The sequence below is a fragment of the Roseivirga seohaensis subsp. aquiponti genome (assembly GCF_001267955.1).
GTDB classification, from domain to species: Bacteria; Bacteroidota; Bacteroidia; order Cytophagales; family Cyclobacteriaceae; genus Roseivirga; species Roseivirga seohaensis.
The window spans coordinates 57,672-173,014 of sequence record NZ_JSVA01000003.1; the positions used below are offsets into that span (position 1 = coordinate 57,672).

Below are 115,343 nucleotides of genomic sequence, written 5' to 3' on the forward strand. Positions count from 1 at the left end.
GACGAGTTTGGTTTTGAAGACTGCGTTGTCTACGTTTTTAATGAAGACCATAACTGTTTAGAACAGTTGGCACTTTATGGGCCAAATATGTCGAAAGATAGAACAATAATAGACCCAATTCAGGTGAAACTTGGAGAAGGAATAGTTGGACATGTTGCTGAAACTGGGGTAGCCGAAATTATAAGCGATACTTCTAAAGATAGCAGATATAAAGATATTGATGGACTAAGGCTCTCTGAAATTACGGTGCCTATAATTGCTGACAATAAGGTAATTGGGGTTATAGATTCAGAACACAAGCAGAAAAATTTCTTTAAGGATGAGCACTTAACTACACTTACTACTCTTGCTAATTTAGCATCTAATAGACTGAAGAATGCTAAGGCAAAGCGAAGACAACTGATAGCCGAGCGAGAATTAAAAGAAAATGAAAATAAGCTTCGAACAATTATTAACTCAGCACTTGACGGAATTATCACAATTGACCAAAAAGGCTTAATCACAGAGTGGAACCCTCAAGCGGAAGTGATTTTCGGCTGGAAAGCTGAAGAGGTAATTGGTGAACCACTAACAAATAATATCATTCCTTCTAAACATCATTCAGCACATGATGCGGGAATGAAAAATTACTTTAAAACAAAACAGGGGCCTGTTCTAAACCAGCGCATTGAAATTACAGCTATGCGTAAAAGTGGCGAGGAATTCCCGATTGAGCTGGCTATTCTACCCATTGTTAGAAATGGAATTCATTCATTTACTGCTTTTGTAAGAGATATTACCATTCAAAAAGAGGTGCAAAATGAAATGGAGAAAGCACTCAATAAAGAGCGTGAGTTGAATGAACTTAAGTCTAGATTTGTTTCTATGACTTCTCACGAGTTTAGAACCCCGCTGACTACGATAAAGCAAAATACAGACTTAATAGCATTCAAGCTCGAAAACCAATTCCCAGAGCATTTCGAGGGTTATAATAAATACCTCGATAGAATTGAGTCAGAAATAGGAAGGGTAACTTTCTTGATGAACGATATTTTGATGTTGGGTAAAATAGAGGCAGGGCGTGTGGAAATAAATAAAAAACCAACCGACCTTCATGAGCTAATTAAAAAAGCCGTAACTCAATTAACTGAAAATAGAAAGGACGGTAGATCTATTGACTTTTCTGTTATCGGTGTAGCACAACCCATCAATATCGATGTCAATTTATTTGATCATGTCGTGGCCAATCTTATTTCAAATGCTTTTAAATATTCAGAAGGAAAAGATGACCCCAAGGTTATCTTATCTTATGAAAAAACGAATGAGGTGAAAATCACCTTTAAAGATTATGGTATAGGAATTCCAAAGAAGGATCAAAAAGGATTGTTTGCCTCTTTTTATAGGGCTACAAATGTTAAAAACATTCAAGGTACAGGCCTTGGGCTTTCTATTGTGAAAGAATTTGTAGAGATGCACGGAGGTACCATTTCCGTTAATAGTGAACAAGATATGGGCTCTGAATTTATAGTTATTATTCCAACTCGATAAGTCAAGTCTTTTTTAAGACTATATAATTATTATCTTTAACTCAAATCTTATTTAAGGAATGAGCCAGTTAAAGATATTAATTGTAGAAGATGATATAATGATTTCGGATAGTCTTAAAGATATCCTAGAAATGTTAGATCATAAAGTAGTGGGTGTTGCTGCCAATGCCGATGATGCCATTGAACTTTGTAATCAACATTCGCCAGAATTGGCACTGCTCGATATTCAAATTGGAGGAGATATTGACGGTGTAGATTTGGCCGAAATTATCAACGACCAATTTGACATTCCTTTCATTTTTACCACTGCTTTTGCCGATAATACCACTGTTTCAAGGGCCAGAGAAAGAGGGCCGTTTGGTTACCTGGTAAAACCTTATGGCGTAAAAGATATTAATGCGGCTATTGAAGTGGCGATGGGCTCTTACGAAAGGCTTAAATCTGCTGAAAAAAGCAGTGGAATGTCGAAGATTATAGACAATAGCATTTTCCTGAAAGTAGACGCTAAGCTGATAAAAGTAAAAATAGAGGATATACTTTATATAGAAGCCAAGGGAGATTATGCACTGTTTAAAACCGCTAATAAGGGCTATATAGTACACAGTACCATGAAAAAGGTTCAAGACCGATTGGAAGAATTTAACTTCCAGAAAGTACATCGGTCTTTCGTGGTCAATCTATCTAAAATCGTAGATATTGAAGAATCGAACTTACTGATTGAAGATAAGGTAATTCCTATTTCTAGGGCCAATAAAGAAGCTTTAATGAAGCGATTGAACTTGCTTTAGTCAGTTTAAAAATATTGAAAAAGAGGAGCTATTGGTTCCTCTTTTAGTTTCTCACCACCGAAAGTTGATTTTCTGAACTTTTTAAGATTACTCTTTCAGATTTATCCCAGGTTACCTTTTGATTTCCTTTGAAGTATTTTATCCAACCCTTTACTACGCAAATGTGCATATAAACAAAGTAGTAGGGGATGTGGAGCAGTTTGTATGATGTTTTTTGGTCTCTAATTACATAGCCAAAGAAGGCAAGCAGATAGAAGATGGATTGAGCTCTAAACGCTAAATTGTAAAACCAATGTGTGTCGGCAAGCCACAATGTACTGGCAAAAGCCCCAATCAAAGCCAATGGCATGAGTGTCCAACGCAAGGCACGGTGCGACACATACTGAAAGGTGAGTTTTCCGTACTTAAAAACATTCAACAGCTTTACCAGTTTGATCACCGCCTGAATTCCCCCAGCGCTTATTCTCACTTTTCTTTTGGTTTCTTCTGCAATGTTTGCCGAGGCAGTTTCTGTTGCCATGGCACTAGGTTCGTAGCCAACTTTATAGCCATCTGCTGCAATGCGCATGGTCATCACAAAGTCTTCTATAAGAGTATTTTCTTCTGTAGGAACGAATAATCGAGTTCTGATGGCAAATAACTCACCAGCTGAACCCACTAAAGTGTTCCATTCGGCATCTTGCTTTTTTAGGAATGACTCATACTTCCAGTAAAAACCTTCACCAGAAGCACTGGCATTATCTTCAGTTTCACTCAATACTATTTTTTCGCCCGAAACAGCGCCCATCAAATTAGATTCAAAGGGCTGAACCAAAGCCTTTATTGCACCAGGGTTCATCATTACATTTGCGTCACTAAACACAGTAATTGGCGAAGTAATGTATCGCATTATGCGGTTTACTGCGGCTATTTTACCTTTTCTTTCTGGGCTAAAGCTGAATGAAACACTATTATACTGCTTGATAATATCGTTAGTTTGGTCTGTTGAGCCATCGGTAACGAAAAGCACTTTTAACCTATCTTTAGGGTAATCGATTTTTTCACAATTGGCAATTTTTTGTCTTATAATCTCAGCTTCGTTATAAGCTGCAATCAGTAGAGTAACCTCAGGCCAGTCTTCTTCAGAGAAGGCTGTATTGGTGTTTTTCTTTTTCTTCCACTTATTAAGCAAGGTTATCAGTATACCGTATCCGGCAAATGAGTAAAGAATAGTAAAGGTCGAAATCCAAAAGAGCGTTTCCATATGCTGTTTGTTTAGTAGGATAAAAGTAGCCGAATCCTGAACTGAAATGAGTTAATTTCGATGAGTTGCAGACTTTAGGCGATGAGCAGCTTATCAGGTTAGGTGGCTCAGTTTTAAGTGAGATTGAGAGAAGTAGCCTAGTACTAAAAAAGGTACTAAGATGTGTTTAGTACCAAAAAAGGTACTAAAGTAGGAATGTAAAAAAGGTATATGCAGTAATAACGGGTTATATTGTAGGGGCTACTTTGATGGTCAATGATTATCACTCTATTCTTAAAGGTTTCATTGACGGTATTCGAATTGACTAAGAGCCTGAGTTTAAGTTTAAACCCTCACAAACCCCACTTTCCTTAAAATCAATGCATCCCAAACCCCTTTGGTGAAAGCTCTAAAATGCTTAAACTCCGATTTCAATAAATGGCTAACAATGTTTTTAGGTGAACTGAGTAGGAGGAAGAAAAGTAGGAAGGCTGTGTTTCTCTGTCCTTTCTGGCGCTTCATAAAATAGATTCTATTCCGGGTTTGGTAGTATACTTTTAGCGGACTGTTTTTTCCGGTCGAGATTGATTCTTTGTGAAGAATTTCCGCGTCCATACACACTTTCAGTTCAAAACCTGCTTCTCGAAACATTCTGGACCAATCTAATTCTTCGTAATACAAAAAATAGTCTTCGGGCATTAAGCCACATTGATTTATCACAAACCGAGGAATCATGACTGCAGCCCCGTGGAAATAGGGGGTAGATACAGTTCCTGTGGGTTGAGGGCGCGATTTTATCAGTTCGTTACGGCCTGTCAGTTTGTTGATTTCTGTAAAACCTGCGAACTGAATTGTATCTGGCGCGTCAAAATATTTAATCACCGGACTCACTGCACCCACAGATGGGCTAGTAAAGCAATTTAAGAGTGTCTCAATAGTTCCGTTCTTAATTTCCGTGTCATTATTTAGAAGTAAAATGTAATCGCCCTGAGCGGCCTTAACGCCTTCGTTATTTCCTCCAGCAAAACCCAAGTTTTCTTTTTTGTTGATCACCACAACATTTTCTAAGTGTTGGCGGTAAAGCTGCGTGTCGTCATTCGGCTGAGCATTGTCTACCACAATGACTTCTAAATTAGGGTAGCTGAGTTTCGCTATTGAATCCAATAACTCACAAGTAACTTGCGCTTGCTTGTAGTTTACCGTAATAATACTGACTAGTGGGCTTTCCATGATTTACTTTTTTTTACCAATTACCTGTATTGCGTTGCCCCATTTTCCATGATGAAACCAACGGTCCATATGGATTAAACCTTTGGCCAAAGGCAAGCTTAACAATTGAGTTACTACGCCTGCTTTCTTTCCTAGGTAAGCAAGTTCCCAAGCCAATCTGGATAAATACCCATCAGAATAGGAGGCATGTACCACCTCGAAACCCTCTTGCTCAAACTTCTTCTTCAATCCATCGAGGTCGTACACTTGTCCTATATGTTCTTCTTCTAGCCATTCATCATGATCGGCAAAGTAGCGATCTGGCAAAATTGTTTTTTGTTCTACATTCGGAATTTTCACCATAAAATAACCACCTTTTTTCAGTCGATCATGCACCGTATTGAAAGGCATGTCTTCTGGAGCAATGTGCTCGAAAACATCAATCGAAAAGGCGAAGTCAAGCTCCTTAATTTTGGTGCGATCTAGGTAGTCGGAATAGGTTTTTATGTTCTTAATTTCAGACTTGTAAAGCGCTTCGTTTAGGCTATTGATTCTGCTTTGATCTATGTCTAAAGCGTGCACCTTTGAGTTAGGGAAAGCGGTAGCCAAACTGATGGCGTACTCGCCAAATCCAGTGCCTAAATCAAGGATGTTTTCATCTCCTTTGAAAGGAATATTTTTAATCAGTTTTTTGAATATGGTAAAGCGCGCATAATTGCCCACATTGGTGTACCCGAACACTTTATTAAACAGTTTTGCGAGTAGGGGATTGCCCTTCATTCGCTCACTAGTATAAATTTGTGCGTTGCCAAAAGTAAGTTCCATAATGAGTTTATTTTGTGGCTATTAATGTTTTGATCTTGAATGAATTAAACACTTCCGATAAAGGAGAAATGTCTACATATTTCTTGATTCTTATTTGACCTAATAAGATGGTAATAATGATACTGCTAGTAGTTGCTATAGCCGCACCTGTAACACCATATTGAGGAATTAGCCAGGCATTCATTGCAATATTTACTAATAGGCTGAAAGCCAGCATCTGAAAGTTTACTTTGGGCTTACCTATAGCGTCCAATGTAAGCCCGAATACACGACCCCAAGGCTTGAACAAACAACCAATAGATAGTATAATTATCAATTGAGATGACGATAGGTAATCTTCTGATGATAAAATATTTATAATACTGGTATTGAAAATATCTATAACCATTACTCCTGGAATTATGAGTGCTAATAACGTGAGTATTGACCGGCCATATTCTTTCTTTAGCTGACTGACACCGTTTGCATGATAACTTGCTGCTAATCGCGGATAAATGACTTGGCTAAGTGCCGTTAATGGAAGCTCTATGTACTGAATAATTCTTGATGCGAAATGGAAAAGTGCGAGTGAAATTGGATCAAGAAAATAAGCAATCATAAGCACATCGGCTTTGTTAAAAAGCAAGGATAAAAGGTTGGTTCCTGCAATGTATTTTCCGAAACCAAGTAGCTCTTTAATGATTGCCATTTTTGGCATTGCAATGGCAATCGGATGCTTAACGTGCATGTAAGTAACGGAAGGAATTACGGCCAATAATTGACCATTTAGAATGGCATTGAAACTCAAGTTTCCAGTGTACCAAACCGTCACCATTATGGTTAAAAAAGTAACCATGTAAATCAGGTTTAGTCTAGCATAAAGCTTGAACTTGTTTTTAGCGAAACAGAGAATGTTCATCATCTGAATTGTGCCTAAACTCACCAATGGCTTCCAGCTTTGTTTGAACAATTCAATTAGGGCAGGAGCTTCCCATAGGTTGGCCAGAAGCCCAGCACCAAAGTAGAGTAGGATAGCACTTAGAATGATTACAGAGAAATTGATGGTTAAACCCGAGCCAGCTTGTTGTGCTTCTTCGTCCGCTTTTTGAATTAGCAAACGTGTCAGTCCGTTCTGAATTAAGCCCTGACGCATGCTGTCTACAATGGATATTACAGTAATGAACAGCGCCCAAACCCCCACGGCTTCTTGAGGAAATTCTTTAAGAAGCACAATAAAGAGTAGGAAATTGCTCACTAGGAATGAGGCTTGGCCTGTAATAGAATATAGGCTGTTCGAGAACATGGCGCTATTTTTCAGTGATTTGATCATTATACTGCAAGTTTTTGATAAGACTCAATTGTGCGCTCGGCTACTCTGTCCCAAGTGAAAACTGATGAAATTCTTTCTTTGCCAATTGCACCCATTCTTTCAGCTTCGGCTGGGTTTTCTAAAAGGTATTCCATAGCACATACATAAGATTCTGGCTGTTCAATGTTGCAAAGCAGCCCATTTTCACCATGGCTCACCGACTCACGAATGGCAGCTAAATCGGTGGCTACAACAGGCACTCCATGCGCATTGGCTTCTAGTAAAACGATGCCTTGTGTTTCGTAAGATGACGGGAGTAATAAAGCGCGATATGAAGGAATTGCTTCATGAATTTGAGCGTTGGAAAATTCTCCCAATAATGTGATTTGACTTTCTAGCTTATGCTTCTTGATCAAATCTTTAAGTGTTTTGTACTGCGGGCCGTTTCCAACAATATCCAACTGAATTTTTGATTTGGTCTTTGCTATTGCGGTAATCACTGGTACCAATCCTTTTACTGGGTGAAGTCTTCCTACGAAAAGAAACTTAATTTTATCACCTACCAAAATTTGTTGGTTTGTGATCGCTTCTACTGTAGAAAGTTTTACTCCGTTTGGAATTACTTCTACCCCTTCTAAATGGTTTGATAGGCTAATTTCTTTGCACACATCTTCGCTTACTGCAATCTTAAGATGGGCGGCTTTTAAAAGTTTGTATTCTATCTTTTGAGTAAGCCAAGCGTGTAGTTTTGAATTGAAACTCCAACCTTTTTCGCTACTACTCTCTCTGCTTATAATTCCATGGATTGTATTGGCTAATCTACCTTTAAGCGCAGGAATCATATATAATAAGTATCCGCTGCGTCCTTGGGCGTGTATCACATTGAAACAACTGTGGTTTTTCTTTACCCAGTTTTTTACCTGCCAGTTAAAGCTAAATTCTTCGGCTAAATTAGAGATTGGCTTTAGGTATCTGCCTGGGAAAAATGGAATTTCGATGATATTAACACCGTCAATTTCATAGTACTTTTCGGCTTCGCGGTAAGCGCCACCAGTGAGTACAGACACTGAATGTCCTTTCTCGGTTAAGGCCAAAGCGAGGTTCCAAGTGTGTGTTTGAATTCCGCCCTTAAATCTCCACGGAAGAGATTTACAGATCAATAATATGTTCATGTTAGTGGGCTTCATTTTTTCTTTCTTTTAGCGCTTTTCTTCTTTTCTTTTTTGGCTTCAGCAGCCAATTCTAATTTAGATCTCATGACTCCCCAAACTAGAAATAGTGTTGCTATAGGAAGCAGGAGTGGCCAAGGCATTCCTTCAAACATGACTAAACAGCGTTATGTGGTGTGTGAATAAATTCAGTGCGTGACTTCTTCATCCAAGTGAAGGCAATTAGTGTTGACAGCACTAATTTTGGTAGGGCTACAATTAGCTTTAAGCCATTTTTTAGTAGCACTTTGAAAGGAAGACAAACTACATAGGCTCCAAAGTTGGCTACAGTTCCGATGGTTGCTAGCGTAATCAAAACCACATTCCCTGTAAGCAATGAAAGCAGAACTAGCATTAGCATTACGAAAGGAGCCAAGGCGCGTGGCGGTAAGGCCAATTGCATTGTTTTGTGGAAGTAATCGAAGTTGCCTTTTAAAAGCGCTTTGAAGGCTGGTTTAATCGATTTTTTTAGGAAAGTGTACTGTGACTCCAACCAGCGACCTCTCTGCTTAGAGAAGTGCTGAAATGAACCCACTTTCTCATCTTTGATCACTAAGTCTTCTGCAAAATGTATGAAGACCTTTTTTGCTGTAAAAGCCAATTCCAGTTCCTTGTCAAAACCACCGATGGCCGTTAAGTCAAAAACTACGCTTTTGAACAATTCGAAATCGAAAACCATGGCTGAGCCAGATAATTTTGAAGACAAGCCCAACACATTGGCACCTTTGCAAATCATTTCTTGGTTGGCGAATTCTGAAAGACCATCCAATAAAGCAATGGTATTTTGACCATTTGCCGCAGCCCGATTGCCTTGAATGGCTTTCATTCCAGTATTTACATACTGATTCGCTTTGGCCAGAAAATGCATGTCCATTACGTTATCAGCATCTAAGATTACTGTGGCATCATAAGCCCTATTCTCACCATACACCTTCATGGCTTCTTGAAGTGATTTCACCTTGGTGCTTTTTTCAAACTTCACTTCCAACACATCAGCACCAAGGTTTCTGAGGGTTTTTACTGTTTCCAGTTTCAAACCATCGGCAATCACCACGTAGTCAAAAGCTCTCTTAGGGTATTGGTAACGCAAAGCCATATTGCGCTTTGTACTTTCTATGATTACGGCATCTTCTTTATAAGCAGGTACCATCACCAAAAACTTATTTCTTTTTTCAACTGATTGAAAACTAGAGCGTTGTTTTACCTTCGAGGCCAAGGCCAACACGAAAAGGTAAAGGGCAGACCCACCAAAGTAGGCGATCAATACAGCGAGTAAAATGATGATTAACGTTTCCATATCAGTTTTTTAGTGGTTTCCATTCTTTGATTAAAAAAAGAAAAGGGATGGCCATGTTCATTACCATGCCTGTTGGCATTTGGCCAAATACTTGGTTTCCATAGCTGGAAAAGAGTACTCCGACTATACAGGCGTATAGCCCTAGTCCGTAGATTTTACCTTGTTTGTCTTTTAGATTCATGACCAAGTGGCCTCCTTTCCCCAATACAAAGCCTAAAAAGGAAAGGTGAATCATAAGGCCTACAATCCCTGTTTCGGCCCAAACTTTTACATACCAGCTATCGGTTGCGGTGTTGGCCATTAGTGATTCTGGATTGAACCTAGCGCCCCAAAAACCTGCGGTACCAATTCCGGCCCCAAACGGCTTGTCGGCCAAGTAGGCGCCAAAGGTTTTTTGATTGTCGAGCCTTACAGAAAGTGATTTGTTGTTTGGATCTAAGGCGGTGCGCATTCTACGCACTTGCTCTACACCCTGAAACATGAAGGTGTATTTTAGAATACAGAATACCAGCACGATAGCCGAAAGGCCTGCTAATAATACTTTAAAGTTTTTGTTAACAATGAGGTAAGCTATTCCACCAAATAATGGCACAGCCAGGGCGCCTCTTGTACCAGAAATAGCAAAACCTAAGAAGAACAATACAGCACAGATGGCATACCATACTCTAGTTCTGAATTTAAAAGGGCCTGTTGCTAAAATTCCGGTAAATAGCGCCATCATGGCTTGTGAAGCACCAAACTGACCTGCATCGCTGTAAAATGAGAATACCCTTAAAACACCATGTAAAACGTGTTCTTCGTGGTGATCTTCCTCCCATAACCAACGGTATTCAGCGGCATCAACCCCAATGATTTGCTGCTTAAAACCCCAGGCCACTCCAATAAGGGAAAGCACAATAAGGATGTTCAAAAAAATCATGAAGTCTTTTCGGTCTCTGAAGAGCAAGAAAATTAGAGGAATGCTTAATGCCTGATAGAAACCAAGGCCTCTCATGGCATAGAACCATGCCACGATTCCGTTTCCAGCTGGATTTACGATTTCGAAAATCAAGTAAAGCATCCAAACGGTAGAGAAGATTACAATGTCGTTTTTAAGGAACTTCCAGTTCACTTTTACTTCCTTGTTGAGGATTATGATCAACCAAGCCAAAACCATTAGGATATCGAGGGTTAACCCCCAAGGTGCATTGATGTAGCGGCTAATGCCAGAAATCATAAAACCCATCACTAGACTGCCCCATAGCGCAAGTTTTGGCTTGCTCCAGAGAACAGCTAGTAGGGTTACGATGAAAGGGAGTCCAAGCAAAATAAGTGCGCCCACCATACCTGAAACTAGGATTAATCCAGTGCCCACCACGATAAGCCCGAGTAAACTGATAAGGCCAAAGCCCGATCTCAATTTCTCGACTCCGTATTTGGTAGGTATGTTGGCGTAACTTTTCATGCTTTTTTCTTAACATAAAAGTACTGCCTGCCCCTCGGCTATTTTTTAGATTACGATAACTGGAAGCTTTGCTTCGATAATTGACAGAAAGGGGAGATGAAGGGAATTAATTGATTAGGTGAGCGAATAAGTGATGTGGCTAATGAAAACTGATTGTGGAAATCAAAAACTGACATTCTAAATCTGTTTTTCAAATTCGTTTGCCCGAGCTTCCCAGCTGTTTTGCTGCGCGAAGTGCTTTCTCATTTGCACTTTGAGACGGTTATTGGCTTGGATTTCCTTTTTTAAACCGTGAACGAAGTCTTCGGTGTTTTCTGCAATGTAAATCAATGGATCGAAATCTGATAAATCGCTAAAGTCAGTGGTAATCACAGGCTTACCCATGGCCATGTACTCATTAATTTTTAGCGGATAAATGGCTTTTGTAAGCTCGGTTTTTACAAATGGAATAATACAAGCGTCCCAAAGTTGAATACTTTCTGGTAGTTCTTTTTGAGGTACTGACCCACGGAAAATAATGTTTTCAGGTAAATTTTCTGGTAGCTCAACCTTTACTGGCCCAAGCATTTCAAAGGTAAGGCTGGTTAAAGCCTTAGCAGTTTGGGCTAGTAAGTCTAAATCAACACGCTGGTCAATGGCGCCAACATAGCCTACTTTGTAATTTTTGGTGAGTTCAGAGCTTTCCGACCTAAATATGGAAAGGTTAACACCATTCTTTACACATGATACATTGGCGTGTTTGCCAATAAACTTTTGTTTTAACTGTTCCGAAGTAGTGATAATTCTGTCACAGTGATCGATATATTTTGATTCGTATTCAGCGCCCCACTTGCTGGCCCATTCGGTTCCGGAAATTTCATCGTAGCAGTAGTATGTACGCTCTATCTCACCCCAATATTTTCTTGTAAAGTAGCCATAAATAGGATTGAAGGCATTTACCAATACTGTATTATTTCTGTCTACTGTTTTTAATATTTTCTTGATGCTTAGGCTGATAAACCAAGCGTTAAAGAACATTGCCAAACGGAAGATAGCAGCATTATTAATCCAGTTTACTGGAAGTACAGGCATGGCATTGTACACTTCCACCAAACCATTTTCAGTTTTTATTTTTCTGCTACGGCTTTTTTTACCCAATACCTGACTTTTGGGTGTGAACTTATTCTTCAACACGTCTTTCCAGGTGTAGTGATAATCGAGCATAATCACCCTGTGCTCTTTGGCCAACCTAGTCATAATCTCCATGGTGGATTTTATGTAAGGGCTGTCCCATGCGGGGAAACTATGGCATATAATTGTTTTCATCACTGATTTCTTTTTAGGTGAATGCTATTCAACTTCTCTAATTCTTTCTTCGCACGTGCATTTTAAGCCTTAGCTCAAAACCGCTTTCACTTTTCTTCTTAGCCAGCTACGTTTCTTTGGTACCTCGCCAATTACATCTTCCATAATGTCTGTTCTAACGCCATTAAGGAATACCACTGGCTTTTGACCTACATATTTTTTGTACACTTTCAATGCGTGTTGATCGGCTTCGGTCCATTTTCTGTCTGCTTTAGTAACAAGAATATGAATGTCGCCATTTTTCACTTTGTCATGACCATAAGGATTGTTTAGAATTGAAGGCAATTCAATCCAGTTGAATTCATTTTCATCGAAATGCTTTCCAATAAATTTTTGAGCATTCTCAATCAATGTAGTTTTACCTTCTTGGTTTTGAATACTGAAGACTACTACATTCTTTTTGCCTGTGGCCTTTTTGCCAGCTATTCTCAATTCTTGAACAAATAAGTTCATGGCTTGGTCGGTAATGGTAGAGAAATCTATATTAGATTTTTCTACATCTTTGGGTAGTTTAGGCATGAGGCCTGCTATTCTTAGCCCAGTTTTCTCTGCAGTATTTTTAGGACTCTTCAAGCTGCTATCCATAAATTCCATACCGATAACCGCACTTGATGGAACGACCAACCCTACCATGAAGGCTAGAATAACCATCATTGAAGTTTTTGATTTTTCTGGCTGAGCAGGGTAAAAGGGCTTATCAATTACCTTTAAGTTGCTCGACATTAGCATATTGTATTGGTCTAGTCTAGCTTGGTTGTAGCTGCGTAAATTCTCTAAATATTCTCTTTCAGCTACATCAATTTCTCTTTCTAAACGGGTAAGGGTAGAACCTAAAGGCGCAAAACGATCATAAATAGCTTCGTATTCTTTTTGACGTATTTTCATTACTTCCAATTTGGCCGATGATTCCTCTCTACTAATCACATTGTTCAACCATTGGGTCAAAAGATTAGAAGTAGGCACACCGTCAGAAGTTTGGGTTACGGCAATTACCGATTTAGTTGATTCAATCATTTCGGCCTTGAGGTTTTTGATTTTCGCTTCAAGGTCTCTTTTCTTAACAAGCGTTTGTCTATCTAAAAGACTATCGTTGGTGATGGTAATTTCGGTAAGCTCATTGGTGAATGCTGCTATTTTCTTCTGGTTGTCGGCAATTCTTTCTTGAATTACAGGCAATACACTTTTGTCGTCAATTTCTAACTCAATACGTTTAATGGCCGATTCTGCTCCTGCTTTGATTTTCAACTGATCTTGAAATTGTTTGTCTAACTCTTCCTTATTTCCAGAAATAAAACGGGTTTGTTCGTAGTAGTTGATGATTTGATTTTTCACTCTGAAATTCAATAAATCGTCTTCTGCTTGCTTTAGTTTGGCCAAAGTATTGGCGGTTGCTTCTTCAAAGAATAGAATTACCGATTCGGTTTGGCCTTCTTTTGTATCCAATTGACTTTCCATGAAAATATCAGTGAGGAATGACAAGGTGATTTGGCTCATGTAAGGGTCAATAGAAGCGTATTCCATGCGGATCATGTCGCTATTGCCTTCTCTAACTACTTTAATGTTCTCTAATTGATCTAGACCAAAAAATAAGTTTTTGGAATAAGTGAGTTCATAAATGGCATTCTGCTTATCGGCTTCTCTTAGTTCAATTATCTTTTGTTGAACTGATTTCAAAGAGTCTCTTCCATTTATTTTTACTTCAATATTTTCTAAACTGGTTTCGAGAACTTCCTGATTTTCTTTTAAAATTGGGTTTTCGCCTTTCGATCTCTCTAAAAGCATATGGGCCAATAACCTGGCAGATAGCTCCTTTTGGGTTTCGAATGAAGTGGCCAAATTAATAAGGTTCTCCATTTCGTTATTGGTGTAGGCGTAATCGATTCTCTCGCCATTATTACTTTCAATATTATACCCAGAAATAAGTCCAGTATTGAGTAAGGTATGGCTTTGGTATTCTTGTTTTGCATCTTTGGTAAACCAGAATACAAGAAAGGCCAGGCACAGTGCGGTAAGGCCAATGTAGGCCGAAAAGCGAACTAATAAACGAACGATTTGAACGAAACTCATGGCTTATCGAATTATAGAAGATCCAACCAATTGCTCTAAGGTTTTTAAGGTATACCAAGCATCGCTTTTGGTTTTTTCAAGTTCTATTTTAGAAGTGGTAGCAATATCTAAAGCCATTCGGTAAGCGTCCATTTCTGCTTTTCCGGCTTTAAAATAGCCTTCGGTCAGCATTAATGCCGATTCGTTGGCTTGCATCTTCTCGGTTTGTAATTCTATAATTTTGAATGAAAGGCTAAGCTGATTGTAACGCTTGGTTACTTCTTCGGCAATTATTTTTTTGATGTCAGATTTTTGGTATTCAATTTCTTCAATAGCATACTTATTCAACTTGATTTTATTTTTTCTTGATACCAGTTCCGAAAATGGTAGCCTAATGCTAAGTCCTAAACTATAAGTAGCGTTTTGGCGGGTAACAAAGGTGTTTTGATTATCGCTTGAAGTCAACAGTTGATCGGAGATAACTCCATTGCCGTAGTTATAACCAGCAGTTAATGCTACATGCTGTAACCAGTCTTTTTTCGACATAGCCATTTCTTCCTCTTTCTGCAATTGGCCTGTTGTAAGGCGATGTACCGAAGGCGCATTTCTAAGTGCCATACTGATCAGAGAATCCAATGGTTTGATCTTGTCCATTCCAGTGGGAGTTTCCTGAGCATTTAGTGCCGTAGCACTGATCAATAATATGACGATTAAGAATTTTTTCATGGTTTCTATTTTTGAATTTGAACCGTTTTCTCCGAAACAATACCCTTGATGCTGCTTAGTAGATTTTTAAATCCGGCAGGCTTCATAAAGGGCTTTTCAATTGTTTTGAAGAATATCATGCTGCTAAATAACACGATAGGAATGGCGATAATCAGACTTATCGATAACTGTAACCAATAAGGGGATGAGTAACCAAACGAGCCGATAACTGAATAGAGCAATTCGAGCAATGGCAAGTGAATAAGGTAAATGGTATAGCACATTCCTCCTATGATGGTGATCCATTTTACAGATAAAAACTTGTTGAAATAGTGGCCATTAAAGCCTGCCATAAGCAAAAGAATAAGTGCCGAATTGAAGATTAATGTTTTGTAATATTCTTCCGTCCAGGTAAAGGCCATAACCAACAAAAGCACAGGAGCGAGGGCATCCCAAACCCAAGGTTTAATACGGCCAATCGTTTTACGGTTGACATATAAATCTGCCGCTAACATGCCAATCAGAAAATGCTGCAAGTGGCCTAATAAAGTGGCTTTGAGTGGATGAACATTCCAGCCCAACACGTACTGAAATGTGATATAGCTAATTAAGAAGATGATCAGAAAGGTTCTTCTTACAAAACCATCTTTCTGATTGAAATAGAGCAATGCAATAAAAGGAGCAATGAGGTAAAATTGAATTTCTACTTCCAATGACCAGGCCACTGGATTGATAATGGAGTATTCTCCATAAATAATACTGTGGGTATAAGTGAGTGTAGCAAAATAATGTGCCAATACTTTTCCAATACCAAGGTTGCTTTGAAACAAGAGTATAAGCGCAAAAAAGCTAATCCAAAATATAAACGGAGGTTCAATTCTGGTGAGCCTTCTAGATATATAGGTTTTGTAATTGAGCGTTCTATTGCCATTAGCATAGGGCATGGTAAGCACAAAACCGCTTATGGCGAAGAAGATAAAAACCCCAATTGTACCTCGACTAATCAAGAATGATAACATTTGTTCCCAACCCGATTGATTTGAAGCACTAGCACTATACTTCAGAAGTCTTTCATTGGCATGTTGGAAAATTACTGGAGCTATGGCCAGAAATCTAAAACCGTCAATAAAAGGAATGTAATTTCCTGAATTAGGGCTGCGCAATAATGAGTTCCAGAAGTCTATAAATCGCCTCATGATTTATACGTTTTCATGTTGTAGAGCTGCTAATGGAGTTTTGAAGAGAATCTTCATGTCCATCCAAAAGTTATGTTTCAGGGCATACTCAATATCTAAATCGCATCGGCTTTCGGTACTCATTCCTGATTTTCCTCGTTCGGTAACTTGCCATAAGCCCGTGAGTCCGGCAGGTGCTAAAAATCTTCCTACGGTTTTATCTGTTGTTAATTTTTCAGCTTCGTACAGCGGCAAAGGGCGATTGCCTACCAATGACATATCGCCAATAAGGATATTAAAGAGCTGAGGTAATTCATCGATACTCGTGTTTCTGATAAACTTACCCACTCTCGTAATTCTTGGGTCGTTGTTAATCTTCACAAAAGCTTTTTTGTCTTCTAACGCTTTGAATTGCTCATATTCCGACTCTTCAAATAATTCATCGTCCTTCACTAAAATATGGTCGTGGTTAGCGTAAGCTATAATTGATCGTGTAAGAGGCTTGGCCTTAATGGTTTGTTCTTCATTATTGGCGTATTGATTTAAATGCTTTAGTTGCTCCACCATTTGGTCGGCATCGGTACGCATTGACCTGAACTTATAGAACTTGAAAATTTTATAGCCCATTCCTACACGGTAAGAGTAGTAGAAGATGGGGCCTTTTGATTCCAGCCTGATTAGTATCATGACCAATAGGAATAGGGGAGCCAAGCATAAGATAAGAATGCTGGTTACGGTGATGTCGAAGGCTCTTTTTACAAAGGGTACTTTTAATGAAGGTCTCATAGCTCTATTTTCTTTGATACAAAGCTATTCTGAATGAGGCCTCGGCTTTTATAATTTAGACGACTGCAGGGTTTTGGCAGTTGAATGAAATGAATTAGAGGTTGTTGGTTTTACTTGGTTTTGGGTGGTTTTCTCTGGTTTATTTATTCTGCTCAGTCTATTTCAATAGCCTCTCAGTAATGGAGGGTTGACAAAATGCCGAGAAGAGTTATTAAGTTAAAGGGTAAGGAGTAGACCTTAAACATGCTGATCGATAAGTATTGCATTGCCGTCCGGGTCCGTAACTACTAAACTGGCTGGGCCAGAAGTGTTTTCGTCTGCCGCACTTTGAAGCTCAATACCTTTGCTTTTTAATTCTTTTTGTATGGCGCGCACATCATCAAAAGACTCAAGTTTTTGTGCGTTTTCATCCCAACCAGGGTTAAAAGTTAGAATGTTATTAGGAAACATACCTTGAAAAAGCCCTACCAAGGCATTACCATTTTTCATGATCAAGTAATTTTTTTCCATATCTCCAGCAAAAGCTGTAAAGCCAAGGGCTTCGTAAAAATCTTTAGAGGCCTTTAGGTCTTTTACGCTAAGGCTAACGGAGAATGCGCCAAGTTTCATAGTGGTGGGTTTTGTTTAAAAAAGGAAGATAGGGATTTTATTGCTTAGACTCAACGCAGCCTGCCGACAGCTCTTCACGATATTCAGCATGAAAGCTAATTTTTTCGTTTTGCAAGGTTTTCAAATTGATCGAAGTACGTTTTTCTCCATTCACGATAAAGAATACTTCATAATGAAAAAGGATATCATTTAGCAGTGTCACCTCACAGTCCAAGTATTTTTCCATTGAGTTAGTAGGTGCACTGCCTTCAGTATCGTAGGGATAATAATAGGGGAGAAATAGTCTCGCTACATTTGTTGAATCTTTAGTTAAAGAGCCAATGCCTGAGGCGCCTTGAGCACCAATAATTCCATTTGCTTCTCTCCACGGAAAATCATCACATTCTACCATAAAAGGTACAAAATCAACACCTAAGCCATCGAATGAACTATCAAACGTTACTTCAATGTATTTGATGAACATAGGTTTAAGTACATTGTAATCAAGGTAAACCATCTGAACGGGCTTTTTTCCATCAAAAACAAAATTATCAGGGGTGACTATGCCAATATCATATAAGGTATTTGGGTCATTCTGGCTGCCTGCTTTAAAAACTGGGGGCGAAGCAATATAATATTTAGCAACATAATAAGGCTTATTTGTTTTTGGGTCTATTTGATGCCCAACAGGTATGCCCGAGAGTACTTGATTTGCCTTGTTCCAACTAAAACCTTTTGGCCCGTTCCATAATTTACTGTCGATGGTAATATTTGTATTGCAACCAAAGAGGGACAGACTTTGAGTTTTTTCATGTGGAAGGGTGGTTTCGCCCAAGCTAAAGTTTACATAGCCTGTAGTTTTTTCGAGCTCAGTGTTTTGGGCTTTTGTTATTGAATATGCAAAGAAGAAAGGAATGCTTAACGCTAAAAATTTTAAACATGGTTTCATGATGGTTGGCTTTGGTAAATGAAAAAATGATTGTGTTATCACAATTGATACAAATCAAACTTAACACATTTGGGTATTAATTTATGATAAATTGAGGAATAAAATGGTTGGTCTTTGGTCTCTCAGTTGAAGATAGCTTAGTGAAATTGGTTTTCAGCTCATTAGGTTGTAAAAAAAAGAACCCCGACATTTTCATGCCGGGGCTTGGGTAGTGGACTTAACACTTCACACACACTTAGTCCATACCCTTTGTGTACAGTTTTCCAACTTCTCTGTATCCGTCTACACTTCTGTACCAATCCATGTAGCTGTAGCCACTGCTTTTAGCCCAATCATTAAATCTTAAATGACCTTTTCTAATGTCAACACTTTCCTCGGGGTAAACAAAACTTTCAGGTAAGTTAATTCCCCAAGGCAAGCTTGTTTTCGACTTATAATAGTCGCCTCTTGATGGATCAGAGTTATCATCAGCTGTTCCAAAAAAGCTATTATCTACTAAATCTGTAGGGGCATAGCCTGGTAAGTGCGCCTCTCTACCTCTATTCTGAGAAATAATGATAAAAGGGTTATAAGGCACAGAACCCAAGTTCTCGATTGCTTTTGGACTGTTCAGTTTAATTGTCATACTCACTATTGATGGCTCAGCATAACTTTCTTCATTTCGTGTATTGATAAAACCGCTTGTAGCAAACAGGTCGTGCACATTGTCTGAAACAATAAATACTGCTTTACCTTGATTGGCTTCTGTTCCATTGGTATTCGTATTAATCAGTCCTGTATTCAAAACATTACCCTCTGTGCTTAAAATATCACTAGGAATAAGATCTGTAGAGAAGCCAAAACCGTTTCTGTAACCTGCACCTGCTGCTCTTACCACAAACTTGGGTGCCATTTCTACTACGTTGTTATCAGCATTCATGATGTGCTTAAACTGGTAGTCTACCACCAAATCGTTAAAGTCATAGTCGCCCATATTTGGCCAATTGTCTTCAAAAGCAAAGGTGCCGTAGGTAGTAGAAGAAGGGTAGTAGCTGTCGTAAGCTTTAGTGCCATCGTTAGGATATTCATCAAGCGCATCATTTATGCCATCGCCATCAGTATCTAAAACGCCAGGTTTATCAATAGGACTGACATTGGTAGTGCTAATGGCTTTTACTGGGTTTGAGGTTACAAATAGTATGGCATCGTTAAAATCTTGATCACATTTAAAAGGAATGTCGTCTCTTCTAACATCTTCAAAACCAAGTAGAAAGAGTTCGTTTTCTTCGTCCCAAAGCAATACATTGTGTTGCTTTAAGTTGTCGTCTGTTTCTGGGTTTAGGTTTTTGTCGGCAAACACTACGTGGTTATAATCTTCAGAGTTACTACCATTCCAGCCATCGGCCAATAATACCAATCCAATTGAAATACCTGGCTCGAAACGACCAATATTTACTTTGTCGCCAGTAATTAATCCACCACCACTGCCAGCGAATGATAGATTAGGAAAGGCTACATTAATTTGTTGTACATCGTTTAATGATTGCGGAGGTGTGTTGGTAGGATAGGTGTAGAAACCGATTGCGTTTCTCCATCCTGCTCCTTCATGTACAAAAGTCAACCAAACGTCTGCGGTTTCTACAATGTCTAAAGTTGTTTTCTTTCCATTGGCCAAATAGGTTGGGTGATAATCTGGTACGGGCAGACTTTCTGGTAATGATGCGTTGATGTATTCTAAAATAGATGCGGAAACAATGTCGCGCTCCGATTCTAAATAATTGGGCACCCCAGCAGAATTATAACCTCCCATATATACAATGGTAGGCGTGCTGTTGCTGAATGTGGTTCCTGCGCTTGCATACCCTGATTTACTTGTATTGGATACAGACAAAGTGTTATCGATAACTTGTGATGGGTCAATTGAACCATTATAGGTTAACGTAAGCGTATTTGAAACAATTGGAATAGAAATGCTATTCGGAATACCAATGTATTTGGCTTCCATAACCAACTCAGTTAAATGGTTCGCTAAAGCTATTTTCTGACTTAAAATTCCGTTAGTATTTGTTACTCCAGTAACCAATATTTGATCTGTTAATGGATCTATCAATTGAATTTTAATGCCTTTTAATGGAGTGTCTTGGGCATCTCTAAAAGTCAGGTTGATTTGTGTTGATGTTACACTTTGAAAATCGAAGTCAGCAAACTCTGATACTTCAACCGACTCTTCATTTAACTTTTCAAAATCTGGTTCTTTAACACAACCCATTATGAGAAGCAGGCTAAGTAATGCAGTTAATTTTTTCATGATTCTTTTCTTTAGGCTACTTTTTGGAATCGAGTTCTTGCTTGGCCAGCCTTTAAGGCTACGTTTACTCTTAGGCTTAATTCTATAGGGCTAAATGGCTTGCTGATTGAATCGCTAACGCCAAGTTCTAACGCGTGTATTCTTTGCTCACTCTTGTCATTATCAGTAAGAATAATCATTGGAGTTGAATTCAAATCGGCTTGCTTTTTTAATTGACTTAGCTCCTGATACTCGTTTGAATTTTTGATTTGATAATCCGCTAATATTAATGCTGCCTCGTTAACTTCTAACCACTCTAGAGCTTCTGCTGGAGATTTAACAGCTTTAACACTATGATCATTCTCTAGGTAATTTGCCAAGAATAATCTCATCATTGTGTTGCTCTCTACGATTAATATAGTTTCCATTTTGCGTATTGTTTTCGTTTTCTTGAGTCAAAAGTAGGGGGTGAAAACGCGCTTTTTCGGCAGAAAAGACGAACGGACTCTTTTCTTCGATAATGGGAGATAAACTGACGATAAAGAAATAGGTGAAATACTTAATGATGTGTTTGAAGCTCTAAAAAGTTGGTTGAAGGTAATTTTTTGGTCATTTATATACAGAATCGCTCAAACCCAGCTTAGAGTTTTACTGCTTATTTAAACTATGAACAAAAAAATAACCCCGTCATTTTTATGACGAGGTCAGAAGGTAGAATGCCACACAAACACACAGATTTACACCTACCTGATATTAATGATGAGTTGTTTTACATCGTTTAAAATATCTACTGAAATACACTTTTGCAGCCTACGCGGCTTTTAATCGCTTGAAAACAATATCGAGTGAAGTGCTTGTTAGCGGTTTCGATATAAAATCAACAACCGAAGGATAAAACTTGGCTTTGTTAAAATCGGATTTATCAGTGGATGAGGAGAGTAAATAAATGTCAAACTTTTTCTTGAGCCCAATATCAAAGTGGTCGAATTGATCTAGAAAGTCCCAACCATCATACTGAGGCATATTAATATCGAGAAGCAATATGATTTTATGAAAACTGGATTTTTTATCGTTTATAAAACCCATTGCATCCTGTACATTGCTAAAAGAGATTACTTCAGCATTCTCTACATTTTTTGTGATGATTACTTTTGAAAGGAATTGGTTGATGGGATCGTCATCCACCGTAATAAATATATTGCTGTTCTGCATCTGTTCGTGATTTTCAAATTTAAAGAAGGGAATAACCCCAGATTTGAAGTACACCGCAATTGTTTTGGTAGCTAGTGGTAAGTGTTTGTTTCACAGTGGGTAAGCCTCAAAATTGTGGCCAAATTATGTAAAAGCAGCACTTTCTATCTATCAATAATACGTTTTTAAAGCTTCTAACCCTTCTTTTTTTATGTTTTTCTCGTTCTAAATTAAATATTCACATAGCGAACGGAGTGTTTTTAACTGCTTGGCTCTACTACCTCCTAACACATTCTAGCTGGGCATTTATCATATAAGTTGACTATCTTCCTTTTTCAACTTTAAGTATATGATCAAGAAACTATTTTTTGCTGCGCTCATTTTTTGTTTTGCCGTATCCTGCGGTTCATCAGCCTCTTACGACATCATTATTGAAAATGGAACTGTCTACGATGGCACTATTAACGCAGAGCAAGTCACCGACATTGGTATTAATGGAGATCAGATCGTCAAGATTGGTGATTTAAGCAAAGCCAAAGCCACCAAACGCATTGACGCAATGGGTTTGGCCGTGTCGCCTGGTTTTATCGATATGCACGCGCATGTGGAATCCATTATGCGTTTGCCCGCAGCAGAGAGCGCCATCAAACAAGGAGTAACCACTGTTTTGGGTGGTCCCGATGGTCGTGGTCCTTCACCCATGAAGGATTACCTCGACAGTTTAGATGGATATGAGTTGGGAGTGAATGCTGCTTATTTGGTGGGGCATAACTCCATCCGTAGGGCCGTAATGCAAACTGAAAACCGTGAACCAACCGCAGAAGAATTGGAAGAAATGAAAGGTGAAGTGCAGGAGGCCATGGACAATGGCGCTTTTGGTATTTCCACCGGACTTAAGTATGTGCCTGGTTCTTTCTCTAAGGTAGATGAAGTAATTGCGCTCTCTAAAGTAGCGGGTAAAGCTGGTGGTATTTACACATCTCATTTAAGGGAAGAAGGTTTGGGTTTGCTCGATGCAGTGCAAGAAGCAATTATGATTAGTCGTGAGGCTGATATTCCCGTGATTCTTACTCACCATAAAGCCATTGGCCGACCGATGTGGGGTGCCAGTGTAAAAACCTTGGCAATGATTGATTCGGCCAGAAATATTGGTTTGGATATTATGGCAGACCAATATCCATATACTGCCAGTTCAACAGGTATTTCGGTGCTTATTCCTACTTGGGCAATGGCGGGAGGAACTTCGGCCTTGAAGAAAAGGCTAGAAGACCCTAAAACGAAAGAGAAAATCATTGAAGAAATCATGTTCAATTTAGAGTTTGATAGAGGAGGTGCTCAATTGGATGTGGTGCAGTTTGCTTCTTTTAAATACAAACCAGAATTAAACGGAAAGACTTTAAAGGATTGGGCCATTGAACGAGGGTTAGAACCGACTTTTAGAAATGGTGCCGAATTGGTGATTGAAGCACAATTGAACGGTGGAGCTTCTTGTGTTTTCCATGCCATTAATGAAGAAGATGTGAAACGTATTATGCAGCATCCAATGGTGATGGTAGCTTCAGATGGAGCATTGTTAGAACCCGGAGTTGGACATCCGCATCCAAGGGGTTACGGAACATTTCCGAGAGTTTTAGGCTACTATGTTAGGGAAGAAGGCGTTATCGATTTGCAAACCGCTTTACGTAAAATGACTTCAATGCCTGCCGATAGGCTAGGCCTAACAGACCGTGGTTATATCAAAGAAGGCATGAAAGCCGATATCACTGTTTTCAATCCGAAAACAGTAATCGACAAAGGCACTTTCGAAGATCCACATCACTATCCAGAGGGGATTGACTATGTGATTGTGAACGGAAAACTTACCATTGACCAAGGCGAACTGACCAGCGAAAGAGCAGGCCGAGTACTCAGAAAAAACCAATAACCTATGAAACGACTTCAAATTTCCCTATGGCGTAAATCAGCTTGGATGCTCTTAACGCTCTTTCTCTGGGTAAGTGTTTCCGCCCAAACACTTCAAGAACAAGCCGACCAAAAAATCAAGGCTTTTGTGGAAGCCACTCAAGTTCCCGGCTTGAGCATTTCCATTTCTCAAAAAGGGCAATTGGTCTTTTCGAAAGGCTATGGCTATTCCGACCTAGAGAATAAAACACCTGTCGACCCTTCCAAAACCAAGTTCCGGATTGGGAGTGTTTCCAAAACGCTCACGGCTGCTGGTTTGGCGCTGCTTTATCAGGAGGGAAAAATTGATTTGGATGTGCCCATTCAAAAGTACGTTCCTGTTTGGCCAGAGAAGAAATATGAAATTACTTTAAGGCAATTGGGTGGCCATATGGCTGGCATTCGACATTATAAGGGCAATGAATTTTTGAGTGCAAAAAACTACCCGACTGTTACCGATGGTTTGGCCATTTTTATGAATGATCCGCTGATTAATAAACCCGGTACCACCTATTCTTATTCAAGTTATGGTTGGAACCTGATTTCCGCAGCCATGGAAACCGCCAATGCAGGTGAATTCTCGTTTCAAACTTCTGATTTTCTACAATTTATGCAGCAAGAGGTGTTTGATAAATTGGGAATGGACAATACGGTTGCCGAATATACCGATCGTAAAATAGCCAACCTCACCAAGTTTTATCAATTCAAAGATGGAAAGGTTGTGGCCGCGCCTTATGTAGACAACAGCTACAAATGGGCTGGAGGAGGTTTTGTGGGCACAACGGAAGACCTCTGTATTTTCGGTCAGGCCCATATGACGGCTGGTTTCCTGAAACAAGAAGTGCTTGACGAGTTTATGACTTCGCAGAAGACTGACGATGGAAAGGCAACCAATTACGGAATAGGTTGGTCTACTTATGCGCGTAAAAGCGGCAATACATTTTATGGGCACAGTGGAGGTTCAGTAGGCGGAATTACCTTTTTTATGATTCACAAGGAAACCCAAACTGTATTGGCCATTACCGGCAATATGGATCCGCTCAATTATAATGGTTTACAGTTCGAGCTGATGGAAATGTTTGTGGAGGGGAGGTAGAGGTTTATCAAGTTAACTTCTGATTGTCTAGGTTCTTCTGTTATCAAACCTCTAAAAAATCAGAAAATTTAGTTGCATTATTTGAAATGACTTTATTGTTAAATGAAGATTCAATTTGATTAGGAAGGATTACTTGAATGGATGGTAGTTTTTCCGATGAAAGTAGATTATATAGTTCTGCTACTGATGAAGATTCGCCACGATAAGGCTCAATAATCAAATAGAATTCATTACTTGAGTCATCCAACCCCCTGATATTACTAAATATCTTAAGTCTTTCTATCAAACTCTCATACTCCGCTATTTGCTTCTGAAGTTCAGCACTTCTTTTCGAGTATTGATTTAAGTCTAATGCTTTGGCAGTATATATTCTTCCATTAACACCAATTGCATCAATAGGGAAGTCAAAATAGAGTGAATTAAGTGCCCCTTTTTCAATAATATATTCTACGTCAATTTTATCCTTTAGTGGAAGGTGTAATTGTTTTTTTATGACACTTTTATAGTTGGTTTCTTTAGTTAATTTATTTTCATCGAGAGGTCCAATGATTTGGTTATCAACATGTTTTATGAATAATTCTTCAAAATTAGACTCCTGACTAAATTTTATCGGTTCACTGAACTGAATAAGACCATTGTAATAATGGTGTAATTTTAATAGAAACTCTTTTTCGCCTTGAATTGCTGAATAAGGAATAGAATTTCGGGTATCCAATTCTAGTTTACTTCTAAACTGATTGAGAGTGAAGTCAATAAGCTGGGAAGCATTTTTATTTAGCCTTTTAGCAACATTTATTTTTCTTGGTGAAGTTTTAAAGTAGCAAATATTAGTATCAGATAGACCAATTAATCCAATGGCAATGCTTTCATTGGAATAAGCATCACCCACATACTTTATAATACTAGCTTGTCTTCTGCTCATAGGTAATTTAAAAATCGAGACGCAATTTGTTTATTTCTGTCTTCATCTCCAAGAATAGCCTTTAAGTGATTCTTAGCCTTTTTACTAAAACCCCATTCAGAAGGAATGGTTTCAAAAATATCGTCTAGGCATTTATTCGTTTGTGCCATACACTCTAAAATGTTATCCTCTAAAATTTTTGTATTTCCTTTTAATTCAAGTTTACCTATAGATTTAACGATGTTACTGGATAGTATATTCTTAGCCCCAGAATAATTTAACCGTGCCTTTGTTATTTCCATATAATTGGAGAAGTCTGCAAAGGCTCTCGCATGATCAATGGGGATAAATAGGAATTTACCATCACTGTTTGTCGAAATTATTGTGTTTGGATTCTCTGGCTTCCTATCTTTATTACCCACCCAAAAATCGAAACAGCCAATTTTAAGAAGATCGGTAGGAGATGCAAAAGTGTTTAATTCCTTTTTGGGAATTCTATTAGGGAAATGGGCAAAATCCACTGTGTTTTCAACCCTTTTTGACGCGAAGAATAACTCAGTTCTATAATCTATATTTTCATATATTCTATCGAGTTTACCACCAGATAATTCAAATTCATCAATTAAGCTTTTGTTTATTTTTAATTGAGCAACGTCTGGTTGTACTATTTGCCAAACCTTCAACATACCGTTGCAAATAACTTCGTTGATTATTTCGGCTTTAGGCATTTGATTAGATAGACTTCTTTTTATAAAATATTCACCATCACTGCCTTGAATTAAAAGAGGTTTACTTCCCTCAGTTCCAAGCTGGCGAAGTATTTTGATGCATTCTATTTTTGGGATTTTGCTCAAATTAGGCTTAAGATAGATAAATATACTATGTCTTAATTAAGTATGTATCTGTTTTCTTTATAAAACTTATTTTACAACATCAGTTTTTGAAATATTTTTTTCTTTATTTATTTTAAAATGTTCTTATATAGATGAAGGAGGTTTATGTTTAATTTATGAATTGGATAAGATCCGTTTGTAAACAATACCATCGAATCCGCAATTCTTATCTAAAACATTAAAACCGATAGGTCGATTGGTGTGTAACAATCGTTACCAACTGCCATTCAGCGTCCATCTACCTTTGATCTAAATAAGGACAAAGCGTAATGAACAAAAAGGTTTTAATACTTCTCATAGCGGGTCAACTGATGGCATTTATGGCCAAAAGTCAAGACACGCTACTTATATCAAAAGATGATCTGGTACAACGTGTACTTCAGAATAATCTTCAATCAAAAATTGCCGAGCAACAAACGGCCATGGCGCAGGGAGATCTGAATCAGTCGAAAGCACTGTTTCTGCCATCAATTTCTGCTACACAAACCTCCATGATGACCAACAATCCGCTGATGGCTTTCGGTTCTAAACTGAATCAAGAAAGACTCACTGCTGCGGATTTCGATCCAAATCGTTTGAATGATCCAGATCGGATTGAAAACTATTCGGTAGAAGTGCAGGTATTGCAGCCGCTACTCAACTTGGATGGTGTTTATCAACGCCAAGCCGCACAAATTCAGGTAGAAGCTTATGAATTACAAGCCGCGCGCATTCAAGAACACATGGAAATGGAGGCCATCAATGCTTATATGCAATTGCAGTTGGCTTATGAGGCAGTGTCGGTTTTAGAACGCGCCAAATATACTGCCGACCAAGGGCTTAAGCTGATGAACGACTACTTCGACCAAGGTTTGGCCAAGAGAGCTGATGTTTTAGATGTGGCCGTCAGACAAATTGAGGTAGAAAACCAGTTAAGATACGCCAAAAGCAATATTAGAAATGCTTCCGATGGACTGGCAACTCTGCTAGGAACTGACATTGACGGAACGGTATACAAGCCGCAATCTACTATTTCTAGCCGTCTACAAACCGAAGACTTTTCCAACCTTTTATCGCAAGACAGAAAGGATTTAGTAGCCATGAATAAGGCGCTTTTAGGGCATGAGAAAATGCTCAAATCCAATAAAATGAGCGCTTTACCTAGAATCAATGCTTTTGGCAATTACCAGGTGTACGATAATAACGCTTTTGGTTTTGGTGCCGATGGTTATTTGGTAGGGCTACAGATTTCATGGAACATTTTCGATGGAAACAAGAATGTGGGCAAAGTTCAGAAAGCGCAAGCCATGGTAGAAAAGGCCACAATCGAAAAAGAAAATTACACACAGCAAGCCCAGTTCGAACTGAACAAAACCAATCGTCAATTGGCGGATGCTGAAAACAAAGTGGAGCTATCACAAAAAGCTTTTGAGCAGAAAGCCGAAGCCTATCGAATCAGAAAAGACCGATTTATGGAAGGCTTGGAAAAAACAGCCGATTTGTTGATGGCCGAAACTCAAATGTTTCAGAAAGAACTGGAACACCTACAAGCCCTATTTGAATACAACTTAACAAAAGAATACTTAAGGTTTTTAACTAGATAAACGATGAAAACATACCAATATATACTTCTATCATTTGCAGCAATCCTAACGGTAGGTTGTGGCACAACGGAACAAAAAGAAATCACTGAACTTCCTTCAGTGCCTGTAAAAGTTGCCCAAGTAAATGCTTCTGAATCGGCAGGCTATATAGCTGCCAGCGGAAAAATTGAAGCAGGTCAAAATGCAAATTTAAGTACCCGAATGATGGGCAATGTGACTAAGGTTCATGTAAAAGTGGGTGATAAAGTAAGCAAAGGACAAACACTCATTAACATTAGCAATGCCGATTTAATTGCCCAAAAAGCCCAGGTAGAAGCCTCAATCATTCAGGCTAAAAGCGACTTAAAGAATGCAGAAACAGACTTTCAACGGTTTAAATCATTGTTTGAAAAAGGAAGTGCTTCACAGAAGGAATTGGACGACATGACCACTCGATTTGAAGTGGCCAAAGCCAATGTGGAAGCCGCTGAACAAATGAAAAAAGGAGTGGAGGCACAATTTGCTTACTCCAATATCAAAGCACCCTTCTCTGGTGTGGTGGTCAACTCATTTATCAAAGAAGGCATGATGGCCAATCCAGGGATGCCACTTATTGCTTTGGAAGATGCTAAGAACTATCAGGTGGTGGCTTCTATTTCAGAATCTGACATTTCAAACATTACGGAAGACACAAAAGCGATGGTCTATGTAAAGTCTATTGAGAAAGAATTTGAAGGAAATATCATAGAGTTGAGCCCTTCGGCACAAAATACGGGTGGTCAATACTTGGTGAAAATTGCTATCAAAGCAACTGACCCAGCATTGCGTTCGGGCATGTTCGTGAACGTGAAGTTCGCTACGAATTCAACGGAAACTGAGACTTCTCAAATTATGATACCCACTAGCGCATTGATTCAGAAAGGGCAATTGACTGGAGTTTATGTAGTGACGGATGACAAAATCGCTATTCTAAGGTGGTTAAGATTGGGAAGAACCTATAACGAAAAAGTAGAGGTGATTTCTGGACTTGGAGAAAACGAGCACTTTATTCTAAGCCATGAAGGCAAGCTGTACAACGGAGCAAAAGTTACATTTTAAGACTTGTAAGTCCGATTGAAAACAATTTAACGAGACAGAAATGCAAGAAGGAATTTCAGGAAAAATAGCCAATCTATTCATCAACTCTAAGCTGACTGTACTGCTTATGGTGGCACTGATGATCGTTGGTGTATACAGTTCGTTTCTTATTCCGCGAGAAGAGGAACCGCAAATAATCGTACCCATGGCCGATATTATGATTGGCTACCCAGGGGCAAATCCAACGGAAATTGAAAACCGTGTGGTAAGGCCTTTGGAGAAAATCATTTCCAATATTAAAGGCGTAGAGCATGTTCACAGTATGTCAATGAATGGCCAAGCCGTGCTCATCATTCAATTCTTTGTGGGCGAAGATGTAGAGCGTTCCTATGTGAAACTCTATGATGAGCTCGAAAAAAACAAAGGCATATTCCCCGAAGGCGTTTATCAGCCATTGGTGAAAACAAGGTCCATTGACGATGTGCCAATGTTGGGAATCACACTCTGGAGTGAAAACTATAGTGATTTTCAACTTAGACAAATGGCTGAGGAGTTAACCACTGAGATTGAAAAAGTAAGTGATGTAGCCATTACCAAAGTAATTGGTGGAAGAACCAGACAGCTTAAAGTTGTGCTGGACAAAGATAAGATGGCTGAAAATGGCGTAGATCCGATGGGGATTATGCAGATTATTCAGGCCAGCAACAGCAGTTCCCAGTCGGGCAAGTTTGTTCAAAACGATCAAGAATTTCTGATTACAACGGGTAAGTTCCTTTCTTCAGTTGAAGAGGTGGAGCGGTTGGTAGTAGGGGTGAATAAAAACTTACCCGTTTATTTAAGTCAGGTGGCTAAAATTGTAGATGGGCCATCATCATCTAGTAATTATGTGTCGTTTGGTTATGGCAAGGCAAACGAAGAATATGCTTCATTTCCTTCAGAATACCCTGCGGTAACCATTTCTGTAGCCAAAGTAAAAGGTGCCGATGCCATGAAAGTGGCAGATAAAATCCTTACACAAGTAGAGGGTTTGAAAAGGAACTTGATTCCGAACGATGTTGAGGTAGCGATTACTAGAAATTACGGTGAAACGGCTTCGCACAAAGTAGGCGAACTACTATTGCACTTGGGAGTGGCCATTATTGCTGTAACTGTATTGGTAATGCTTTCCATGGGCTGGAGAGGCGGATTGGTCGTGTTTCTGTCTGTTCCACTCACTTTTGCCCTTACGCTTTTCAGTTACTACATGCTGGGTTATACACTTAACCGAATCACGCTTTTTGCTTTGGTTTTTGTGGTGGGTATTGTGGTAGATGATAGTATTATCATTGCTGAAAACATGCACAGGCATTTTAAGTCGAAGAAACTGCCTTTCAAGCAAGCGGCTATTTATGCCATCAATGAAGTAGGTAACCCAACTATTTTGGCCACATTCACTGTAATTGCTGCCATTTTACCAATGGCTTTTGTGTCGGGCATGATGGGTCCGTATATGAGTCCAATGCCAATTGGAGCATCTATTGCCATGATTCTTTCATTGTTTATTGCCTTAACCATCACTCCATATTTAGGCTACCATTTTCTTCGTGAAAAAGAAAGTGGAGAAGAGAAGGAGGAAAAAGCATACGAAACTACCTTTATTTATAAGGCCTATAAAGCCATAGAATTTCCATTCTTAGAGAGTAAAACAAAAAGATGGGTGCTATTGGGTGCTACGGTGGTATTGCTCTTGGGTTCAATGTTCATGTTTTACAACCAGTCGGTGGTGGTTAAAATGCTGCCTTTCGATAATAAGAATGAGTTTCAAGTGGTAATTGATATGCCTGAAGGAACCACCTTAGAGCGTACTGCGGCTGTGACTCAAGAAATCGCTCAGTATTTATCCAATGTGCCCGAAGTAGTGAGTTATCAGAATTATGTAGGCAGTTCGGCACCCATCACTTTTAATGGTTTGGTAAGGCATTACGATTTACGCGGAGGAAGCAACCAGGCCGATATACAAGTAAATCTGTTGCATAAAGCTGATCGTGACTTGTCAAGCCATGACATTACCAAAATGCTACGTGCCGATATTCAGGCGATAGGTGCTAAGCATAATGCAAATGTAAAACTCGTAGAAGTGCCACCTGGCCCGCCCGTACTTTCAACCTTAGTGACGGAGATTTATGGTCCTGATTATAATGAACAAATCAAGCTGGCTGCCCAAGTAAAAGAGCTTTTGCTGAATACACAAGATGTGGTTGATGTTGACTGGAATGTAGAGGATGGACAGACAGAATACAGGTTCGAGGTAGATAGCGAAAAAGCCATGATGCACGGAATTGTTCCTCAGCAAGTGGTGGGAAGTATTACTTACCTTATGCAAGAATATCCTGTGTCGAGTTTCTACGACCAAGACGCCAATAACCCTGTGGGTATTGTATTGGCTTTAGACGATAAAGACAAGTCCAGTCTGCAAGATATTGAGGGGCTTAAAATCAAAGGACAGCAAGGTAATTTAGTTACTGTGAGCGATTTGGTCAAAGTAACAAAAGACACGCTCCAACCTACAATTTATCACAAAGACCAGAAGCGCGTGGTGTATGTTTTGGCCGATATGGCTGGAGATTTAGAAAGTCCTGCTTATGCCATTTTGGGCATGACCGAGCAAATTCAAAACCTTACTGTGCCGAAAGGCTACTCGGTTAACGAAATGTACATGGGTCAACCCGAAGATGAGTCGGATTATACCGTGAAATGGGACGGAGAATGGCAAATTACCATGGAGGTTTTTAGAGACTTAGGAACTGCTTTTTTGGTGGTGATCGTGATCATTTACATGCTGATTGTCGGCTGGTTTCAGAACTTCAAAACGCCAATTGTAATGATGATTGCTATACCGCTTTCGTTGGTGGGTATAGTGTTAGGCCACTGGATGTTAGGAGCATTTTTCACAGCCACATCCTTTATCGGAATGATTGCTTTGGCTGGAATTATGGTAAGAAATTCGGTGCTGCTGATCGATTTTATAGAGATCAGACTAAACGAAGGAGCTTCTATAAAACAAGCCATCGTGGATGCCGGTGCGGTACGTACTAAGCCCATTCTACTCACCACTGGTGCGGTAGTGATTGGTGCATCCATCATCCTTTTCGATCCTATATTTCAGGGCTTGGCCATTTCATTGGTAGCAGGGGCAATCGTTTCCACTTTGCTCACCCTCATTGTTGTTCCGCTTATTTACTATATGACCGAACGCAAAAAGTGGGAGAATAAATCATCAAACCATTAATCAGACGATCATGGAATTATTAATAATCACAGCGGCAAGGGCTTTTGAAAAGGACATCAAAGGCCTGCTAAAAAAAGCAGGAGTCAAAACCTTCTCCTATATGGATGTAACGGGTTATAAAGATCCAGAAGGTGAACCCATCTCTGCCAATTGGTTTGCCTCGAGCATTGGCGAACGTCAGTCTGTTTTATTCTATGCCTTTGTACCTACGCTTATTGTAGACGAGGTAATGTTGCAGATCAGAAACCTAAATGAAAGCCAAGAATCAGAGTCGAAAATTCACGTGGCAGTAATGAGCATTAAAAGAATGAATAACATTTAAAAAGAATATAATGGTAACAAGAGTAAAACATGCAATAGCCGGTACTTTCATTTTAGCCAGCATACTATTATCAATTTATGTAAATCAAAATTGGTTGTGGTTTACCGCTTTTGTGGGCGCTAATTTGCTTCAATCATCATTTACGAATTGGTGTTTGATGGATATTATTTTAAAGAAATTTGGCTTGAGAGATTCGGCAAAAACTTGTTGTTAAAAGCATAGATTTTTGCCGAAAACGAGTGGATTCATTTGTCTTATTTCTCAAGATTTTGGGGTTTTCAGCTTATCTTTAAATCAGCGATTAGCCGATTATGAAATTGACGATATGAATGAGCTTTTAGATAAAATGTTGGCCAACTCTGGTCTTGAAGAGAGGCTTGCAGACGAAATTAGAACTGCGGGAAGGCTCAAAAAGGTAAAAGCTGGAGAGCTGATTTTTGGATCAGACCAAGGAGGAGGCGAAATGCCCATCGTTTTGCAGGGATTGCTTAAGGTAATGCGTCAAGACGAACAACGAAATGAGGTGTTTCTTTACTATTTAGAAGGCGGTGAGACTTGCGCAATGTCAATTGCCTGTTGCTTGGAAGGGAGAAATACGGGCTTTCATGTAATGGCCGAAGAAGACTCTATCGTTTGGATGATTCCGAATAGCTATTTAGACGCTTGGATGGTGAAATATTTGAGTTTTAGAAAGTTCGTTTTTAGTTCTTATCAAACTCGTTTCGATGAATTACTTACCACTATCGATAGTGTAGTTTTTCATAACATGGATGAAAGGCTTTTAAAATATTTATTAGATACACAGCAGGCTACGGGCACTTTCAAAATTCAGAAAACGCACCAGCAAATTGCCAATGAGTTAAACACCTCTAGGGTAGTGGTGTCTAGATTGTTGAAAGGTTTGGAGGCCGATGGTAAAATTGAGTTGCATAGAAACTGCATAGAAATATTGTAAACCAAGATTTACTGATGAAAAAGGGTAAGCAGAGCGAAACAGATGAAAAAGGAAATGGAAATTTAAAATTGGCCATTGTTTTAGTGCTTACCCTTGGTTTGGCACCTTTTACGCCCGAGCCTCACATTTGGGGCAAAATAAAATGGGTAATGGGAGGCGCCAACGGAATGCAAATCATGGACTACTTTGATTTTGTTTTGCATGGTACCCCTTGGGTGTATTTGATCCTTGAATTAATCAGGTATTTCAAAAAAAGACCGAGGTAAATTTCACAACTGATTTCTTGTTCTGTAACAAATGTAACTAAGTCCAATACATAGAGATTGTACATTTGTTTCATTGAAAATAAGCGTGAGATAAAATAAGAAGCAATGAATATAGAAGAACTAATCAATCAGGGTAAAGCCAGTATAGTGGATGTACGTTCGCCAGAAGAATTTAGGGGAGGGCATGTAGCCAATTCGGTAAACATTCCGTTGCCTGAGGTTCCTCAGCGGATTGAAGAACTTAAAGCCATGAAGGCACCATTGGTATTGTGTTGTGCATCAGGAAATCGCAGCGGCCAAGCAGAACAATTTCTTTCGAGCTACGGCATCGAGTGCTACAATGGAGGCAGCTGGTTAGATGTAAATTATGTTCAGTCAAAAAACGTTTAAGAGCAATGTTAGAAGGATTAAAAAGATTGTTCGGTTTAGGGCCAAAAGTAGATTTTAAGGAACTAGTTCAGCAGGGAGCTGTTGTTCTAGATGTACGCTCGAAGGGCGAATTTGCAGGCGGACATATCAAAGGCTCAATGAATATTTCAGTAGATACTTTGGGTTCGAATTTAAGTAGGTTGAAGAATAAAGATAAGCCTATAATTACCTGCTGTGCTTCGGGTATGAGAAGCGCTTCGGCCAAGAATATTTTAAAAGCCAACGGATATACACAAGTGTATAATGGTGGTGGTTGGTCGAGTCTTCAGCATAAAATTAGATAGACATTAAACCTAGAAATTATGGACAACACAAACGCAATTGGGTTAGAAAACAACAAAGCCGAAAAATTAGCTGAAAAGTTAAATGAGCTTTTGGCCAATTATTCAATTTTTTATCAAAACACACGCGGTGCACACTGGAATATCAAGGGTGAGAAGTTTTTCGAACTTCATTTGAAATTCGAAGAGTTGTACAATGACTTAGTACTTAAAATTGATGAGTTAGCAGAACGAATTTTGACATTAGGACATACTCCAGAGCACAATTACTCAAAGTATGCTGCCAGTTCTTCCATTAAAGAAAGTAGCGAAGTAACCAACGGAGTAAGGGCTGTAGAAAACATCTTGAACTCCTTTAAAATGGTGATAACGCTACAACGAGAAATTCTGGATTTAGCAGCTGATGCCAATGACGAAGGAACAAACGCTTTAATGAGCGATTACATCAGAGAACAAGAAAAGCTAGTTTGGATGTACTCTTCGTTTTTGAAGTAGAAGATAGGGTGAAACGGATAAGTAGAAGGCTCCTTAGCATTGTCGTTAAGGAGCCTTTTTTGATTTAACTCAATTGTGAACAATTGTTTTTGCATAGGCACCCATGGAATAGCTTAAACCTAACGCTTAATAATGTTATGGTTGGGGAGAATAGAATTTCTTCTTCAACCAAAAGGAGACTCGAACCAATAGAATCAGTGCAGGCACTTCTACCAATGGCCCCACAACTCCGGCAAATGCTTGTCCCGAATTAAGTCCGAAGACGGCAATCGCTACTGCAATGGCCAACTCGAAATTGTTGCCAGCTGCCGTAAACGAAATGGCTGCATTTTTATCATATTCTGCCCCCATGGCTTTACTGAAAAAGAAGCCTATGATGAACATCAGCGCAAAGTAAATCAATAGCGGAACGGCAATTACCAAAACATCCATCGGAATCTCAACGATCAATTCACCTTTGAGCGAGAACATTACCACGATGGTAAAGAGCAAGGCAATTAAGGTCATTGGTGAAATGGTGGGGATGAATTTGGTGCTGTACCAATGCTCGCCTTTTAATTTCACTAAGATAAATCGACTCAACATTCCTGCTAGAAAAGGGATCCCCAAATAAATGGCAACACTTTCAGCAATAGTCACAATCGAGATATCTACAATAGCACCTTCAAAACCGAAGTAGGGAGGGAGTATTGTGATAAACAGCCATGCGTAAAAGCTATAACCAAACACTTGAAAGATACTGTTTAATGCCACCAAGCCAGCACCATATTCGCTGCTTCCTTCGGCCAAATCGTTCCAAACCAATACCATAGCAATACACCTGGCCAAGCCAATCAAAATCAAACCAACCATGTATTCAGGGTAATCCTGAAGGAAGGTAATGGCCAAAATGAACATCAAGACAGGTCCGATAATCCAGTTCAAAATCAAGGAAATAGAAAGAATTTTTACATTCTTAAAAACCTTCGGTAGTAATCCGTAATTCACCTTAGCCAATGGCGGATACATCATCAAAATCAGCCCAATAGCAATTGGGATATTAGTTGACCCACTGCTGTAGGAATTAATGACTTCTGGAATTGAAGGGATAAAGTAGCCCAGTGCTACGCCTATGCCCATCGCAATAAAAATCCATAGGGTGAGGTAACTATCTAGAAAGCCTAGTTTTTTTGGTTGACTCATGATTTATTAATTTGTGAGAAAACATAGAACATTTCAGTAGCGATTTGTAGACTGCGTTCTGCGTATTTGGCGGCTTCTTCCGGAGTGCCATCAAATAATTTTGGATCGTCATACTTTACAGGAATACGCCTTTCTGCTCCAGCAATAAAGGGGCAATTCGCATCCGCATCTGAGCAAGTCATAATGGCTGCGAAGTCTTCGGTTGGATTAATAGCATCATCAAATCTTTTAGAGAACATGACTAATGGGGCATGGTTTTCCGAGAAAGTAAGACTCACTTTAGGGTTGGTTTCTCCTTCCAGTTCGGCTTTAAAGCCATTATTAATCAGTGCATTAATAGCACTTTGATTAAAGGCAGTCACTTCTACGCCACCAGAGAAACTATGAATGTCAATTCCGAAATGAATCGACATCGCTTTCGCCCAAGCTTGCGTCAGTTGACTTCTGCGTGAGTTATGAGTGCAAATGAAGTTGAGCTTTATGTCTTCTTTTTGGTCTTGCTTACTTTGTATGTAATCAATCAGGGGTTGAAGTACGGTTTTACGCTCCTTAGAAATTGATTCTACCGAAATTGAAGAAACAAATTCTTCAATATTCGGTAGAAGTTGTGTGATGGGATTCTTTGTCATGATTAGGTTGATTTAAGGTTTAGCAGCATCCTCCACCTGGTGTGCAAGCGCCTGCAGTTTGAACTTCACTTAGTTTGATTTTTGGTTTTTCCGCAGGGATACCACATTTGTCGCTTGCCAGACAAGCAGTCTGCTTTGTGGTTAAAAGGAAGTTAGTACCATTAAAGTCTAAGCCATATTTGCCAATCGTTGAGCCTTGGTACTCTACCTCAATTTCTAAATCCTTCAAGCCCAAAATTTTCTCTGACAGTTCAATAATGTGAACCAATTTTTCAGGGTGAAGTCGGTGATCGTAATCGTTGGCTTCCCATAACTGGAAATTGGCAACTTCTTCATTTCTTACAGTGCCACCACAATCAATAAAGTGTTTGTTGATTTGGCCAACTTCTGTTACGTGAAAGTGACTTGGAACCAGGCTGCCATCAGGCAATTCAAAAGCGATTTGATTTAATCCGCTAAGGTGATTTTTGATTTCTGAGATTTTCATAATTTTATTATTGCAATGTTGCGATGAATGAAAAATATTTTTTTAACAACACCCACCTTGGGTATTGAAATTAGGGTTTAAAAACTGACTGAATAATTCTTGCATGTTTGCCCAAGCTTCTTGATCAATACAATAGCAAACGCTAGTTCCTTCTACATTTCCTTTAATCAAACCCAAGTTTTTGAGCTCTTTCAAATGTTGGGAAATGGTAGGCTGCGCCAAACCAATTTCTTCCACCAAATCGCCACAAACGCAAGTGTTCATTTTAAAAAGGTGTTGAAGAATAGCGACTCTGGCCGGATGACCAAAGGCTTTCGCAATCATGGAAATCTTGTTTTGCTCTTCCGTAAATATTTCAGACTTAGTAACGCCCATGCTTAATTATTTATTCATTGCAATATTACGATAGATTTTTGGTTTAGCAATGATGAATTGTTTTTATTTTCACCAAGGTCTAATGACCAATGACTATTGACCTCCGGTCCATTCCTCTTTCAAATACCTAAAAGCATTTTCCAAAGCTTCTTTTGCTGGCGTAGGCTCAAAACCCAATTCTTCTTTGGCTTTGCTGATATCGTAATCAAGCTTTAAACCATAGAACATATCTAGGTAGTGACGTTGTAATAAAGGTTCTTTTCCAGTGATTTTACTTACCAATTCCATAGCACCCGCTACTGCATAGAGTAAGAATTTCGGTACTTTTTTAGGGATACTAAGCTTCAATTCAGGATATAGATTTGCTGCAATTTGAACCGATTCCTTCACGGTAGTATGCTTTTCATTGGCCAACGTATATCGCTCGCCATCTCTGCCTTTTTGCATGGCATTGTAGCTGCCGAGCGCCACATCTTTCACATCAATCCAATTGAGCGAAATATTGGTTTCTACCGGAACATCACCTTGAAGAATTTGCCATACCAAGCGGTTGCTGTAATTCAGGCGATGCGCCACACTACCAATCATAGCAGAAGGAAGCACCAATACAGTTCTGATTCCAAACTCTTTTCCCAGCGAAAGTGCCAGTTGGTCAGAGTCGTTTTTTGATTTGTAATACCAGCTGTTGCGGTCATCATTGTAGCCATTTTTCTCTTGTGCTGGAAGAATGGAATGGTTCAATGCCGCAATCGAACTGATGTACAGAATGTTCTTTACACCTGCTTCAGCGGCTGCTTCAAACAGGTTTCTGGTACCAGTGACGTTGTTCTCATACACTTCTTTTTGCGGGCTTTTCGACCACATTTGGAAAGTAGCGCCCACAGCATAAAGATGAGTGACGCCTTGAAATGCTTTCACGAGAGAAACTTTGTCCATTAAGTCTGCATATTCCACTTGGCAGCCCAATTGATTTAAAGCTTCAGCATTTTTGAGATTTCTCAACGTAGCGCGAACTGTATGTCCTTTGGAAAGTAGAAGACGAGTTAGGTTGTAACCTAAATGACCATTGGCTCCCGTAACGAGAGAAAGTTCGTTGTTCATGAATTACTGCCTAGAAAAGTTAGAAATGAAATAAGCTGTTCTTCAACCATAGCCACCTAAAGCGAAAAAATAGATCAATTGTTTAGGTCGAAAAACTGTTTTCCAACTGGCTGCAAAACTAGGGATTTAAATTACGGAGTTGTGCTTTCTGTGATATAAAGACCTTCGAGTTTCGTTATTTTTATCGAGTTTTGTGAAGTGCCTTCAGGTTGAAGGCATGTATTAAGTCAATTGCTTGAAAGATCTTCTACTTCTTACGCCTCCTTTTACCCAACTGAATACGCCTTATCCAGCAACGGCTTACCTCAAGGGTTTTCTAAATACCAAGTCGATTTCTTCCTTTCAAATGGATTTGGGCATAGAGGTAATTCTCGAATTATTCTCGAAGGAAAGCCTTCAGTATTTATTTTCTTATGCTGAAGAGAATGACCGAATTAATACTGAAAACGGGGAACGAATTTATGCTTTGCGTGAAGAATACCTGAATACGATAGAAGGCGTAATATCCTTTCTACAAGGGAAGAATCAAACTTTTGCTCGCCAGATTTGCTCTGAATCCTTTTTGCCAGAAGCGGCTAGGTTCGAACAAGTAGACGATCTGGATTGGGCCTTTGGCGCCATGGGAATGCAGGACCGCGCTAAGCATTTAGCAACCTTGTACCTCGAAGATTTATCTGATTTCATTATTGAATGTATTGACGAGAACTTTGGCTTCAGTCGCTATGCAGAAAGGCTGGGGCAAAGCGCGAATGCCTTTGATGAACTTTATGCGCAATTGCAGGCTCCGCTTACTTATATCGATGAAATTACAATTAAAATTCTGGAGGAAAGACTTAAGAAACATCAACCTAAATTGGTTTGTATTTCTGTTCCTTTTCCAGGTAACCTGTACAGCGCTTTCCGCTGTGCGCAGTTCATCAAAGCCAATTACCCAGGTATCAAAGTGTCGATGGGCGGTGGTTTTCCCAATACCGAATTAAGAACGGTGAAGGACGTGCGCGTTTTTGACTTCTTCGATTACATTACGCTAGACGATGGTGAGCTGCCGATTTTTCTTTTGGCATCGAATGTATTAAATCCGAAGCCTGAAAACCCTGATTTAAATATCTTTAAAAGAACTTTTCTGAAGGAAAATGAGGAAGTAGTTTATGTTAACAACTCACTTCAAAACGATTTTCCGCAGAGCCAATTGGGTACACCTGATTATTCAGACCTGTTGCTCGATCAGTACATTTCCGTGATTGAAATTGCCAACCCAATGCACAGCTTGTGGAGCGATGGCCGATGGAATAAACTCACCATGGCGCATGGTTGCTATTGGGGGAAATGCACTTTTTGCGATATTTCCCTCGACTATATCAAGCGTTACGAGCCACTCACTGCCAAACTTTTGGTGGACAGAGTAGAAGAATTGATTGCGCAAACAGGAGAGAGGGGATTTCATTTTGTAGATGAAGCTGCACCGCCAGCCTTGATGCGCGAAATGGCGATTGAGATCATCAGACGCAAGCTTACCATTACTTGGTGGACAAACATTCGCTTTGAAAAGAGCTTTACAGCGGACCTTTGTGCATTATTGAAAGCTTCGGGATGCATTGCGGTTTCTGGTGGTTTAGAAGTCGCTTCCGACCGACTTTTAGCTTTGATTGATAAAGGCGTAACCGTAGAACAAGTAGCGGCCGTTACTCGAAATTTTACAGAAGTGGGTATTATGGTACATTCGTACCTCATGTATGGTTACCCAAGTCAGACGGTACAAGAAACGATTGACAGTCTTGAAATGGTGCGTCAGATGTTCGAGTTGGGAATTATTCAATCTGGTTTTTGGCATCAGTTTGCATTGACAGCCCATAGTCCTGTTGGGCTTAATCCTTCGGAATATGGAATTACGCCCAATTACAATTCGATATCATTTGCCAATAATGATGTGATGTTCAAGGACAAAACGGGCATTGACCATGAGCAATTTAGCTTTGGTTTAAAAAAGTCGTTGTTCAACTTTATGCATGGTATTGGTTTCGATATGCCTTTACAAGAATGGTTTGATTTTAAAATTCCAAAAACGAAAATCAAGCGAGATTTCATCATTAATAGTTTGGAAAACGAACCCATGATAGTGACCCGCCCAACCGCCAAAATTGTGTGGCTAGGTGGAGCCCCTTTGGTGTCTTTTCAGGCTAAAACCAAAAAAGGAGTGACCAGAGAAAGGGCACAACTCACCTTTTATACTAAACGGGGAAGTTTTGATATCACGACAGAGCGTGAAAAAGCAGAATGGTTAATCAACATCCTAGACCAACTCAAAATTGGTGCAGAACCTCTACTTACTTACGCACAAATCAAAGCCGATTACGAAACCCATTTCGAAGATTTTGAACTCTTTTGGGTTTCAAAACCTATCAATACGCTAAGAGAACATGGTTTGTTAGTGTTGTAAAGTTGAATGGCAAAGAACGGTAAGCAGCGCAATGCTTTTAATAATACGTCCCTACAGGACTATTGGGAAGATGGAGTATTCTGTTCCGAAGGGCTGAACCCTTCGTTACGATATCCCGCCCTTTCAGGGCTGAGAGAAGTAGAATGCTTTACAGTTAAGGATCCAAGGGAGTTAATATTCTCTTGCCCATTTTAGAACAGATTGCACAATAAGCCCCAACGGGGCGGAATATCACAGGAATGGGTACTACCCATTCCTAGTTAAATATATAAATAATAAAGCCCTGAAGGGGCGTAATAACTCTAAAATGATGAAAAGGAGAGTGACAATAACTTGCTTCTCAATCATCTTGGTAGGCTTCGAAAAGTGAGGTTTTTTTAAGTAACACAGTGGGCATTGGTTTGTGTAATACATTCTTTAACCGCAAAGTAGTTCTATAGCCTGCGGTTTAAACCGTGGGCTATTTGTATAAATTTATTTGTAAAATGGTTTTAACCATTTTGGCGGACAGAGTTCTTGAATAATTGCTTGTCACAGGTTCGGGAACCTGAGACAGGAGGGCTCTTTTGATTTTAAAATTAGCCTGAATATTTTCATCTTGTTACTCATGAATGTTAACGAATTTATTGGATCAGAGAAATTGAAGATGCCCATTAAATGGCGTGAAGAGGATTCTAGGGGATGCCATTTTGCAATTAATGGTAGGTTGATAGGTTATATTAATCATTTAGATCATTTAGATGATCAAGATGATTTATTTAAAAATAATAGATGGAATTTAGACCTTATAGAGGTTAAGAAGTTGGCAAGCAAATTCGCTCTGGGCTTGATTAATGTATTATCCAAATATCTGAATGAATCAAACAGATATGCAGCCTACGAATTGTTTAAAAACACGCTTGAAGAAGAGCATAAATATGGTTCAGGAAGTTCAATACGATTAGAAGAATTACTGTTGGTTCAAAGAATACCTGATATCTCCTATAGGATCAGATCTTCGGAATCCTTCCTACTTGATCAAAAAGATTTATTTCATATACCATTTGATGAAAGATATAAAGTTGCTGATGAAAGATACAGCGTTTCAGGAAATCCATGTTTGTATTTATCGAACTCTTTGTATTTATGTTTTCGCGAGAAGCAACTAGAATCATATAACAACCAATATGCAAGTTTGGTGAGGTATTTTCCATTTGATGAAATAAAGAATTATGTTCTCGATCTGACTTGGGATAGGGTTTTGGTTGATTCTGAATCAAAACTTCGCTTTATCATTACGTGGCCATTACTTGCGGCTTGTAATATCTTTGTCCATGACTATGATCATAAGTTTAGGTGTGAGTATTTGATACCTCAGATGATTCTTAATTGGGTAATGCATGGTAGGCAAAGAATTCTGGGAGTGAAGTACAATTCGACTAAAATTAATCCAAACGTCAAGGATATTGGGGTGTTTTACAATTATGCGTTCCCTGCCAAAAGTAATTTGGGTTTAGAGTATGGGGTAGAACTTACCGAATACTTCCATCTTACTAAGCCTATTCATATGGGGGAAAGCCTTCAGGCCAACAGTAGAATTTTTAAACTCCAACATCAAGTTGAACAAGTAGATTTATTTGATACTGTAGTAAACTATGAAAAGACTCAGTTTGCGGTAGCCGAAAATTACCTATTAGGACAGCTGACTTATAAGGTGTTAAACAGTAGATATAATTTTAGTGATTATACGAATCTTTTGATGCGTAAGAGGAAAAAGTGAAATAGTGCTTCAATGGATGCTACTCAAACAATGATGTTTCTGAAACCACCTCAACCCCTAAACCCTAAACTCCCCAACATCCTCTTAAACTCACTTTGGTAATCAGCTTTAAGTTTAATTTTTTCTCCAGAAACGGGATGTTCAAATTCTATTTCAATGGCATGGAGAAGCATTTCGGTTAAATTCCATTTTTCTAGAAAGAGCTTGTTCTGCTTGTTGCAGCCATGAGGACGGTCGCCAATAATGGGATGGAGGATATGTGCAAAATGCTTTCTGATTTGGTGCATTCGGCCTGTTTCTGGATATACCTCTACTAAAGAGTAGCGCGAAGTAGCATGTTTTCCAAACGGTACTGAAATTTCAGTTCGTTTTAGGGTTTTGTAGCGCGTAATGGCTTCTTGCGTTTTACCTTTGTCGTTGGTCAGTGGGTAGTCAATAAGTCCTTCATTTTCGGTATAACCGCGAACAATGGCATGGTACGTTTTGTCAACCGTTCTGTTTTCAAACAGAGATTGTAAATGAGTGAGACTTTCCGTGTTCAGCGCAAATAAGAGAATGCCCGAAGTTTTTCTATCGAGTCTATGAGCAGGTGAAACCTTCAGCCCAATTTGGTTTCGAAGTTCCTGCACTGCAAATGTGTTGGTATTGGTAGCAATTGGCGACCGGTGTACCAATAAGCCATTGGGTTTATTAATGGCCACCATCACATCATCTTGATAAAGAATTTCTAAGGGAATTGAATCGTGGGGAACTTGAATAATATCTTCCATATAAAGAGCCCGAACCAGAAAGTAATTTGGTTTCAAACTGAATTATGGAAAGGTATTCTAAAGCCTATTTAATTTCAAATTTTGAGCCTTTCAATTTTGTCTGCCGAGCCAACTTCATCTTTTTTAGTAAAGGTGTAGAGCCAAAGTATTCTGGAAAATTTAAAGTTTGGAAAAAGGAAAATCAGCATTACGGCAGTAATAGTGGCCATCATGGCATCTATTGAAAGATCTATGTTTAGAACTTTAATAGCTACATAAGTAGCAATTGCTTCAGCCATGGTGATTCCGTAACTCATAAACATAGCGCCATAAAAATAGCCTGGTTCACGCTCAAATTTATAGTTGCAATGTGGGCAGTTGTCGTGCATAATGGGGCCTTTTAGTTTTAAAATATTTCCGTTTGACTCAAATATTTTCCCCGTTTCGCATTTTGGGCATTTCCCTTTTAATAGTGAGTTGAATCTGCTCATAGGTTCATCAATTATTGTACAAAGGTAAAATGTACGGTTTAAATGTACTGTTACAAAGCACGCTAATGATAGGACAATCAAGACATTTTTATCAAATTGCAGTATGGAGAATATTCCTGTGCTGCATCTCGATCAGTTTTTATTAAGCCAAGGGAATGGCGTGTATGTAAATGATTTGAAGAAACACCTTCTTGATCATCATAATATGATTTCTCTTCCTCACAAACACGATTTTTATTTAAATGTATTTTTTACTAAAGGGACTGGGATTCACGAAATAGACTTTGACAGCTATAAAGTTGGTCCGGGAAGTTTTTTCGTTTTGGCGCCAGGTCAAATGCATCATTGGAAACTTTCTGATGATGTACAAGGCTATGTTTTTTCACATTCAAAGGAATTCTACTTGCTCCGCGACAACCAATTTGAGTTGGACAGATTTCCCTTTTTTTACTCAAACCAAAACACGCCCGAGGTACTTTTAGATACGAAAGAGCTTAGTTCATTTGCAGAAATTTGTGAAAACATGCTTGATGAATACAATCATCAAAGAGAGTACAAAGCGCTCAGAATTCATGCGTTGATTACTTTGGTTTATGTGGCTTTAGCTCGGGCTTATCATCCCTCGAGTAATAAAGTGAAAGGCATTTCGCGATATGGCAGCACAATAAAGACCTTCGAGCAGTTGGTTGAAGCGCAGTTTTTGAATCGAAAATCGCCTGCTGAATATGCAGAATTGCTGAATATTTCGCTCAAGCATTTGAACCGCATATGCAATCAAGTGCTTGGCATGTCGGTTAGTCAAATAATTACTGGACGAGTATTACTTGAGGCCAAGCGATTACTGATGTTCAAAGATTTGAGTATTGCAGAAATTGCAAATAAACTGGGGTATACAGACTATTCTTATTTTTCAAGGCTTTTCAAAAAGAATACCGGACAGACCCCTCAAGAGTTTAGGAAGAGCTATATGATATAGAGCGTTAAGTAAGGCAAGCGTTTTAATGCTATCGATACTTTATTTTTAAATTGAGATTTAAAATATATTTAATCATTTATAAGTGATATATTGAACGTTATTAATTTAAAATGACTAATCTGAATGATTTTGTCTTAACTCGAAATACTCATGACCAAAAAATTAAGTATCACATTAATAGTAATCAGTTTAATATGTTCTTCACCAATAAAATTAATGGCTCAAAATACCATTAGCGATACGAGTTTAAATTGGCCGAGCTCCATTAAAGGTTCTACCCACGAATTGGCCATGAACGGTGATTATATATACATTACGGGGCAAAATATGGATCATGTTGCGAAGATGGACTATGACGGCACGATTGAATACTTTAAGATGCCTGATGGAAGCGGGCCACATGGAATTCTATTTGATAAACATGATCAACTTTGGGTGTCGTTAGAGTTCAAAGGAGTTGTGGTAAGGTTAGATGAGAAGGGGGAGATTGTTGAAGAAATTGATTGTCATATTTCTGGAGACGGAATTTCCACCCCTATAAACACAAGTCCGCATGGGATTGGCTTAGATGCAGACGGAGAAACGATTTGGTTTACAGGAAAACGTACAAGCACTGTAGGGAAAATTAACCCTGATCGTTCGGTTGAACATTTCGAATTACCAGCCCTCGGTGCTGTGCCAATTTATCTTCATGCCGGCCCTGATGGAAATGTATGGGGAACTGAACTTCTTACGAGCAAAATTTTGCAAGTAACCCCTAAAGGTGAGGTAACAGAGTATTCGATTCCAACAGGTAATAGTAGACCAATCGCCATTAAACCAGACCCTTTAGGTGACTATATGTGGTTTACCGAAGAAGCTGGAAATAAGGTAGGCCGAATAGATATGAACGGAAATATTGACGAATTTTCAGTCCCTTCTACTCAGAAAAATCAGATATTGGCGGGTCTTACTTTCGACAGTCAAGGCAATTTATGGGTACAAAGTTATGTTGATCAGAACAACCCAAATCCAGAAGGTAATGATTATATCATCAAGTTCGATCGGTCTATTCTTAGAGCTCCAGCGGGTGACTTAACCAATGTAGAAATTACTTATTATAAAGTACCCACAAGTAAAACCGTTATGCACAGAATAAAAGAGGGCAAGGATGGAAACATTTACTTCACCGAATTAAAGCAAGATAAATTGGGTAAAGTAACTATTGCTACAGCAATTGAGGCGGTGAAATAAGACCGAAAAGTTCAATTAGAACTTAATCTATACTTGCGCTTTGTAAGGTAAATTCTGGACTTTCTACCACATTACTACGGTTCAAGGCTCGGTCTTGAATTTGGAAAACCACTTTAATAGTATCGGTTCTAAAAACAGGAAGGAAAAGTCCCGATTGCATATCGTATTTAATTACACCTTCAATGGGGCCTGGGTTATTTGTTATGGCCGAACACGGGTTTGCATCATTAGAAAGGCAGGGAATTCGACTGTCAAAAGGAATTTCACCGCATAAGGTAATGCCATTGGCTGACTCAGGGATTCTTCTAAAGTCTAATTCTTGATAGGTACCGTTCTTTTTTACAAAAAAATCGATGAAGAAATTGAATCGATCTTCATTTAGTTGAATTCTTAATGTATCTGTAGCGGTTCCATTTCCATTTAAGTCAAGGCCATTGTCTCCTTCGGCAGCCTCTCTAATGTAATCTACGCAGGTAAAAGGAGGGTCTTCAGGTCTTTCTCCGAACTTAACAATCTCTCCGTTAGGGTAGCTGATGAAATCATAATCAGGTCCAATATCTCCACCGTCAATGCCGATGTCACCATCTCCATCTGAAATATTAAAAGACAAACTCAGTTGACCAGTTCTAATTTCAACACCAGTGGAGCCAATCACTTCAACTATTTCTTTAAACTCTACCTTATTGAAACTAATTTTTGGTTCTACAGGTAAATCTGGAGGTCGATTACAGGCCATTACTAGCCCCAAAAGTGCAATCGAAAAAATGATTTTATGATGTTTTTGAAAACTTAACTTCATCAGCTTTTATAACTCAATACAATTATAGGCATATTTGCCCTAAAGCTCTATCAAGGGCCGACTGATTAACGAATGGATTCTCTGAAAAGTTTATATGAGCGAGTTTTTTCTGTCAATGAAAACTCATTTGATGCACTGGCCTTAGATATTTTTAAGGCTCAATACGAAATGAATCCTGTTTATTCTGCATTTGTTAATTGCCTAGGTGTATCTCCTGAGTTGGTAACAAAGCTTGAGCAAATCCCTTTTTTACCTATTGAATTCTTCAAAATCCATACTATTAAAACTGGCAATTGGCAGTCGGGTATTTGTTATGAAAGCAGCGGCACCACTGGCCAAATAACTAGTAAACATTGGGTGGCCGATGAAGAATTCTATTTGAAAATAGCCGAACAGATTTTTGCTAAAACCTATGGTGAAGTAAAGGATTATACGGTTTTGGCTTTGCTTCCTTCTTATTTGGAAAGGAGTAATTCTAGCTTGGTGGCTATGGCCAACAGGTTTATTCAAATTTCGACAGACCCATCTTCTGGCTTCTTCCTTAATAATTCAAAAGAACTATACGACACGCTTTTGAGATGTAAAAATGAAGGTAGAAAGACGATTTTATTAGGAGTCACTTTTGGCTTGCTTGATTTTGTTGAGCAGTTTCAAATTGATTTTCCTGAACTAATTGTGATGGAAACTGGTGGAATGAAGGGCAGGAGAGAGGAATTGGTAAGAGATGAAGTGCATGAAATATTGAAGCCGGGCTTTGGTGTACAACATATTCATTCTGAGTATGGAATGACAGAGTTGTTATCGCAAGGCTATTCTCAAGGAAATGGAATTTTTCGCTGCGGCTATACGATGAAACTGCTTACGAGGGACATCAACGATCCGCTTACCGTAACAAATCAAGTACGAAGTGGTGGCATTAACATCATCGATTTGGCCAATCTTCACAGTTGTTCTTTTATCGAAACCAAAGACTTAGGCAGGGTTCATCCTGACGGCACATTTGAGGTGCTTGGAAGACTCGATAATTCCGATGTTCGCGGTTGTAACCTAATGGTGGGTTAAAATATAATCTACTTCAATCCGTTTTGATTGAAAATTGAGAATTTACTATTGAAAGCTTCGATTTTTTCTAAATTTGTTATTTCAAAATTGTGTGATGAAGAACTTTAAATTAGTAGCCCTTTTGTTAGCTGTTGTAATCTTAGGCATCTCGTCTTGTGCGCAGCGTCCATGCCCAGCCTATACTAAAGCCGACATGGAGTATAATAAAGACGTGAAGAAAGCGCGTTTCTGATTAAATCAGATACTTTTTCACATCTTCGACACCAATCACATCACCAGCCATAATGATTAAACGCTCGGTTACATTGCGTAACTCTCGAATGTTTCCTGACCAGTCGTATTTTTGAAGTTCCTCGATTGCTTTATCTTCAATTGCCTTCTTTTTGTTGCCATATTCGTTAGCAATGTCTTGTAGGAATTTATCTACTAAAAGCGGAATGTCTTCTTTTCTGTCTTTCAAGGCAGGTACTTGAATCAAGATTACCCCAAGCCTGTGATACAAATCTTCCCTAAAACGGCCTTCAGCAATTTCCTTTTTTAAGTCTTTGTTGGTGGCCGCCAATACACGAACATTCACATTGATGTCCTTATCACCGCCCACACGGTTAATTCTATGTTCCTGCAAAGCACGTAATACTTTGGCTTGTGCCGAAAGGCTCATATCGCCAATTTCATCCAAGAAAAGCGTGCCGTCATTGGCCTGTTCAAATTTGCCAATGCGCTGTTTGATAGCAGAAGTAAATGATCCTTTTTCATGCCCAAACAATTCACTTTCAATCAATTCAGAAGGTATGGCAGCACAGTTGACTTCTACAAATGGTGCTTTTGCGCGATTACTTCTTTCATGAATTCCGTGAGCCACCAACTCTTTTCCTGTTCCGTTAGGGCCGGTAATCAAAACTCGGGCATCGGTTGGGCCTACCTTGTCCATCATTTCAATGATGTCTTTCAAAGCAGTGGATTCGCCCACCATTTCATACTTTTTGGAAAGTCGCTTTTTGAGAGTTTTGGTTTCTGTTACTAAAGATGATTTCTCTAGCGCATTCTTTACCGTAAGTAAAAGGCGGTTCAAATCTGGTGGCTTAGGAACAAAATCAAAAGCCCCCATTTTGGTAGCGTCCACGGCTGTTTCAATAGTGCCATGTGCCGAAATCATAATGAACTGGGTATCGATGCCTGCCATCTGAACACGCTCCAAAAGTTCGATTCCGTCCATTTTAGGCATTTTAACATCGCAAAGTGCAATGTCGTATTTGTCGGCAATCAGTTTTTCTAAACCTTCCTGGCCGTCTTTGGCTTCATCGATGGTGTAGTTTTCATATTCAAGAATTTCGCGCAGGGTGCTGCGGATACTTTGTTCGTCATCGATGATTAGAATCTTTGCCATTTTCTGGTGGATTAGTGTTTTGGAAAAATAGATTGACACTCTTCGTGCCAACAATAAGCGAAATTAATGTTTCTGCTTAGAACTCAAATGGAATTATACGCGGATTGCCTATATAAACCAAAGAATAAAAAAAGATACAAGCCGATAAGCCGGGTTCTGTTCCTCAACTAGGTCAAGGCCCTTATCATTTATCTAGCCCCGTCATTACTGGCGGGGTCCATCTGCCTACCCTCCTGCATTGGGCGGGAACCCTCAAAAGCAGGTATATGTGACATTTCACCGCATAGAGTTTACCTGGTTTCACTACAGCATTACCTGTACATACTTTCTGTTGCACTTGTCCTCTCCACCTTCGCTAAAGCTATGGTGGATGACGGCCGTTAGCCGCTATGCTTCCCTATGGTGCCCGGACTTTCCTCTCCGATTTCGATTACTCTAATCGCAGCGATAAGGTGGCTTGTATCGGCAGCAAAGGTAGGGAAGTATTGCGAATTGACCCTTTAATGGTTAATAAACAATTCGCTTAAGTCCATGGTGTAAGGTGCTGCATCGCCTACTGCAACAAAGGCTTGTGGACTACAGTGTTGAGGTTTAAACTCAATGGTTTTGTTTACCCCTTCACTACTTATTCTGAATTGCCCACCCGTCATTTGGCCAATTCCTGTTTTAAAGCAATTGGAGTTGTAGGTGATATGAGTAAACGAGTTGCTCTCAAAGCTCACATTATTTCTATTCAAACCCGTTTTTTGAAATTCCGTAACAAAGTAAAATTCGGTTTCAGTGATGTCTGTAAAGTCCCATGTGGTGTTTCTTTCAGAATTGTAAGAATAAGTGCTGAGATCATCAAAGGTTAAAATACCATTATTAACTGTTGATTGAATTTCAGCATATTGTCTGTGTGTATCTCTGTTGTTTGTTATTGTTCTATTACCTGATACCGCTACACTTTCGTACTGGTAGTTTTCTAGTGTGATTTCCACCCTTCCAAAAACATTTTCTTTTCGTTCGAAGAGGTTGGCGGTTACTTTTCCAGCCCTGAACCTCCCCATTTCATCTCTACAGCCCGCCCCAAAATCGATAATCACTTGGGTGTTGTTGTTGGTTGTTGTTTTCGCTGCGCAACGGGTTCGGAACTCATAAGGGTTGTTTAATTCATGGGTTTGGGAGCCTGCGGCCACGCCACGTGTAAGCGTAAAGTTGAAGAGTTGTGAGAGTACTATTTTCTCAATGTCATCATCAATAAACTCGGCAATAATTTCTGTGGCTACTTCCAAATCATATTTTGGAGAGGGGAGTTCTCCTGGATCTTGGCGACATGATATGCAGGCCATAGAGAGTAAAAGCAAGCCGTATTTCAGAGTTTTCATGATGGTTTATGAAGGCTGATGTTTAAGTAACTCATATTTCATCGAATATATTACGCTACGCTTAAATTATTTATATCAATGCGTAAGTGGATGGAATTGATTTTATAGAAGTTCATAGTAGACTTTATGGGTTTAATTATTTTGAAAATTTTTGGAGTTCCTGTTGCAAAGAATAATTATTTCTATTATTGTTGCAGTGTACTAGTTGTCTAATACACTAAAATATGATCTCAGTTAAGAACTTATCATTTCATTACGCCAAGAAAAAGGAGCTATTTCATGAGCTCAATCTTGAGTTGGGTCAAGGGAATATTGTTGGCTTATTGGGGAAGAATGGAGCGGGCAAAACCAGTCTCATTAAAATACTCACAGGTTTGCTTTATCCCAAAGCTGGTGAATGCCAAATGCTAGGGGAGACTCCTTCAAAACGTAGTCCTCAGTTTTTAAGCAATGTTTATTTTCTGCCCGAAGAAATTGAAGAGTCTAACCTTCGAATGGACAAGCATGTGGCGCTTTATGCACCATTCTATCCCAAATTCGATCATGAGGCATTTGCTTCAAATATGACCAGTTTCGGTATCGATCCATCTGAGAACCTTAAAAACTTGTCCTACGGTCAGAAAAAGCAATTCTACATTTCATTTGGTTTGGCTACGGGTTGTTCGCTATTGGTATTTGACGAACCGACAAATGGTCTGGATATTCCTTCGAAAAGCGTATTTCGAAAATTGGTGGCCTCCAGTATGACTGATGACAAACTTATTCTTATTTCTACCCATCAGGTGCGGGATTTGGGAAATCTAATCGACAGGGTTTTAGTGCTTAATAATGGCTCCATTATTTTCAACAAAAGCACGGAAGATATTTCCAACCAATACGACTTTGTGTCCACCGATACAGTTCCAGATTCCACCCAATGGCTCTACCATGAAAGGGGTTTAGGTAACGGAAAGGCCATTGTTCGGTCACAAGAACATCTGGAATCCAAAATTGATTTAGAGTTACTCTTTTCTGGAATTGTTGCTCATCCTGAAAAATTCAAAACAACAGCTCATGAATAATTCAACGATTAGTCCACAAAGGTTAAGCAGCTTAGTAAAGCTTACACTTCACCTCAACCTAAAACGAATGCTCTATACTGCCTGCATTGGTTTGTGCTTTGCCATATTATTTATAGTGATATACTGGAATATGGATGTTTACTACAATGATATGGTCTTCAGTCTACATGAATACTTGTTTGTTCTGTCACTCTATATTTCAGGTTTTATTTTCACTGGTAGTAGCTTTATTCGATTTCGCTCTAAGCAAGGAACTATTGATTACTTAATGATTCCAGCCAGTAATTCAGAGAAGTTTAGTAGCGAGGTTTTACTTACCACTTTGGTTTATCCATCGTTCTTTTTACTAAGCTATTGGCTGTTTTCAGTTATCGTGAATGGTGTTTTGAATAATATTTCTCAAGCCTTTTTTATGCCTTTTAGTTTCAATATAGCACCCTATGGTTTAGACTATATGGTTTACTTTTTCATACAAGCCATATTTCTCTTTGGTGCAGCCAGTTTTCAAAGGGCTCCTTTAATGAAAATAGTATTATGGGCTTTATTGGTTGCTGCCATTATTGCTTTGTTATTCTATACTGCTTGGTTGAATTTTGATTATTCGAAAGGAACTGATGAACTGGCAATGAATAAAATCTTCTATAGTTCACTGGTTTATAACTGGCACTTTTTAACAATTCCAGTTGGTCTAGTTTTCTGGCTGTTGACATTTTTGAAATTAAAGGAAAAAGAGGCTTAAGATGGAATTCGAAGTTAACAAATCCATATTCCTTCAAATCGCTGATATCATGCTTTCTATGATTATCAGGAAGCAATGGAAAGAAGACGAAAGAATTCCTTCTGTACGTGACTTGGCTGTGGAGTTAGAGGTAAACCCGAATACTGTAATGCGCGCTTATACCCACCTTCAAGAATCTGAGATTATTTATAACAAAAGAGGAGTGGGGTATTTTGTAGAGAAGAATGGCTGTGCGAAGGCCAAAGGTCTTAAGAAAGCTGAATTTTTGACCCAAGACTTACCCCAAATTTTTCATAAAATGGATGTACTGGACATGTCCATTGACGAAATAGTTGAATTGTTTAACAACCGAAAATCATAATTATGAAGGCTTCTAAATTGGTGCTCACAATTTTCTTTGGGTTTATCTTCACTGTAGTTGCGTATTTGTGTTTTTATATGCTTTCCTCAAATCACGATAGAGGAGTAAAAGATGAAGTTCATTATGTTCCTTTTGAAGTTCCCTTCAAACATTTGGTGGTGGAAGATGGCTGGCGCCTATCTGCCTTTATTGGTGATGACCCTGTGTTGTTTGATGATCTACACTGGTTTACAACTGATTCAGTTAAGATCAAGGAGGTTGAGGCCAAATTGGCCTCAGACGGAATGCTGATGACACAGTATTACCCTGTTTACGATGACAAAGAGCTTCTAAGTAGAATTGAGATTAAAAATGACACCTTGTTCTTTAGGAAAGTGAAAAGGATAACGTCATCTATTCGAACGATCAGGTTGAATTTGGTTGGTTTGAGCAGTGTGAAGGTTTCAGGAAAAAGCTCGGTTTCGATGTATTCTAAAAAGAGATATACTGAAAAGAACTACTCTGATGAGAAGTCTTTTAATTTGGGACGTTTTACAATAAACACTAGTGATCAATCATCTGCAAGTGCTAATCGATTAGTTTTTGATCAACTAACGGTACGGTCACAGGATTTCTCTCAGGTGAGTCTAGAATATATGTTCCTTAATTTCCCTCAAGGGATAAAGGAGGTGCCACTTAATTCTGATGTTGAACTTTCAGACAATGCCACATTGAGAATTCGTCAGAAGGAAATCCTTTTAACTAAATATAAAATTAGTGACGAAGCTGTAATTCATTACCCAAACAAATCAATTGAAACGGTTTATGGTAAAAAGGATTCTCGATACCTGATCGAACTTAATAAGCAAACCAATGCATCTTCGACTTCTTCGAATTAAACTCGAATGCTGGGGCAGGAAGGTGAATACCGTCTAAGATAAAGAGCAGTGTTTTGAGCCATTTCTTATCGGTTTTAATGTAAGAAAGGTTGAAATCTATGCCGAAGTAAAGCTGACGGTAGCTGGAAAAACCAGCTTGGTCGTTTTGGACAACTCTGGCGCGGATCATGTCTTCCGCCCCAAAACCAAGACCCAAGTTCAGCCATTTTGGAAAATTAGACTTCTTTGCAAAAGCATGAATATCTATACTGAACCAATAGGTTTGGCCATTGTAATCCTTAATAAGTTCTTCTGCCAGCCCATTGCCTAAAAGGTGTCGGCTTTGTTGAGCTAAGTCGGTTCGGTGAAAGGAGAACTTGGGTTTTATTCGTTGCTCGTTCCATAGTAAATCTTGCCCTAGGAAGAAGGCAGAACCAGCCGTATTGGCGATCATGTCGCCATAGGAAAAACCGAAATCAGGTGAAAATCCGTCCAGTATTTCGATAGGGAGAAGTAAACCAGTTCCAGCCACACTCGCCCAAAAAGCAGCTTTTTTCTCTTCAACACCAGCCCATTGCAAAAGGCCATCACCAATGCGCGAAAACTGATAGGTAGAATAGAAATGTCCAAATTTATCTACCTGATGCCATTCGGCATTGTCATTGAAAAACTTGAACCTTTCCAAGCCTTGCTCTTTATACCACACCTGACTGAGCCCGATTAATGTTGCTCCATATGTAGCGCCACTCACCGTCAGAACAGTGTTTAGCCGTTTATTTGGGATGCTATCATTTTGGTAGGCATGCACTTTTGCCGTGAGCAGAAATGAAAGTAGGAAAAGGGCAGTCAAGCGCATGAGGCAAAGGTAAAACGAATTGAGTTTCAGGAGTGTTTTTTTGTAAGAAAGCTTAAAGGGATTTGGTGGCTAGTCTACTCAAGTGTTTTCCACCATTCTCCTGTCGCTTCTTCGCCCATTGTAACGATTTGCCCGATTTGAGGTGTACATGTTTTCTGTGCTTTGATTTTAGCTTCTGCCATACAGCGTTCAATAGGGTCTTTCCATGTGTGCAAAGACAACGGAAAACCAGCCCAGTGTACAGGTATCATGATATTTGATTTAGAATCTAATGCCGCTTGAACCGCTTCTTCAGGGAACATGTGAATGGCGTGCCAACGCTTGTTGTATTGGCCGCATTCCACAAAAGCCCAATCAAAGGGGCCAAATTTTTCTCCTACCGTTTTAAAGTGATCGCTTTCACCGCTATCGCCTGTCCAGTATATAGAATGTGTTGGCGTTTTAAAAACCCAGCCGCCCCAAAGAGATTTTGCCCTGTCGGTTAAGCCACGGCCAGAGAAGTGACGAGAAGGAGTAAAGGTTATGGAAATTCCTTCGAATTCAATATCATCCCACCAATCGAATTCAGTGATTTTATTGCTTGGAACACCCCAAGCTTCTAAATGCCGCGCTACACCCAAAGCCACCAACCAAGTACTCACTTTTGATTTCAATTTTTTAATGCTCGCCAAATCAAGGTGGTCGTAATGGTCATGCGTAAGCAGTATAGCGTCAATTTGGGGCAATTGATCGATGATGGCTAAAGTGTTTTCGCTGAATCTTTTGGTTTTGAAAGGCGCAATAGGAGAAGTGTCTGGGCCAAACATCGGGTCGATAAGGATGTTCTTTCCGTCTAATTGCAGCAATACTACCGAATGCCCATACCATACAAATTTGGGCTTAGCCAAGTCACTATGCCACACTTCATTATTAAAAGGAAGTACAGGAATGGGGTGTTTGGGGCTTCGTAAGTACCTATCGGTAAATTGTTCTTTGAGCAAGCCTGGCAATGAAGCTAAACTCATATCCATTTCGGTAAGTGTAGCATTCACGAACTTTTTGCCATCCCATTGTTTGGATTGGGCATAACGAGCTTTGTGAGCTTGTGTAATCTTGCCTCCAAATTGTGGATTGAAATTGAGAAAGAGCAGAAAGGCAATAATTAAGGCAGCAAGAACAATAAGAAAGAGCATAGGGTAATTTATAAATCGAGTTTTTGTCTGTTAGACCTAATTTTAGAGCTGCTATTTTTTCTCTGTGCTAAACCACCAAATATCATAGAAACACCACCAAAAAATGGGCCATATACGACTAAAAAGTTGTCTCCTAGATTTATAAAACCCGTAAAAGTGGCAATTGTAACCCCGACACCAAGAAGAGCCAAGATGGCGCCCGCAATAATAAGTTCTGATGACCTGTTTTTTGAGTTTTTAGTAAATGCGCTATTGAGTATGTGGTTATCAACCAGTCTTACTATGGCTCTAATGTCTTCTTCAGGAATGTTATTGGGCTCTAATTCCTTTCTTATTTGGTCAATTTGAAAGTCTGGGCTTTGAGACTTCTCAATGTAATAATCGATAAGTTTGGCTCTGCTCATTTGCTATTTTTTACAAACTCCATTATCCTGCCATTCCAAGTAAACCGAACAGAAGCGTCTTCTAGTTGTTTTGTTTCCATATTATAGGAACTGCCGTGTAAGTACGCCTCAACCAAATTATTGGAGATTTCATGAATCAAATCGCCATTATTACTTTCACTGAGTTGTTCAATACCAAACTCACAGTTACACTGATAATCTAGTAATTCACCACTGTCAAAGACGATTTCCATCTTTTCGTCAAGAACGATAAAGTGCCAATTTTCAGGATATCCTATATCATAATTACCGTCATAACCAGAGTCCTTAGCCACAAACGTTAGCGTTTGTTTTTGTGCCGTAAAATTGAAGTTATAGCCCAGAAAATCATGAAGTTTAATGTCCGTATAGTACGTTTGGCCATTAATTACTACCTCACTCCAAACCTCGTGAGTAATTGACCATTTCTTTGAAAAATCCCTTAGAACTCTTTTATGATGTTGTGTAATCGTTTTAGTCAATGAGCTTTTCATCAGAACCCCAGCTATATCTTCCTTTCCTTTTGGGTTTGAGTTTTTGAAGAGCACTATGGGCTGTTCACCTACCACTAAATAATCAGTGCGGTCGGTTTGGTTGAGTATTGTTTCAGGTTCAATCACCTTAAGGTCTGTTGAGAAGTAGCTAGAGTCTGTACTTTTAAGCGTATAAACTCCCGAAATAAATTCTCCATACCCATCATCATAAATCCTTTCAGTTTGAACTTGAGCCAGCAATTGAGTTGAAATAAACAGTAGGTAAATTGAAAGGACTCTTTTCATTTGATTGGTTTTCGAGCTAGAATATCTTTATCGTTTTGAATATAGTTAAAATGTGAGTTAAGGTACTGATTATTATGTTTAAATCTCTAATCATTTTAAATAATCAAGTGTATTTACCATTTCGAATTTAGGGCTTCTCTCAAGTAATTCCCTTAAAAACGAAGCATGAGCCGCTCCCATAAGAATAAAAACCCGGTCATCTTTAGTCATCGGGATTCGGTTGAGGTTTGAGTAAATTCTCAGATTTCTTTGATAGAATTTAGCGGCTTCGTCTGCACCTTCAAAACCATCTTGAGTACCTACATAGAGCAGATTATCTGCATTGATGTTGATATTGAAATCAAGAACTTTTGGATGGTTATAAAACCTCAATTTTTCTAAAAGCGGTAGGTCATCAAATTTTTTGTCAAGCTCAGCCAATTCCGGAGAATCTTTGAACGGGTTGTTCATATAGTCTCTATAAGTGGCTGAGTCGATGGTATTGACGATCTGCTCTCCGATCAGGTAATTGTAATCCATATAACTATCGATTCCATATAACTGAGATACGTTATTCAATCTAGCGACATCAAAAGCTACCATGCTTCTTTCTCCATAATTGGTGTTCAATTGAGATGGGTCATTTAAGTATTCCTGATATACCCGATTGATTTCTGCATCATATTGAGGGTGGTTTTCTATGCAAATAATGGTGGGTTTAAACTCTGCCAACATTTTAGAAAGGGCACGAATTTCTTCCTGTGTATTACGGTCCTCTTCGTCAAAATCCACTTTGTTGGCATCTGAGGTATAGCCAAAATGGAAGGTGGCCACATTCAGTACTTTGATTTTATCTGATGTTTCATGTGTTCCTTCGGGCTGTTTTTCAATAGTTTTCTTTTGGTCGCAGCCCATCAGTGCTATAAATAGCAAAGACAATAATAGGGTAGTTGTTTTGTGCATAAAATTCGGGAATTTGATCTTATCTGAATTTTGCGCGGAAGATGAAGAAAAGTGATTTATGAATCAATCATATGGGGTATTAAAGTTGGGAAGCGTAACAAAACAAAACACCAAAGAAGTTGAAGGATGATTTATCTCGTCCCTTCAGGACTTTAAAAACGATTAGGTTATGCTTTCCGAAGGGCTTCACCCTTCGTTATATTATTGCGCCATTTCAGGGCTAGAAGAAGTTAAATGACTGCGGAAAAGGAAAGCCCCATCGGGGCGGCCTATTTGTAGCGCAAGGAAATATACATAGTACATTAAGCCCATTGGGGCGACCCGTTTGTTATCTTGTTAAGCCCTATAAGTGCGAGATAAACAGCTTCAATAATGATATGGATAAAATGAAAATTCTAAGACCTCAGAGAGTCAGCTCAAAACCTCAGAAGTCAAGTGTGGACGGATGATTTCGGTTTCGTCTAAATTACTTTATCTAAGTTTTTCAGAAGAAACAAGGGCTCAACATTCAGTATGATAGTTATTTTCTACGACTAAACTTGAAAATTTAGATGATCTGATGGTGAGCACCAAACTTATCTCAGAAATTGGTTTCATCGCCCACCAAGAAACAAGCTTTCAGCAAGCCCGTTTCCTGATAACTAACAACTGATAACTGATAACTAATCCCTCTAAACTAATCCCTAATTCCCCCCAGTCTTCTCAATCGTCAAAGTTCTATTCTTCTTCTCAAGGGCTTTGTTGAATTTCTCGATATCGTTTTCCTTGATTTGCTCGAACTGCTTTACAGCATTTTGCAAGCGTTCATTCAAAATTTCAGAAACTTCTCCTTGTTGGTTGGTAGGTCGGAAGTCGATGCCGCTGCCATTAATGTCGCTGGCTAAGGCACTTAAACGGCCATAAAGTTTCATCGGAGAACGGAAGGCATCTTCACGTGCTCCTGTCAAATGAATGTCGTATAGCTTGCTGGCAATCTCTTCCGCAATGGCTTTTAAGCGAATGGCCTCTTTCTGAATTTTCTTGTCGCTTTCTTCAGCAATAATGGCCTCTAGTTCGCTACGCAAAATCTCCACTGCATTGATACTGCTTACTGCTATGTTCATGGCATCGCGTAACTGTAAAGAAAAGTCCACTTGGGCTTGAATATCGGCAATAGTGCCTTCAGAGTGAGGGTCTTTCAATACATTGAATTCTTGCGTGATTTCTTTCTGTAGGTTATCATTATTGTCCATCAATTTAAGCACCGCTTTGTACTTCCCTGGTACTACTCTTGGTCCCAACTGACCAGCATTCAAGTCCAAATCCCAAGTGGTGAGCGGACGCCAGCCTTCACCATTTAATTGCACCCAAGGGCGACCAGGAGGCTGTGTTCTCAGCCGTGGACGGTAAGTAGATTCGTACCTGAGGTTCCAAACCATGCGGTTTACACCAGCATTAGTCGAAGCGGGCAAAGTGCGGATCACATCTCCATCCATCGACTGAATTTCTACCGTTAACTTTCCTTGGTGTTTTTCTGGTAAATAGTAGTTGATGATTGCTCCATCAGGAGGATTTTGCCCCGAGTTATTACTCGGTCCATCGGTTTTAATGCTTTCTCTTGAGTTGAAACGGTAGGCATCGCGCATTTCAAAAATCTGTGGTTCATTGCCCAATTTGTCTGCATTGCGGATAGCCCCTAAATCATCTAAAATGTAATAACCACGGCCATAAGTACCCACTACCAAATCGTCAAAACGTTCCTGTACTTCCATCCAATACACCGGTGCAGGAGGTAGGTTGTTTCTTAATCTGGCCCATGTTTTTCCATCGTTATGACTGATGTAAATTCCCTTGTCAGTACCCGCGTAAAGCATTCCTTCTCTTTTAGGGTCTTCCTTCACTACATGCACAAAGCTCGATTCTGACTTTGGAATTCCATCCGATATTTTCGTCCAAGTCTTTCCATAATCGGCTGTTTTATAAATGTAGGGGTCGAAATCGCCCATTTGGTGAAGATCAACCGAAATGTAAGCTGTACCAGCCTTATATTTCGAAGGCTGAATATTGGCAATGGTGCCCCAAGCGGGCAAGCCTTTGATATTGGCCGTAAGGTTCGTCCAATTTTCCCCAGCATCACGGGTCAGTTGCACTTGGCCGTCATTGGTTCCTACCCAAATTAAGCCCGCTTCTAAAGGCGATTCTTCAATTGCAAATAGGGTGGAACCGTCAAATGTCATCAAGTTGTCAATGGCCACTCCACCAGAACTCTCTTGATGGCTTTTATCATTCAATGTCAAATCCGGACTGATGATTTGCCAGCTCTGACCACCATCGTCAGATTGGTGTACAAACTGACTTCCCACATAAACCCTGTGCTTTACGTGGGTTGAAAAACTCAAAGGGAAATTCCAATGCCAGCGGTATTTCATGTCTTTTGGTGCCCATCCATAACCTGCTTCTGGCCAAACGCGCACTTCTCTGGAGTAACCAGTGCGTAAATCATGTCTTTCTAAACCACCGTCATAACAACCCGACCAAACAATATTATTATCATTCGGATCTGGCTTAGCGAAGCCACTTTCGCAGCCTCCCACGCCTTTCCATAAACCCAAAGGAATGTAGCCTTGCAGCGAATTGCTTGGCCCCATATATGACCAGCCATCTTGTCTGTTTCCGAATACATTGTAAGGAATTTGATCATCTACCGATACGTGATACATTTGCGCAATTGGCAATACTACACGCTGGAAAGAACGTCCGTGGTCAAGCGTAATACTTGCACCACCATCGTGAGCCACCATCATTCTGTCAGGGTTGGTTGGGTCAATCCACATGTCGTGATTGTCACCACCACCGCTCGGAGGTCTTCTTTCTCTTGTCTTACCGCCATCAAGTGATTGCACAAAACGCACACTCAGCGAGTAAACTTCATCTGGATTTCCAGTGCCCACTGCAATACGGGTATAATAAGGCGCTCGCTCGTTCCAGTCATGGTCTTGACTCATCAAAGCCCATGTTTCGCCTTTGTTATCCGATCTCCAAAGCTCTGGGCTGTTGATTTCAAATAGGGCGTAAACCACATTTGGATTGCTATAAGAAACGGCAACTGCGGTTTTCCCCACAGGTCTTTTTTCTCCTCCAGGAAGACCTTTTAAGTTCATCGGCTCCCAGGTGTCACCACCATCCATTGAGCGGTAAATTCCACCGCCTTGGCCACCACTGTTCAAACCCCATGAGTTAATATGCACCGACCACATGGCGGCATACAGAATATTTGGATTCTTGGGGTCGATGGCTAAGTCAGATGCGCCTGTGTTTTCATCAATGAAAAGAATACGTTCCCAAGTGTCGCCACCGTTTTTACTGCGGTAAATGCCTCGTTCTTGCTGTGGGCCGTAAGTGTGGCCTAACGATGCAGCATAAATAACATTGGCATTGGTGGGGTGAACAATCACTCGACCGATACGGCCAGTTTTTTCTAAGCCTTTATGCTCCCAAGTTTTCCCAGCATCTGGTGAAAAGTAAATACCATTGCCCATAGCATGAGCTGGGCGAATGATGAAAGTCTCACCAGTTCCTACCCAAACTTGTTTGGGATTGGTAGGGGCTAAGGCTACCGAGCCGATAGAGGAAATGTCTTGGTCATCGAAAATAGGACGCCAGTTGAGACCTCCGTTTTCAGTTTTCCATAGTCCGCCAGAAGCGGCACCAATGTAATTGACCATTGGATTGCCCGGTTCGCCCGCGATGGCGATTGCTCGGTTGCCTTCTGGGCCAATAAAGCGAAAGCGTTGTGATCCGAATTGGTCATCTAGGCTGGCTTGAGCTGAAATAAATAGCGGAGCGATAAAAAGTAAGGCTAAGAGAATGAATTTGTTGGTACGCATAGTTGTGGTTGTTTCTTCAGCAAAAGATAGAAAATATTATTAGGATGAACTGCTTAAAGTTTACTGGTGGGAGATTTGGTACTTGAAACTCTTTAATATTAAATAATCAACATGTGTAAATATGTATAAATGAAATTATTGTAATAATTAGTTTTAAATAATAAGCGCAGAAGTTTACTATTTAAGTCACCTCGTAGAGGTCTTTTTCAGCAACCCAAGATGGTTTGATTTTACCGCAAAGCACACAAAGAAGCGCAAAGGGGTGGGGTACGTCATTGCGAACCTGCTACAGTTCTTCGAAGTGATGGTGTTTACGTGAAGCAATCTCAATTATAAATTACCTAAGCTGCTTGCTAGAGACTGTAAGTGCGAAGCGATCTATCGGACTACCTTTCGCATCATAGTTTTTTAAAAAAATTACCTTTGATATCTTGAACAGTATGAACAGCTATAAATAAGCACTTATATTAGAAGGTATTTATGAAACACACTACGACACGTATTTTATTTTCAGCCTTTCTTTTTTCCTTGTCATTCTTGCTCTCAGCGCAATATGGAAATGGGCGATACACTTTCGTTTTTCTGAATACTAACCCGAACAAAGCTGAAATTTCGAAGGCTGCTGTAGACTCTTTACAAACTGGGCATATGAATAATATCAACCGCTTGGTTAAGGAGAGGAAGATGATTGCGGCTGGACCTTTTTTTACGGGCGGGGGTGTTTTCTTATTTGATACTAATTTGGAAGAAACAAAAGCCATTCTCAATTCAGACCCTGCCATTGCTGCCGACCGTTATATTTTGGAGGTTTTCGCTGTTGACCCAATTCCGCACAATGCCGTAAATAAAACACTCTGTACACTTTGGGATAAAAATGAAGCCGATGTAGAAATGGCAATGAACTATTATTTTGTTCGGTACAAACCTAATAAGGAAAATGAAGACATTGCTGCTGTTAAAACCAACCGTTTCACTGAAAATTTAATCAAATCCGTTTCCAAGAAAAATGGGCAGAATACCATCATAGGCGCTTTAAATCTCAATGATAATGAAGGCCAATTGATTTTTTATCAGTCTGATATTGAAGGAGGAATGGAAGCTGATTTTGCCGCCCATGAGCTGGTGAAAAAGGGTTTAATGACTTATGAGCACAGTCAGATTTATTTCCCTAAAGGTGTGTTTTGTGAAAATTGAATTTAAAAATTCTTTGATTAGAAAAACAATCTACTTTCCTTTGGGTCAACAATGAGAACAAACACTATTATTATCACCCAAATTATTACTGTCGTGAAAACATGATGGGAGGGGATGGTATAGTTTAAAATATCGAGAGCCTTTCCCAACCGGAAAGGCTTTTTTTATGTCCTCAAGTGTCTTCCTGAACTTGTTTCAGGATATGTTAGAATTTAAAGAATTAAGATTAGATGTTAAAGTACACAGCCATTATTACAGTAGTCATTATTACCACCCAGACGGGGTGAAATAGGATACTATTGTCAATGCATTAGAAGCCTTTTTCACCCAGTGAGAAAGGCTTTTTTAATGTCCAAATGTCAATATCAGCAGCAAAATATAGCCTGAAATCAAGATGTTGAAATTGTAAGTGGCGAGAATGTAAAGTGTTGATTTACAGTAGTTATTGAAAATAATTGCCGTTCACTGAGATTGTAGAAGCAGAGAAATTCATAATCAAAGTAAAAAAGAGCCAAGATAATTTTAAACCATAAAATGATGTATTACGGATCAAATACCACAGTTTTTTTAGATGGCCAATGGCTGAAAGCCTCAGAGGCCAGCGCTAGTTTATACAGTCAAAGTATGCACTACGGAAGTGGTGTCTTTGAAGGTGTTCGTGCTTATGATGTACACGGATCGCCTGCTGTATTCAAAGCGGAAGCACACTATGAAAGGCTATTGACCTCAGCAGCGTCAATGCATATTCCTTGTAATTACTCGGTTGAGGAATTAACGGAGCTGACTTATGAATTATTAGAGAGAAATCACCTGACTGATGCCTATATCCGTCCCTTAATTTATTTGGATGAGAACATGACACTGGGCACCGTTGAGGAATCTCATCTGTTTCTTTGTGCTTGGGAATGGGGTAAATATTTAGGCGATAAAAGCCTGAATGTAATGGTCTCTTCTTACGAAAGGCCAAACCCACGTTCGGTGCCAGTTGCCGCCAAAGTTACAGGGCATTATACCAATTCCATTTTAGCCACTACCGAAGCTAAACGTAAAGGCTTTGATGAGGCATTGCTTTTAGACGAAAACGGTTCGGTGGCCGAAGGTAGTGGAGCGAATTTCTTCTTTGAACAAGACAAAGTCCTTTACACACCACCTCTGGGTAATATCCTTCCAGGAATCACTAGAGAAACAGCCATGGATATAGCTAGAGATTTAGGCTATGAGGTAGTGGAAGCCTATTTCCCTCCTGAAAAAGTAAAAGGAACCGATGGTGCATTCTTTACTGGAACAGCGGTAGAAGTAGCAGGAATTGGTCTATTGGATGGGAATCCTTTTCGCTTGCCTTGGGAAGAAACCATTGGTTATCAAGTGGCCAAAGTTTATCAAAACTTAGTACGTCAGTCTTCAAAAACACAATTAGTAAATACCTGATGGAACTGACTAAATATAGTAAGCGACTTACGCAAGATGAAACTCAACCTGCCTCACAAGCCATGCTTTACGGTGTGGGTTTGTCGGAGGCGGACATGAAAAAGGCGCAAGTGGGAATTGTGAGCATGGGTTATGATGGCAACACTTGCAATATGCACTTGAATCAACTGGCTCAACAAGTGAAAGTAAGCGTTTGGGACAATGATTTGGTAGGCCTCATTTATCATACCATAGGAGTGAGTGACGGTATTGCAAACGGCACCGAAGGCATGCGCTATTCGCTGGTTTCCAGAGAAATCATAGCCGATTCCATCGAAGCAGTGGCTGGTGCGCATTATTACGATGCCATAATTGCAGTAGCTGGCTGTGACAAAAACATGCCGGGCTCGGTGATTGCCATGGCTAGATTGAACCGCCCCTCGATCATGCTTTATGGAGGCACCATTGCTTCGGGCTGCTACAAAGACAAGAAGTTGAATATTGTTTCTTCATTTGAAGCATTGGGAGAACGTTTTTCAGGGAATATATCAGACGAAGACTACAAAGGCGTAATCAAAAATTCATGTCCCGGAGCAGGTGCTTGTGGTGGAATGTATACGGCCAACACCATGTCGTCTGCCATAGAAGCTTTAGGAATGTCATTACCTTTCAGCTCTTCAAACCCTGCGGTAAGTGATGTAAAAAATCAGGAATGCGAGGCCATTGGCAAAGCCATTAAGAACCTTCTCGAACTGGATTTGAAACCCAAGGACATCATGACCAAAAAATCATTTGAAAATGCCATTCGGGTGGTGATTGTTTTGGGCGGATCAACCAATGCCGTAATGCATTTATTGGCCATAGCCAAAAGCTTAAATGTTGATTTGACACTGGCCGATTTCCAAAGACTATCTGATTCTACTCCGCTTTTGGGTGACTTAAAACCTAGTGGTAAATACCTGATGGAAGATCTTTTCCAAGTAGGTGGAGTACCTGCAGTCATGAAATATATGCTTGAAAAAGGCATGCTTCATGGAGATTGCATGACAGTAACGGGCAAAACCGTAGCAGAGAACTTGGCCGATGTTCACTCATTGAGTTCAGGTCAGCAAGTAATCCGTCCAACTGAAAATCCAATAAAGCCCCAAGGCCACTTACAGATGCTTTTTGGCAATTTGGCTGAAGAAGGTGCTGTAGCGAAAATCACAGGGAAAGAGGGTGAAAGATTTGAAGGTAAAGCCATTGTTTTCGATAACGAATTTTTGGCGATTCAAGGAATTAGGCGAGGAAAAGTAAAAGCGGGCCATGTAGTAGTAATTCGGTACGAAGGACCAAAAGGCGGCCCGGGAATGCCTGAAATGCTTAAGCCAACTGCAGCCATTATGGGCGCTGGCTTGGGTAATTCTGTGGCATTGATTACCGATGGCCGATTTTCCGGAGGAAGTCATGGTTTTGTGGTAGGTCACGTCACCCCAGAAGCTCAAGAAGGCGGTACCATTGCCGTGGTTCGAGATGGCGATCCAATTACTATTGATGCTGTTCAGAATCAAATTTCATTGGACATTCCTTCCGAAGAAATTGCCCAAAGGAAAGCGGAATGGAAAGCCCCGGCCTTAAAAGTGAGCCGGGGAGCCTTGTATAAATATGCCAAAACCGTAGCCTCTGCATCAGAAGGCTGCATAACTGATCAATGATATGTATTTAGAAGCTACACTTACTCCACCAGTTAAGGAAACAATGCGTACTTCTGGCGCAGATGCGGTACTCAGGTTATTTATTGCAGAAGAAGTTGATTTGATTTTTGGCTATCCTGGCGGTGCAATTATGCCCGTTTATGATGCCCTTTATCATTATCAAGAACAAGTTAGACATGTCTTAACCAGGCATGAGCAAGGCGCTATTCATGCTGCCCAAGGCTATGCCCGAGTTACTGGAAAAGTAGGAGTGGTAATGGCCACCTCTGGTCCTGGCGCTACCAATTTGATTACTGGAATTGCAGATGCGATGATTGATTCTACTCCCTTGGTATGTATTACCGGGCAAGTTGGGTCGCATTTATTGGGCACAGATGCTTTTCAAGAAATTGACATCATCAGTATTTCCATGCCAGCCACCAAATGGAATTATCAGGTTACAAAAGCCGAGCAATTGCCAGAAGCACTTTCGCGTGCCTTTTACATTGCCCGTTCTGGTCGACCTGGCCCAGTTTTGATTGATATTACTAAGGACGCTCAGTTTGAAATGTTTGATTTCGCTTATCGTAAATGCAAGCAGATTAGGAGCTATACACCTGTTCCAGCTTTGAATTTAAAACAAGTAGAAGAGGCTGCTGATTTGATCAATTCGGCCAAGAAGCCATTAGTGGTTTTTGGGCAGGGCGTGATTTTAGGAAATGCTGAAAAGGAATTTAAACAACTGATTGAAAAAGCCAATTTACCTGCTGCATCTACACTTTTAGGACTTTCCGCGCTTCCGTCAGACCATCCTTTGCATGTAGGAATGTTGGGAATGCACGGCAATTACGCTCCGAATGTGCTGACTAATGAATGTGATGTTTTGATTGCCATAGGAATGCGCTTTGACGACCGCGTTACTGGTGACCTAAACCGTTATGCCAAGCAAGCCAAGGTGATTCATTTTGATATAGATCCAGCCGAAATCAATAAGAATGTGCAGGCCGATATAGCTGTACTGGGCGATTGCAAGGAAAGTTTACAAGCGCTAATTCCTCTGGTATATGAGCGCTCTCATCAAGGTTGGTTGAAAGAATTCGAAGCATTGACAGGAGTGGAGCAAACCAAAGTCATCGAACATGATTTAAGACCTACTTCTGGCCCAATTTCTATGGGGGAAGTAATTCATCAGGTGAATTTACAAACCGATGGCAATGCGGTTTTGGTGACAGATGTGGGGCAACATCAAATGGTAGCCACCAGGTATACCCATTTCAAACAGAGTAAAAGCAATATCACTTCAGGTGGACTAGGTACAATGGGTTTCTGTTTACCAGCGGCTTTGGGTGCTAAACTGGGTGTGCCAGAACGTGAGGTTATTGCGGTTATTGGCGATGGTGGTTTTCAAATGACCATTCAAGAATTGGGAACCATCTTTCAGACCAAAGCGGCTGTTAAAATTATCATTCTAAATAACTCTTTCTTGGGCATGGTGCGCCAATGGCAACAGCTCTTCTTCGACAAACGATATTCTTCTACCGAAATGGAAAACCCAGATTTTGTGGCCATAGCCAAAGGTTATGGTATTGAAGGAAAGTCCATTTCTGAAAGAGATGACTTGAAAACTGCGGTCATGGAAATGCTATCACATAATGGAAGTTATTTGTTAGAGGTACATGTGGGCAAAGAAGACAATGTATTTCCGATGGTGCCCACGGGTGCTTCGGTGTCAGAAATCAGATTAGAATAATATGGAACAAGCATATACACTTTCAATTTTCTCAGAAAACAGTGTGGGGTTATTGAACCGCATTACTTCCATACTGACCAGACGACATTTAAATATTGATAGCATTAATAGCTCTGAATCAGAGAGTTCAGGGATTTATCGGTTTACCATTGTAGTGAAAACCACCGAGGCTCAGGTAAAGAAACTCGTGCTTCAACTTGAAAAACAAGTGGAGGTGATGAAGGCTGTTTACCATACCGATAGTGATACGGTATTTCAGGAGATCGCTTTATATAAAATATCCACAAGGTCGATTTCAGAAGGAAATCTGGTGGAAAAGCTGATTCGGGATAACAATGCTCGGATACTTTCTGTGGAATCGGATTTCATGATTATAGAAAAAACGGGGCATAAAGAAGAAACGCAGGAGTTGCTTGACTTTCTAAGTCCTTATGGTGTGCTGGAGTTTGTCCGTTCGGGTCGAGTTTCGGTAACCAAACCGATGGGGGAGTTGGAAGGGATTTAGAGTGAGCGGTGAGATTGCTTCGTCACAAACCATTGCTATCGCATGGTTTGTTTCTGCGCCAACGCTGAAGCTAAGGCGTAAGCGTTCGCAATGACGGTTCGAACCGTCACTGCGAGTTCTTTTTCGACCAAAGGGAGATAAAGAGCGCGGCAGTCTCGACAGATTGCCGCGGTCGTAACCTTGTCTATCGACAAGTCTACTTCCTCGCAATGACGAACATAATGACAAAAATCACCTTCTCGAAGAGGGGAGCATTTAAACAAAATTAGAAACACTAAAAACAATAATAATGGCAAAGATCAACTTTGGCGGGGTAGAAGAAAACGTAGTGACCCGCAGTGAATTTCCACTAGCAAAAGCACAAGAAGTATTATCGAACGAAACGGTTGCGGTAATTGGTTATGGAGTTCAAGGCCCTGGGCAATCGCTCAATTTGAAAGATAATGGCATTAATGTAATTGTTGGGCAAAGGAAGGAATCCAAAACATGGGATAAAGCCGTGGCTGATGGTTGGGTGCCGGGAGAAACACTTTTTCCGATTGAAGAAGCACTTGAGCGAGGAACAATTATTTGCTATTTGCTTTCTGATGCGGCTCAAATTGCAGTTTGGCCTACCGTGAAAAAACACCTTACTGCTGGTAAAATGCTTTATTTCTCTCATGGTTTTGGAGTGGCCTATAGCGAAAAAACGGGCATTGTTCCTCCAGCAGATGTAGATGTGGCTTTGGTAGCACCGAAAGGTTCGGGTACTTCATTACGCTCACTTTTTGTAGAAGGAAAAGGCTTGAATTCTTCCTTTGCCATTCATCAAGATGCCACTGGAAAAGCCAGAGATCGCGTTATTGCTTTGGGTATTGCAGTGGGTTCGGGTTACCTTTTCGAAACCACTTTTTACAAAGAAGTAACGTCTGACCTTACAGGAGAAAGAGGCACTTTGATGGGGGCCATTCAAGGCTTATTCCAAGCGCAATATGAAGTACTTCGGGCAAATGGACATTCTCCGTCTGAGGCTTTTAACGAAACGGTAGAAGAAGCAACACAATCACTTTATCCGCTGATAGCCGATAATGGCATGGATTGGATGTATGCCAATTGTTCTACTACCGCACAGCGTGGCGCTTTAGACTGGAAAGATAAATTCTATGCCGCCACAAAGCCTGTTTTTGAGCAGTTGTACAAGTCGGTTACCGATGGCGTAGAAGCTAAAAACTCTATCGATTCTAATTCTCAGTCAGATTATCGTGAGAAGTTAGAAAAAGAGCTGGAAGCGATCCGGAATTCTGAAATGTGGCAAGCAGGCCGAGCTGTTAGAAGTTTGAGACCAGAAAATATACTAGTTTCTAAACCAGAAGAAGAATTGGTTTAGGTCTATCTACACTTCGGTAAGTATCAATGAATATGGTGAAACCGTTAAAACGGTTAATGCTGCTTAGCTAATTCCATAGCCCACGGTTTAAACCGTGGGCTATTTGTTAAATGTATTGTAGAGAATGGTTTAAACCATTTAATTTCTCTTCCCGCATTAGTTTTTCTCGATCACAACCGGAATGTCGCTAACAACTTTCCATTGATCGTTTTCATCTAAAATCAATATCAAGTATTTGTGCATATCGGAGCTAATGTCTGATGTGAAAACAAGATCTACCAAAGCGGTATGATCGGTGATACTGATACTTTTAAATTCAGTGGTGTATGAGGTGCCGCCAATTTTCCCTGCCTGCATCATACTTAAGTACATTTCTTTAGTAATGATAGTGACTTTGTTCGCTCCTTTGAATCGGTTAGCGACAACACGATAGTCCTTGTGAAGATATTTTTCTATTTCAGAAATATCCCTTTTAGCAGTGGCAATTTCTAAATTCAACACTACTTTTTTGATTTCATTTTCCATAGGCGTTTTGTTTTGAGCTATGCAAGTCGGAAGGCTTATAATTGTACCTAGGCATGCAAGTATTAAGATTTGTTTCATATGATTGTTTTTTGAAACAAATTAATAGCACAGGTTTTTTTGCTCCTTTGACTTAAGTCACAAAATGCTTTATAAAACCCGTTTCCGGATTCTGCTCAAAGACTCTCTGCTGATTCCCAAATAGGAGGCAAGGTGTTGTAATGAAACACGATGAATCAGTTCAGGTTTGTGCTCCAGAATATGGAGGTATCTTTCTTTTGGCGAATTGGCAGCTAAAAGCGAAGCATATTTCTGTTCGGAAATCGCTAATTGCTCCAAAATCTTTCTGCCTAATTCTTGAAAGAAAATGGAGTTCTGATAAAGATCAATAAGCTTGCTTTTTTCTATATAAAACAACCTACTGTTTTCAATTGCTTGAATATATTTCTCTGAAGGTTGATTATTGGCTAAGCTTTCTATTTCTCGCAAAAAATCATTTTCAAAATTGAAAGATGTGTTGATTTCTTGGCCATCTTTTAAATAGAAGGTTCGGACAGCCCCTTCTCTCAGAAAATATATTCCATTACATATTTGACCTTCTTTTAAAATGTGTTCTGCTTTTTTGAAGGCTAAGGGTTGTAGAATGGACTCAAAAGTATGCCAATCCTCGTCTGATATTTTTAAGGTTTCTTCTAGTTTGGTTCTTAAAGCTTGGTGCATTGGCCTGCGTGAAGTTTGAACAAAAGTAAAATTGTGCCTAGATCATGTTAATAAATGATTATTCTAACGAAAGAGCACGCTATAAATTAGCTTACTCTTTCATTCTTTTCATAACTATTATTTGTAAAAAATAGAAAACAGACGAAACCTCGGATGAACAGATGGTCATAGGTTCGGAGAACCTGCGACAGGGGTATAATCAATCGGGTGAAACCGTTAAAACGGTTAATGTTGGTTAGCTATTTCCATAGCCCACGGTTTAAACCGTGGGCTATGGTGCGAATGTCTTGTGGGGAATGGTTTAAACTATTTTAATGGGCCGTTTAAAATCCATTTTATCGCAGCCTCTGGCCATATTTAACCTAAAATTGTCTTTTTAATTTCCTGAAGATATGAAGGATCTAATCGATGGAATACTAGAGGTTAGGTGAATATTAACTTAAGTATTGAATCCTCTTTGTAAACGAGGATTTATGGGTAATCTTTCACTTATTTACTTGTCTTAATAATTTGCTAAAATTGTTCATCATTCATTTTTCCTATCTAGTATGAAATCCCTTTTTCCCTTTTTCATTTTAATTAGTCTGGGTGTATCGAGCAGCTTTGCCCAGCTGCGACCGCTAAAAAATGCACATGCCCATAACGACTATGAGCACGAAAAACCCTTGTTTGATGCTTTAGCGAATGGATTTGTTTCGGTAGAAGCTGATGTTTATTTGATTGATAACGAATTATTTGTGTATCACAATCGGCCTAAAAACCCAAGTCAGGACAGAACTTTGGAAAAACTCTATCTTAAGCCTCTTTTGGAAAGGGTACAGGTAAATAATGGTAGCGTTTATCCAAATTACAATGATTTCTTTTTCCTGATGATTGATTTTAAGACGGAAGGAGAAAGCACCTATAAGGCATTAAAACTGTTGCTTCAAAAGTATGAGTCTATTTTGTCTGTCGTTGAAAATGGGAGAAAACAGTTGGACAAACCAGTGCTTGTTTTCATTTCTGGAAACAGACCTATTTCTACTATCCTTTCAGAAGACATTAATCTGGCCGTGCTTGACGGAAGACCGTCTGATTTGGGCAAGGAAATTTCTCCTGAGAAAATACCAGTAATTAGTCAGAATTTCAATCATTTTTCGAAGTGGAATGGCAAAGGTGAAATGCCGAATGAGGATAAAATGAAAATCAGTCAGTTGATCCATTCCGCACATGCCGAGGGAAAGAAAGTTCGTCTTTGGGCCATTCCCGATATGCCTAATGCTTGGCAAACCTTGATGGATTTAGGTGTCGACTTTATTAATACCGATAAGCTGAAGGAATTCAATAGGTTTATGAATAAGGAGTCTGGAAACCGTTGAAACGGTTAATGTAGACTAGAAACTATATAACCCACGGTTTAAACCGTGGGCTATATGTATGAGTACCTCTTGGGAATGGTTTAACCATTTAAACCAGTAAAGAAAGCGGACAGAGTCCTGACTTTCATAAGTTGTCACAGGTTCGGATATTTTGCTTGAGGGACTGTAATAGCATGCGTTTCTATGGCATTAAGTATATCTTGATAAGAAGTTCACCCTCCTGTTTCCATTTTATCCAACCTGTTTTGCTATTGTCACATTTGTCAATGTATTCGAAACATGATTGCCCTTCAAACTCTGAATATTGCTCTGTAGCATAAATGCAGTCATACTTTACGTTCAGCCAGCTATCCTCAAGACTGTTTACACAGAAATTTTCATGAATCTTGAAATCAAGTGGAATTTCCTCCGAGTTATCAGACTTGGAGGTTCTAAGTTTATTGGATACTCTCGATTCTCGTTTCCTAGTCACTCCAAAAGAATTTTCTATCAGACTCTTCCATGGGGTGAAGCCCCATGCGCTTGAGACTTTCACATATTTGACTTGATCGAACCCAATTAGTACTTTATAATAGTTTGTAGTTTCTTCCAAACATACGAAGTCACAAATTCCGTAATCAAGTTCATAAAACTTCGGGTGTATTTCTTTATTTGGGTTTTCGGAGTCCCATTCAGCATATTTGTTGCTAAAGTCTGGGTCATCGAAAATCTCAATAATTCGTTGGTTGTCAAAATTGAGTTTTAGTAAACCAATTCCAAGCTGTTCAGTTGAATTTTCATACTTGACTTGAAACACATTATCATTAACATCTTGCCCTAGGACTGGTAAGGCTAATGTCAAAAGTAAAAGATGAAAGTATGATTTCATTTTTATTGTAAACGCTTTTTAACACAAGAGTAAAAAATGACCATCAATTTTACTTAAAAGCAGGAATCCCCGTAATCTCGGCACCGAGAATTAGCAAGTGAATATCATGTGTTCCTTCATAAGTTACTACAGATTCTAAGTTGGCCATATGGCGCATCATTGGGTATTCGCCTGTAATGCCCATGCCACCATGCATTTGTCTTGCTTCGCGGGCAATGTTTAATGCCGTTTCAACCGCATTGCGCTTGGCCATCGAAATTTGGGGGGTAGTCGCTTTTCCTTCGTTAAAAAGTTGACCTAAGCGGAAGTTCAATAATTGCGCTTTGGTAATTTCTGTCAGCATTTCAGCCAATTTCTTTTGCTGTAATTGGAAAGACCCGATGGGCTTGTCAAACTGAATTCGTTCTGCACAATACTTTCTAGCAGACTCATAACAGTCCATTGCGGCACCAATTGCGCCCCAAGCAATGCCATAACGGGCAGAATCCAGACACATCATTGGTGCGCCCAAACCACTTTTGTTTGGTAATAGATTTTCCTTTGGCACTTTCACATTGTCGAATACTAATTCACCAGTAGCACTGGCTCGTAAAGACCATTTGCCATGGGTTGTAGGAGTAGAAAAACCTTCCATACCACGTTCTACAATCAGTCCGTGAATTCTTCCTTCTTCATTTTTTGCCCAAACTACGGCAACATCGGCATGAGGAGCATTTGAGATCCACATTTTCGCACCATTCAAAAGGTAATGGTCGCCCATGTCTTTAAAGTTTGTGGTCATGCCAGAAGGGTTAGAACCGTGATCGGGTTCCGTTAAACCAAAGCAGCCCAACCATTCGCCAGAAGCGAGTTTTGGTAAGTATTTTTTACGTTGTTCCTCGTTTCCAAACTTGTAAATAGGGTACATTACCAAAGAGCCTTGCACCGAAGCCGTAGAACGCATGCCTGAGTCACCACGCTCAATTTCTTGCATAATCAAACCGTAGGAAATATAGTCCATTCCACCACAACCATATTCGGTTGGTAATTGAGGCCCAAAAGCTCCGATATCTCCAAATTTCTTTACCATTTCAAGCGGAAAATGAGCGTTTTGCGCCCAGCTTTCTATGTAAGGAGAAATTTCTTGTTTTACGAAATCACGTACCGCGCCACGCACCATGATGTGCTCTTCGGTAAGCAGGGAATCCATTCCGTAGAAATCAGGGTGTTCAAAAGTATCTTGCTTAGACGATTTCTGGATTTTAGCGTGGTTATCGGTGTTCATATCTTCTTTGGTTTCTAAATATTATCTTTCAAATTTGCACGTATTTCAGTACAATACAAACGTATGAACAACAAGGAAATCGACCAAGGGATATTAGATAGAATTAAAAAACTTGAGGCTAAATACGAAGCAATGGGGCAAGATATGGCTTCATACCTTGATGGTTTACTCCACGCTGATTACCTCAAATATTGGGAATACATCAATTTAGAGTCGCTTTTGGCACTTCAACATCCCAAAACACATTTTCCTGACGAAATGATTTTCATAGTTTATCATCAGTCTACAGAGCTGTATTTTAAACTGATTTTGTGGGAAATGAAACAAATGCAATCGGCTGAACACCCAAACCTTGAATTTTTCACGGCCCGCATAAAGCGTATTAATAACTACTTCGAACACCTCTGTCATTCGTTTTCCATCATGATTCAAGGCATGGAAAAGGAGCAATTTTTACAGTTCAGAATGTCGCTTTTGCCAGCCTCGGGTTTTCAATCGGCTCAGTATCGAATGATTGAAATTGCATCTACAGACATGATTAACTTGGTAAATCATGAAAAGCGCGATGACTTTGATCCTTATGCTTCAATAGAAGAGCTTTATGATTCTATTTACTGGAAGACAGGAGCTACCGAACTAAAAACAGGCAAAAAGACTTTGACCTTGGATCAGTTTGAAGCTAAATATTCTAAAGAATTTGTTCAGTTGGCCAACGAGGTAAAGTCTACTAATTTAAATCAGCTGTATAGTCGTTTTTACAAAGAATTAGAAGGAACGGAAGAGCTTATTGCTGAACTGAGACGTTACGATTTGCTGGCCAATGTTGATTGGCCTTTGGTGCATTATAAGTCGGCTGTACGTTATTTGCAGCGCAACCCAGAAGATATTAAAGCTACGGGGGGAACTAATTGGCAGAAGTATTTACCTCCAAGATTCCAGAAAGTGATGTTCTTTCCTGAATTATGGACAGAAAAAGAGCAGAATGAGTGGGGCAAGCATTGGGTAGATCAGAATGTTTTTAGCTAATTTGATTTTTCTATAAAAGACTTTATTGACCTCCAGATTCGTCTAGAGGTTTTTTGTTTTATAGGCATTGCCATTTATTTACTAACAAAAATCAATTGAAGTAAAACTGCCAGTTTCCTTTCCTGAGTGAAGCGAAGGATCTATACCCACTCCCTTATGTTATTTTTTAGTTCCTTCGTTGCACTCAGGATGAAAAGCGGTGTGCATACAATCGGTTTACGGTGATAAAGCCAATTGACCAACTCAAAATATAATGAATGAACTTTAAAAGAAGAGGAATCTTTAAGTCAATCTTAGTTCGATATAGTCTTTGTCTATATCTTCATAAAAACTATAAATAAAAATTATCGAAAGGGTTTTCTTAAATTGTATTCGTTAACAATAAAACCTATCGAAAATGGAAAACAACGAACACGCAAAAGTATATGACATGAACAGTGGCGGAAAGTGCCCTTTTCATGGCGGTACAATGAAAAGAACAGCAGGTGGAGGTACTTCAAACCGAGATTGGTGGCCTAATCAATTAAACCTTAACATCCTTCGTCAACATTCTTCACTCTCAAATCCTTTGGGTGAAGATTTTAATTATGCTGAAGAGTTCAAAAAGCTTGATTTAAAAGCCATTAAACAAGACCTCTATGATTTAATGACCGACTCTCAAGATTGGTGGCCTGCCGATTATGGTCATTATGGACCATTCTTTATTCGTATGGCTTGGCATAGCGCGGGTACTTACCGAATTCAAGATGGCCGAGGTGGGGCAGGGTCAGGTTCTCAGCGTTTTGCTCCATTGAATAGCTGGCCCGATAACGGCAACTTAGATAAAGCTCGTTTACTGCTTTGGCCTGTTAAGCAGAAATATGGCAATAAAATTTCTTGGGCCGATTTAATGGTGCTAGCTGGGAATTGTGCGCTAGAATCAATGGGCTTAGAAACCTTTGGTTTTGCAGGTGGACGAGAAGACGTTTGGGAACCAGAGCAAGATATTTATTGGGGTGCCGAAACCGAATGGTTAGGCGATAAAAGGTATACCGGAGATCGTGAATTGGAGAATCCACTTGGTGCTGTTCAAATGGGGCTTATTTATGTAAACCCAGAAGGTCCGAATGGTAATCCTGATCCGTTGAAATCTGCTATTGATATTCGCGAAACTTTTGGTCGTATGGCCATGAATGATGAGGAAACTGTAGCTTTAATTGCAGGCGGACACACATTTGGTAAGGCACACGGAGCTGCCGCCCCGAGTAAATATGTGGGTAGAGAACCAGCCGCTGCTGGTATTGAAGAAATGAGTTTGGGCTGGAAGAACACTTATGGTACTGGCCATGGCGATGATACAATAACCAGTGGAATAGAAGGAGCATGGACGCCTAATCCTACCCGATGGGATAACGAGTATTTTGATGTGTTGCTCAATTACGAATGGGAGTTAACAAAAAGTCCAGCAGGAGCACACCAATGGACACCAACGGCTGCATCTCATGCACGCCAAGCTCCAGCTGCCGGAAACCCTGCCAATACTCAAGCGCTAATGATGACAACAGCCGATATGGCACTAAAGATGGATCCAATTTATAGACCAATTTCAAAACGTTTTCATGAAAATCATGAAGAGTTTGCAGATGCCTTTGCGCGTGCTTGGTACAAACTAACGCACAGAGATATGGGGCCAATATCTCGCTATTTGGGTGCTGAAGTACCTAAAGAAGAGCTAATTTGGCAAGACCCAATTCCTGCGGTAACCCACGAACTGATCAATGATAATGATGTAACAGATTTAAAGAACGAAATCCTAAATTCAGGACTTTCTGTATCAGAATTGGTGTCTACGGCTTGGGCCTCAGCTTCGACTTTCCGTGGTTCAGATATGCGCGGTGGTGCAAATGGCGGAAGAATTCGTCTTGCTCCGCAAAAAGATTGGGAAGTGAATAACCCAAGTCAATTGGCTAAAGTGTTGAAAACCCTTGAGGGAATTCAGAAAAACTTTGCTAAACCCGTTTCTATGGCTGATTTGATTGTTCTCGGTGGATGTGCTGGAATTGAAAAGGCAGCTAAAGATGCTGGGCATCATATTATCGTACCATTCACACCAGGCAGGGCAGATGCTTCACTCGAACAAACCGATGTAGAATCATTCGGTGCACTTGAGCCAGCTGCAGATGGTTTCCGTAATTACTTCAAACCAAGACATAAAGTAACGGCAGAAGAAATGCTTATTGATAAAGCACAATTGTTAACACTTACTGCTCCTGAAATGACGGCCTTAGTAGGCGGTATGCGTGTATTGAACACCAATTACGATCATTCTAATCATGGAGTATTCACTAAGCGTTCAGGTACATTGACCAATGATTTCTTTGTGAACTTACTAGATTTAAGTACTACATGGAGCGCTACTTCTGACGAACAAAATGTATTCGAAGGACGCGATCGTAAAACTGGTCAAGTAAAATGGACAGGCACCCGTGCCGATCTTATTTTTGGTTCTAACTCTGAATTAAGAGCTTTGGCAGAAGTGTATGGTTCTTCAGATTCAGAAGCAAAGTTTGTGAAGGACTTTGTGGCCGCTTGGAACAAAGTAATGAACCTAGATCGTTTCGATTTAGCTTGATTTAAAGGGTGAAATACCCTTAATAAATATTGAAAGGTGGTTCTGCAAAGGACCACCTTTTTTGGTTTTGAAGGAAATTAAGAAATGAATTTATACTGATTAGGTAGAACAGAGTCCTTGATTTTAAATCGTCACAGGTTCGGAGAACCTGCGACAGGGGCTTGCGAAATTCTAGTTAACCACTCTAAGCTTTAAGCAGCACTTTTATCGATGCTTATAATATTGTCAAGCTCCTCTTTCTTATTGATTCTTTCTTCTTCAATGTCATAGTCGTCTTGAAGCCCTAACCAAAATTTTGGAGAGTTCCCGAAATAGCGAGAGAGTCTTAATGCTGTATCTGCAGTGATTCTTCTTCGCTGCTTAATGATTTCACTAACTCTAGTTTGAGGAATAAAAGTGTCTTTGGAAAGTCTGTAAGCAGAAATTTCAAGAGGCTTTAGAAATTCTTCTAATAGTATTTCTCCTGGGTGTATATTCTTTAAAGTACTCATAATCATCTATCGATCTAATGATAATCAACTATTGCCGTTTCGTGAGCATTTCCATTGTCCCAAATGAAAATAATTCTCCATTGTTTATTTATTCTAATACTATGATAGTCTTTTAGTTTTCCACTTAACTTTTCAAGTCGGTTAGAGGGAGGAATCTTTAAGTCTTGAATGTCTTGCGAGTTATTTAACATTCTTAATTTCCTTCTGGCAATTTCTTGTATGTCATTAGGTAGCTTTTTGGACCATTGTCCTTCCCACACTTTTTCGGTTTCTTTATTACCAAAGGATTTTATCATAGTATCCTTATTCGTTACTAACGTCAAAAGTAACTAATGTGTTTGAGTAAATCAAAAAGAATAATTTAATGTTCGGAAGACACTCCGAATGAACCGCTTACGCAACCCTTAATATCTTCTCCATTTTACGGCCTTTGGCTAACTCATCTACCAACTTATCTAAATACCTAACTTGTTGCGTCAATCGGTTTTCAATGTCTTCGATTCGATAACCACAGATTACACCAGTAATAAGTGGAGCATTAGGGTTTAACGCAGCCTTTTGAAAGAACTCTTCGAAAGTTGCTTTTTTGTCAATGAGTGCTTGTAGTTGCTTTTTGTCATAGCCAGTTAACCACTCTATTACTTCGTGCAACTCCTCTATTGTTCGTCCTTTCTTCTCAACTTTTGTAACATAATGTGGGTAAACTGAGGCGAATGTCATTTTCGCAATACGCTCATCGTGGTGACTTGTGTTGGTCATGTTTGGTGTTTTAGGGTTTGTAACTCAAGTTAATCAAACTCTTTGTATAAAATGAATCTGATTAAAACTTCAATAATAACCTAAAATGAATTGATTTGTGGAGCGGCTACAACTAACCGTCATTCTGATGAGCCTGAAGTGAAACGAAAGGTGAAGAAAGAATCCGTCTGTTCTTGATTCTGTAGCTTAACTAGGTGAATTATTTCTTCCTCGTTCCTCGTCTCCATAGCTTCGGAGAGAATGACGTTCCGATTAGGTCTTTTTGGACAGTCATCCTGAGCCTGACTCAGGATCCGTTTGCTTTTACCATAAAACAGCAGAGGCTAAAAGCTACCCCTTCTTCCCACTCACCAAACCCTTGGTAAATTTGGCGAAGTCTTTAAAGCCCTCTTTGGTGAACACAGATTTGATTACTTCCCAGCGGGTGGTGGGATTTGCGGGAGTAAATTTTGGTGCTTTGTTTTCTGCTTTAGGTAGCGGATTGGTCTTGGTTGGGTCGTAGCCTACTAGGTTGTTGGAGCGATCAAAACTCTGTTTTGCTTTGTCTTTATAACCTAATTTTTCTTCTACCAAACCTTTGTTATTCAAAGCAATGGCATCTTCTGGGTCTAGTTCAATGGCCTTTTCATAATCGGCAATGGCGCCTTCTAAGTCACCCGTTCTGTCTTTAAAAAAGGCACGGCTAGAGTAACGATAAGGGTTGGTAGGCTCAAGTTGGAGTGCTTTCTCAAAGTGAAATAAGGCCAATTCATTTTTGTCGTTAAGGTGGAGGGCAACGGCATAATCGCCAATAAAAGAAGCATGGGTAGGGAAGAGTAAGGTCAGTTTTTCGAAGTCCGCTAAAGCTGCTTCCAGTTGGCCAATTCTAGAAAGGGCTCTGGCGCGGTTGTGCAAACCTGTGGTATGGTTCGGTTCTTTTTCCAGCGCTTTATTAAAGCACTTTACGCCTTCTTCAAACTTTGCATTCTCGCAGTGTTTAACCCCTTCTTCAATCCACTTTTCAACCATTTCTCTCATTTTGTGCAAATATAATCAGTCAACCCAAGCATTCCCCAAATTGATTCCATTGTTCACTAGTTTTTCCTTTTTCAGCCTGCTTTTCATACTCTTTCTTAGAGATGATTGGAATATTTAGATTTGTGGTCACGGCTTGCCATTTATTTCTAAAACCAGTCAACAGATACTTGCTTTTGTATATGCTAAAACGGAATGCGAATTGTATATTCGTGACAAATTGATTCCATGAGTTTGCATCCTGATCAGGTCTTACAATCATTAAAATCCGGTGACTTCAAACCCGTCTATTTTTTGCAGGGCGAAGAACCTTTTTACATCGATCAAATCTTAGATTATATCGAGGACAACTGTCTTCAAGAAGCTGAAAAAGGCTTTAATCAAACCATTCTTTACGGTAAGGATGTGAGTATGGCCGAGGTGCTCACCCATGCCCGTAGGTTTCCTATGATGGCCGAAAGGCAAGTGGTGATTGTAAAAGAGGCCAAGGATATTCAGGATTTGAATAAAGAAGACGGCCAAAAGTTATTGATTCAATATTTAGAAAAACCTGTGCCCAGTACAGTATTGGTTTTTGGACATAAGCATAAGAAAGTAGACGGCAGACGGCCTTTGGCCAAAGCCTTGAAAGATAAATCGGTGTTGGTAACCACTACACCCTTAAGAGATTACGAGTTACCTGCTTGGATTGATAAGTATGTGAAGTCTCAGGGCTACAGCATCAATCAAAATTCGGTGCAAATGCTGGCTGAATATATTGGAACGAACCTGGAAAGGCTTTCCAATGAAATTAGCAAAGTGATTGTGAACCTCGGTGAAGGAAAAGCCATTAACGAAGACCTGATTCAGAAGTACGTTGGGATTAGTAAAGAGTACAATGTTTTTGAATTGCAAAAGGCCATTTCGCAGCGCGATATATTAAAGGCCAATAAGATGGTGAATTATTTTGCAGCTAATTCAAAAGCCAATCCTATTATACCAATGATAGCGGCTTTGTATTCGTATTATGCAAAATTGTTGATTCTTCACGGAAGTAAAGACCAGTCTGATAAAGGCTTGGCGTCTGCTATGGGTACAAACCCTTTCTTTGTAAAAGAGTATAAGCTTGCTGCACGAAATTACCCCGTAGGTAAGGTAATGCAAAATATGAGCATTCTTCGCGAAGCAGATTTAAGGAGTAAGGGAGTAGGAGCCGGCAGTATGTCGGACGGAGATATTTTTAAGGAATTGGTGTATCGGTTGATGCATTAATAAATAGGTTGAAGAAATTATTCATGGTGGTAATTGTTCAACAGCAATATTCATAAGAGATTAGAGTTTAGATAAAGAGTGAACAAACAGAGATAAATGAAGCACAAAATTCTTTTGATCGCCACACTGTTCTGTCTTCACGGGTCATTAAACGCACAAAATACACTACATCCATCTAACCCGAATATTTATTTTTCTTCGGGACTAGAACTTTTGGAGATGGAAAAGTATAGCGCAGCCCGTGATCAGTTTGAGCGATACTTGGCCCAAGGCGATGACGAAATTAAAAAGGCAGATGCCGAGTACTATATGGCATTTTGCGCCCTCAACCTCGATAATGGCGATGGGGCACAATTGATATCACAATTTGTAAGAAACAGACCTAATCACCCAAAGGCGGCAAAAGCCTATTATAATTTAGGGGTAGTGAGTTTTAAAAATGGTGATTTTACTACTGCCGAAAGATATTTTAAACTGGTCAATTCTTCCGCCCTAAACGGAGAAGAAAGGGTTGAAACCAATTTTAAAATTGCCTATTCGCTGTATGCTTTAAGGCGATACGAGGAATCTGTTCCTTATTTCGATAAAGCCAAAGGGAGTAAAGGGCCTTACTTTGCAGATGCTAATTACTATGCTGGTTATTTGGCTTATGCTTATAAAGAGTACGATAAGGCTTTAGTGGATCTGAAAAATGCTGGAACAACTGAAAAGTATAAAAACAGGGTGCCAATTATGGTGGCCAGTGCTTATTATCAGCAGAAGCGCTATGGAGAATTGGTGCAATATGCTTCACAGTTTAAAACAGCAATAGCCGAAAATAGAAAGCTAGATTATCTGTATCAGATTTATCAGATGACCGCTGAGTCTTACTATAATCAAGGACAGTATAAAGAGAGTTTAGAGTATTATGATTTGTACAGTCAACTGGCACAACAAAACGTTACCCAAGAGACATTGTACAGAATGGGCTTTGCTTATTACAGCACAGGTCAGGCTGAAGAATCCATTGAGCAGTTTAAGAAAGTGGCGCTCAATAGCGATACGCTTGCCCAAAACGCTTCTTATTATTTAGGAAGGCTTTATGTAGAACAAGAAAATTTCCTTTTTGCCATCGCTGCTTTCGATAAAGCGGCAAGTTTAGGTTTCAATAAAGAAATTCAGGAAGAGGCTGCTTTCAATTCGGCCAAAGTGAATTTTCAAGCTGGCAAATACTCTCAGTCTATTATTGCCTTGGACAAGTTTATGAGAAATTATCCGACCAGTGATTACATTCCTGAGGCGAACAATTTGTTGAGCGAAGCCTTTTTGAATACGAATGATTACTCGAGGGCGATTACTTTTATTGAAAGAATTGAAAACAAATCTGACCGATTAAAAGAAGCCTATCAAAAAGTGACCTTCTTTAAAGGAACCGAGTTTTACAATGCCAGAAAGTATGACAATGCAGTGCAGTTGTTCGATAAGTCATTACAATATCCAATTGATAAGGATTTGGCCACTGCCACTTATTTCTGGAAAGGAGAGGCCTTTGCCACTGCTCGTAATTATCCTCAAGCAATTGCTTCTTATAAGAAGGTAATTACTTCAGGAAGTAGAAATTCAGAATATTTGGTGAAGGCTAATTATGGTTTGGGCTACGCTTACTATAATGGTAAATCATATACTGAGGCCAGAACTTACTTTAAGCGTTATGTAGATGCGCTTGAAAATGCACGAGATAAACAAAATTATAACGATGCGTTGATTAGGCTTGCCGACTGCTATTATGTAGATAAGGAATATGCCAGTGCGATCACCTATTATGACAAAGCTATTGGCACAAATAACCCCAATATCGATTATGCTTATTTCCAGAAAGGAGTAGTATATGACTTTGAAGGAAAGCCATCAGAGGCCATTGCTAGTTTAGATGTGGTAATCAATCGTTTTGCTGATTCGCGTTATTACGATGATGCCATTTATAAAAAAGCGCAAATTCAGTTGGAAGACCGTCAGTTCAGAAATTCAATTCAGGGTTTTAATCGAATTATTGACAGATTAAGTCAAAGCCCATTTATTCCTTATGCTTATGAAAGCCGAGCTTTGGCTTACTTTAATTTAGAAGACTACGATCAGGCAGAGCGTGACTACAAAACCATTTTGGACAATTATATCACCAGTTCGGTTTCTAATTCGGCCTTGCTTGGTTTGCAGAATACTCTAAAGCTTCAGAATAAAACTATTCAGTTCGATCAATATTTGGCACGTTATAAAAGTGCTCACCCTGAAAATCAGGCCTTGGAGAACATTGAATTTGAATCGGCCAAAAACTTATTCTTTGGGCAAGAATACAGTGCTGCCATTGGTGCTTTAGAAGATTACAGAAAGAATTACCCTAACAGTGGTTTAGTGCACGAAGCCAAATATTACCAGGCCGAAAGCTATTACCGTTTGAGCGATACTGAAAAAGCTTTGGAGATGTTCTATGAAATTAATCGTGACAGCAAAATCACTGGAATGGATCGTGTATTCGAACGCATTGGCGAATTGCAATTGAAGGCAGGTGACTTTAAGGAAGCAACTAACTTTTATGGTCAGCTAGAAAAGGTAGCCAAAAGCAAAAGGCAAGAAAACGATGCTTGGTTAGGTTTATTAGAAGCCCACTATCAATTGAGTGAATATGCTCAAATGCGAATTTATGCTAAGAATATCATTACTAAAGGGGCTGTTACGCAAGAAGCCACCGATAAAGCACAGCTTTATTTAGGTAAAGCGGCCTATGCAGAAGGTAATTTTGATGAAGCCATTGATCAGTTTTTAACCACCCTGAATACAGCTAAAAACCAGTATGGAGCCGAAGCACAATTTATGGTGGGTAAAATTTTCTATCAACAAAAGCAATATCAACAGTCGTTGAATACACTTTTCGAAATGAACGAGAACTTCTCGGCCTATGATGAATGGCTGGGTAAGGCTTTCTTGTTGATTGCCGATAACTATATTGCTTTGAATGAGATTTTCCAAGCAAAAGCTACGGTGAATTCAATCATTCAATATTCTCAATTAGACAATATTAAAGAAGATGCAAGAGCCAAGCTGAAACAGATAGAGAAGTTGGAAGCAGAGGCGCCATCGCAAGAAGAAGTAAATGCAGACACCACAAGAAAAGGAGGGAATTAAGATGAAAAACTTCAGATATATCATAACTCTTGTTTTTGGACTGTTCGCTATTACTGCTTATAGCCAACAAGGTGAATTGGAAGAATCAGAGATTGTAATTAGAAAGGACAGGAAGATAACCCTGCCGCCAGCTACTAGAAATTTCGAGAAAATACCGCAGCTTCCTGTGCAAAAAGCACAGTCGCAGCAAACTTATACTTTTCATGAATATGTATTGAGCTTAACACCAATTCAGCCCAATTTTAGAGCTGTTAACCTGACCATCAATCAAACCGAAAAGGCCATAACAGGCAACTACTTCAAGCTTGGTTATGGCAATTATGGCACTTTGTTAGGCGAAGCTTATTTAGGATCAACCAGAAACCCCAATTACCTGTATAATCTGTATGTAAGACATCGTTCTTCTGCCAGAGGCCCTGTATTTGATAAAAATTCAGGTGATGCTAAAACAGATGTTGTATTGGGCGGAAAGTTCTTTAATGGAAAGAATACCATTTCTGGTGACATTCAGTATGGCGAAAGAAAAGTCCATTTCTATGGCTATAACCCTGCTTTAGACCTTAGTCCTGATATGGTGGAAAGAAAGTTTAATAGCTTTACCGCCAGGGCCGGTGTGGAAAAAACGGCTTTAGATGAAGTAACTACATACCATTTTAGAACCAACTGGGATTTCTTCAGAGATAACTTCGAGGCAAAAGAAAGCCGATTCAATTTCGATTTGGGCTTAGGTTACAAGTTTTCAGAAGAACTTCGCTTTAAAGTAGGCGGACAAGCCACCTTTTCAAGCCGCGAAGACACTGAGAAAATTGGAAGAAATTTTTTCAATGCCAAGCCACGTTTAGAGTATGCAACGAAAAGCTTTAAAGTGAGTGTGGGAGCAAATTTGGCAGGAGATAACGATGATTTAACGCAAATTACTACCACTGCTGAAGATGGCTTTAAAGTTTATCCTTATGCTCGATTGGATGTTAACCCCACCAATACCATCAATATATATGGAGGTTATCAAGGAGATTTGGAATACAATTCGTTCCAAGGCTTTGCTATGGAGAATGCCTTTTTACAGAGAGATTTTATTCTATTAAATACGGATAAGGAGAGCGATATTTTTGCAGGAATAAATTTAGACTTGACCAATGAACTTAGGTTGAATGCAGGGCTTTCAATGGCCTCTATTCAGCGTATGCCATTCTTCACAAATAGTATTACTGATTCTACTCGTTTTGAGGTATTGTATGATAGTGATGCAGTAGATCGTACCAATGTATATGGTGAAGTGGTTTTTGAGAAAACTGGAAATGTAAGAAGTGGTTTGAGGTTTGATTACTTCGATTACACTCTGAGCACTTTAGCCGATCCTTACCATAAGCCACAGTATCAAGCCGTTTTTAATAACATCTTTTACCCAGTGCAAAATTTAAAAGTAACTGCGGACCTCTATTATATGGGAGGACTTGTAGGCTTAAACAGAGAAAGCAGTACTAGGGTAGAAATGGATGATATTGTCGATATGAACTTGGGTGGCGATTATGATCTAAATGAAAGAGTTTCTGTGTTTTTGCAGTTCAAAAATGTTTTTGGAAAAGAGTATGAGCGATACTTGAATTACCCAAGCAGAGGTATTCAAGTGCTAGGTGGGATTACAGTATCCTTCTAATTTTGTAGATTCGCATGAGCCACGCCTTTAATATGGCGGCTATATTTTGTTAATTTGAACAAATATCAACCAATAACTATTTCTTATGGCTGCTAAAAAGAAGAACAGTTCTTCAGACAACAATAAAAAAGGAGGCCGAGCATCAGCTAACGCAGGTAAAAAAAGAGCTCCTAAAAAAGAAGAACCAAAGGTGTCTGACGATGACTTTGGTTTAGATGATATTGATGATTTGAACACCATTGACGATGGTACTGAAGAATTAGATCTTATTGAAGAAAACGAAACTCCGATTGATACTCCTAAAGAGGAAGAAGTTACCGCGGAAGAGCCGTTGGTAGAAGAGGAAAAAGAAGAGCCAGTTCCAGTAGTAGTAGCTCCGGTTATCGTAGAAGAAGAAACTCAAGCTCCGGCTCCTGAAAAAAAGGTAGTTATGGAAGAAAACAAAGAGGAAGAAAAAAAGGGTGGTGGTTTTTGGATAGTCCTCATAGTATTATTGATTGTGGCTGCTGCCATTTACTATTTTGGTTTCTATAATAAAGAAGAAGCTAAGCCAGTTCCTGTAGAAAAACCTAAAACGGAGCAACCTAAAGTAGAACCGCAGCCTGAGCCAGAACCAGTAAAAGTTGAGGCGCCAAAAGCTGAATTAATTACAATTTCTGCACGTGAAGGACGTTATTTTGCCGTAGTCGGTAGTTTCTTCGATGGCGACTTGGCAGAAGATAAAGGAAACGAATTGGTTGCTTCAGGAATCACCGCTTACATTATGAAACCTATTGGCGATGTAAGTTTCCATAGGGTAGGAATCTTGATTCCGAATGTGAGTTCGATAAAAGAAGCAGAAGCCGCTTTAGCGTCTTACAGAGAAAAATACGGAAACGAAGTCTGGGCACTTAAATATTAAAATGACATTTATTCAAGAACTCGCAGCATCTGATTCATTGAACGTTTCAGGTGGCGATGGAGGAGCTTTATTTTGGTTCGATTTATTGTTAAAAGGTGGAATCTGGCTGGTTCCCTTACTGGCACTATGGGTCACCGCGATTTATATATTTTTTGAACGATATAGGAATATCAACAGAGCGTCTAAAACTCCTTTTGAGTTTATGGACAAGATCAAAAACTTGGTTTTAGCTGGCGATATCAATGGTGCGAAACTCCTTTGTTCTCAAACCGAATCACCAATTGCCAAAATGATTGAGAAAGGGATTCACAGAATTGGAAGCCCACTAAAAACCATTGAGGCTTCAATCGAAAATGTTGGTAAAATTGAAGTGTATAAGCTTGAAAAGAACTTGTCAATGCTTGCTACTATAGCGGGAGCTGCACCAATGGTCGGTTTCTTAGGTACGGTAACGGGTATGATTCAAGCCTTTATTGCCATTGCGCAAGAAGAAGGTTCGGTGAGCCCTAAGCTTTTATCTACTGGTATTTATGAAGCTATGATTACAACCGCCTTAGGTTTGGTGGTGGGAATTATAGCCTACCTTGGATATAATTACCTGGTTTCTAGGGTTCAAAAGGCCATTCATTACATGGAGTACACTTCGGTAGACTTTATTGATTTACTTCAAGAGCCTCAATAATGGATATTAAATCAAAGCTTAAGGTAGACGCCAACTTCAGTATGTCATCAATGACAGACATTGTGTTCTTGTTGTTGATCTTCTTTATGTTGACGGCTTCTTTTATTACTCCTTCTGGCTTGCCAGTAAATTTACCTTCCTCAGCGGCTTCAAATATAGTAATGCAGAAAAACAGCGTTACCATAACTGAAAATCTACGCTATTATGTGAATGATAAGGAAGTTACACTTTCAAACTTGGAACAAGAATTGCGTAATGTAATAAGCGGGCCAGACGGCTCGGTTACTTTACATGTAGATAAAACTGTAGATGCCGAATACTTTATGAAAGTGGCGGGCATAGCAGCACTATTAAAGCAAAAAGTGACAATCGTTACAAAACCAGAGTAAGAATGTCAGATCAAGAAAAAAAAGATAAGAAGTTCAGTATGATCATGTCGGTAATCGTACATGGAACAATACTGACTTTTCTTTTATTTCTAGTCGCTTGGCGTCAACCCGATCCGCCAATTCCAGAATATGGTATTGAATTGAATTTTGGTTTCGAAGAGGCAGGTTCTGGCGATATCGAAAGAGAAAATGAAGCCGAAATTGAAGAAACTGAAAACGACACTCCACCTGAATCTGAGCAAGAATCAGAAGAGGATCCTGTAGAGGAAACTCCTGTTGAGCAGGAAGTTAAAGAAGTGGTTCCACCCAAGCAAGAGGTGGTGAAGGAAGTAGCCAAAGAAACTCCTAAGCCGAAGGAAGAAGTGAAAGCCGAAGTGGTTCAAGAAAAGGAGAGCGAAGTTAAGGCGGAAGAAAAGAAAGTAGAAGAGGTTGTTGAGAAGAAGGAAGAAGTGAAGCCACCAGTTGAGGTTAAAAAAGAGGTGACTAAACCTGTTGAGGAAAAGAAAGAAGAGGTAAAACCTAAACCAGTGCCGGTAGTAGACCAGCGCGCTATTATGGGGGGCGGTAAGAAAGCCGAATCTGACAGCAAGGAAGCCGCTTCGAACAATCAAGGTAAGGAAGTCGACAAAAGAGGCAATATGGGCGATCCTAAAGGGAAGACAACCGCCAATGGTACAAAGCCTGGCGGTGCCGATTTAGGAGGCGTTAGTCTAAGTCTTGAAGGCTGGAAATGGAATAGCCCACCTGCAGAAAAGGATGATTCTCAAATTGAAGGAGTGATTAAGTTTGAAATCAAAGTGGATGATACAGGTAGGGTAGTTGATGTGACCAAAATTCCGGGCGGTACCATTAGCGATAATACCATTATTGAATTCTATAAAAAGCAGGTTTGGAAGTTGGTCTTTACCCGGACTGATCCTTCAAAAATGGCTGCGAATATTTCTAGAGGCGAAATTACTTTTGTTATCAAAACGAATTAATGTAAATGCGTTTTTGGCTTCTGCCTAAATAAGACGATTATGAAATTAAATTCATGAAGAGGGAATAATTATTATTTCCTCTTCATGGTTTATGGCCATGTATGTCGGCCAATCTACCGTTAGTCTACAAAATCACTATACTTCTTGTACGGTTACGTGGATTGAACTAATATAGTAGCTTAACTAAAAAATTACTGACTTGGGTTATATAGAAGACGCTGTATCTAGTTTTAGTGGCTGGATTTGGGGAGTTCCCCTCTTAATATTGGTAATGGGTGGAGGCTTAATATTTATGCTCTATTCTCGATTTTTACCATTTAAATACCTTGGCCATGCCATCAATGTTTTAAGGGGGAAATATGATACTCATGAAGAGGAAGGGCAAATAACGCATTATGAAGCACTTTCTACTGCTTTGGCCGCCACAGTAGGTATGGGCAATATCAGTGGTGTGGCAGTGGCTATTACCATGGGTGGTCCAGGTGCTATTTTTTGGATGTGGGTTTCTGCATTTGTAGGCATGGCTACCAAGTTTTTCACTTGTACACTTTCGGTGATGTACCGAGGAAAAGATAGTGAAGGTGAAGTAAGAGGAGGGCCTATGTATGTGATTACCGAAGGTTTAGGGAAGAAATGGAAACCAATGGCCGTATTCTTTTGTGTTTTTACACTGATTGGCGCTTTACCTATTTTTCAAGCAAATCAGCTTACTGCAGCAATGAATGCTGTTTTAGGGCCTACCGTTGGTTACAATACCGAAGCAACATTTAGTCTATTTGGCGCACCTGTTGGAATTGCCTCATTTATTACTGGCCTTATTTTAATGGCTTTGGTATCCATGGTTATTTTTGGCGGAATTAAAAGAATTAGTAGTGTAGCTGCTAAGTTGGTGCCTTCTATGGTAGTGCTTTATTTTGGTTTGGTAATTTATATTCTACTTCAGAACATAGGGGGTATTCCCGATATTTTCGCTTCTATTTTCGAAGAAGCATTTTCGGGTAGTGCTATTTTAGGTGGTGGAATTGGTGCTGTAATTATTGTAGGGGCAAAAAGAGCAGCTTTTTCTAACGAAGCAGGCATTGGAACTGCACCAATGGTACATGGAGATACCAAAACAGAAGAGCCAGTACGTGAAGGGCTTGTGGCTATGCTCGGCCCAGCAATTGATACTCTTTTAGTTTGTACACTTACTGCATTGGTGATTTTGGGTACTGGAGTTCATCATGAGTTTATTGGTGCCGCTGATACTGGCTTGCTTGGTGTAACCCTAACATTAAAGGCTTTTAACGCTGCTATTCCAGGAGTTGGTGGTTATTTGCTAGGACTTTGTATTTTGGTATTCGCTGTGTCTAGCTTGCTTTCTTATTCTTATTATGGAGTGAAGAGTGTTTCCTACTTATTCGGAGCCAAAAAAGGAGAGCTTTATAATTATGTATACATCGGTACAATTATTCTTGGAGCCGTGGCTTCTTTGGGGTTTGTAGTGAACTTGATTGATGGAAGTTTCGCTTTGATGGCGATTCCAACCATGGTCTCGGCATTAATATTGGCGCCTAAAGTAATGCAGGCTACAAAGTCTTACTTTGCCCGCCATAAAGCCGGAGAGTTTAAGAAACATTAAAAATATAAGATAGAAATTATCAAAAAGTCGGTTTGGTTTCCAGATCGACTTTTTTGTTTTATAGGATCAAGAAAGGTTTATTTCATAAGCTCTCTGGCGCTCTCTAACGAACTTTCAGAGAATTGCTTACCACCAATCATCTGCGCCAACTCAGACAAACGTTCGTCATGATTTAGCTTTCTAATGTTACTTGCCGTTACATCTTGCGCATTGTCTTTGTAAACATAGTAATGCGATTTTCCTCTAGCTGCAATTTGTGGCAAATGCGTAATGGTAATCACCTGATGGTTTTGCGCCATCTTATTCATCATTTCTGCCATTTGAATGGAGATTTCTCCAGAAATACCAGCGTCAATTTCATCGAACACGATTGTAGGTAGAGCGGTTTTGTCTGCCAGAATGTATTTCACAGCAAACATCAGTCTTGAAAATTCACCACCAGAGGCCACTTGCTTTAAGGGCTGTGGCGCAATTCCCTTGTTGGCCGAAAACAACAAATTGATTTTGTCAACACCTGATTCTGAAGGTGCTTGTTTTTCATGCTGAATAGCCAGTTTGGCGTGTGGCATTCCAAGGTCATCGAGCAATGCACCAATTTGATTTTCGAAACCAGCGAATACTTTGGTTCTCGATTGGCTTAAGGCTTCGCCAGAAGTTTCAACCAACTCAAAGGCTAGATTTGTTTGCTTTTCTGCTGCCTCAATGGCATCGTCTAAATTACCAACTTTCAGCACTTTATTTCCAAGTTCTTCATAAATGGAAAGGAGGGAAGCAATATCCGATACTTGATGTTTTTGTTGGAGTTTATAAATCAGACTCAATCTTTCTTGTACTTCTTCTGCTCTTTGTGGCTCGTACTCAACTTGTTCTTCCTCGGTTTCTAGCTCGGCAATAATATCTTTTAGTTCAATCCAGCTGCTGTTCAATCGTTCAAAAAGGCTATCGTATTTTTTCGCGAACTTATTGATTTGCCCCAAAGCTGTTTTAGCGCCTTGTAGCATTTGGTTAGCATTAAATTCGGATTGATCTAATGCGCTCAAAGCCTCATTCAGCTTGAGCTTAATTTCTTCAGCGTTTTCAAGTTTATTGAGTTCAGCCTCTAAGATCTCTTGCTCGTCTGCTTGAAGTTGAGCTTTATCTAATTCATCAAATAAAAACTGATGATAGTCGGCTTCTTTCTTTAAATCGGCAGACTCTGATTTGAGCTGTTCCAGAATCTCATACTTTTCGCGATAGTCAGAAAAGGCTTTGCTGTATTTTTGTAAAAGAGCATTATTCTGAGCAAAAGCGTCAACCAAACTTAGCTGATAGCCATTTGAACCTAATAACAAATTATCATGCTGAGAATGAATGTCCATTAACCGTTTTCCGAGCAGTTTCAGAAAGTCAAGGTTGGTGACTCCATCATTAATAAATGCTCTAGATTTTCCGTTTGGACTTATTTCTCTTCGAATAATACACTCAACATCATAATCCATGTCGTTTTCTTCGAAAAGAGCAGTGAGCTGGTAAGCAGAAATATCGAAAACACCTTCTATTACGCATTTCTTCTCTTGATCGAGTAGTGATTTGCTATCGGCACGATTGCCAAGAAGCAAACCTAAAGCTCCTAGAATAATAGATTTTCCTGCACCGGTTTCACCCGTAATGATATTCAATTGCGCATCTGGATTGATTTCCAGCTGCTGAATCAGTGCGTAATTTTCTATACTCAGGCGTTGAAGCATATCACAAATGTATCAATTAGATGGGCTTGTGACAATACTAGTTTTGCACGATTTTCTGGTATTTGTTTCTGCGTGTGGGATCGAGTTTCAATAACTCATTGTAAACCTCTTTTCTGATGTTGGTTTGTCCTTCTGAAAAAATGCTGGTGATTTCATCATTTTTGGCATCTAGAAATGCAGTAATCAAAATTGCGTTGGGAAGTATCTCATTTACGGCTTGGATGTTTTTAATCACCTGACTGATTGTTTCTCTACTCGCCTTCGGATCACCTTTGAATTTATCCAAACCATTAATGTGGTAATCGTAAAGCCCTTTTCTGACGGCCTCATATTGACTGTTAATAGCTAGGTTTTCAACTAACCAGTAGCGATTTCTTCTGCTTTGAAATTGCCCCCAACCTACGCCTCCACTAGTCTGTGCATTGTTCACTACATTTAAGGCAGCTCTATAATAAGGTGTGCCGCCTAAAGGACTGAAAGAATCGTAATCTAAGCCTATGGCGATGTATGCGTAAAAACCCAGAAGGGAAGTAATGTTATTGAGGAATCTATTTTCACTAAAATCCATGTTCTGACCTTGAGTAAATTGAAATTCCCAATCTCGGTCGGCAAAATTCAATAGTAGGGTTTCATAAGAAGCGCCATAAACTGGTCGAATAATCTGAATTTGAGCATTGGCCTTAAACTGACCTATGGAAGGCTGATCTTGAATATTGAGAATTAGGTTGCCTTTAATCTTTTCGTTGGCCTGAAAGTTATCGTTTGTCCAAACTCTATCATTGAAGAAACGCTGCATTGCTGTTTCCATTTCAGAAAAAATAGCCCTTTCGGTAGTTTGCACATTCGATGCATTAACACTCACCGTAAAGTCTAGCTCTTGAGCGACCATTTGGAGTGGGAGGGTGGCTATAAATAGGCCGAAAAAACTAAGCTTCCAGTTTTTGAACGATAGCATTGATGATGTCTTTGGCAACTTCCCTTTTTGACTTTAACTCAAAATGCTGAATATTATTTTGATTGTCAATGATGGTAACCTTATTCGTATCGTGCCCAAACCCTGCTCCTTTGTCGTTCAGAGAGTTAAGTACAATGAGGTCGAAATTTTTACTTTTTATTTTTTGTTGAGCGTGTTCTATTTCTGCTTCTGTTTCGAGTGCAAAGCCGATATTCAGCTGGTTTTCCCTTTTGATAGCCCCCAGTGATTTAGCTATATCCGTGGTCTTCACTAATTCCACAGTCATTTCACTGCCTTTTTTCTTAATCTTTTGATCGGCTACAGTTTTTGGCGTGTAATCAGCTACGGCAGCAGCCATTATATTTATGTCGGAAGCTTCATTAGCAATGGAACACGCTTCATACATTTGCTCACCCGATTTTACACGAACAAGTTTAACATTAGCGTGTTCAATCGTCAAATGTGTTGGTCCTGAAATTAGAGTTACTTCAGCACCTTGATTAGCTGCTTCTTCCGCCAAGGCATAGCCCATTTTACCAGTAGAATGGTTACCAATGAAACGCACAGGATCGATAGCCTCGTAAGTTGGGCCTGCGGTAACCATTATTTTTTTGCCTTTCAGTGCAGATTTTTTTGAGAAGAAATCTGAAAGAAAAGTGACTAAGTTTTCTGGTTCAGCCATTCGGCCTTGCCCAATAAGCCCACTGGCCAATTCACCATGTTCAGCTTCAATCAAATGATTTCCGAAAGAAATTAGCTTTTGAATGTTGGCCAATACCGATGGGTGTTGGTACATGTCCAAGTCCATGGCCGGAGCGAAAAACACTGGGCATCTTGCCGACAGGTAAGTTGCCAAAAGCAGGTTGTCACAAAGTCCATTGGCCATTTTGCCAATAGTGTTAGCGCTGGCAGGTGCCATAATCATGACGTCTGCCCAAAGTCCTAAATCAACATGATTATTCCATTCGCCTGTTTTGTCTTTTTGAAAATCAATCAAAACAGGGTTTTTGGAAAGGGTAGCAAGGGTAAGGGGTGTAATAAAATCAGTGGCTGCTTTGGTCATTATAACTTTAACTTCCGCCTCTTCTTTCACTAGTAACCTAACGAAAATAGCAGCCTTGTAAGCTGCTATACTTCCGGATACTCCCAGAATAATTTTCTTACCCTTTAATAACATTGGGGTTTTATTTTGATTCTGTAGCTTTTTCAGCCTCATTCATTCTCCAATAGATTTCATCATTGGTGAATTCTTCTATAGCCAAGGCAGTTGGCTTTGGCATTCTTTCATAGAATTTAGAGATTTCGATTTGCTCTCTGTTTTCGAAAATCTCCTCAAGATTGTCTACTGTAGAAGCGAACTCTGAAAGTTTTCCGTTTAGCTCTTCTTTCATATCAGTAGCAATCTGCTTTGCTCTTTTAGAGATTACAGCAATTGATTTGTAAATGTTACCAGTTGATTCACCGATTTTATCTGTGTCTCTAGTGATGATTGATGCGCTTGCGGCCATAATTATTGCGTTTTATTAAGTTCTTTTAATTCTTCTAACGACTGGTTATACCAGTCAGATACTTTGTCCATATACTTGCTATCAGGGTATTTCTCTGAAAATTCTTTATAGAAAGCAACGGTTTTATTGAATCGCTCTTTTTTCTTAGACTGAATACTGTTGTCCGCCAGTTTAAACTCTGTTTCAACGGCTAGATAAAGCAACTCTTCATTATACTTTGAATCTGGATAGTCATTTTTAAAAGCTTCAATCGTAACGATAGCGGCCTCTAAATAGTTTCTGTATGATAATCCAGTGGTGAGTTTGTGGTAAAGTTTGGCTTTCAAATAAGCCTTGGTTTCGAACCTTACTTGTAGTTCGTCAATAATTCTGTTAGCATCATCATAGTATCGAGAGGCCGGCCATCTGTTCAAAAAGTTCTGCATTGCTACTACAGCTTCTTCAGAACTTGTTTGGTCTAGGTTCGCATCCGGGGCGTCCTTATAAAGTGAATAGGCAGCCATGTACTCCGATTCTTCTGCATATTGGCTTCTTCCGTAAGTTTGATAGAAATTTTTGAAACGGAAAGATGCTAACTGATAAAGTCTTTGGTAATATAAACTGTAGGCCCAGTAGAACTGAACTTTCTCTGCCTCAATGTTTCCACGATAATAAGGTGATATTTTTTCGAAAAGTATTTGCGCTTTGCTGTATTTACCTTGTTCATAAAAAGCAATAGCCCCTTTGTATAATTCTTCGTAATCATCGCTTTTTTCAAGCTTGGCTAAACTGTTAGCACAACTTGATAGTGAAATGATCACTGCTAAAAGGGTTAGAAATACCGTTTTTTTCATAAGCCTGCAAAGTTATTAGTAAAGTCCGATAATTCCAATCTTATTGAACTCTCTTACTGGAACAAATAAAACGAGTTTTTTGGCTTCTATAGAGCGATTAACCTTTTTTAACGCTGTTTAATTTCCTCCCTTTCTATCTGTTTCTGATTTCCAGTGATGCCCTCAAGGGTGGGCTTTTGATCAATTAACCATTTAAAGCCTCTAAGTCTTCGGTCGGGCTGGACTATCTGAGGTTCGGGGATAAGTCTACCGTCTACTTCGCGATATGTTCTTAATTCGGTTACTACATTTTGATCGAAATAGAGTGCCATGTTTGAACAACTCAATTTATTCATGGTTACAGCGCCATTTTTATCGAAAGCAAAATATATGCTTTCTCCGTTTCCGAAAACATCTGTTTTACTAATAATGCCTTCTTTAAAGTCGACAACCATTTCTCTTCCTTTTACCTGATTAAAGTTCTGGGCTGAGTCTTGAGAAATAACGAAAGAATTTTGGTTCAAAAACATTTTCGAGATTCGATTATTTGCCAACTGAATTTTAATCGAATCGGCAGAAATTTGGCTATCAGCATTCCAGATTAGGGGCGAACTATACATATAAATAGTCGAATCCATCATATTGTATGAAAGTGAATCAGCCGCACCCTGAAAATCAGATTTATATAGTTGAACATTATTAAAAGCGGTGAGGTATTTCCTTCCGAGCTCTTCATTTTGTACAGACTTCAAGGTGTCACCTTTAATAAAAAGGCTATCACCTTTCATGATTTTACGCAGATAGGCATTATCATAAACAATAGCAGTGCTTTCTATTTTGTTGTACCGAACGTGATCACCGAAAGCAGTAATTGAATCGGCAAAGGATTCCATTTTCACATTCATGTCTCCTTGATAATACTTGGTGCTATCATCAGCAATAAGTTTGTCTCCGTAAATGCGGTAGTCAGCTGTTTTGATCCATCCAAAGTAAACTTCACTGTATTTTTCAAGGGATTTATAAAGAAAACCAACTTTGGTTGAAAGCGAGTCCCCATCTGCTGAAACCGCCAGGGTTTTCCCTTTGGTAATAGATACTTTTTCTACTGTGGTATACTCTAGCGAGTCGGTGTCGAGTGTAAAGTCTGGGTTGGTGAGGTTAACAGAATCTAGAAAAAGTGCCGATTTGGTTTCCGAATAGTAATAACCTCGCTTACTCTTCAACACATTTGTGCTGTCTACCAACTTACCGCCATTATAGTAATAGCCTGTTTGTGTGTTTCTATCATAATCCAGAAAATTGGTATAGAGATTTGTGCTGTCGTCTTTTAGCACTACATTTTTTCGCATTTTAGCTATGCCCGTACTTCCTGAATACTCCATGTAATCTCCAGAAAGGTCTAAATTGTCTTCTGTGTCGATAATTCTTACATGACCATAGGCAATGGCTTTGTTTGTACTTGAGTATAAGTAGGCCGAATCGCAATAAATCACGGTACTGCCTTGTACCAATTTTACTGAGCTAATCAGCCTCTGAAGTGGCTCTCCATTCTGGGTTCCATAATGTAGGTATACAGCAGTATCGACTCGCACCCTCTTTTGGGCTGAAACCCAAGTGGTAGTAATTAGAAATAAAAGTAAAAATAAGGGTCTGATCATGTTTTCGAAAGTGCAAAATTATCGATTTATGCTAATTTTGATTCATGTTGAATAGGTTTTTGAGTTTTATCAAAAAGCATGCCCTCAATTCGGAGGGAGAAAAGTGGCTGTTGGCGGTGAGTGGGGGCGTGGATTCCATGGTGCTTTTAAACCTTTGTCATCAGGCTGGTTTTAATATTTCGGTTGCGCATTGCAATTTTAATTTGAGGGGAGAAGAGTCTGATGCAGATGCTCAATTTGTGAAAGAAACCTGTTCTAGGCTTAAAGTACCCTATTTTGAAAAACACTTTGACACAAAATCGCATGCTTCAGCGCATGGTATTTCTACCCAAATGGCAGCTCGTGATTTACGGTACGCTTGGTTCAATGAACTTTTGGAGGAACAGAATTTGGATCAATTGGCGGTGGCACATCACGCTCAAGATAATTTAGAAACGATATTACTGAACTTGGCCAGAGGTACATCTATATCTGGTTTGAGGGGAATGCTACCGAAATCAGGAAATATAGTTCGTCCGCTTTTAGGCTTTGAAAGAGACGAAATCGAAAACTTCGCGAAGCAAGAAAGTATTCAATGGCGAGAAGATAGTTCGAATGCTTCGGATAATTACAAGCGTAATTATTTGCGTCATCAGGTAATTCCTTTGTTCACTCAACTCAACAAAGGTTTCTATTCTACTTTTGAAAACACGCTCGAAAAGAACCTAGAAGTTGAGAAGGTTTTTCAAGAGAAGATTAATGCCTTAAAACCTTATATCGAAAAAGCAGAGGGTGGTTACCGATTTTCCAAAGACCAAATTATACAGAGTGGTATTGGTGCTTTTCAGCTTTCTGAATTGTTAAAACCTTTTGGATTAAATTACGAGCAAAGCAAAGAGCTTTTATTGGCTTTAGAAGGAATTTCTGGAAAGATTTTCACCACCAAATCGCATCAGTTTACCGTGGATAGAGCGTATGTTTTTATTACCCTTCATCAACCCAATAAATTGGAGTCTTTCTTAATTGAAGAAAGGCAGGGGCAGTTTAGCCTTTCAGGTCAAACTTATAAAGTGGAACGATTGAATGGTAATATTAAGTTGGATAGAAATTCAGCAAAAGCTTTTTTAGACTTTAGTAAACTGATTTTTCCTTTAGAGGTGAGGACTTGGAAAGAGGGTGACCACTTTTTTCCTTTAGGTATGAAAGGCAAAAAAAAGTTGAGTGACTTTATGATTGACCAGAAAATTCCTCTAAACTTAAAAGACCAGATAAGAGTATTAACTTCTGAAGGAAATATTGTTTGGGTGATTGGTTACAGAATTGACAACCGATATAAAATCACCGAACACACAAAAGAAGTTTTAAGCATTAGCCCAAATTAGATAATGTATAATCCATTTAAGAAAACATACAGCCAGTCCGAAAAGGAACAAATCAACTTTTTGAAAGGAGTAGGGCCTTTTAGAAAACTTACGGATGATCAGCTTTTTGTTTTTGTGCCTTATTTATACACCAGAAAATACAGAAAGAACGAGGCGGTTTTCTTCGCTAAAGACCCGAGTCAGGCAGTATATATTGTAAACCACGGTGTAGTTTCTTTGAGTTTAGAGCGTAATGGTTCTTTTGAAGAGTTAGACCAAGCTGGGAAAAAGGAGTGTTTTGGCGATAATGCCTTTGTTTTAGATAATCATAGACTTTACAGTGCTATTGTGGTGAGCGAGGATGCAGAGATTTTTGTTCTACCTCAAGGTAATATTATGGATATTTTTGAATCCTATCCAGAAATTAAAGCTTCAATATTAGAGTGCTTGATGGAACGTTACAATCACTATACAGAAAGCTTATTTAAGGCCTACAAAGAGTCCTTCGGATTTTTCGAATTAAAACAGGCCTATTCCGATCATCACAATTCAGAAAGAAACCGTAGCCTCTAAGTTTTATTTAGACGTTTCGCTTGTTATCTTTGTTCATCTAATTAATTTAAATCAAATCCAGTATACCCTATGAAAGTTACAGTAGTCGGTGCCGGAAATGTAGGCGCAACCTGCGCAGACGTTTTGGCCTATAGAGAAATTGCCAACGAAGTAGTGCTTTTAGACATTAAAGAAGGTGTTGCAGAAGGAAAAGCACTAGATATTTGGCAGAAAGCTCCTATCAATCTTTACGACACAAGAACAGTTGGTTCTACCAACGATTATGCTAAAACAGCAGATTCTGATGTTGTAGTTATCACTTCGGGTTTACCAAGAAAACCGGGTATGACCAGAGATGATTTAATTCAAACCAACGCTGGTATTGTTAAAAGTGTAACTGAAAATGTTGTAAAACATTCTCCAAACGCAATCATTATTATCGTTTCAAATCCTTTGGACGTAATGACTTACCAAGCACACATTACTTCTAAATTTCCAAGAACTAGAGTAATGGGTATGGCTGGTATTTTAGATACCGCAAGATACAGAGCGTTTTTAGCTGAGGCCTTAAACGTATCGCCAAAAGACATCCAAGCAGTATTGATGGGTGGTCATGGTGATACCATGGTGCCACTTCCGCGCTACACTACTGTTGGTGGTATTCCTGTAACTGAGTTGATCGGTAAGGAAGAGCTAGACGCAATCATTGAAAGAACTAAAACTGGTGGTGGCGAATTGGTAAAGCTAATGGGTACTTCAGCTTGGTATGCGCCAGGTTCGGCAGCTGCTCAAATGGTTGAGGCGATTGCAAGAGATCAAAGAAGAGTATTCCCGGTTTGCGTTAAGCTAGAAGGTGAATATGGAATTAAAGATTGCTATTTAGGTGTGCCAGTAATTTTGGGTAAAAATGGTATCGAAAAAGTAATCGAGCTTGATTTGAACGCTGAAGAGATGGAGCTATTGAAAGTTTCAGAAGGTCACGTAAAAGAAGTAATGAACGTATTGGATAACTTAGCGTAACCCATACCGATTTCTGATAAAACAAAAATCCCGATTCACAAGAGTCGGGATTTTTTTATGGGTATATATGTCCCGTCCTGAAATAGCGCTGAATCCAAAGTAATGTTTCTCTTAATCTAGGCCTCTCCGTTTTTCTTGGCTGCCAGGCGCATTTCTTCGCTATTCCACTGGCGGCTATCATCAATAATACCGCGCTTTAAATCTTCTTCTAATTGTTCCTCTTGTTTTTTAATTTCTTCACGTACTTTGAAAATATACTCCTTTGTGTCCTTAGGCTTTTCAGTTAGTTTTCTAAGCATTTCCTCATCGTACTGAATAAATTTTTGAGATTGACGATGTACGGTATATTTCCTATGCCCCATATTAGTCAATACATCAGCAGCCATTTTCACGGAAGTATCAAGCGATTCACGATATACATTTTGAATTCCAAGCTCCAAAAGTTCATAAGCATCGTAACGATTCTTCGCTCTAAACATCAGTTTCAAATGCGGGTATTTTTTAATTAACGTTTTAGCAAAAGGAATAGCAACATCGGGGTTGTCAATTGAGCAAATCAAAATCTTAGCTTCTGTAATTCCAGCCGATTCAAGCAGATCTATTCGAGTGGCATCGCCATAATAAACCTCAAACCCCATTTTTCTCAATAAATCTACCCGGTTTGAGTCATGATCTAGAATAGTAGCTTCAACTCCTGAAGCCCTTAGAAAACGGCCAACAGTGCTTCCGAAATGTCCAAAACCAACCAGAATCACTTTATGGGTCTTGGCAATATGATCAATAGGTCTTTTTTCTGCTTCCTTAGTGCCTACCTTAGGTAAAATCAATCGCTCGTTTATAATACCTATAATAGGGGCTATGGTCATACTTAATGCGGTAACTACCAGCATCATATCAAGCTGTTCAGTATTTAAAATATTTAAGTCGAAGGCAAAGGAGAGCAGCACAAAAGCGAATTCCCCAACTTGCGCCAAGCCAACAGTGAGTAATAATTTTTGGTCAAGTTTGAGATTAAAAATGGAGCCGACAATAAACAGGACAATAGCTTTTAAGAGAATAGTACCAAGAAGCAGACCTGTAATAGTAAGTGGGTAAGTGCTTAAAACTACAAAGTTAATGGACGCACCAACTGCCATGAAAAATAAACCTAGTAATAATCCTTTAAAGGGCTCTAGAGTGCTTTCCAATTCATGTTTGAACTCACTGGTAGCCAAGACCACACCGGCTAAGAAGGCGCCTAAAGCTGGGCTTAGTCCAACTAATTCCATTAGGAAAGAAATACTCACAACAATAAGTAGAGAGGATGCTGTAAGTAGCTCTCTTACTCTTGCTTTAGCTACTAATCTGAGCATTGGCACTATTACATAACGCCCCAGAATTACCACTAGAATAACTGAAGAGAAAACAGCAAGTGCTTGCAAACCAATGGGTAAACTGTCGAGTAATGATCCGTGAGCTTCAGTTGTAACTGACGTTGTAGCAGGAGGAATGTCGTCAGTTTTGGCGAGTAGAGGAATAACCGCCAACATAACGATGACGATAATATCTTGAAAGAGCAAAATAGAAAAGGAGGAAGCACCATAAGTAGTGTCCATCAAGCCCTTTTCTTTTAGTGTTTGAAGCGCTATGGCGGTAGAAGACAAAGCTATGGCCATGGAGATGGTAAGTGCCACTTGCCAGTTTACTCCAAGTAAAATCAAGATAAAGTAGGAGAGAAGCATCGTCAATATAACTTGAGCACCACCCATGCCTACAATGGTTTTGCGCATCTGCCAAAAATTTTTGGGCTCTATTTCTAGGCCAATCAAAAAGAGCATCATTACAACGCCAAATTCTGCAAAATGCATTATGTCTTCACCTTCGTTGCCAATAAAGCCCAAAACGTAAGGTCCAATAAGGATGCCTGCTAACAGATAGCCAAGTACAGAACTTAATCCAAGTCTTTTAGCAATAGGTACACAAATGACCGCACCCGCCAAAAGAACAATTGCATTAAAGAGAATACTACCGCTCATTCGTCTTTATTTTTTTGAGTAAAGGTGTATCATTTAAAAAATCACAATCCTTGGTGATTTTAAATGCTTTGTCTTCTTGCAGTGCACTAATGAGCTGATCGTATTGATTAACATGAATCTCTAGATCTTCTTTCGATAGATTATGTGTGCCCATCACTGTAAATGGAGGCAGGTATTCCATGCCACACAGGCGTGCGGTTTGTTCAAAAGGTCTCAAAAACTCATTCACAGAATAATGGTTGTTTCCGCTCGAACAATATACTTCTCGAGTACCGCCCGTGGTAATTACATTTAAGCATTTCTTATCTTGAAGTGCATTTCCCTTCGGACCATAAGCCCAATTAAATTCTAACACAACATCTATCCACTGTTTCATAAGCGGAGGGCAATTGTACCAGTAAAATGGGTGGTGCCATATAATCACATCGTGCGTATTCAGAAGCTCTTTCTCCTTAGGTAAATCAATATTGAAATCTGGGTATCGCTCATAAAGATCATGAAAGGTGACACCCTCACGATGCTGTATTTTATCCACAAGAGCCTTATTCGTTTTTGAATGTTCGAATTTAGGATGAGCAAATAAGACCAATACGTTTTTCATTCTTATGATTTAGGTGACAAAGAATTTGACGCTATAAATAGTTCCTTCAATGTTGTACTTCACTTAGATTTTGAATACAGTTGATTGAGCAGAAGTTCTTTTACTCTTCTATGGCTTCATAAATTAGTTTGTACATATCGTTCCAAAAGGCATTGTCATTAAAAGGTACAATTTGAGTCATACCTACGAACACCATTTCTTCTTTAGGGTCAATAAAGAACTTGGTGTTGAAGTACCCACTCCATTCGTAAGTGCCAGCCGATTTGGGGCTTTTTTTGTTTTCGCTATCTAAATAGACAGTGAAACCCAACCCGAAGGATTGGCCTGAGTTATTCTCTTTATAGTCTGTAATTACATTCGGCATTTGGTCACTCGACATTTCTTTCAAGGCTTCTGCGCCTAAAATATTGCCACCGCCTAATGCCAACGTATTAATGAATTTGGCGTAATCCATAGCGGTAGAAGTAAGGCCACCGCCTCCTGCGAAAATATTTCTGGGGCCTTCCATTGGATAACTTGCTTGAGCAGCCATTCCCATTTCATCTAAAGTAATGAGTTGCCCTTGCGCTTTGGTATAAACGGGCACTAAACGATCGAACTTTTCTTTGGGTAAATAGAAATAGGTGTCTGTCATTCCAGCCTTATCGAAAATGTGTTGCTTGAAGTATTCGTCTAAAGGCTGATTTGAAACCACTTCAATCACTCTGCCCAAAACATCCATGCTGAGTCCATAAGAAAATTTTGCACCTGGCTGATGAGCTAAGGGTACTTTGGCCAGTTTGTCAATCCACTCTTCTGTACTCCAAGTAGGGTGAGAGAAACCTACGTTCATATTATATTTCTCGTAAACCGCCATCAACTTTCCAGGGTTAAAACTTCCGTAGACAATGCCCGAAGTGTGGGTTAGGAGGTTGCGGATGGTCACAGGTTTTTCTACAGGTACTGTTGTAAAACTTGAGTCGGAAGGCTCGAACGTATCAAGTACTACTTGGTCTTTAAATGATGGGATATATTTATAAACGGGATCATCCAAGTCAATTTTTCCTTGTTCATACAGCTGCATAATACCAACTGAAGTAATGGCTTTGGTCATGGAAGCAATTCGGTAAATATCATCGTTCTGGTAAGCTTTTTCTTTTTTAGAAGTTCTGTAACCAAAGCTTTTATTGTAAACTATTTGACCATTTTTGGCCAATAAGAATGTTCCCCCTGGAAGTCTTTTTTCATCAATGGCTTGCATGATGAGATCATCTATTTCTGATAATTTATCAGCAGAAACACCAACACTTTCAGGTTTTAAGTTGGTTTTAAGTGCTGTGTTTTCATTGCATGAATAAATTGAAACACAGAGTAAGAGGAGTAAGGCTAGCTTTTTCATTAGGTCGATTTTGATGAGAAGATAAGCACAATGAACCAAAAGATTTTTACCACTTATAAGTTTATAAGAAAGGTAAAGCTGTCAACCTCTAGTAATACTCAAAAAATGTAACGTTTGCTAGTCACCAAAAGAAATACCGATGCCTTTGGCAGCATGCACCAAATAGGAGAGTGGATCTACATTATTGTAGGCTTCGGTAGCGGCTTCTAATGATACTGAACTGATCTCATTGTTTTTAAAGGTGACCATTTTTCCGAAATCACCCGCTAAAGCCATTTCCATAGCCTTTACCCCATATTGGGTTGCTAAAACTCTGTCGAAGGCATTTGGACTGCCTCCTCTTTGTAAATGGCCAAGCACCATTTCACGGATATCTGCCTTACAGCCGACATTTTTCAGTTGTTGGGTAAGCTGATAAGCTACACCTCCCAAACGTAAGTTTTGGTAGCCTGCTTCATCGCTTTTTCTGGCCGTAATACTCCCGTCTTTTGGTTTTGCTCCTTCTGCTATTACAATGTTTACAAACCCTCTACCGTTATTGTATCGCGATTCAATTCTTTCTTTTACGGCTTCAATATCATAAGGAATTTCTGGAATTAGGCAGATTTCAGCTCCACCAGCTATGGCTGAATGCAGTGCAATCCAACCTGCAGAGCGTCCCATCACTTCAAGAATAATTACTCGGTGATGACTTTCTGCAGTTGAAACCAGTTTGTCTACAGCGTCTGTCGCTTCTTGCACTGCGGTTTGAAACCCGAAAGTGTAATCGGTGGCAGAAAGGTCGTTGTCTATGGTTTTCGGAACACCCACTACGGGCATCCCTTTATCGAACAAGGCTTTACTGATACGCTGAGAACCGTCTCCGCCAATACTGATTACACAATTAAAACCCATTTCTTTTATCATGTGCACCATTTCGTCTGAACGATCTATGGTTTCAACTTCTCCATTTTCTTTAGTAATGGTGAAGTTGAAAGGGTCTGATTTAGTAGTAGTACCCAGAATGGTACCGCCTTTTACATGAATACCCGCAACGGTTTTATTGGTAAGCCTAATAATTTCTTGCGGTGCACGAAGTACACCACTGTAAGCTTCGATACTACCATATACTTCTACATCGCCTTCATGATCGGCTCTTTTAACAATAGCTCTGATTACGGCATTTAGGCCAGGGCAGTCGCCACCTCCAGTAAGTACTAGTATCTTTTTCATGCTATTTCTTTATGAATCATTTCAAGATGAGAGAACCCTCCAAAAGTTGTTATTATAAAGCTATGCAAATTCATCTCGATTTAGATGTTTGTTTAAGCTTAACTTTTGGAGGGTTTCCTTATGCTTATTTGAGTGCTAAAGTTATAAACAAAAAAACTCCTGAATTTGATTTCAGGAGTTTTGAATTTTAGTGGTTAAAAAGGAATTAGTCCTTTTTGGCCATCCTTAAACGAGTGCTCTCGTCTAACCATATTTTTCTCATTCTTATTGATTGAGGAGTGATTTCTAAATATTCATCCTTTTGAATGTATTCCATGGCTTCTTCTAAAGAGAATCTACGCGGAGGAACAATTTTAGAGTTGTCGTCAGAGCCTGACGCACGCATGTTGGTCAGTTTTTTTCCTTTTTGAATGTTTACCACCAAGTCATTTTCACGGCTATGTTCGCCAATAACTTGACCTGTGTAAAGTTCTTCTCCAGGAGCAACGAAGAATACACCTCTGTCTTGAAGTTTATCAATAGAGTAGGCAGTACCTGGTCCGTTTTCCATTGAAATTAGAGAGCCATTTGCACGGCCTTTAATTTCACCTTTCATTGGCTGATACTCTTTAAACCTGTGGTTCATAACGGCCTCACCAGCAGTGGCGGTAAGTACGTTGTTTCTTAAACCAATTAATCCTCTTGAAGGAATTTCGAACTCTAAATGTTGTTGGTCGCCTTTCGGCTCCATAATTTTAAGCTCACCTTTTCTTTGGGTAGCCAATTCAATTACTTTACCTGCAACGTTATCTGGCACATCAACGACCAATGTTTCGATTGGTTCGCATTTCTTACCATCAATTTCTTTGTAAATAACTTGTGGCTGACCTACCATAAGCTCGTAACCTTCTCTACGCATGGTTTCGATCAAAACAGAAAGGTGAAGGATACCACGGCCAAAAACCAAGAACTTATCTTCAGAATCAGTATCCTGAATTTTAAGAGCAAGGTTCTTTTCGATTTCTTTGTATAGTCTTTCTCTTAAGTGTCTTGAGGTTACAAATTTACCTTCACTACCAAAGCCAGGAGAGTTGTTGATGGTAAACAACATGTTCATTGTTGGCTCATCAATTTTTAGCCTTTTTAATGGCTGTGGATTATCAAAATCGGTAAGGGTATCACCAATTTCAAAACCTTCTAAGCCCACAATAGCACAAAGATCACCTGCTTTTACTTCGGTTACTTTAGCGCGGCCTAAGCCTTCAAAAACCTGTAATTCTTTAATTCTAACTCTTTTAACAGAGCCGTCAGCTTTGGTTAAGCCCATTGCTTTTCCTTCTTCCAATTTACCTTGGTACACTCTGCCAATTGCAATTCTACCTACAAAAGAAGAGTAGTCGAGAGAAGTAACTTGAAACTGAGGAATGCCATCAGGAGAAGGTGCTTCTGGAATTACTTCCAATATTTTATCTAAAAGAGGGAAGATGTTATCAGTTGGTTTTTGCCAATCGGTACTCATCCATCCTTGTTTAGAAGAACCATAAATGGTATGGAAATCTAATTGTTCTTCTGTAGCGTCAAGATTGAACATTAAGTCAAAAACTTGCTCATGAACCTCGTCAGGTCTACAGTTTTCTTTATCAACTTTATTTACTACTACGATTGGTGTAAGGCCAAGCTCAAGTGCTTTACCCAATACAAATCGTGTTTGAGGCATTGCACCTTCAAAAGCATCAACAAGCAAAAGAACACCATCGGCCATTCTTAAAACACGCTCTACCTCACCGCCAAAATCTGCGTGACCAGGAGTGTCAATAATATTAATCTTAACTCCTTTATAAACAACTGATACGTTTTTAGAAAGAATGGTAATTCCTCTTTCACGCTCTAAGTCGTTGTTATCCAGTATTAAGTCACCTGTTTCTTGATTCTCTCTGAAAATCTGAGAAGCGTGGATGATTTTATCTACCAAGGTTGTTTTACCGTGGTCAACGTGTGCGATAATCGCGATGTTTCTTATGCTTTGCATGACAGCTTAAAATTGAAGGCGCAAAGGTAAGGATTCCGATTTAATAATTGTGATTTCTTTATTAAATGAATATTAGCAAGCAACCGAACTGATCATTATATGTTCACAGAGCAACTAAAAAGGGCTATCTTGTTGAAATAAAGGTTACTGGGTGTTGTTAGAGGTTATACAAATAACTTTGTTTTAGGTTGATAAAAATACCCATGTGTGGAGAAATTACGCTATGTTACTTTAACAAAAGTAGGTTCTAGAGTGTTTTTTACAGCTTTTGATCATGGCAAGATTTTAGAAATATATTACTCATGAAACTCTCTCTCTCAAAAACAGCATATGCCCTTATTATCATTGTACTTGGTGTACTAGTTTTAAAGCAAGGTGGCTTTTTGTTTATTCCATTAGCTTTTGCCTTTATTGGCGTGTCTTTTTATCTAAAGCCCGTACAGTGGTTAGAATCAAAGGGGTTCAACTCCTTTTGGTCTATTTTCACCCCTTTGGTTACAGGTAGTATCATTATTTTTTTTGCTGGCTACTTTATGGTTTCACAAATTGTAGGTGTGGCTAAATCAATGGATTCTGATGTGAACATTGAGAATGCATCTGGCAAAATTGCTGAGTTCTTCAATGATAAAGTTCCAGATGGAATGATGTCGGTAGATAAGGAGGAAGTTTCTGAAAGTATGAAGAATATGCTGGGTAATTTGGGCATGCCGTTAATCGGAGGAACTTTTAAGGCTACCGGTTGGGTAGTAAGTAATGGTACTTTAGCTCTTGTATTTACATTTCTTATTTTATTGTACCGAAAAGGTATAGCCGATATAGTAACCCATTTAGGGAATAAAGCCAATGCTAAAGAGCATACCGAATTGCTTTTGAGGCTGACCAAAACAGGGCAGCAATATATGTCGGGGCTTGGGTTATTGATCGTAATTCTAACTACTCTATATACAATTGCTTTTTATGCCTTTGGGCTCAAATATTCACTTGTGTTTGCTTTTGTAGCGGCTACTCTGGCTATCATTCCTTATATCGGTACTACGCTTGGCGCCTCACTACCAGTAATTTACGCCTATATTACTTACGATAATCACTATATCGCTTTAGGTCTTATAGGTTGTATAATCCTTATTCAGAGTTTAGAGGGTAATTTCCTGACACCTAAAATTGTTGGAGGAAGCATGAAGTTAAACCCATTGGCTTCGCTTATGGCCTTAGTAATCGGGAATTACATTTGGGGTTTAGCCGGAATGATTTTGTTCTTGCCTTTGGCAGCCATGGCGCGTATTGTTATTAAGGAAATAGAACCTTTGAAGCCACTGGCTGAGTTGTCGGGTGAAAAAATCACTAATACGGATTAAACTAATTGGTGTAGGGTTTAGTGCGAAAACTTATTTTGCTAAGTCTATAATTGCCTGAATGGTTTCTCCATTATTAACACCTAGTCCTTCTTTTTGGAGAACTAATTCGCCTTCTTGGTTGAAAACACTGATGATGTTAGAGTGAGAAAAATCCATTGGAGAAATTTTCTTATAGTTCACGGCCAATACAGCAGCAAACTCACGAGTGTCACTTTCTGAACCTCTTAAGAAAAGCCATTGGTCTGAATCCATTTCGTTTTCAATAGCGAACTCTTTCAGCCTTTCAGGTGTGTCGGTTTCTGGGTCTATACTGACTAGTACGAATTTGACGTTTTGCTTTTTTTCATTAGGTAGTTTTGATTCTATATCCCTCATGTCTGCTACTAGGCGTGGACAGGCTACCTGACATGAAGTATAAATCATTACCATTACCAAAACGTCTCCTCTTAAGTCTTTTAGTTCAGTTTCTTTATTGTTCTGAGACGTCCAAACCGAAGGCAGGTTGTAGATAGAGAGTTCAGAAAGCTCTTTATTAGTTTCTGCTACTTCTTGTTTCTTCTTGTTTCCGCATGAAGAGAACAGGAGGGTGATGATTATGACAAATACGGAGAGATTTTTCATCTTGAGGGTTTGTTTGCTGTGAGTTACACCATTTTTTAAAATGGCTTATTGATTAGTATTCACATCTTGAATACATCTAAATCCAAGATTTTTAATTGAGTACTGCGCCTTAATGCTGCCTCTAAAAGCATAACGCATAAAGGCCGCGTAATTCATTAGGTCTGAAGCACCAACTGCCGCGCTACCGCAAAACAGGTCGCTGTCTTTATCCACATCTTTTCTGGATTCACCTGAAATGAGTACAGAATTAAAATCTAAAGTCCATTCCCAAGCAGCACCGTGTAAATCGTAGATTCCCCAATAATTTTTGAATGTGGAGCCAATAGGGTTTTTGATGGTGTTGGAAGTTTCATACCAACTTAAAATATACTTATTGTAGTCCTCTTTCTTTCGGGCATCAGGCGAAACAGCATCGGCCATTGCCGCATATTCCCATTCGTCTACAGTTGGAAGCCTTTTTCCTTGGTATTCACAATAGGATTTGGCGGCAAACCAAGAAACACTTGTAATAGGAGCATCGGGGAGAAAGTCTTTACTGAATGTTGTATCATTTTCCCAGTTGGCTAAATAGCTGGCATCTGCATACAACTTAAGGACTTTACTTTTTCTCCATTTAGGATGGTCAATTACAAACTGTTGGTATTCCGCATTTGTAACAGGGTAAACATCCATGAAAAATGAATTCACTTTTACGGTAGCAGAATCGACCCCGTATAAGGGGATGAATTCACCCCCTTTAACCAATACCATATTCTTTTGTTGCGCCAATGTAGTTAGCGGTATAATTAGGCAGAGCCAAGTGGTCACTATCTTTCCGTAAAAAGAATTCATTTCGATCAATTTTTATTTAATGTTTCTTCTGCTTTTCACCATTGCACCAGTAACCTCTGACTTGTTATTGCCCCAGTTGTTATAAACATAGGTCAATACACTGGCTATTTCATTGTCGGTTAGTGTTTGCTTGGTCATTACACTGTTGTATTTCGTGCCGTTAACAGTAATCTCACCAGATTTGCCATGCAATACAATGTCTATCGCTCTGTTTACGTCTGCGTTTAAATAGTCAGCCTTTGCCAAAGGAGGGAAGATGGTTGGAATACCTTGACCTTCTGGTTGGTGACAAGCGAAACAGGTTTGTTGGTAGACCGTTTTACCCAAATTCAATTTTTCTGCAAGCGATAACTCTTGAGGTGCCTCTTCCTTGGCGGTAGCTGTAGATGGCATTGTTTGAATACCGCTACCTTCTGGTAGGTAAATGCCTTCCATTTGCGTTCCAGAGTAAACTTGTTCATCTTCTTCGCCTGAAACTTTTAGCATACCTAAAGCTCCTTTATTAAAAGCTCTGAAGATAGAGTGATCAACCAATACGAGAGTTCCTGGTACATCTACTTTGAATTCAACCATAGCAGCCCCACCTGCAGGAATTAGCGTAGTCTGTACGTTCTTGTTGACCATAGAGCCACCTTCAACAGATACTTTATCGAAAATTTCACCAATCACGTGGAAAGAAGATACAAGGTTAGGGCCTCCATTTCCAACAAAGAGTCTTATGGTTTCACCAACATTTGCAGTCAGGGCGTTATCGCCAGTAAGTCCATTAACTTGACCGTTGAAAACTACATAATCAGCATCTTCATTTACAGCCTTTTGCATATCGAAGGCCTGCAAACCACGCTCACCGTTGGCACCTTTTGTATAAAAGTCGCCTTGCATTACATAATATTCTTTGTCAACCGGAGGTAAACCACCTTCTGGCTCTACTAAGATTAAGCCGTACATTCCGTTAGCAATGTGCATTCCCACAGGGGCAGTAGCGCAGTGGTATACATAAAGCCCTGGGTTTAAGGTTTTAAAAGAGAATGTTTTTTCATGACCTGGAGCAACAAATGATGATTCAGCTCCTCCTCCAGGACCAGTTACAGCATGTAAATCAATATTGTGAGGCAACTTGTTGTCTGGGTGATTTGATAATGTAAATTCTACTTCGTCACCTACACGAGTTCTGATGAAACTTCCTGGTACTGAACCCCCGAAAGTCCAATAGATGTACTTTACTCCATCGGTCATGGTTCCTTCTTGTTCAAGGATTTCCATGTTTACAATCACCTTTTTGGCTTTTCTATCGCCAATGGGAACTGGAACGTTTGGTGGAGAAGTTAGGTCTGCAATGACTTGGCCTGTTATAGGCATGTCTTTTGGGTTTCTAATCGTGGGCTTGTCATTCGAACAGGAAGGTAGAATGGCTATAAAAAGCGCCAAAACCATGGCCTTTTTAATGTCCCAAAATGAGTGGTTGGCAGTGTTTTTCATAGTGCTGAATTTAGCTGTGTGGAATCGACTTATTTGTCTATATAAAAGTAAATTATAAACATGCTGGACTATATGATCTAGGTCATGTTTTAGCATGATTTAAACTATGTATTATCGGTGTAATCAACTGATTAATGGTTATGTATGTGTTGTTTTGATGAGGCTACTAATTGCGGCTTAGTAACTGTTTTTCGGTTTTGGTACTTTTGAACAGGTTAGGAGTAATATCAAGCATTATCCAAACCCAATTGTTCGTATTATTGTCGGAGTTCCCTTTTAAAATCTCCATGCCTTCAGATGCGAAAAGCTGTGAATAGCCTACCTTTAAGGAGATACTCTTTCGTACTGCGTGAGAAAACACCAAGTCTACTTCGTTACCCAATCGCTTTTTGCTGCTACCTGCTAAATCTGAAGCTGCTGAGAAGTTGTGTAAGGTTACAGATAAGCTGCTTTTAGCATTTAACTTAGTGGTGTTGGTAAGGTAAACATCGGTCAAGCCTACGTTGGGGTAATGGTTGCCCACATAGAAATAGTCCATCAAACCATTGAACTTATGATTGGTGCCATACAATGGGTTAAAGGCTTTATTCTTTTGGTTATTAGGCGCTCCATTATCGTTTCCACTGATTATTTCTGCACCAAATACAACTTTCGATTTTTCCGAAACTTGATAGTCAGCAGAGAAAGCGAGGAGGTAGGCGTTTAGGCTACTGTTGATGATGTCTTTCCCACCTTGGTAATAAAGGTTAGAGGATAACCCAAGCTTGTCCTTTTTGTAGTTGGAGTGGATTCCAACAGTTTGGCTATACCTTACTTCATTGTTCTGATTGTTGGTATTGTCAATGTGCTGCAAACCATTGTTCAAAAATAGAAAACTACCTGAAAAATTAGTCCAATCCTTGTGAAGCCACATGTATTGAAAGGTTTTATAGGTACCTAAAATGTTATAGTCGTTTCCTGTGAGTTGCTCGTTCGTCTGATTGTAAGCCAAACCAACATCTAGTTTGAAGCCCTCATTTTGCCATTTCAATTGCAAGGCGTCATGACTTCTCCCTTGGGTGGCCCAATCCACATTTCCAAAAATTCGACTGTCGTCATAAATGATTTCTTGACGGCCAGCCTTAATTGCGAATGATTCAGACAAATAAACCTTTGCCCAAGCCTGATAAATCATGAGACCGTTTCTATCGGCTGTATTTAATTGGGGGACATCGCCCCAAACACTGATATTTTGAAAACTCAGCAATACATCAAGATTTTCGGTCTTGTAATCAATATTTAGGCGAGTTCTCTGTCCAATGAATGCTGCTGGATCGGTATTGTCTGGAAATAAGGTTTTGTAGCCATGCCGGTATTCAAAGCGACTTCTCAGCTGAGCATCTACACTGATCTGCGCATGGAGGTTTGAAAAAATGGTTAAAAACAGCACTACGAATATTCCCTTTTGTATTCCCATAACACACTGGTTTTATGTCGAATACAAAAGTTGTATGAAATGCTAGGCTAGTCTATGATTTTAATCACCCAATTAGATGATATAGATTGGTAGAAATAAAAAGGTTTTGAATTTATTGAATCAAAGCGTCCTTAAGCTAATACTTTTTCTTTACTCCCTTAATCGCAGGTTCGTTCCATGGATCATCGGGCCAAACGTGTTTAGGGTAACGTCTTTTCAGTTCTTTCTTCACTTCAAAATAAGCATCTGACCAAAAGCTCTTTAGATCCGAAGTGATTTGTACTGGTTTAAAACCAGGGGAGAGCAGGTGCAGCAAAACGGATTGCTTGCCTTCATTCACCTTTGGCGTTTCGGCCAAGCCAAACACTTCCTGAATGCGAACGGCCAATACAGGCGGTTCGGCATTGTCGCGGTACATCAGCTTAATTTTGGAGCCACTCGGTACGGTCAAATGCGTTGGAGCCTGTTTGTCTAACTGTTGCTGTTGTTCAAAATTAAGGCTGTGTTGCAGCACTTCTTTTAGGTTGATTTTCTTTAAATCGTCAGGCCGTTTGACGTTGGCTAAATACGGACTCAGCCATTCAGCATTGGTTTGTAAAAGGCTAGAGGTGCTTACTTCTGGCCATTGTTCTTGCGGGTTCCACTTCCTTAAACTGAGAATTCTGTTTTGCCATTGCTGAACCTCTTCGTTAAAATCTAGAAGTTGTTCACCTTCCTTTTTTAATGCTTCAGAAATGGCAGCCACCTTATGACTTTCATCTGGCGAGGGCAGGGGCTTGCTTTGCAATACGATGCTACCAATGCGTAAATCCTTTGTGACAATCAATCCACCTTCACTGGTATCCCAAGTAATGACTTCCGTTTCTTTTACCAAAGGTGCTAAATCGCGAGGGTTCAAAGGCGAAGCCATAAAAATTTTGCCCATTCCTTCACGGGCGTCAATATGGCAAATGGCCAACCAAGGTTCATCGGCCAAGTCTTCTCGGTGGCCTGCCATAGCATAGCGACCATTGGAAAGTTGGAATTGGGCATTGTTACCGGGACGCGCAAAGGCAATTCTTTCGGGGTAAGCACGGGTAATCAGCACGCCTGTTTCAAAAGGATCAACACTGTTATTGTCGGGGTCGATATTGAAAAGACTACGATATTGCTCTGCAATTTTCTCGATACGGCCTATTTTGCGGTTGTCGCGGTTTTCTCGCCTATGGACTCTGA

The 115,343-nt window shown here is 39.5% G+C and carries 104 protein-coding genes and 1 other RNA gene (2 of these 105 cut by a window edge); 45 read left to right on the forward strand and 60 right to left on the reverse strand.

Annotation, left to right across the window (positions count from 1 at the left end):
* Positions 1-1,527 carry the 3' end of a PAS domain S-box protein gene (locus OB69_RS01595; RefSeq protein WP_053221947.1) on the forward strand. 1,695 nt of this gene lie to the left of the window's left edge, so only the last 1,527 of its 3,222 coding nucleotides appear in the window; its start codon lies off the left edge, out of view; the stop codon is at positions 1,525-1,527.
* Positions 1,528-1,585: 58 nt separating this feature from the next.
* The gene (locus OB69_RS01600; protein WP_053221948.1) at positions 1,586-2,314 is read left to right on the forward strand and encodes a LytR/AlgR family response regulator transcription factor; all 729 of its coding nucleotides are present in this window, start codon (positions 1,586-1,588) and stop codon (positions 2,312-2,314) included.
* Between the two features lie 43 nt (positions 2,315-2,357).
* On the opposite strand, the gene OB69_RS01605 is transcribed toward OB69_RS01600, so the two are convergent.
* The 17 genes from OB69_RS01605 to OB69_RS01685 all read right to left on the reverse strand — a co-directional run bounded on the left by OB69_RS01605 (position 2,358) and on the right by OB69_RS01685 (position 21,878).
* Entirely contained in the window at positions 2,358-3,557 is a 1,200-nt protein-coding gene (locus OB69_RS01605) for a glycosyltransferase family 2 protein (protein WP_053221949.1), read from the reverse strand.
* Between the two features lie 324 nt (positions 3,558-3,881).
* On the reverse strand, positions 3,882-4,766 hold the full coding sequence (locus tag OB69_RS01610; RefSeq protein ID WP_053221950.1) for a glycosyltransferase family 2 protein: 885 nt from the start codon (positions 4,764-4,766) through the stop codon (positions 3,882-3,884).
* A gap of 3 nt (positions 4,767-4,769) precedes the next feature.
* A complete protein-coding gene (locus tag OB69_RS01615; protein WP_053221951.1) occupies positions 4,770-5,570 on the reverse strand; it encodes an SAM-dependent methyltransferase in 801 nt (266 codons plus the stop codon).
* Between the two features lie 7 nt (positions 5,571-5,577).
* Positions 5,578-6,879 carry an oligosaccharide flippase family protein gene (locus tag OB69_RS01620; protein WP_053221952.1) on the reverse strand — a complete coding sequence of 434 codons (1,302 nt, stop codon included), beginning with the start codon at positions 6,877-6,879 and terminating at the stop codon, positions 5,578-5,580.
* On the reverse strand, positions 6,879-8,045 hold the full coding sequence (locus OB69_RS01625) for a glycosyltransferase family 4 protein (RefSeq protein ID WP_082338028.1): 1,167 nt from the start codon (positions 8,043-8,045) through the stop codon (positions 6,879-6,881). Before OB69_RS01625 ends, OB69_RS01620 begins: the two co-directional genes overlap by 1 nt.
* Positions 8,046-8,184: 139 nt before the next feature.
* Positions 8,185-9,363, reverse strand: coding sequence for a glycosyltransferase (locus tag OB69_RS01630; RefSeq protein ID WP_053221954.1), 1,179 nt, complete (start codon positions 9,361-9,363; stop codon positions 8,185-8,187).
* Position 9,364: 1 nt separating this feature from the next.
* Positions 9,365-10,807 carry an O-antigen ligase family protein gene (locus tag OB69_RS01635; RefSeq protein ID WP_053221955.1) on the reverse strand — a complete coding sequence of 481 codons (1,443 nt, stop codon included), beginning with the start codon at positions 10,805-10,807 and terminating at the stop codon, positions 9,365-9,367.
* A 177-nt stretch (positions 10,808-10,984) separates the two neighbouring features.
* On the reverse strand, positions 10,985-12,112 hold the full coding sequence (locus OB69_RS01640) for a glycosyltransferase (protein ID WP_082338030.1): 1,128 nt from the start codon (positions 12,110-12,112) through the stop codon (positions 10,985-10,987).
* Between the two features lie 69 nt (positions 12,113-12,181).
* The gene (locus tag OB69_RS01645) at positions 12,182-14,218 is read right to left on the reverse strand and encodes a GumC family protein (RefSeq protein WP_053221957.1); all 2,037 of its coding nucleotides are present in this window, start codon (positions 14,216-14,218) and stop codon (positions 12,182-12,184) included.
* 3 nt (positions 14,219-14,221) lie between these two features.
* Positions 14,222-14,923, reverse strand: a complete 702-nt coding sequence (locus tag OB69_RS01650; RefSeq protein WP_053221958.1) for a TolC family protein — start codon at positions 14,921-14,923, stop codon at positions 14,222-14,224.
* A gap of 5 nt (positions 14,924-14,928) precedes the next feature.
* Complete coding sequence (locus OB69_RS01655) at positions 14,929-16,098, reverse strand: acyltransferase family protein (protein ID WP_053221959.1); 1,170 nt, start codon at positions 16,096-16,098, stop codon at positions 14,929-14,931.
* A gap of 3 nt (positions 16,099-16,101) precedes the next feature.
* The gene (locus OB69_RS01660; protein WP_082338032.1) at positions 16,102-16,863 is read right to left on the reverse strand and encodes a sugar transferase; all 762 of its coding nucleotides are present in this window, start codon (positions 16,861-16,863) and stop codon (positions 16,102-16,104) included.
* A gap of 237 nt (positions 16,864-17,100) precedes the next feature.
* Positions 17,101-17,472, reverse strand: coding sequence for a VOC family protein (locus OB69_RS01665; RefSeq protein ID WP_053221961.1), 372 nt, complete (start codon positions 17,470-17,472; stop codon positions 17,101-17,103).
* Positions 17,473-17,509: 37 nt separating this feature from the next.
* A complete protein-coding gene (locus OB69_RS01670; RefSeq protein ID WP_053221962.1) occupies positions 17,510-18,400 on the reverse strand; it encodes a hypothetical protein in 891 nt (296 codons plus the stop codon).
* Positions 18,401-18,635: 235 nt separating this feature from the next.
* A complete protein-coding gene (locus OB69_RS01675; RefSeq protein ID WP_071426677.1) occupies positions 18,636-20,687 on the reverse strand; it encodes an LruC domain-containing protein in 2,052 nt (683 codons plus the stop codon).
* Positions 20,688-20,698: 11 nt separating this feature from the next.
* Complete coding sequence (locus tag OB69_RS01680) at positions 20,699-21,094, reverse strand: response regulator (RefSeq protein ID WP_053221964.1); 396 nt, start codon at positions 21,092-21,094, stop codon at positions 20,699-20,701.
* 382 nt (positions 21,095-21,476) lie between these two features.
* Complete coding sequence (locus tag OB69_RS01685) at positions 21,477-21,878, reverse strand: response regulator (RefSeq protein ID WP_053221965.1); 402 nt, start codon at positions 21,876-21,878, stop codon at positions 21,477-21,479.
* A gap of 328 nt (positions 21,879-22,206) precedes the next feature.
* Here OB69_RS01685 and OB69_RS01690 point away from each other — a divergent pair, with 328 nt between their 5' ends.
* Both OB69_RS01690 and OB69_RS01695 read left to right on the forward strand, forming a co-directional pair.
* Positions 22,207-23,781: an N-acyl-D-amino-acid deacylase family protein gene (locus OB69_RS01690; protein ID WP_053221966.1), complete on the forward strand. Its 1,575-nt coding sequence runs from the start codon at positions 22,207-22,209 to the stop codon at positions 23,779-23,781.
* Between the two features lie 3 nt (positions 23,782-23,784).
* Complete coding sequence (locus OB69_RS01695; protein ID WP_082338033.1) at positions 23,785-24,894, forward strand: serine hydrolase domain-containing protein; 1,110 nt, start codon at positions 23,785-23,787, stop codon at positions 24,892-24,894.
* A 43-nt stretch (positions 24,895-24,937) separates the two neighbouring features.
* On the opposite strand, the gene OB69_RS01700 is transcribed toward OB69_RS01695, so the two are convergent.
* Entirely contained in the window at positions 24,938-25,816 is an 879-nt protein-coding gene (locus OB69_RS01700) for a hypothetical protein (RefSeq protein ID WP_053221968.1), read from the reverse strand.
* On the reverse strand, positions 25,813-26,649 hold the full coding sequence (locus OB69_RS01705; RefSeq protein WP_053221969.1) for a HipA family kinase: 837 nt from the start codon (positions 26,647-26,649) through the stop codon (positions 25,813-25,815). Before OB69_RS01705 ends, OB69_RS01700 begins: the two co-directional genes overlap by 4 nt.
* A gap of 308 nt (positions 26,650-26,957) precedes the next feature.
* Between OB69_RS01705 and OB69_RS01710 the strand changes: the two genes are divergently transcribed.
* The 10 genes from OB69_RS01710 to OB69_RS01755 all read left to right on the forward strand — a co-directional run bounded on the left by OB69_RS01710 (position 26,958) and on the right by OB69_RS01755 (position 35,343).
* A complete protein-coding gene (locus tag OB69_RS01710; RefSeq protein WP_053221970.1) occupies positions 26,958-28,271 on the forward strand; it encodes a TolC family protein in 1,314 nt (437 codons plus the stop codon).
* A gap of 3 nt (positions 28,272-28,274) precedes the next feature.
* The gene (locus OB69_RS01715; RefSeq protein ID WP_053221971.1) at positions 28,275-29,348 is read left to right on the forward strand and encodes an efflux RND transporter periplasmic adaptor subunit; all 1,074 of its coding nucleotides are present in this window, start codon (positions 28,275-28,277) and stop codon (positions 29,346-29,348) included.
* A 40-nt stretch (positions 29,349-29,388) separates the two neighbouring features.
* Positions 29,389-32,595, forward strand: a complete 3,207-nt coding sequence (locus tag OB69_RS01720; RefSeq protein ID WP_053221972.1) for an efflux RND transporter permease subunit — start codon at positions 29,389-29,391, stop codon at positions 32,593-32,595.
* 10 nt (positions 32,596-32,605) lie between these two features.
* Positions 32,606-32,917 (forward strand): hypothetical protein, encoded by a 312-nt coding sequence (locus OB69_RS01725; RefSeq protein ID WP_053221973.1) that lies wholly within the window; start codon positions 32,606-32,608, stop codon positions 32,915-32,917.
* 10 nt (positions 32,918-32,927) lie between these two features.
* A complete protein-coding gene (locus OB69_RS01730) occupies positions 32,928-33,131 on the forward strand; it encodes a YgaP family membrane protein (protein WP_053221974.1) in 204 nt (67 codons plus the stop codon).
* Between the two features lie 12 nt (positions 33,132-33,143).
* Positions 33,144-33,872 carry a Crp/Fnr family transcriptional regulator gene (locus OB69_RS01735; protein ID WP_245620762.1) on the forward strand — a complete coding sequence of 243 codons (729 nt, stop codon included), beginning with the start codon at positions 33,144-33,146 and terminating at the stop codon, positions 33,870-33,872.
* Between the two features lie 14 nt (positions 33,873-33,886).
* Complete coding sequence (locus tag OB69_RS01740; RefSeq protein ID WP_053221975.1) at positions 33,887-34,138, forward strand: hypothetical protein; 252 nt, start codon at positions 33,887-33,889, stop codon at positions 34,136-34,138.
* Positions 34,139-34,243: 105 nt separating this feature from the next.
* Positions 34,244-34,528 carry a rhodanese-like domain-containing protein gene (locus OB69_RS01745; protein ID WP_053221976.1) on the forward strand — a complete coding sequence of 95 codons (285 nt, stop codon included), beginning with the start codon at positions 34,244-34,246 and terminating at the stop codon, positions 34,526-34,528.
* A gap of 5 nt (positions 34,529-34,533) precedes the next feature.
* Positions 34,534-34,851, forward strand: a complete 318-nt coding sequence (locus OB69_RS01750; RefSeq protein ID WP_053221977.1) for a rhodanese-like domain-containing protein — start codon at positions 34,534-34,536, stop codon at positions 34,849-34,851.
* 18 nt (positions 34,852-34,869) lie between these two features.
* Positions 34,870-35,343 carry a Dps family protein gene (locus tag OB69_RS01755; RefSeq protein WP_053221978.1) on the forward strand — a complete coding sequence of 158 codons (474 nt, stop codon included), beginning with the start codon at positions 34,870-34,872 and terminating at the stop codon, positions 35,341-35,343.
* Between the two features lie 135 nt (positions 35,344-35,478).
* On the opposite strand, the gene arsB is transcribed toward OB69_RS01755, so the two are convergent.
* From arsB to OB69_RS01780, 5 genes are all read right to left on the reverse strand, one after another.
* Complete coding sequence (gene arsB / locus OB69_RS01760) at positions 35,479-36,525, reverse strand: ACR3 family arsenite efflux transporter (RefSeq protein WP_053221979.1); 1,047 nt, start codon at positions 36,523-36,525, stop codon at positions 35,479-35,481.
* Positions 36,522-37,154: a low molecular weight phosphatase family protein gene (locus OB69_RS01765; RefSeq protein ID WP_245620763.1), complete on the reverse strand. Its 633-nt coding sequence runs from the start codon at positions 37,152-37,154 to the stop codon at positions 36,522-36,524. The genes arsB and OB69_RS01765 overlap by 4 nt, the downstream gene beginning before the upstream one ends.
* Positions 37,155-37,173: 19 nt before the next feature.
* A complete protein-coding gene (locus OB69_RS01770) occupies positions 37,174-37,641 on the reverse strand; it encodes a DUF6428 family protein (protein WP_053221980.1) in 468 nt (155 codons plus the stop codon).
* Positions 37,642-37,683: 42 nt separating this feature from the next.
* A complete protein-coding gene (locus tag OB69_RS01775) occupies positions 37,684-38,016 on the reverse strand; it encodes an ArsR/SmtB family transcription factor (protein WP_053221981.1) in 333 nt (110 codons plus the stop codon).
* 93 nt (positions 38,017-38,109) lie between these two features.
* On the reverse strand, positions 38,110-39,117 hold the full coding sequence (locus tag OB69_RS01780) for an NAD-dependent epimerase/dehydratase family protein (RefSeq protein WP_053221982.1): 1,008 nt from the start codon (positions 39,115-39,117) through the stop codon (positions 38,110-38,112).
* A 235-nt stretch (positions 39,118-39,352) separates the two neighbouring features.
* On the opposite strand from OB69_RS01780, the gene OB69_RS01785 reads away from it, so the two are divergent.
* The 3 genes from OB69_RS01785 to OB69_RS01790 all read left to right on the forward strand — a co-directional run bounded on the left by OB69_RS01785 (position 39,353) and on the right by OB69_RS01790 (position 43,313).
* The gene (locus OB69_RS01785) at positions 39,353-41,554 is read left to right on the forward strand and encodes a B12-binding domain-containing radical SAM protein (RefSeq protein WP_053221983.1); all 2,202 of its coding nucleotides are present in this window, start codon (positions 39,353-39,355) and stop codon (positions 41,552-41,554) included.
* A 6-nt stretch (positions 41,555-41,560) separates the two neighbouring features.
* Complete coding sequence (locus OB69_RS18535) at positions 41,561-41,749, forward strand: hypothetical protein (RefSeq protein WP_157608466.1); 189 nt, start codon at positions 41,561-41,563, stop codon at positions 41,747-41,749.
* A 412-nt stretch (positions 41,750-42,161) separates the two neighbouring features.
* Entirely contained in the window at positions 42,162-43,313 is a 1,152-nt protein-coding gene (locus tag OB69_RS01790; protein WP_053221984.1) for a hypothetical protein, read from the forward strand.
* 50 nt (positions 43,314-43,363) lie between these two features.
* Here the strand turns inward: OB69_RS01790 and OB69_RS01795 are convergent, their stop codons facing one another.
* Entirely contained in the window at positions 43,364-44,083 is a 720-nt protein-coding gene (locus tag OB69_RS01795) for a pseudouridine synthase (protein ID WP_053221985.1), read from the reverse strand.
* Positions 44,084-44,157: 74 nt separating this feature from the next.
* Positions 44,158-44,553, reverse strand: coding sequence for a DUF983 domain-containing protein (locus OB69_RS01800; RefSeq protein WP_053221986.1), 396 nt, complete (start codon positions 44,551-44,553; stop codon positions 44,158-44,160).
* A gap of 103 nt (positions 44,554-44,656) precedes the next feature.
* On the opposite strand from OB69_RS01800, the gene OB69_RS01805 reads away from it, so the two are divergent.
* Entirely contained in the window at positions 44,657-45,529 is an 873-nt protein-coding gene (locus tag OB69_RS01805; RefSeq protein ID WP_053221987.1) for an AraC family transcriptional regulator, read from the forward strand.
* Positions 45,530-45,679: 150 nt separating this feature from the next.
* Entirely contained in the window at positions 45,680-46,762 is a 1,083-nt protein-coding gene (locus OB69_RS01810) for a Vgb family protein (RefSeq protein WP_185096843.1), read from the forward strand.
* A 22-nt stretch (positions 46,763-46,784) separates the two neighbouring features.
* On the opposite strand, the gene OB69_RS01815 is transcribed toward OB69_RS01810, so the two are convergent.
* A complete protein-coding gene (locus tag OB69_RS01815; protein ID WP_053221989.1) occupies positions 46,785-47,561 on the reverse strand; it encodes a hypothetical protein in 777 nt (258 codons plus the stop codon).
* A 72-nt stretch (positions 47,562-47,633) separates the two neighbouring features.
* Between OB69_RS01815 and OB69_RS01820 the strand changes: the two genes are divergently transcribed.
* Positions 47,634-48,623 carry a LuxE/PaaK family acyltransferase gene (locus OB69_RS01820; protein ID WP_053221990.1) on the forward strand — a complete coding sequence of 330 codons (990 nt, stop codon included), beginning with the start codon at positions 47,634-47,636 and terminating at the stop codon, positions 48,621-48,623.
* A gap of 232 nt (positions 48,624-48,855) precedes the next feature.
* Here OB69_RS01820 and OB69_RS01825 read toward each other — a convergent pair whose 3' ends face one another.
* The 3 genes from OB69_RS01825 to OB69_RS01830 form a co-directional block, all read right to left on the reverse strand.
* A complete protein-coding gene (locus tag OB69_RS01825; protein WP_053221991.1) occupies positions 48,856-50,010 on the reverse strand; it encodes a sigma-54-dependent transcriptional regulator in 1,155 nt (384 codons plus the stop codon).
* A gap of 129 nt (positions 50,011-50,139) precedes the next feature.
* Positions 50,140-50,474, reverse strand: an RNA gene (rnpB, locus tag OB69_RS02365) — RNase P RNA component class A.
* Between the two features lie 36 nt (positions 50,475-50,510).
* Entirely contained in the window at positions 50,511-51,377 is an 867-nt protein-coding gene (locus tag OB69_RS01830) for a hypothetical protein (protein WP_053221992.1), read from the reverse strand.
* Positions 51,378-51,601: 224 nt separating this feature from the next.
* Between OB69_RS01830 and OB69_RS01835 the strand changes: the two genes are divergently transcribed.
* The 4 genes from OB69_RS01835 to OB69_RS01850 are packed head-to-tail and all read left to right on the forward strand — an operon-like array spanning position 51,602 to position 54,416.
* Positions 51,602-52,438, forward strand: coding sequence for an ABC transporter ATP-binding protein (locus tag OB69_RS01835; protein WP_053221993.1), 837 nt, complete (start codon positions 51,602-51,604; stop codon positions 52,436-52,438).
* The gene (locus tag OB69_RS01840) at positions 52,431-53,177 is read left to right on the forward strand and encodes a hypothetical protein (RefSeq protein WP_157608467.1); all 747 of its coding nucleotides are present in this window, start codon (positions 52,431-52,433) and stop codon (positions 53,175-53,177) included. The genes OB69_RS01835 and OB69_RS01840 overlap by 8 nt, the downstream gene beginning before the upstream one ends.
* A gap of 1 nt (position 53,178) precedes the next feature.
* A complete protein-coding gene (locus OB69_RS01845; protein WP_053221995.1) occupies positions 53,179-53,538 on the forward strand; it encodes a GntR family transcriptional regulator in 360 nt (119 codons plus the stop codon).
* Positions 53,539-53,540: 2 nt separating this feature from the next.
* Positions 53,541-54,416 (forward strand): hypothetical protein, encoded by an 876-nt coding sequence (locus tag OB69_RS01850; protein WP_053221996.1) that lies wholly within the window; start codon positions 53,541-53,543, stop codon positions 54,414-54,416.
* Here the strand turns inward: OB69_RS01850 and OB69_RS01855 are convergent.
* The 6 genes from OB69_RS01855 to OB69_RS01880 all read right to left on the reverse strand — a co-directional run bounded on the left by OB69_RS01855 (position 54,376) and on the right by OB69_RS01880 (position 62,432).
* The gene (locus OB69_RS01855) at positions 54,376-55,251 is read right to left on the reverse strand and encodes a DUF2279 domain-containing protein (protein WP_053221997.1); all 876 of its coding nucleotides are present in this window, start codon (positions 55,249-55,251) and stop codon (positions 54,376-54,378) included. The genes OB69_RS01850 and OB69_RS01855 overlap by 41 nt on opposite strands.
* Before the next feature lie 74 nt (positions 55,252-55,325).
* Complete coding sequence (locus OB69_RS01860) at positions 55,326-56,423, reverse strand: MBL fold metallo-hydrolase (RefSeq protein WP_053221998.1); 1,098 nt, start codon at positions 56,421-56,423, stop codon at positions 55,326-55,328.
* Between the two features lie 8 nt (positions 56,424-56,431).
* The gene (locus OB69_RS01865; RefSeq protein WP_053221999.1) at positions 56,432-56,827 is read right to left on the reverse strand and encodes a hypothetical protein; all 396 of its coding nucleotides are present in this window, start codon (positions 56,825-56,827) and stop codon (positions 56,432-56,434) included.
* Positions 56,824-57,624 (reverse strand): hypothetical protein, encoded by an 801-nt coding sequence (locus OB69_RS01870; RefSeq protein WP_053222000.1) that lies wholly within the window; start codon positions 57,622-57,624, stop codon positions 56,824-56,826. The genes OB69_RS01865 and OB69_RS01870 overlap by 4 nt, the downstream gene beginning before the upstream one ends.
* A 90-nt stretch (positions 57,625-57,714) precedes the next feature.
* Complete coding sequence (locus OB69_RS01875) at positions 57,715-58,566, reverse strand: DUF5694 domain-containing protein (protein ID WP_053222001.1); 852 nt, start codon at positions 58,564-58,566, stop codon at positions 57,715-57,717.
* 683 nt (positions 58,567-59,249) lie between these two features.
* Complete coding sequence (locus OB69_RS01880; protein WP_053222002.1) at positions 59,250-62,432, reverse strand: WD40/YVTN/BNR-like repeat-containing protein; 3,183 nt, start codon at positions 62,430-62,432, stop codon at positions 59,250-59,252.
* A 480-nt stretch (positions 62,433-62,912) separates the two neighbouring features.
* Here OB69_RS01880 and OB69_RS01885 point away from each other — a divergent pair, with 480 nt between their 5' ends.
* From OB69_RS01885 to ilvC, 6 genes are all read left to right on the forward strand, one after another.
* Entirely contained in the window at positions 62,913-63,626 is a 714-nt protein-coding gene (locus OB69_RS01885) for a YciI family protein (protein WP_157608468.1), read from the forward strand.
* Between the two features lie 534 nt (positions 63,627-64,160).
* On the forward strand, positions 64,161-65,054 hold the full coding sequence (locus OB69_RS01890) for a branched-chain amino acid transaminase (protein ID WP_245620764.1): 894 nt from the start codon (positions 64,161-64,163) through the stop codon (positions 65,052-65,054).
* The gene (gene ilvD / locus OB69_RS01895; RefSeq protein ID WP_053222005.1) at positions 65,054-66,727 is read left to right on the forward strand and encodes a dihydroxy-acid dehydratase; all 1,674 of its coding nucleotides are present in this window, start codon (positions 65,054-65,056) and stop codon (positions 66,725-66,727) included. Before OB69_RS01890 ends, ilvD begins: the two co-directional genes overlap by 1 nt.
* A 1-nt stretch (position 66,728) precedes the next feature.
* Entirely contained in the window at positions 66,729-68,456 is a 1,728-nt protein-coding gene (gene ilvB, locus OB69_RS01900) for a biosynthetic-type acetolactate synthase large subunit (protein ID WP_245620765.1), read from the forward strand.
* A gap of 1 nt (position 68,457) precedes the next feature.
* The gene (gene ilvN, locus OB69_RS01905; RefSeq protein ID WP_053222006.1) at positions 68,458-68,961 is read left to right on the forward strand and encodes an acetolactate synthase small subunit; all 504 of its coding nucleotides are present in this window, start codon (positions 68,458-68,460) and stop codon (positions 68,959-68,961) included.
* Positions 68,962-69,250: 289 nt separating this feature from the next.
* The gene (gene ilvC, locus OB69_RS01910) at positions 69,251-70,327 is read left to right on the forward strand and encodes a ketol-acid reductoisomerase (RefSeq protein WP_053222007.1); all 1,077 of its coding nucleotides are present in this window, start codon (positions 69,251-69,253) and stop codon (positions 70,325-70,327) included.
* Positions 70,328-70,483: 156 nt separating this feature from the next.
* Here the strand turns inward: ilvC and OB69_RS01915 are convergent, their stop codons facing one another.
* Together OB69_RS01915 and OB69_RS01920 are read right to left on the reverse strand one after the other, a co-directional pair.
* A complete protein-coding gene (locus tag OB69_RS01915; RefSeq protein WP_053222008.1) occupies positions 70,484-70,852 on the reverse strand; it encodes a nuclear transport factor 2 family protein in 369 nt (122 codons plus the stop codon).
* Positions 70,853-70,999: 147 nt separating this feature from the next.
* Entirely contained in the window at positions 71,000-71,569 is a 570-nt protein-coding gene (locus tag OB69_RS01920) for a Crp/Fnr family transcriptional regulator (protein WP_053222009.1), read from the reverse strand.
* A gap of 548 nt (positions 71,570-72,117) precedes the next feature.
* On the opposite strand from OB69_RS01920, the gene OB69_RS01925 reads away from it, so the two are divergent.
* Positions 72,118-72,927 carry a phosphatidylinositol-specific phospholipase C/glycerophosphodiester phosphodiesterase family protein gene (locus tag OB69_RS01925; RefSeq protein ID WP_053222010.1) on the forward strand — a complete coding sequence of 270 codons (810 nt, stop codon included), beginning with the start codon at positions 72,118-72,120 and terminating at the stop codon, positions 72,925-72,927.
* A 181-nt stretch (positions 72,928-73,108) separates the two neighbouring features.
* On the opposite strand, the gene OB69_RS01930 is transcribed toward OB69_RS01925, so the two are convergent.
* Entirely contained in the window at positions 73,109-73,795 is a 687-nt protein-coding gene (locus OB69_RS01930; protein WP_053222011.1) for a hypothetical protein, read from the reverse strand.
* A gap of 49 nt (positions 73,796-73,844) precedes the next feature.
* Positions 73,845-75,059 carry an acyl-CoA dehydrogenase family protein gene (locus tag OB69_RS01935; RefSeq protein ID WP_053222012.1) on the reverse strand — a complete coding sequence of 405 codons (1,215 nt, stop codon included), beginning with the start codon at positions 75,057-75,059 and terminating at the stop codon, positions 73,845-73,847.
* A gap of 63 nt (positions 75,060-75,122) precedes the next feature.
* Between OB69_RS01935 and OB69_RS01940 the strand changes: the two genes are divergently transcribed.
* Positions 75,123-76,085, forward strand: coding sequence for a tryptophan 2,3-dioxygenase family protein (locus tag OB69_RS01940; RefSeq protein WP_053222013.1), 963 nt, complete (start codon positions 75,123-75,125; stop codon positions 76,083-76,085).
* A gap of 397 nt (positions 76,086-76,482) precedes the next feature.
* Positions 76,483-78,696 carry a catalase/peroxidase HPI gene (gene katG / locus OB69_RS01945; RefSeq protein WP_053222014.1) on the forward strand — a complete coding sequence of 738 codons (2,214 nt, stop codon included), beginning with the start codon at positions 76,483-76,485 and terminating at the stop codon, positions 78,694-78,696.
* Positions 78,697-78,887: 191 nt separating this feature from the next.
* Here the strand turns inward: katG and OB69_RS01950 are convergent, their stop codons facing one another.
* The 4 genes from OB69_RS01950 to OB69_RS01965 all read right to left on the reverse strand — a co-directional run bounded on the left by OB69_RS01950 (position 78,888) and on the right by OB69_RS01965 (position 80,954).
* Complete coding sequence (locus OB69_RS01950) at positions 78,888-79,187, reverse strand: HigA family addiction module antitoxin (protein ID WP_053222015.1); 300 nt, start codon at positions 79,185-79,187, stop codon at positions 78,888-78,890.
* A gap of 14 nt (positions 79,188-79,201) precedes the next feature.
* Positions 79,202-79,483 (reverse strand): type II toxin-antitoxin system RelE/ParE family toxin, encoded by a 282-nt coding sequence (locus OB69_RS01955; protein WP_053222016.1) that lies wholly within the window; start codon positions 79,481-79,483, stop codon positions 79,202-79,204.
* A 97-nt stretch (positions 79,484-79,580) separates the two neighbouring features.
* A complete protein-coding gene (locus OB69_RS01960) occupies positions 79,581-79,946 on the reverse strand; it encodes a DUF2200 domain-containing protein (RefSeq protein ID WP_053222017.1) in 366 nt (121 codons plus the stop codon).
* A gap of 330 nt (positions 79,947-80,276) precedes the next feature.
* Positions 80,277-80,954 carry a tetratricopeptide repeat protein gene (locus OB69_RS01965; RefSeq protein WP_071426681.1) on the reverse strand — a complete coding sequence of 226 codons (678 nt, stop codon included), beginning with the start codon at positions 80,952-80,954 and terminating at the stop codon, positions 80,277-80,279.
* Positions 80,955-81,188: 234 nt separating this feature from the next.
* Between OB69_RS01965 and holA the strand changes: the two genes are divergently transcribed.
* The 8 genes from holA to OB69_RS02005 all read left to right on the forward strand — a co-directional run bounded on the left by holA (position 81,189) and on the right by OB69_RS02005 (position 91,600).
* Positions 81,189-82,211: a DNA polymerase III subunit delta gene (holA, locus tag OB69_RS01970; protein ID WP_053222019.1), complete on the forward strand. Its 1,023-nt coding sequence runs from the start codon at positions 81,189-81,191 to the stop codon at positions 82,209-82,211.
* Between the two features lie 96 nt (positions 82,212-82,307).
* Positions 82,308-85,370: a tetratricopeptide repeat protein gene (locus OB69_RS01975; RefSeq protein ID WP_082338038.1), complete on the forward strand. Its 3,063-nt coding sequence runs from the start codon at positions 82,308-82,310 to the stop codon at positions 85,368-85,370.
* Positions 85,339-87,027, forward strand: coding sequence for a TonB-dependent receptor (locus OB69_RS01980; RefSeq protein WP_053222021.1), 1,689 nt, complete (start codon positions 85,339-85,341; stop codon positions 87,025-87,027). Before OB69_RS01975 ends, OB69_RS01980 begins: the two co-directional genes overlap by 32 nt.
* Before the next feature lie 85 nt (positions 87,028-87,112).
* On the forward strand, positions 87,113-87,928 hold the full coding sequence (locus OB69_RS01985; RefSeq protein ID WP_053222022.1) for an SPOR domain-containing protein: 816 nt from the start codon (positions 87,113-87,115) through the stop codon (positions 87,926-87,928).
* 1 nt (position 87,929) lies between these two features.
* Entirely contained in the window at positions 87,930-88,610 is a 681-nt protein-coding gene (locus OB69_RS01990) for a MotA/TolQ/ExbB proton channel family protein (protein ID WP_053222023.1), read from the forward strand.
* A complete protein-coding gene (locus OB69_RS01995) occupies positions 88,610-88,999 on the forward strand; it encodes an ExbD/TolR family protein (protein WP_053222024.1) in 390 nt (129 codons plus the stop codon). Before OB69_RS01990 ends, OB69_RS01995 begins: the two co-directional genes overlap by 1 nt.
* Before the next feature lie 2 nt (positions 89,000-89,001).
* Positions 89,002-89,979: a hypothetical protein gene (locus OB69_RS02000; RefSeq protein ID WP_053222025.1), complete on the forward strand. Its 978-nt coding sequence runs from the start codon at positions 89,002-89,004 to the stop codon at positions 89,977-89,979.
* A 199-nt stretch (positions 89,980-90,178) separates the two neighbouring features.
* Complete coding sequence (locus tag OB69_RS02005) at positions 90,179-91,600, forward strand: alanine/glycine:cation symporter family protein (RefSeq protein WP_053222026.1); 1,422 nt, start codon at positions 90,179-90,181, stop codon at positions 91,598-91,600.
* Positions 91,601-91,677: 77 nt separating this feature from the next.
* Here OB69_RS02005 and recN read toward each other — a convergent pair whose 3' ends face one another.
* The 6 genes from recN to OB69_RS02035 all read right to left on the reverse strand — a co-directional run bounded on the left by recN (position 91,678) and on the right by OB69_RS02035 (position 98,260).
* Positions 91,678-93,327 carry a DNA repair protein RecN gene (gene recN / locus OB69_RS02010; RefSeq protein WP_053222027.1) on the reverse strand — a complete coding sequence of 550 codons (1,650 nt, stop codon included), beginning with the start codon at positions 93,325-93,327 and terminating at the stop codon, positions 91,678-91,680.
* 37 nt (positions 93,328-93,364) lie between these two features.
* Positions 93,365-94,282, reverse strand: coding sequence for a type IX secretion system protein PorD (gene porD / locus OB69_RS02015; protein ID WP_082338039.1), 918 nt, complete (start codon positions 94,280-94,282; stop codon positions 93,365-93,367).
* On the reverse strand, positions 94,254-95,459 hold the full coding sequence (coaBC, locus tag OB69_RS02020; protein WP_053222093.1) for a bifunctional phosphopantothenoylcysteine decarboxylase/phosphopantothenate--cysteine ligase CoaBC: 1,206 nt from the start codon (positions 95,457-95,459) through the stop codon (positions 94,254-94,256). The genes porD and coaBC overlap by 29 nt, the downstream gene beginning before the upstream one ends.
* Positions 95,460-95,466: 7 nt before the next feature.
* Positions 95,467-95,790, reverse strand: a complete 324-nt coding sequence (locus OB69_RS02025; RefSeq protein ID WP_053222029.1) for a DNA-directed RNA polymerase subunit omega — start codon at positions 95,788-95,790, stop codon at positions 95,467-95,469.
* A 2-nt stretch (positions 95,791-95,792) separates the two neighbouring features.
* Positions 95,793-96,623: an outer membrane protein assembly factor BamD gene (locus tag OB69_RS02030; RefSeq protein WP_071426679.1), complete on the reverse strand. Its 831-nt coding sequence runs from the start codon at positions 96,621-96,623 to the stop codon at positions 95,793-95,795.
* A 107-nt stretch (positions 96,624-96,730) separates the two neighbouring features.
* Positions 96,731-98,260 (reverse strand): OstA-like protein, encoded by a 1,530-nt coding sequence (locus tag OB69_RS02035; protein WP_053222030.1) that lies wholly within the window; start codon positions 98,258-98,260, stop codon positions 96,731-96,733.
* Between the two features lie 44 nt (positions 98,261-98,304).
* Between OB69_RS02035 and tilS the strand changes: the two genes are divergently transcribed.
* The 3 genes from tilS to mdh all read left to right on the forward strand — a co-directional run bounded on the left by tilS (position 98,305) and on the right by mdh (position 101,172).
* Entirely contained in the window at positions 98,305-99,621 is a 1,317-nt protein-coding gene (tilS, locus tag OB69_RS02040; protein ID WP_053222031.1) for a tRNA lysidine(34) synthetase TilS, read from the forward strand.
* A 3-nt stretch (positions 99,622-99,624) separates the two neighbouring features.
* Positions 99,625-100,173 carry a Crp/Fnr family transcriptional regulator gene (locus OB69_RS02045; RefSeq protein ID WP_053222032.1) on the forward strand — a complete coding sequence of 183 codons (549 nt, stop codon included), beginning with the start codon at positions 99,625-99,627 and terminating at the stop codon, positions 100,171-100,173.
* Between the two features lie 69 nt (positions 100,174-100,242).
* Positions 100,243-101,172 (forward strand): malate dehydrogenase, encoded by a 930-nt coding sequence (gene mdh / locus OB69_RS02050; protein ID WP_053222033.1) that lies wholly within the window; start codon positions 100,243-100,245, stop codon positions 101,170-101,172.
* Between the two features lie 116 nt (positions 101,173-101,288).
* On the opposite strand, the gene OB69_RS02055 is transcribed toward mdh, so the two are convergent.
* From OB69_RS02055 to typA, 5 genes are all read right to left on the reverse strand, one after another.
* Positions 101,289-103,187 carry a monovalent cation:proton antiporter-2 (CPA2) family protein gene (locus tag OB69_RS02055; RefSeq protein WP_053222034.1) on the reverse strand — a complete coding sequence of 633 codons (1,899 nt, stop codon included), beginning with the start codon at positions 103,185-103,187 and terminating at the stop codon, positions 101,289-101,291.
* Positions 103,177-103,788 carry a glutathione-regulated potassium-efflux system oxidoreductase KefF gene (kefF, locus tag OB69_RS02060; protein WP_053222035.1) on the reverse strand — a complete coding sequence of 204 codons (612 nt, stop codon included), beginning with the start codon at positions 103,786-103,788 and terminating at the stop codon, positions 103,177-103,179. Before kefF ends, OB69_RS02055 begins: the two co-directional genes overlap by 11 nt.
* A gap of 100 nt (positions 103,789-103,888) precedes the next feature.
* A complete protein-coding gene (locus OB69_RS02065; RefSeq protein ID WP_053222036.1) occupies positions 103,889-105,166 on the reverse strand; it encodes a serine hydrolase domain-containing protein in 1,278 nt (425 codons plus the stop codon).
* A 117-nt stretch (positions 105,167-105,283) separates the two neighbouring features.
* The gene (locus OB69_RS02070) at positions 105,284-106,378 is read right to left on the reverse strand and encodes a 6-phosphofructokinase (protein ID WP_053222037.1); all 1,095 of its coding nucleotides are present in this window, start codon (positions 106,376-106,378) and stop codon (positions 105,284-105,286) included.
* Between the two features lie 205 nt (positions 106,379-106,583).
* Positions 106,584-108,386 (reverse strand): translational GTPase TypA, encoded by a 1,803-nt coding sequence (gene typA, locus OB69_RS02080; protein WP_053222039.1) that lies wholly within the window; start codon positions 108,384-108,386, stop codon positions 106,584-106,586.
* Between the two features lie 302 nt (positions 108,387-108,688).
* Here typA and OB69_RS02085 point away from each other — a divergent pair, with 302 nt between their 5' ends.
* Positions 108,689-109,741, forward strand: a complete 1,053-nt coding sequence (locus OB69_RS02085; protein ID WP_053222040.1) for an AI-2E family transporter — start codon at positions 108,689-108,691, stop codon at positions 109,739-109,741.
* 30 nt (positions 109,742-109,771) lie between these two features.
* Here the strand turns inward: OB69_RS02085 and OB69_RS02090 are convergent, their stop codons facing one another.
* From OB69_RS02090 to hrpB, 5 genes are all read right to left on the reverse strand, one after another.
* Positions 109,772-110,362, reverse strand: a complete 591-nt coding sequence (locus OB69_RS02090; RefSeq protein WP_053222041.1) for an SCO family protein — start codon at positions 110,360-110,362, stop codon at positions 109,772-109,774.
* Between the two features lie 45 nt (positions 110,363-110,407).
* Positions 110,408-111,193 carry a formylglycine-generating enzyme family protein gene (locus OB69_RS02095; protein ID WP_245620766.1) on the reverse strand — a complete coding sequence of 262 codons (786 nt, stop codon included), beginning with the start codon at positions 111,191-111,193 and terminating at the stop codon, positions 110,408-110,410.
* A gap of 12 nt (positions 111,194-111,205) precedes the next feature.
* Entirely contained in the window at positions 111,206-112,672 is a 1,467-nt protein-coding gene (gene nirK / locus OB69_RS02100) for a copper-containing nitrite reductase (RefSeq protein ID WP_053222042.1), read from the reverse strand.
* 166 nt (positions 112,673-112,838) lie between these two features.
* Entirely contained in the window at positions 112,839-114,128 is a 1,290-nt protein-coding gene (locus OB69_RS02105; RefSeq protein WP_053222043.1) for an alginate export family protein, read from the reverse strand.
* 136 nt (positions 114,129-114,264) lie between these two features.
* A protein-coding gene (gene hrpB, locus OB69_RS02110) for an ATP-dependent helicase HrpB (protein ID WP_053222044.1) crosses the window boundary here: on the reverse strand, positions 114,265-115,343 show its end. 1,405 nt of this gene lie beyond the right edge of the window; only the last 1,079 of its 2,484 coding nucleotides appear in the window; its start codon lies off the right edge, out of view — the gene reads right to left on this strand; it ends in the stop codon at positions 114,265-114,267.

Excerpts from the sequence above, each read along its gene's own strand:
- OB69_RS01600 (WP_053221948.1), top strand. The coding sequence starts at position 1,586 with ATGAGCCAGTTAAAGATATTAATTGTAGAAGATGATATAATGATTTCG.
- OB69_RS01605 (WP_053221949.1), bottom strand. The coding sequence starts at position 3,557 with ATGGAAACGCTCTTTTGGATTTCGACCTTTACTATTCTTTACTCATTT.
- OB69_RS01610 (WP_053221950.1), bottom strand. The coding sequence starts at position 4,766 with ATGGAAAGCCCACTAGTCAGTATTATTACGGTAAACTACAAGCAAGCG.
- OB69_RS01615 (WP_053221951.1), bottom strand. The coding sequence starts at position 5,570 with ATGGAACTTACTTTTGGCAACGCACAAATTTATACTAGTGAGCGAATG.
- OB69_RS01620 (WP_053221952.1), bottom strand. The coding sequence starts at position 6,879 with ATGATCAAATCACTGAAAAATAGCGCCATGTTCTCGAACAGCCTATAT.
- OB69_RS01625 (WP_082338028.1), bottom strand. The coding sequence starts at position 8,045 with ATGAAGCCCACTAACATGAACATATTATTGATCTGTAAATCTCTTCCG.
- OB69_RS01630 (WP_053221954.1), bottom strand. The coding sequence starts at position 9,363 with ATGGAAACGTTAATCATCATTTTACTCGCTGTATTGATCGCCTACTTT.
- OB69_RS01635 (WP_053221955.1), bottom strand. The coding sequence starts at position 10,807 with ATGAAAAGTTACGCCAACATACCTACCAAATACGGAGTCGAGAAATTG.
- OB69_RS01640 (WP_082338030.1), bottom strand. The coding sequence starts at position 12,112 with ATGAAAACAATTATATGCCATAGTTTCCCCGCATGGGACAGCCCTTAC.
- OB69_RS01645 (WP_053221957.1), bottom strand. The coding sequence starts at position 14,218 with ATGAGTTTCGTTCAAATCGTTCGTTTATTAGTTCGCTTTTCGGCCTAC.
- OB69_RS01650 (WP_053221958.1), bottom strand. The coding sequence starts at position 14,923 with ATGAAAAAATTCTTAATCGTCATATTATTGATCAGTGCTACGGCACTA.
- OB69_RS01655 (WP_053221959.1), bottom strand. The coding sequence starts at position 16,098 with ATGAGGCGATTTATAGACTTCTGGAACTCATTATTGCGCAGCCCTAAT.
- OB69_RS01660 (WP_082338032.1), bottom strand. The coding sequence starts at position 16,863 with ATGAGACCTTCATTAAAAGTACCCTTTGTAAAAAGAGCCTTCGACATC.
- OB69_RS01665 (WP_053221961.1), bottom strand. The coding sequence starts at position 17,472 with ATGAAACTTGGCGCATTCTCCGTTAGCCTTAGCGTAAAAGACCTAAAG.
- OB69_RS01670 (WP_053221962.1), bottom strand. The coding sequence starts at position 18,400 with ATGAAACCATGTTTAAAATTTTTAGCGTTAAGCATTCCTTTCTTCTTT.
- OB69_RS01675 (WP_071426677.1), bottom strand. The coding sequence starts at position 20,687 with ATGAAAAAATTAACTGCATTACTTAGCCTGCTTCTCATAATGGGTTGT.
- OB69_RS01680 (WP_053221964.1), bottom strand. The coding sequence starts at position 21,094 with ATGGAAACTATATTAATCGTAGAGAGCAACACAATGATGAGATTATTC.
- OB69_RS01685 (WP_053221965.1), bottom strand. The coding sequence starts at position 21,878 with ATGCAGAACAGCAATATATTTATTACGGTGGATGACGATCCCATCAAC.
- OB69_RS01690 (WP_053221966.1), top strand. The coding sequence starts at position 22,207 with ATGATCAAGAAACTATTTTTTGCTGCGCTCATTTTTTGTTTTGCCGTA.
- OB69_RS01695 (WP_082338033.1), top strand. The coding sequence starts at position 23,785 with ATGAAACGACTTCAAATTTCCCTATGGCGTAAATCAGCTTGGATGCTC.
- OB69_RS01700 (WP_053221968.1), bottom strand. The coding sequence starts at position 25,816 with ATGAGCAGAAGACAAGCTAGTATTATAAAGTATGTGGGTGATGCTTAT.
- OB69_RS01710 (WP_053221970.1), top strand. The coding sequence starts at position 26,958 with ATGAACAAAAAGGTTTTAATACTTCTCATAGCGGGTCAACTGATGGCA.
- OB69_RS01715 (WP_053221971.1), top strand. The coding sequence starts at position 28,275 with ATGAAAACATACCAATATATACTTCTATCATTTGCAGCAATCCTAACG.
- OB69_RS01720 (WP_053221972.1), top strand. The coding sequence starts at position 29,389 with ATGCAAGAAGGAATTTCAGGAAAAATAGCCAATCTATTCATCAACTCT.
- OB69_RS01725 (WP_053221973.1), top strand. The coding sequence starts at position 32,606 with ATGGAATTATTAATAATCACAGCGGCAAGGGCTTTTGAAAAGGACATC.
- OB69_RS01730 (WP_053221974.1), top strand. The coding sequence starts at position 32,928 with ATGGTAACAAGAGTAAAACATGCAATAGCCGGTACTTTCATTTTAGCC.
- OB69_RS01740 (WP_053221975.1), top strand. The coding sequence starts at position 33,887 with ATGAAAAAGGGTAAGCAGAGCGAAACAGATGAAAAAGGAAATGGAAAT.
- OB69_RS01745 (WP_053221976.1), top strand. The coding sequence starts at position 34,244 with ATGAATATAGAAGAACTAATCAATCAGGGTAAAGCCAGTATAGTGGAT.
- OB69_RS01750 (WP_053221977.1), top strand. The coding sequence starts at position 34,534 with ATGTTAGAAGGATTAAAAAGATTGTTCGGTTTAGGGCCAAAAGTAGAT.
- OB69_RS01755 (WP_053221978.1), top strand. The coding sequence starts at position 34,870 with ATGGACAACACAAACGCAATTGGGTTAGAAAACAACAAAGCCGAAAAA.
- arsB (WP_053221979.1), bottom strand. The coding sequence starts at position 36,525 with ATGAGTCAACCAAAAAAACTAGGCTTTCTAGATAGTTACCTCACCCTA.
- OB69_RS01765 (WP_245620763.1), bottom strand. The coding sequence starts at position 37,154 with ATGACAAAGAATCCCATCACACAACTTCTACCGAATATTGAAGAATTT.
- OB69_RS01770 (WP_053221980.1), bottom strand. The coding sequence starts at position 37,641 with ATGAAAATCTCAGAAATCAAAAATCACCTTAGCGGATTAAATCAAATC.
- OB69_RS01775 (WP_053221981.1), bottom strand. The coding sequence starts at position 38,016 with ATGGGCGTTACTAAGTCTGAAATATTTACGGAAGAGCAAAACAAGATT.
- OB69_RS01780 (WP_053221982.1), bottom strand. The coding sequence starts at position 39,117 with ATGAACAACGAACTTTCTCTCGTTACGGGAGCCAATGGTCATTTAGGT.
- OB69_RS18535 (WP_157608466.1), top strand. The coding sequence starts at position 41,561 with ATGGCAAAGAACGGTAAGCAGCGCAATGCTTTTAATAATACGTCCCTA.
- OB69_RS01790 (WP_053221984.1), top strand. The coding sequence starts at position 42,162 with ATGAATGTTAACGAATTTATTGGATCAGAGAAATTGAAGATGCCCATT.
- OB69_RS01795 (WP_053221985.1), bottom strand. The coding sequence starts at position 44,083 with ATGGAAGATATTATTCAAGTTCCCCACGATTCAATTCCCTTAGAAATT.
- OB69_RS01800 (WP_053221986.1), bottom strand. The coding sequence starts at position 44,553 with ATGAGCAGATTCAACTCACTATTAAAAGGGAAATGCCCAAAATGCGAA.
- OB69_RS01805 (WP_053221987.1), top strand. The coding sequence starts at position 44,657 with ATGGAGAATATTCCTGTGCTGCATCTCGATCAGTTTTTATTAAGCCAA.
- OB69_RS01810 (WP_185096843.1), top strand. The coding sequence starts at position 45,680 with ATGACCAAAAAATTAAGTATCACATTAATAGTAATCAGTTTAATATGT.
- OB69_RS01815 (WP_053221989.1), bottom strand. The coding sequence starts at position 47,561 with ATGAAGTTAAGTTTTCAAAAACATCATAAAATCATTTTTTCGATTGCA.
- OB69_RS01820 (WP_053221990.1), top strand. The coding sequence starts at position 47,634 with ATGGATTCTCTGAAAAGTTTATATGAGCGAGTTTTTTCTGTCAATGAA.
- OB69_RS01825 (WP_053221991.1), bottom strand. The coding sequence starts at position 50,010 with ATGGCAAAGATTCTAATCATCGATGACGAACAAAGTATCCGCAGCACC.
- OB69_RS01830 (WP_053221992.1), bottom strand. The coding sequence starts at position 51,377 with ATGAAAACTCTGAAATACGGCTTGCTTTTACTCTCTATGGCCTGCATA.
- OB69_RS01835 (WP_053221993.1), top strand. The coding sequence starts at position 51,602 with ATGATCTCAGTTAAGAACTTATCATTTCATTACGCCAAGAAAAAGGAG.
- OB69_RS01840 (WP_157608467.1), top strand. The coding sequence starts at position 52,431 with ATGAATAATTCAACGATTAGTCCACAAAGGTTAAGCAGCTTAGTAAAG.
- OB69_RS01845 (WP_053221995.1), top strand. The coding sequence starts at position 53,179 with ATGGAATTCGAAGTTAACAAATCCATATTCCTTCAAATCGCTGATATC.
- OB69_RS01850 (WP_053221996.1), top strand. The coding sequence starts at position 53,541 with ATGAAGGCTTCTAAATTGGTGCTCACAATTTTCTTTGGGTTTATCTTC.
- OB69_RS01855 (WP_053221997.1), bottom strand. The coding sequence starts at position 55,251 with ATGCGCTTGACTGCCCTTTTCCTACTTTCATTTCTGCTCACGGCAAAA.
- OB69_RS01860 (WP_053221998.1), bottom strand. The coding sequence starts at position 56,423 with ATGCTCTTTCTTATTGTTCTTGCTGCCTTAATTATTGCCTTTCTGCTC.
- OB69_RS01865 (WP_053221999.1), bottom strand. The coding sequence starts at position 56,827 with ATGAGCAGAGCCAAACTTATCGATTATTACATTGAGAAGTCTCAAAGC.
- OB69_RS01870 (WP_053222000.1), bottom strand. The coding sequence starts at position 57,624 with ATGAAAAGAGTCCTTTCAATTTACCTACTGTTTATTTCAACTCAATTG.
- OB69_RS01875 (WP_053222001.1), bottom strand. The coding sequence starts at position 58,566 with ATGCACAAAACAACTACCCTATTATTGTCTTTGCTATTTATAGCACTG.
- OB69_RS01880 (WP_053222002.1), bottom strand. The coding sequence starts at position 62,432 with ATGCGTACCAACAAATTCATTCTCTTAGCCTTACTTTTTATCGCTCCG.
- OB69_RS01885 (WP_157608468.1), top strand. The coding sequence starts at position 62,913 with ATGAAACACACTACGACACGTATTTTATTTTCAGCCTTTCTTTTTTCC.
- OB69_RS01890 (WP_245620764.1), top strand. The coding sequence starts at position 64,161 with ATGATGTATTACGGATCAAATACCACAGTTTTTTTAGATGGCCAATGG.
- ilvD (WP_053222005.1), top strand. The coding sequence starts at position 65,054 with ATGGAACTGACTAAATATAGTAAGCGACTTACGCAAGATGAAACTCAA.
- ilvB (WP_245620765.1), top strand. The coding sequence starts at position 66,729 with ATGTATTTAGAAGCTACACTTACTCCACCAGTTAAGGAAACAATGCGT.
- ilvN (WP_053222006.1), top strand. The coding sequence starts at position 68,458 with ATGGAACAAGCATATACACTTTCAATTTTCTCAGAAAACAGTGTGGGG.
- ilvC (WP_053222007.1), top strand. The coding sequence starts at position 69,251 with ATGGCAAAGATCAACTTTGGCGGGGTAGAAGAAAACGTAGTGACCCGC.
- OB69_RS01915 (WP_053222008.1), bottom strand. The coding sequence starts at position 70,852 with ATGGAAAATGAAATCAAAAAAGTAGTGTTGAATTTAGAAATTGCCACT.
- OB69_RS01920 (WP_053222009.1), bottom strand. The coding sequence starts at position 71,569 with ATGCACCAAGCTTTAAGAACCAAACTAGAAGAAACCTTAAAAATATCA.
- OB69_RS01925 (WP_053222010.1), top strand. The coding sequence starts at position 72,118 with ATGAAATCCCTTTTTCCCTTTTTCATTTTAATTAGTCTGGGTGTATCG.
- OB69_RS01930 (WP_053222011.1), bottom strand. The coding sequence starts at position 73,795 with ATGAAATCATACTTTCATCTTTTACTTTTGACATTAGCCTTACCAGTC.
- OB69_RS01935 (WP_053222012.1), bottom strand. The coding sequence starts at position 75,059 with ATGAACACCGATAACCACGCTAAAATCCAGAAATCGTCTAAGCAAGAT.
- OB69_RS01940 (WP_053222013.1), top strand. The coding sequence starts at position 75,123 with ATGAACAACAAGGAAATCGACCAAGGGATATTAGATAGAATTAAAAAA.
- katG (WP_053222014.1), top strand. The coding sequence starts at position 76,483 with ATGGAAAACAACGAACACGCAAAAGTATATGACATGAACAGTGGCGGA.
- OB69_RS01950 (WP_053222015.1), bottom strand. The coding sequence starts at position 79,187 with ATGAGTACTTTAAAGAATATACACCCAGGAGAAATACTATTAGAAGAA.
- OB69_RS01955 (WP_053222016.1), bottom strand. The coding sequence starts at position 79,483 with ATGATAAAATCCTTTGGTAATAAAGAAACCGAAAAAGTGTGGGAAGGA.
- OB69_RS01960 (WP_053222017.1), bottom strand. The coding sequence starts at position 79,946 with ATGACCAACACAAGTCACCACGATGAGCGTATTGCGAAAATGACATTC.
- OB69_RS01965 (WP_071426681.1), bottom strand. The coding sequence starts at position 80,954 with ATGGTTGAAAAGTGGATTGAAGAAGGGGTTAAACACTGCGAGAATGCA.
- holA (WP_053222019.1), top strand. The coding sequence starts at position 81,189 with ATGAGTTTGCATCCTGATCAGGTCTTACAATCATTAAAATCCGGTGAC.
- OB69_RS01975 (WP_082338038.1), top strand. The coding sequence starts at position 82,308 with ATGAAGCACAAAATTCTTTTGATCGCCACACTGTTCTGTCTTCACGGG.
- OB69_RS01980 (WP_053222021.1), top strand. The coding sequence starts at position 85,339 with ATGCAGACACCACAAGAAAAGGAGGGAATTAAGATGAAAAACTTCAGA.
- OB69_RS01985 (WP_053222022.1), top strand. The coding sequence starts at position 87,113 with ATGGCTGCTAAAAAGAAGAACAGTTCTTCAGACAACAATAAAAAAGGA.
- OB69_RS01990 (WP_053222023.1), top strand. The coding sequence starts at position 87,930 with ATGACATTTATTCAAGAACTCGCAGCATCTGATTCATTGAACGTTTCA.
- OB69_RS01995 (WP_053222024.1), top strand. The coding sequence starts at position 88,610 with ATGGATATTAAATCAAAGCTTAAGGTAGACGCCAACTTCAGTATGTCA.
- OB69_RS02000 (WP_053222025.1), top strand. The coding sequence starts at position 89,002 with ATGTCAGATCAAGAAAAAAAAGATAAGAAGTTCAGTATGATCATGTCG.
- recN (WP_053222027.1), bottom strand. The coding sequence starts at position 93,327 with ATGCTTCAACGCCTGAGTATAGAAAATTACGCACTGATTCAGCAGCTG.
- porD (WP_082338039.1), bottom strand. The coding sequence starts at position 94,282 with ATGCTATCGTTCAAAAACTGGAAGCTTAGTTTTTTCGGCCTATTTATA.
- coaBC (WP_053222093.1), bottom strand. The coding sequence starts at position 95,459 with ATGTTATTAAAGGGTAAGAAAATTATTCTGGGAGTATCCGGAAGTATA.
- OB69_RS02025 (WP_053222029.1), bottom strand. The coding sequence starts at position 95,790 with ATGGCCGCAAGCGCATCAATCATCACTAGAGACACAGATAAAATCGGT.
- OB69_RS02030 (WP_071426679.1), bottom strand. The coding sequence starts at position 96,623 with ATGAAAAAAACGGTATTTCTAACCCTTTTAGCAGTGATCATTTCACTA.
- OB69_RS02035 (WP_053222030.1), bottom strand. The coding sequence starts at position 98,260 with ATGATCAGACCCTTATTTTTACTTTTATTTCTAATTACTACCACTTGG.
- tilS (WP_053222031.1), top strand. The coding sequence starts at position 98,305 with ATGTTGAATAGGTTTTTGAGTTTTATCAAAAAGCATGCCCTCAATTCG.
- OB69_RS02045 (WP_053222032.1), top strand. The coding sequence starts at position 99,625 with ATGTATAATCCATTTAAGAAAACATACAGCCAGTCCGAAAAGGAACAA.
- mdh (WP_053222033.1), top strand. The coding sequence starts at position 100,243 with ATGAAAGTTACAGTAGTCGGTGCCGGAAATGTAGGCGCAACCTGCGCA.
- OB69_RS02055 (WP_053222034.1), bottom strand. The coding sequence starts at position 103,187 with ATGAGCGGTAGTATTCTCTTTAATGCAATTGTTCTTTTGGCGGGTGCG.
- kefF (WP_053222035.1), bottom strand. The coding sequence starts at position 103,788 with ATGAAAAACGTATTGGTCTTATTTGCTCATCCTAAATTCGAACATTCA.
- OB69_RS02065 (WP_053222036.1), bottom strand. The coding sequence starts at position 105,166 with ATGAAAAAGCTAGCCTTACTCCTCTTACTCTGTGTTTCAATTTATTCA.
- OB69_RS02070 (WP_053222037.1), bottom strand. The coding sequence starts at position 106,378 with ATGAAAAAGATACTAGTACTTACTGGAGGTGGCGACTGCCCTGGCCTA.
- typA (WP_053222039.1), bottom strand. The coding sequence starts at position 108,386 with ATGCAAAGCATAAGAAACATCGCGATTATCGCACACGTTGACCACGGT.
- OB69_RS02085 (WP_053222040.1), top strand. The coding sequence starts at position 108,689 with ATGAAACTCTCTCTCTCAAAAACAGCATATGCCCTTATTATCATTGTA.
- OB69_RS02090 (WP_053222041.1), bottom strand. The coding sequence starts at position 110,362 with ATGAAAAATCTCTCCGTATTTGTCATAATCATCACCCTCCTGTTCTCT.
- OB69_RS02095 (WP_245620766.1), bottom strand. The coding sequence starts at position 111,193 with ATGAATTCTTTTTACGGAAAGATAGTGACCACTTGGCTCTGCCTAATT.
- nirK (WP_053222042.1), bottom strand. The coding sequence starts at position 112,672 with ATGAAAAACACTGCCAACCACTCATTTTGGGACATTAAAAAGGCCATG.
- OB69_RS02105 (WP_053222043.1), bottom strand. The coding sequence starts at position 114,128 with ATGGGAATACAAAAGGGAATATTCGTAGTGCTGTTTTTAACCATTTTT.